Source organism: Clostridium sp. 1001271st1 H5, from assembly GCF_005845215.1.
Taxonomy (GTDB): Bacteria; Bacillota; Clostridia; order Lachnospirales; family Lachnospiraceae; genus Enterocloster.
In genome coordinates this window covers 115,344-221,074 of the sequence record NZ_SPHO01000011.1, presented here as the reverse complement: position 1 = coordinate 221,074, position 105,731 = coordinate 115,344, and the positions used below count along the sequence as shown (strand labels likewise).

Below are 105,731 nucleotides of genomic sequence, written 5' to 3'. Positions count from 1 at the left end.
CTGACTGTAAATATATGATGTGTTGAATTGCCCCTAAAGAATTATGGTGTTAAAGTCCAAAGACGGGTCTTGAAACAATGTCAAAATGAAAGCGGAAAAAACCATAAACTTTTTTGAAAATTCTTAAATTGTGAAGATTGCATAAAAATGGCGTTAAAAATCTGTTAAACTTTTTTGCAAAAAATGCTTGATGGAAAATATGTAAACGTTTATACTAAATAAGTAAAATATGTAAACGTTTAGCGAATGGCGTTACGCTGGACAACTTAAGGAAAGGGGATAACTATGAAAAAGAGAGTTTTATTAGCAGGTGTTCTCACAGCAGCAATGATGACAGTAACTGCATGCAACGGCATGCCGGGTATGGGAAATGCCCAGCCGGCTGCAACACAGGCCCAGGGAGGGGACAGCAGTGAAGCTGCCGCAGGCGATGACAAGGTATATGAATTAAAGATTTCCACTTCCCAGACAGAGCAGGCCCTGATTACCAGGAACTACCAGAAGCTGGCGGATGTGTTAAATGAGAAATCAGGCGGCAGGCTGAAGGTAAGCGTATTCCCGTCCGGCCAGCTGGGCAGCGATGAGGATGTGCTGGAGCAGGCCATCCAGGGCGCCAATGTGGCAGTCAACACAGATGCTTCCCGTATGGGACAGTATGTGAAGGACTTCTCCATCCTGATGATGGGCTATTTTGCTGATAACTATGATGAGTGCTATAAGATAACTCAGACAGATACATTTAAGGGCTGGACAGACACCCTGTCCAAGGACCATGGCATCAAAATCCTGTCCTTTACGTTCTATGACGGCCCCCGTCACTTCATGACCAACAAGCCAATCAACACACCGGATGACCTGAAGGGCATGAGAATCCGTACCATCGGACAGGAAGTATGTACAGAGACCATCCAGGCCATGGGCGCCACCCCGATTTCCATGTCATGGGGCGAGGTTTACAACGGTATCCAGTCCAAGGCATTGGAGGGCTGCGAAGCACAGAACACGTCTACCTATCCGTCCAGACTGTATGAAGTGTGCAAGTATCAGTCAAAGACCGGCCACTTCCAGCTGATGCAGGGATTAATCTGCGGCCAGAGCTGGTTCGAGAGCCTGCCTGAGGATTTACAGACCCTGCTGGTTGAGACTTCCATTGAGGTTGGCCAGGAGACGGCTGCTGATGTTATGACTGAGGCTGACGAGGCTGAGAAGGCAATGGTTGAGGCAGGAATGACCATCGTAGAGCCGGATATTGCTCCATTTAAGGCAGCGGTTGACCCGGTATATGAGAAACTTGGATATGCTGAACTGAGAGATAAACTGTACAAGGAGATTGGCAAGACCAACTAATCCGCAGGTACTTTTCGCAATACAGAAAGGAAGCTTTTAAATGAAAAAAATTTCTGCTGTTATTTTAAAGACAGAGGAGCTTCTGGCCGGTGCAATGTTATGCATGATTGCCGTTCTGGTGTTCTGGTCCGCAGTGGCCAGAACCGTCGGAATGCCGGTGAACTGGGCTCAGGACGTTTCTTTGCTGGCATTTGGATGGCTGACCTTTATCGGCTCTGATATCATCATCAAGAGCGGCGGCCTGATTCGAATCGACATGCTGTCCAACCGGTTCCCGAAATCGGTACAGAAGACTCTGATGCTGGTGTTTGACGTTTTCATGTTGCTGTTTTTGCTGATTCTGATTGTTTACGGTTTCCTGCTGGTGTCCCAGAGCTGGAACCGCACCTTCAATACCCTGAAGATGAGCTATGCCTGGTGTACCCTGGCGGTGCCGGTGGGCTCCCTGCTGATGTTCTTCAGCATGTTGGGCAAGATGCTAGGCGATATCAGGAAACCAATGAAAGAATGGGGGGTTAATTAATGTTAAGTGCAGTTGGATTTTTCTTGATTCTCCTGTTCCTTGGAATGCCCGTGGCCTTTGCAATTGCAGTGTCCGGATTTTCCTTTTTCCTGATGAGGCCGGAGATTCCATGGACCATTCTGGTGCAGAAATCCCTGTCCACCACCCAGTCCTTTACCATGCTTGCCATTCCGCTGTTCATTTTTGCCGGCAACCTGATGAACAACACAGGCATCACATCCCGTCTGGTAAAGCTGGCAAACGTACTGACCGGACATATGTACGGTTCCATCGGCCAGGTATCTGTGGTTTTATCCACCCTGATGGGCGGCGTATCCGGTTCCGCTGTGGCGGACGCAGCCATGGAGTGCCGTATCCTTGGGCCTGAGATGACAAAGAGAGGCTATGCGCCTGGCTGGGCCGCTGCCATTAACTGTCTGTCAGGACTGATTGTGGCCACGATTCCGCCTTCCATGGGCCTGATTCTCTACGGTACCGTGGGCGAGGTTTCCATTGGCCGGCTGTTTGTAGCCGGATTCCTTCCAGGCATCATTATGTGTATCTTTATGATGATTGCCACCTCCTGGTCCGCACGGCACTACGGATATAAGCCGGACCACGACAAGCCTTCACCTCCAGGCGTTATCATCAGGTCCTGTATTGAGAGTATATGGGCCCTGCTGTTTCCCATCCTGCTGATTGTGCTGATTCGTTTCGGTGTTATGACGCCTTCAGAATCCGGTGCCTTTGCAGTATTTTATGCGCTGTTTGTAGGTATCTTTATTTACAAGGAACTGAACCTTGAGAAGTTTAAGAAGTGCGTCATTGACAGCGTAAAGGACCTGTCCGTGATTACCATGATTCTGGCTTTCTCCGGCATATTCAGCTACGGCGTTGTATTTGACCAGCTGCCCAAGACCCTGACCACTCTGCTGGTGGGCCTGACCAGCAATAAATACATACTTTTGCTGCTGATTTTAATTATGCTGACCGTGTTCGGTATGTTCATGGAGACAACGGTTATTACCCTGATTGTTACTCCCATCCTGATTCCGATTATCACACAGTACGGCATTGACCCGGTTCACTTCGGCATCATCATGATGACCATTGTTACCATGGGCTGTTCCACGCCTCCGGTTGGAGTTGCGCTGTACACCTGTTCCAATATCATGGACTGTTCGGTGCAGGAGACCACGAAGTATTCCCTTCCGTTGTTCATAGCTATCATGGCAACGCTGGCTATCTGTGTATTCTTCCCGGATTTGGTGCTGTTCCTGCCGAATATGATTTACGGTACAAGTATGTAATCCAGTGTTTAGTAAGCCCTGTACGGGCCGTCTCACAGGGGCGGTCCATGCAGGGCTTTCGGCTATCCATATATCTTGAATATCTTTTTCTCAAATTCATCAGCCGGCATGGGACGGTCAAAGAAATAGCCCTGGAGCAGGGAGACAGGGAATTTGCTGGTGATATCCAGTATCTCCCCGGTCTCCACACCTTCCACCACAATGTTGATTTGGAGTTTCCTGCACAGGTTCACCACACATTCCACAATAGCCAAATCCATGGTATTGTCCGGGGTTAAGTGCAGGGTAAAGGAATGGTCAATCTTCACAGAGTCCACGGGAAGGTTGCGAATCAGCAGCAGGGTGGAGTAGGCAATCCCAAAGTCGTCCAGGGATATGCAAAAGCCAAATGACCGAAGCTTCTCAAAGCACCCGGCCAGGGTGTTGAAATCATCCACCTTAGAACTCTCTGTCAGCTCAATGCAGAGAAATCCGGGATTCAGCTGATAGTCATTGGCTTTCTGAATCAGATAGTCCACAAATCCGGAATCCTTAAACTGAAGATAGGATACATTGAATCCAACCATCAGTCCCGGAAAATCCTTCTGCCATTTCCTTGCCTTCTGGAATACCTGGTCCACGATGAAACGCCCCACTATATGGATATCCCCGCTGTATTCCAGCTGCCGGATGACATCAGTGATGGTGGCCCATTTGATGGACGGGTCAAACCAGCGAAGAAGGGCTTCGCATCCAACCGCCCTGTGGCAGGAGGCATCCACCAGGGGCTGGTAATAAAGCTGGAACCCCTGAAACTGATTCTGTATGGACCGGGTCAGTGCATGCTTCAGCTGTATGGTGCGGTTGTGGTGCTCAGCGATTTCCAGGGAGAAGAATACCAGGTTTCCGCGGGAAATCTGTTTGGCATGCTCCAGGGAATGTTCCAGGCATCCCAAGAGCACGTCCCGTTTACTGCCGTATTCGGGATAGAGGACAGCGCCGCCGGATATGCTTAAATGGACTGCCTGTCCGTCGGGTCCGCACAGGTTCCGGGCGGCCAGGGTAATTTCCCCAAAAAGAGCTTCGGTGTCTTTTACGGTTCCTCCGGGGGACAGGATGATAAACTCATCCCCCTCCAGCCGGTAGACATCCCGGTCCGGTCCGCACAGCAGTTCCAGCTTCCGGCTGAAGCGGTAAAGGACATTGTCCCCAAAGCTGTAACCGAATTTATTGATGATTTCACGGAAATGGTCCAGGTCAATGAGAAGCAGGGAGCCGGGCTTTCCGGTGAAGTCGCAGTTGTTAAACGCATAGATGGTTTTCAGGTTGGTCAGGGGGTCGTATTTGTTTTTGGCATCCAGACGTGTCATGAGACCGGCAAACAGTTTTGGTTTTTGTTCACCGTCCAGAATCAGTGTGCCCCGGCATTCCAGCCACACATATTCACCGTGCCGGTTCAGGGCGCGGTATTCACATTTGTGGTGGGTGTTCCTGCCGGAGAATACCTGTTCCAGGTCCCTGGTATACCGCTCCCTGTCGTCAGGGTGAATGCGCTTCAGCCAGATACTGCCTGCATTTGTCATGTACTCTCCGGGCATGTCAAAATAGTCCACGGCATTTTCCGACCAGCGGGACAGGTCTTTCTTCATGTCGCAGGCATAGATATATACGTGATGGGATGTGGTTGAGAGGGCCTGAAATAAGTCATTGTCCAGGATACTGTTCATAGGGGTACCTACTTTGACCTTTCCTGCATGTATCAATACATGTTTTATACAGCCTATTATAATAAAAAAGGTGGATAGTTACAATATTTTTAGATAAAATAAAGAAAAACGTAATAAGAAATCAGACAAAGGCGGTTTTTTCTATGCAAAAAAATTGTTAGATATGCATAAAAAATTGCATAAAGATTTGCCGCATTGGACATTGATTTCAGCTGAAAAGATTGCTATATTGTTATGGTATCAAATTGTTCTTTGAAAAAATCATATCTATATCGCTGTTTAAAACATAGCTGGGACCACGGGGCATACGTCGGGTATCATATAGACTGAACCGGTATGAGGGTGCATCGCGGACACCCGTGCCGCCGGCAGTATACCAGTCATATAGTCTATGAAACAAAGATTGTTTATGAACTTACATCAGGAGGTAATCATGAAGGGAACCTTACTCGTAAAGAACGTTAAGCATCTTGTTACATGTGACGGGGATGACAGACTGCTTGAGGGTGTGGACGTATTAATCCGGGACGGAGTCATTGCCGGAATCGGACGGGAAGAAGAAACAGCGGGGGATGTGATTGACGCATCTGACATGGTGATGTATCCGGGGCTTATCAATACACACCATCATTTATATCAGACATTCAGCCGTAATTTACCGCAGGTACAGAACATGGAGTTATTTCCATGGCTGAAAACATTATATGAGATTTGGAAGCACGTGGATGGGGACGTGGTCTATTACAGTGCGCTTACAGGCATGGGAGAGCTGCTGAAAACAGGGTGCACCACCTGTCTGGACCACCACTATGTGTTTCCGGGGCAGGCAGGGAACGGGCTGTTGGATGCCCAGTTCGGGGCGGCTGATGCCCTGGGCATCCGTTTCCACGCCACCAGGGGGAGTATGGACTTAAGCGTAAAGGATGGGGGACTGCCTCCGGATAGCGTGGTGCAGACCGTGGATGAGATTCTTAGGGACTCAGAGCGGGCAGTGGAAAAATTTCACGACAAGGGCCGGTATTCCATGCATCAGGTGGCGCTGGCCCCCTGCTCCCCCTTCAGCGTGACGGGAAGGCTTCTGAAGGAATCAGCAGAGCTGGCCAGGAAGCTGGGGGTCAGGCTCCACACCCACCTGGCAGAGACAAAGGATGAGGAGCGGTTCACACTGGAGCATTTTGGGATGCGGCCCCTGGAGTATATGGAGAGTCTGGGATGGATAGGGGAGGATGTGTGGTATGCCCACGGAATCCATTTCACTGAGAATGAACTGAGACGCCTGGCAGAGACAGGAACAGGAGTGGCCCATTGTCCCATTTCCAATATGAAGTTATCCTCCGGCGTTGCCCTGGTGCCCAGGATGCTGGAGCTGGGAGTGCCCCTGGGGCTGGCTGTGGACGGTTCCGCCAGCAACGACGGCTCCAATCTTCTGGAGGAAATGCGGGTGGCCTATCTGCTTCACCGCCTCCAGTGGAGCCGTCAGGCGCCGTCAGCCTATGACATCCTGAAGATAGCCACCAGGGGAAGCGCCCGCATACTGGGAAGGGATGACCTGGGCCAGATAGCGGTGGGCATGGCAGCGGATTTCTTCCTGGTGGACATGAACCGGATGGAGCTGACCGGCGCCCAGTTTGACCCTAAATCCATGCTGTGTACGGTGGGGCTTAAGGGCAGCGTGGATTACACAGTGGTAAACGGGGAAGTGGTGGTCAGGGAGGGACGGCTGGTCCGCGTGGATGAGGAGCGGACCGTGGAAAAAGCCAACTCGGTTGTAGCAGAATACATCAGCCGATAAGTAATTCCTGAATCCGGCTCTGCCGGAGGAAAAGCAGAAGGGGCTGCGCCCGGTGCGCGGCTCCTTCTTTTTGCGGAACGGGTAGAACCACGGCACTGTATTTTTTCACAGTATGTTCAAACTTATTAAAGGTTGGCTAAAGGTTTCTCTATTATGATAGCTGGTAGAAAATACAGATGCCCGTATCGGGCAAAAGGAGGAAATAATGGAGAAAGCAGTGGTAATCAGAAAGGATAAGGCAGGTAAGCAATTTGGATTTCCGGCATTTCTCTTGGCCGTGGCAGCGGTGCTGTTCCTGGTATTCATGGGCGCCCATACGGCTTACGGGGCCGGCGGGCTGGAACTGAATACGGACTACCCCGGAATATCCGTGAAGCCGGGGGATAACCTGAATATTCCCATTACACTGGAGAACTACACCGGAGCCAGCCTGGACGCGGATGTGGAGGTGGCTTCCATGCCCGAGGGATGGGACGGATATCTCCAGGGCGGCAGCTATCAGGTGAGCCGTATCCATGTGAAAAACGGAGGAGACGGCTCCCAGATGACCCTTCACGTGACGGTTCCGAAGGAGCTGACAGAGGGAACCTACACCGTGGAGGTAAGGGCAGCTGCAGGAGAGGGACTTACGGCCAGCCTTCCCATTTCCTTTATGGTAAATGAGATGAACGCCGGAAAGGGAAGCTTTATCTCGGAATATCCCCAGCAGGAGGGTACCACAGGCACTAATTTCACTTTCAGCACCACCCTGATTAACAACGGGCTTAAGACACAGTCCTACAGCCTGTCGTCCAATGCGCCTTCCGGATGGGGCGTGAGCTTTACCCCAACCGGCGAGACCGCTAAGGTGGCTGCCCTGGAGGTGGAGTCAGGGGCCAGCAAGGGCATGACCGTGTCCGTGACGCCGCCCGAGGGTGTTGGGGCAGGGGAATATGACATATCCTGCAGCGCTGTGTCGGCGGAGGAGACATTGGACATCGGCCTGAAGGTGGTCATTACAGGCAGCTACGGCCTTAAGGTTTCCACCCCGGACGGACGCCTGAGCTTTGACGCTTATGCGGGACGGTCCTCGGACGTGACGCTTAACATCACCAACACAGGTAATGTGGACCTGGAAAATGTTTCTCTGAATTCATCCCTGCCAACAGGCTGGACCGTGACCTACAACACGGAGAACAATATCATCCCGTCCATACCGGCAGGAAGCACCACAGAGGTCATCGCCCATGTAAAGCCTTCTTCGGAAGCCGTCACAGGGGATTATGTGAACACATTTACCGCAGCCTGCGAGCAGACCCAGTCCAGCGCTGATTTCAGGGTATCGGTTAAGACAAAGACGGTATGGGGCGTGGTGGCTGTCCTCATCATACTGTGTACAGCCGGGGGCCTGGGCTATGTGTTCCGCAAATACGGCAGAAGGTAGCCTGTATGGATAAATCGCTGGAAAGGGGCCATTGTTATGGATTATGAAGAAATGATGATACGGACCGAACATCTGTCCAAATCCTATGGGGATAAGACAGCGGTCTGTGATTTGACACTGGAAATCCGGCGGGGAGAGATATTCGGGCTGCTGGGACCAAACGGAGCAGGAAAGACCACCACCACCCTGATGCTGTTAGGGCTGACCGAGCCTACCGGCGGCAGCGCCTGGATAAACGGAAAGGACTGTGCACGGCAGGCCATTGAGGTCAAGGGGATGGTGGGTTACCTGCCGGATAATGTGGGGTTTTATTCCGATATGACGGGGCGGGAGAACCTGCGTTTTACAGGACAGCTGAACGGACTGTCCGATGATGTGACAGACAGACGGATGGAGGAACTTTTGGAAAAGGTGGGGATGACGGAGGCGGCCGACCAGAAGGCAGGCACCTACTCACGGGGCATGAGACAGCGTCTGGGAATCGCGGATGTCCTGATGAAGGACCCCAAGGTGGTTATCATGGATGAACCCACCCTGGGAATCGACCCGGAGGGAATGCGGGAGCTGATGACCCTGATACGCAGTCTGGCGGAGGATGATAAAAGGACCATCCTCATATCCTCCCATCAGCTATATCAGATTCAGCAGATTTGCGACCGGGTGGGACTCTTTGTGGATGGAAGCCTCATTGCCTGCGGGCGGATTGACGAATTGGCGGGCCAGATGCGCCGGGAAGGACATTATGCCCTGGAGGCAGCTGCTTTTCCCGATGACAGCGGATTTGAGGAATTGTTAAGGAACCTTGGAAACGTGGAACAGGTGGAGCGGACCGGCGATTTTTACGTGGTCCATTCCAGGTCGGACCTGTGCAGGGAGCTGAACCGCAGGGCCCTGGAAAAGGGCTATACCCTGCGTCATTTAAGACAGCGGGGAAATGACCTGGATGAAATTTACCGCAGATATTTTGAGAAAGGAGAGCAGAAAAATGGTGGTGTCAATCAAAAGAAAAATAAAGGATTCCTTTCTTTCAGCAGGCAGCAGCGGTAAGAATGTAACCGGCGCAGACACAAAGACGGGACCGGGCAGGGGCATGTCCGGCATGACGGCCCTGTACCGCAAGGAGATGTCGGACCATATACGGAGCAAACGGTTCCTGATAGTGCTGGGGCTGATACTGCTGACCAGCTGCGCCAGCATATACGGGGCCTTAACCAGCCTTTCGGATGCAGTTGCATCTGATTCCAGCTATATATTCCTGAAGCTGTTCACCTTAAGCGGAAGCTCCATCCCTTCCTTTACCTCCTTTATTGCGCTGTTGGGGCCGTTTGTGGGGCTGAGCCTTGGTTTTGACGCAATCAACAGCGAGCGCTCCGAAGGCACCTTAAACCGCCTGGTGGCGCAGCCCATTTACAGGGATGCGGTCATAAACGGTAAGTTTCTGGCAGGCGCCACGATTATTTTCCTAATGGTCTTTTCCATGGGACTCATCGCAGGCGCCGTGGGGCTTCTGGCCACAGGGGTGCCGCCTGCTGCCGAGGAAACAGGACGGGTGCTGGTGCTTTTGTTCTTTACCTCTGTCTATATCTGCTTCTGGCTGGCGCTGTCCATTCTCTGCTCCGTGCTGTGCCGTCATGCAGCCACCTCTGCCATGATTGTGATTGCGCTGTGGATTTTCTTTGCGCTGTTCATGACGCTGGTGGTGAGCATTGTGGCAAACGCCCTGTATCCCATGGGGCAGACTGCATCCGCTGGCCGGATTCTGGACAATTACAGCTGCCAGATGAGCCTTAACCGCCTGTCTCCCTATTACCTGTACAGTGAGGCGGTGTCCACCATTATGAATCCCATGGTGCGCTCCACCAACATTATCCTGCCCCAGCAGCTGTCCGGGGCAATCACCGGGTATCTGTCGCTGGGACAGAGCTGCCTTCTGGTATGGCCCCATCTGACGGGCCTGCTGGCGCTGACAGCTGTGGTGTTTGCAGCTTCCTATATCAGCTTTATGAGAAGGGAGATTCGGAGCAGGTAAAGGAAGCATACAGGCGGCGTGCCTGTTTCCGTGGTACAGGTTTGTGAATTAATTGTGAAATCCACCTCTGTTCTCTTGCGGTTCGTACAGAATTGAGAGAGAATACAGGTGGATTTTTTACATATGACTCAATACAGGGAGATGATATAGATGAGGGTTTTGATTGTGGAGGATAACAGGCGGCTGGCAGAGTCCATCCGCGATATTTTAAAGCACTGGTATGACTGCGATATCTGCGGAGACGGCAGTACCGGCTGCTGGCTCTTAAAGGACGGCGGCTACGATGCAGCCATTCTGGACCTGATGCTGCCCGGAATGGACGGAATCACCCTGTTAAAGGAAGCCAGGAAAATGGGGTGTCCGGTTCCCGTGCTGATACTGTCAGCCAAAAGCGAGCTGGAGGACAGGGTGACTGGGCTGGAGTGCGGCGCTGATTACTATTTGACAAAGCCCTTTGACATGCAGGAGCTGCTGGCTGTGATGAAGACCATACTGAGGCGCAGGGGGGAGATGATTCCCGAAAGCCTGAACCTGGGCAATATCTCCCTGAGCCAGGCAGACTACACCTTAAGGGGACCGGACAAAAGCATACAGCTGGGCAAGAAAGAGTACGACATCATGCGGATTCTGATGGTGAACCGGGACATGGTGGTTTCCAAGGAAACCCTTTTGTCCAGGGTGTGGGGAAATGATGCGGAGGCAGTGGAGAACAACGTGGAGATTTACATATCGTTTCTGAGAAAAAAGCTGGATTTCCTTAAGGCGGATGTGATGATTGTCACCATACGCAAGCTGGGATACAGGATTGTGGAAAAGAACAGCAGGGAGGTGCTGTGATGAAGGAAATAGGCAGGCTTCGGCTTAAGTTCATTATTTATAACATGCTGGTGGTGACAGCGGTCATAGGCTTAACATTCTGCGCAGTGACCTCTGTGGTGAAACGGAGGGTCAATGACCAGGGGAGCCTAGCCCTGTCCAGGGTGGTATCCCGGGAGGAACATCCCCTGATATTTGCAGCCTTGTCCCCGGTTCAGATTCCGTATTTTACTGTCCTGGTGGGAGAGGACGGCATGGTGACGCTGGGGGAGGGATATGACGCCTCCTGGGAACCGGGATTTCTGGAACAGATGGCTGTCCTGGGCATGACCGGGGAGGAGGATATGGGAATACTGGACGCGTACCATCTGAGATATTTAAGAGTCAGCCAGCCGGCAGGACATATGATTGCATTTGCAGACACCTCCTATGAGGATTCGCTGAGGAACGGGGTTATGAAATACGGGGGCATGGCCTGCGTGGCTATCTGGCTGGGATTCTTTGGGCTGTCCTATTTCTTTTCCCGGTGGGCTGTGAAGCCGTTGGAGGAATCGGTCCGCATGCAGAAGCAGTTTGTGGCGGATGCCTCCCATGAGTTAAAGACCCCGCTGACCGTGATTACGGCCAATGCAGCGCTTTTGCAGGAACGGTATGCAGGCGTGTCGGCGGAGACGGACAAGTGGATGGAGCATGTGAGCCAGGAGTGTAAGGAGATGCGCTCCCTGGTGGAAAGTCTCCTGCTTCTGGCCAGGAATGATGCCTATGTGCCAAAGAGGGGAGAATTTGTCCGGTTTAGCTTAAGCGATTTGGTCATGGAGAAGATACTGACCTTTGAACCTGTATTTTACCAGGAGGAGAAGGTGCTGGAGTATAAGATAGAGGATGATGTGATGATGATGGGGAACCCCTCCCAAATGGGGCAGTTAATCAGGGCACTTATGGACAACGCGGTAAAATATTCCGTGCCAAGGGGACGGACAGAGGTATGGCTTAAGCCGGCCGGACGAGGCAGGGCAAGGTTGTGGGTGTGCAGCCAGGGAGAACCCATACCCGAGGACAGGCGCAGGCTGATTTTCAGAAGGTTTTACAGGGATGACAGCGCCAGGAGCAGTACAAAGGGCTATGGCCTGGGGCTGGCCATAGCGGCAGAGACAGCCAGGAGCCACAGGGCCGTAATCGGGGTGGAGTACAGGGATGGGATGAACTGTTTTTACGTTACCGTGAAAAGGAAACGTCCTTTTTATTTTGGCGGGAATGTGATAGAATGATTTTATATATGGAAATAAGTACGCAGAGGGCTGCCGGCGGCAGTCTAAGGGGAGGACTAGGAGATGGGAGAACAACCGCGGGATGCGGAGAATACCACCAGAGCCTTTTTTAAGGAATACATGGTAAACCGAAATGTGGAAGCCACGCTTGGCTGGCTGACGGATGATGTACATTGGATAGGCACTGGGAAGGGTGAGTATTCCTGCGGGAAGGAACAGGTCCTTAATGCTCTGGAACAGGAGTTTTCACTGGACCCGGATGCCTACCAGCTTATATGGGAGGATATCCGGGAGAACCGTCTCACCCCAGACTGCGCTGTTATGCAGGGCAGGCTTACTGTGGTGCGCACCCTTCCTGACGGGAAGGAATTTGCCATGGGCGCGCGCCTGACATCCGCCTGTGTCCGCACGGCAGAGGGATTCCGCGTGGCATCCATCCATGCGTCCGCCCCGGCCGGTATCCAGGAGGAGGGGGAGTTCTTCCCCCTTTCTTTTGCAGAATCCGTCAGCCGGGAATATGCCCGCCGCATGGGCAGAAGCGCCCTGGAGCTGCTGGGAAAGAATATTCCCGGGGGTATGCTGGGCACCTATCTTGAGTCCGGCTTTCCTCTGTACTATGTCAATGACAGGATGCTGGCTTATCTGGGATATACATATGAAGAGTTCAGCCAGGCCACCCGGGGCAGGGTGGCTAACTGCATCCATCCCCAGGACCGGGAAAGGGTATACGGGGTTATACAGGAAGCCTTTGGAAAATCCCGGGATTACGAGGTGCGCTACCGCATACAGAAAAAGAGCGGACAGTATATCCATGTGTATGAGACTGGCAGCTTTGCCCAGGCAGAGGACGGAAGGGACATCTGTCTGTGCGTTGTCCGTGATATATCCGCCCAGGTGGAGGCAGAGGATAGGCTGAAGCAGGAGAACCTGGAAAAGGAACGCCAGGCCAGCCGGTATGACCAGTTGTTCCAGTCGGTTCTGTGCGGCATCATGCAGTGGAAGGCGCTGGACCGGGAACACATTGTGTTTAAAAATGCCAACCGGGAGAGTATACGGATTCTGGGATATGAGCCGGATGAGTTCTGGGCCCGCGGGGCCTGGCACTGGAAGGAGCTGATTGCAAAAGAGGATTACCGGATTAAGATGAATCAGATGGATTGCCTGGAAAAGGCAGGCGACAGCATGAACTTTGAGTACCGTGTCCGCCAGAAGGACGGAACGCCCTGCTGGATACTGGGAAAACTGGAGATGATACAGGATGGGGACGGGGAACTGATTGTGCAGAGCGTGTTTCTGGATATTGACACACGCAAGCGCACCGAACACCAGAACCAGCAGCTGAAGGAGCTGGCCGAGGCCAACAGCGCTATCCTGAACATGGCTCTGGAGCACACCTCTCTCTGCGAGTTTTACTATTATCCGGACCGCCGGACCTGTATCATTCCGGACAGAACCAGCGCACGGTATCAGTGCGGCAGCCGGTATGTGAATATGCCGGAAAGCTTTGCAGAGGAAATGGTGGCGCCGGAGGGCCGCAGGGATTTCATCAGGATGTATGAGGATATCCACAGCGGGAAACGGACTGCCTCGGTTCAGTTCCTTACTGTTAATGGGTTGTGGTGCCGCGTGACCATGTCCGCTGTGGAATATGGAGAGAACGGACAGAACGGGACCGTGCTGGGAATCATAGAGGATATAACAAAGGAACAGACCATGGCCCTGGCCCTGGAGGCGGCTAAGTCCAGGGATTCCCTGACCGGCCTGTGGAACAGGGAAGCAGGAACCAGAATAGCCCAGGAGTATATGGCCAGAAAACCCCAGGGAGAGCGCTGCGCCCTCATGCTTCTGGATATGGACAATTTCACCCGCATTAACCAGGAGGAAGGCATTGCCTTTGCCAATGCCGTGCTTCAGGAGGTGGCCGATGTTCTGAGGGCCGAAACAGAGCCGGATGACATAAGGGTCCGAATGGGCGGCGACGAGTTCATGCTGGTGTTAAAGGGCAGGGGAAAGGCAGGGGCAACCGTTACAGGTCCCCGTATCGCGGCCAGGGTCAGGGAGCTTTTGCTTCAGTCGGACAAGGACATCAGCATATCGGTCAGCATCGGCATGTGCGCCACTGAGGTGGTGGACGAGTACAGCGGCCTGTACCGCTGTGCGGAGAGCACACTGAAATATGTGAAGGAAAACTGCCAGGGCAGGGCGGCCTGTTATCTGGACACCTCCAATGAGCTGGGGGAGATGCTGACAGACCTGTATACGGAAAAGCACCAGCTCAACACCATAGAGCAGGACCTGACCGAGCAGAGGGAGGACCTGGTGTCCTTTGCACTGGACCTTTTAGGAAAGGCCAGGAACCTAAACGATGCAGTACAGCTGCTCTTTGCAAGGCTGGGCAAGTCATATGGTCTGGACCGGGTATCTCTTCTGGAGGTGGACCGGGATTATCTGACCTGCCGTTTCAGCTACCAGTGGGCCAGGGATAAGTCGGACCTGCTGATGCATAAGACTTTTTACATAACAAGGGAGCAGTACGAGCAGTGGCCCGGCCAATTTGATGCAACAGGGCTGAGCAGGAACGCTGTCCATAGGGAGTCGTCCATGACTTGTCTTCAGGCGGCCATCTGGAACCAGGGCATGTTTGCCGGCACCCTGAGCTTTGAGGTGAAGGAGGAGGGGTATGGCTGGAACGATGAGCAGAAGAAGCTGCTGGAGGAGCTGAGTAAAATCATTCCTTCCTTTGTGATGAAGGCCAGGGCGGATGCGGTGAGCCAGGCCAAGACGGATTTCCTGTCGCGGATGAGCCATGAGATACGTACGCCTCTTAACGCCATTGTGGGCATGACTGCCATAGCCAGGAATGTGGCGGACGACAGGGAAAAGGTGCTGGAATGCCTGGATAAGTTAGAGACATCCAACCAGTATCTTATCAGTCTAATCAATGATATCCTGGACATGTCGCGCATTGAGAGCGGAAAGATGGAGCTGAATGTGCAGTCCACGGACATGGAGGAGTTTGTCAAATCCCTGGAGGGCATGATGCGGCCTCAGGCGGAGCAGAAGGGATTGGGGTTTGCGGTGGAAAACAGCTGCTGCAGGGGTCTGTTCCTTGTGACGGACCGCCTGCGCCTGGAACAGGTGTTGATAAATATTATCGGCAATGCGGTGAAGTTTACAGAACAGGGGGGGACTGTGGTGTTTTCCGTCACGCCGGATGGAAGAGGCCCCGGCGGACAGCGTCTTACCTTTTCCGTGAAGGACACAGGCATCGGCATTGCGCCGGAAGCCCTGGACAGCATTTTTAATGCCTTTGAGCAGGCGGAGAGGAATACCTCTGTCAAATACGGGGGAACAGGGCTGGGACTTGCCATTTCCAGCCGTCTGGTCCAGATGATGGGCGGCACGCTGGGAGTCCGGAGTGAGCCGGGAAAGGGCTCGGAGTTCTTCTTTACCCTGTGTCTGCCCATTGGAATCAAGGATGTAAAGGCTCCGAGGCACAGGGAGCCGGAGCACCATGATTTCCATGGAAAGCGTCTGCTGGTTGTGGAGGACAACCAGTTGAACCAGGAGATTGCACAGTCCCTTCTGGAGATGGAGGGGTTTCTGGTGGAGACAGCGGAAAACGGGCAGGCTGCCCTGGATGCGTTCACGGACCATGAACCGGAATATTACGACGCGGTGCTCATGGATATCCGTATGCCTGTGATGGACGGAATTGAGGCCACCAGGCGCATCCGCACCATGGAACGGCCGGATTCCAGGACCATTCCCATCATTGCCATGACAGCCAATGCCTTTGACGAGGACAGCAGGAAGTCACTGGACAGCGGCATGAACGGCCACCTGTCCAAGCCCATCCGCGTGGAGGAGTTGCTGCGGATGCTGGATGCATGTATGTAATTGGATGCTGTTGTGGATATTAGATAAAAAAATAGAAACCAGGTTCAGAAATCACGACAAAATTACTTAAAAAGCGGTTTTTACCCTCCTTCTTTTCTGCTATGATGAAACCATCAGAAATGAGAAGGAGGGTATTATTATGAAGAAAAAACTGGCACTTTTGTTGGCATGCTCCATGGCTTTAAGCCTTACTGCCTGCGGAGGCGGCAACAAGGCAGCAGATACCACGGCTGCACCTGAGACCACCACGGCAGCCGCTACGGAGGCTGCAAAGGAAGAGAGTAAGGATGAGGCAGCGGAAACCACGGCAGCTGAGGCAGCAGGCGGGGACATGGATGCCCTCATCGAAGCAGCCAAGGCGGAAGGCGAACTGACTGTATACGGCTCCTGTGAGGAGGAATATCTGTCGGCTGCCTGCCAGAATTTCGAGAAGCTGTACGGAATCAAGACAAAATACCAGAGACTTTCCACATCAGAGGTTTATACCAAGATATCCGAGGAAGCAGGCAAACCATCTGCTGACGTATGGTTCGGCGGAACCACAGACCCCTATAACGAGGCAGTGGCTGACGGCCTTCTGATGGAGTATGAGGCAATCAATGCCAAGAACCTGATTGGCGACCAGTACAAGGACCCAACCAACTGCTGGTACGGCATCTATAAGGGCATCCTGGGCTTCATGGTCAATACCGAAGAGTTAGACCGCCTGGGTCTGGAAGCTCCCAAGACATGGGACGACCTGACCAAGGAAGAGTACAAGGGACTCATTATGCTGTCCAACCCCAACACGGCCGGCACAGCAAAGCTGCTCATCAACACCATGGTTCAGATGAAGGGCCATGACCAGGCCATGGAGTATTTCAAGGCCCTGGACAAGAATATTTCCCAGTACACCAAGTCCGGTTCCGGCCCATCCAAGATGGTAGGCCCGGGCGAGTGCGTAATCGGTATCGGATTCCTTCATGACGGCATTTACCAGATTCTTCAGGGCTACGACAACATCCAGTTAATTGTACCTGAGGACGGAACCTCCTTTGAGGTAGGCGCTACCGCCATCTTCAACGGATGCACACATCCAAACGCAGCCAAGCTGTGGATTGAATATGCCCTGTCTCCTGACTGTGTGGACCACGCCAAAGAAAACGGCTCCTACCAGTTCCTGGTATTAAGCAATGCCACCCAGCCTGAGGAAGCCACCAAGTTTGGTCTGGATATGAACAATACCATTGACTATGATTTTGAAGATGCAAAGGAAAACAGTGCCAAGTATGTAGAGGACTTCTTCGCAGCTCTTGGAAGCTCCTCCGACAGCGCGGATTCCAGCCGTTTCTTAACAGAATAGGCGGGGCCCCAGCCGGTGTCCGGCACTTGGAAATGTAATGTAGTGTAAGCTTGCAAACGGGTGCTGCGTAATGGTTGACATCATTCATTACGCAGCATTTGTTACATTATGGTCCTGGCTTTGCGGAAGGGACCGTAAGATATCAAGAGGAAAAAATTCCTCGGGAAAGGGGGCCTCATTGTGGCCAGAAAACAGAGCGCTGAGCTGGAGCGCAAGAAATTTTTTTCAGACCCCGTACTGGTGAGTATGATTGTGGTGCTGCTGGTATTCCTGGCATTGTTCATCCTGTACCCCCTTCTGATGCTGCTGGTAGACAGCTTTTATTCGGAAGGTAAGATTACCCTGGAGGTATTCACAAGGGTGCTGAGCCTGGAGCGGTTCCAGAAGGCTTTCAAGAACACCCTGGTGTTAGGCATGATTACAGGAATCGCGTCCACTGCCATCGGTCTGCTGTTCGCCTATGTTGAAGTGTATGTAAAGCTTAAGACAAAGGTGCTGGAGAAGCTGTTTGCCATGGTTTCCATGCTTCCCGTGGTATCTCCTCCTTTTGTACTGTCACTGTCCATGATTATGCTGTTCGGACGAAGCGGCATCATCACCCGCTCCCTTTTGGGAATCTATGATTCCAATGTGTATGGACTGAAGGGAATCGCCATTGTACAGACACTGACCTTTTTCCCCGTATGCTATCTGATGCTGAAGGGGCTTTTGAAAAATATCGACCCCTCCCTGGAGGAGGCCACAAGGGATATGGGAGCCACCCGGTGGAAGGTGTTCACCAGCGTCACATTTCCCCTTCTTCTTCCCGGACTGGGCAATGCATTCCTGGTAACCTTCATTGAGTCCGTGGCGGATTTCGCCAACCCCATGCTGATTGGCGGCTCCTACGACACACTGGCCACCACCATCTACCTGCAGGTAACAGGGGCCTATGACTCCACCGGCGCGGCAGCCATGTCCGTGGTGCTCCTGTCCCTGACCGTGGTGCTGTTCCTGATTCAGAAGTATTATCTGGAAAAAAAGACAGCGGCCACCCTTACGGGAAAGGCCTCCCGCATGAGAATGCTCATAGAGGATAAGAGCGTTACGGTTCCTCTGACCATTTTCTGCGGCGCTGTGTCGGCTTTTGTTATGCTGATGTACATCATGGTGCCCTTTGGCGCTCTGTTCACCCTCTGGGGCAGAGATTACAGCCTGAGCCTTAAATGGTTCCAGTACATGTTCAAGACCAGCGGACTTAAGGCATTTAAGGACTCCTTTGTCCTGTCCCTGATTGCGGCCCCGCTGACAGCCTTCCTGTCCATGGTTATCTCCTATCTGGTGGTAAAGAAACGGTTTAAGGCCAAAGGCTTCATTGAATTTGTATCCATGCTTGCCATGGCGGTACCCGGAACCGTGCTGGGCATCGGATATATCAGGGGCTATGCCAACGGCCTGTTCAGGACCGGTATCATGAGCGGACTTTACGGCACCGGCCTTATCCTGATTATCGTATTCATTGTGCGAAGCCTTCCCACCGGCACCAGAAGCGGCATCTCAGCCCTGCGCCAGATTGACAAGTCCATCGAGGAATCGGCCTATGACATGGGAGCAGGTTCTGCCAAGGTGTTCATGACCGTGACCCTTCCCCTGATTAAGGATTCCTTTTTCAGCGGACTGGTAACAGCCTTTGTGCGGAGCATCACGGCAATTTCAGCCATCATTCTTCTGGTGACTCCGGACTTCCTGCTCATCACCTGCCAGATTAATGAGCAGGCGGAAAAGGGAAATTACGGCGTTGCATGCGCCTATGCAACCGTGCTGATTGTCATAACATACGGCGCAGTTCTCATCATGAATACCCTGATGAAGTTCTTTGGGGTCAGCAGGAAGATAAGGCAGGAGAGCTAAGTGCTCATAGCGGGCCGCTGCGCTAAGCGGTCAAAGGACGCCCGCCAAGCGCCAGCGGCATGCATCGCACGTAAGCGTCTAAAAGACAGACGCTAAGTGCTCATAGCGAGGAGGATAGTTGATATGGAGAAACAGAAAAAAGGTGTTCGTCTGGAACACATTTCTAAAATATATACGGACCCAAAGACAGGCAAGGAGTTTTATGCAGTGCAGGATACCACCCTGGATATTGAACCGGGCAGCTTTGTGACCCTCTTAGGGCCTTCGGGATGCGGCAAGACAACCACCCTGCGCATGATTGCAGGCTTTGAGAGCCCGGACGAGGGGGATATCTATCTGGGGGATGAGGCTATCAACGCCCTGACCCCTAATAAGAGGGACACGGCCATGGTATTCCAGAGCTATGCCCTTCTGCCCCACTACAATGTCTTTGACAATGTGGCCTACGGCCTGAAGATACGCAAGCTCCCCAAGGAGGAGATTCATGAGCGGGTTATGAACATCCTGAAGCTGGTGGAGATGGAGGGCATGGAGTCCCGTATGACCAACCAGCTCTCCGGCGGCCAGCAGCAGCGTGTGGCCCTGGCCAGGGCCCTGGTCATTGAACCCAGCGTACTGCTGTTTGATGAACCTTTAAGTAATCTGGACGCCAAGCTGAGGGTTACTATGAGGACGGAAATCCGTAAAATCCAGCAGAAGGTCGGAATTACAGCCATCTATGTAACCCATGACCAGTCCGAGGCCATGAGTATTTCCGATAAAATCATTATCATGAGCAAGGGTAAGGTGGAGCAGATTGGAACGCCCAGGGAGATTTACTATCATCCCAATTCCAGGTTCGTGGCTGACTTTATCGGGGAGGCTAACTTCCTGGATGCCAGGGTCAGGTCCGCCAGCGGTGAAAAAGCGGTCATTGATGTGGTGGGACAGGAGCTTACGGTCAACAACTTTGCCAAGGCAGGACCCGGGGACGATGCCGTGCTGGTCATCCGGCCTGAGGGAGCCACCCTGGCGGAGCAGGGGCTTTTGGAAGGCACTGTCACCCTGTCCACCTTCATGGGGTCCTATCAGTACTATCAGGTCATGGTGGGGAACATGGAAATCCAGATTACGGATTACAATCCGGTGAACCGCAGGATATATGAGGTGGGGGAGAAGGCATACCTGGATTTCGACCCCAAGGGGGTTTACATTCTGTAGGCGGTTTTGGTATAATGTGTAAAACATGATACCTGCGCCGGCCTGGTTCCGTCCAGCGGCAGGGAAGGCGCCGGCCGGACCGTGTGCATCCCGGGAGGGACAGCATGGCCGGAGCACACGGCAGACAGTATGGGGAATCGGATGCGTATGAAAAAGAGTTGGAAGATATATATTGCAGTGACAGGGATGTCCCTCTGCCTGGCCGGATGTGCAGGCAGCGGGACTTCTGCGGTTGCGGACCATGCAGCGGATGAGGAGCTGGTAATTTACTGCCCTCATCCGCTTGAGTTTATTAACCCTATTGTGTCGGAGTTTGAGGGACGGACCGGAATACGGGTCTATGTCCAGACCGGCGGCACAGGGGAGCTTCTAAAGATGGCGGAGGAGGGAAACGGTCCTCCCTGCGACATATTCTGGGGCGGTTCCCTGTCCACCACCATACCCAAAAAGGAGCTGTTTGAGCCCTACATAAGCTGCAACGAGGACATGGTGCGGGATGAGTTTAAGAACAGGGAAGGCAATATGAGCCGATTCACGGATATTCCCAGCGTAATCATGGTGAATACCAACCTGATTGGGGATGTGGAGGTGGAGGGCTATGAGGATTTGTTAAAGCCGGAGCTGAAGGGCAGAATCGCCATGTGCGACCCGGCCACCTCCTCCTCTGCCTATGAGCATCTTATCAATATGCTCTACGCCATGGGTGACGGAGAGCCGGAACAGGGCTGGGATTATGTGGAGGACTTCTGCCGGAACCTGGACGGCATTCTGTTAGGAGGTTCAGGGGAGGTGTATCAGGGGGTGGCCCAGGGAAAATATGCCGTGGGGCTTACGTTTGAGGAGGCTGCCGCCCACTATGTGGCGGACAAAGGACCGGTGAAGCTGGTATACATGAAGGAGGGCGTCATTTCCACACCGGACAGCGTCTGCATTGTAAAGGGCAGCCGCCATGTGGAGGAGGCCAGGGATTTTGTGGACTTTGTCACGGGCAGGGATGCCCAGACCGTCATTTCCATGAGGCTGGACCGCCGTTCCGTGAGAAAGGATGTGGAGGAGCCTGTCTATCTGCCGGATAAGGAGGACATCCATATTATATACAGCCGGGAGGATGAGGTGAATTCCAGAAAGGGGAGGTGGCTGGAGCATTTTGCCGCTGTTTATGCCGGTGTGCTGGAGGAGGAGGCCGGTGCGTCCGGGGAGCCGGCCGGTGTTCCTGGGGGACTGGTCAGTGGGCACGGGGAGCCGGCCGGAATGCCTGAGAAAACCGGGGAGGTGGATGCCCGGTGAAAAAGGAACGGTATTTCCGCCATGAACTGGAACGCATGTTTATTGCCTACGCCATTGTCCCGGCGGTCATATTTACCCTGGTGTGCGGCCTGCTCTTCATGGCAGTTCTGCTCCACGGGAAAAAGAGCAGCAACATTGAGCACAACCGGTATGTGGCCGGCCTTCTGGACAATGTGCTGGCGCGGTATGAGGAGGGAGTGGAGGAGATGGCTTCCCAGCCAGGCTGCTTTGACAGAATCAAAGACCAGGACGGAAAGGCTGAGATGTTTGGGATATTTTACGGCATCACCAACAGCCTGGGCCTGGAGGGGGATTTGTTTGTCCTGGACAGCAGCAGGAACATCCTTTTATCCAGCCGCAGCAGCCTCCCGCAGTTTCTGGATGTGCCGGAGGACGTGTCCTGGGGCATATTTGACGATATGGACCGGGAGCCGGATAAGACGGCCCTCAGGCTGGCGGAGGGATGGAAAAGCGGCGGCAGCGCCATTGCCATAGGGCGGAGCGTGACGGACGGGGATAAAAAGCTGGGGTATATCCTGTGCTCCATCCCCAGCAGCCAGTTTAAGGCTCTTGTGGACAAGCCGGATATCCAGACCATTATAGCCGACCCCTTTGGCTGGGCCTATGTCAGCAGCAATTACAGCTTCTTAAACAGCAGCAACCAGGTTATGAAGGTCCTGCGGGAGACAGGCAGGTATCTGAGCCATGAGAAACAGATGTACCTGGTCTCCCGGCAGCAGGTCCCCAGGGGCGGGTTTACCGTGTATTCCATCTCCGATATCCAGAACATTGTCATTTCCCTGGGGTTAGGCAGCGGCCTGGTCATTACGGCCCTGGTGCTCATGACACTGTGGATGCTTCTCAACTCCAGGAAGGTGACGGAGAAAAAGACAGAGGACTTCTATAAAATCCTGGATGTGATGGAAAATGCCAGGGACGGCAACCTGGAAGGGGTCATACGCATACAGAGCAGCAATGAATTCAAAATCATTGCCGATGCCTATAACGAGACGATACAGAGCCTGAGAATCCAGATGGAGAACAACCGGAAGATGGCGGAGCTGGTGTCCATGGCCCAGAACAAACAGCTGGAATCCCAGTTCAATCCCCATTTCCTGTACAATACCCTGGAGAACATCCGGTATATGTGCAAGCTGGAGCCTGGGACGGCAGAAAGGATGGTGTTCAGCCTTTCAAACCTGCTGCGCTACAGCCTGGACGGCAGTAAGGCGGAGGTGACGCTGAAGGAGGACCTGGAGCACCTGGAATCCTATCTGACCATACTGAAGCGCAGGTTCGGGGAACGGTTTCTCTGCCGGATTGACGTGGAGCCGGAGGCCATGGACCTGCGGATTCCCAAGCTGGTGCTTCAGCCCATGATTGAGAACGCGGTGAAATACGGGTTTGGAAAGCAGCTCAACCTGACCGTGGAGCTGAAAGCCTATATCCATGAGGGAAAACTCATTATGATATGCCGGGACGACGGGGTGGGAATCCCCCAGGGAACCTTAAGCGAGCTGACAGCCCTGCTGGAACAGAAGGAAAATCCCAGAAGACATTCGGGGCTGTATAACATTCACAGAAGAATCGATATCCTGTACGGAAGGCCCTACGGGGTGGAAATCAGAAGCGCGGAGGGACACGGCACCACCCTGGTGGTAACCCTGCCGGTGAAAAGAGAGGAATCAGACGGATGTTGCGTGTGTTGATTGCAGAAGATGAAGAGATGATACGGAAGGGGCTGGTCTATACCACGGACTGGCTGTCCATGGACTGTGTGGTGGTGGCTGAGGCAGCCGACGGCCAGGACGGGTATGAGAAGATTCTGGAGTACAGGCCGGATGTGGTTATAACAGATATCTGCATGCCCTTCATGGACGGCATAGAGATGATAAAAAAAGCTTCGGAGCAGGTAAGGTTTAAGAGCATCCTGCTGACCAGCTATGCGGATTTTGAGTATGCCAGGCGGGCCATTGAAGCCAGGGTCTGCGAGTACCTGCTGAAGCCTGTGGACGAGGAGGCCCTGGCAGGCATTATGGAACGGCTGGGGGAGGAAATCGTAAGCAGCCGCCAGGTGGAGCATGTGATGGAGCAGGCCGAGATAGAGGGGGGCAACCTGAACCTGGAGTACTATATGCAGCTGGACCTGTCGGAGAACCAGTATGTTTCCAGGGCCATAAAGGCCATACGTGAGGGTTTTGCCAGGAAACTGAGCATCGAGTCCATCTCAGAGGACCTGGGGGTCAGCGCCAGCTACCTGAGCCGCAAATTCAAGGAGGTTACGGGACAGACCTTTCTGGACTTCCTCAACAAATACAGGGTCCAGCAGGCCATCGTAATGCTGGGTACCAGACAGTACAGAATCAGTGAGATATCAGAGGCAACGGGATTTACGGACTATAAGCATTTCTGCTCCGTGTTTAAGAAGTATACCTCCAAATCTCCCACCAAGTTCATCAAAGGGGTATCCTGAGAATTCGTAAGAAATCTTACAATTATTTCCATGGACTGAATTGCCTTGACCTTAGAGCGGCTCCATGGTTTATGCTGGATATGTCAGAAATGACGCTGGCCCGGTCTGCTTTGTATCAAAGCACCGGGCCTTCCCCTTTTTACGGGGCAGTAACAGAATCATGCATAGTGATATTTTGTCCTGTATTTGCGTATGAAATAAAGGCACAGCAGGACTCCGCCGAATTCTGCTATGGGAATGGCCAGCCACACCCCGTCCATTCCGATGATAAAGGGCAGCACCACCAGGCTGGTGATAATCAGGCCAAAGGTGCGCACGAAGGAGATGACGGCGGATATCCGTCCGTCGGACAGGGCCGTAAACAGGGCTGAGGCAAAGATGGTGAAGCCGGAAAAGAGGAAGCTGCAGGCAAATATCATGAATCCATGCCTTGCCAGGTCATAGACCGGCGTACCCCTGCGGGCGAAAATCTCCACCACCAGGCTGCCGCCCAACTGGGCCATAAGGAAGACGGCCAGAGAGGAGGCTGCCGTGAAAATGAGAGAGGTCCTAAACACCTGCCTGAGCTGTTCCTGGTTCCGGCTGCCGTAATTAAAGCTTATGACAGGGGACACGCCCTGGGAAAATCCCATGAACAGTGCATTTAAAAGGAACTGGGAATACTGGATGATGGTAATGGCCGCCACCCCGTCCTCCCCTGCAAAATGCATCATCAGCAGATTGAACAGAAAGGTGATGACGCCGGAGGAAAGGTTTGTCACCATCTCGGAGGAGCCGTTGAGGCAGGCTTCCGCCAGTTCCCTTTTTATAATGCGCGGCCTTACGAACCACAGGCTCTTTCTGGCAGAGGCAAAGTAAATAAGGCCGATGAGGGCCGGTATGGTGTAGCCTGTGACCGTGGCAATTGCCGCCCCTGCAATGCCCATTCCCATGGGTACTATAAGCACATAGTCCAGAACTGCATTGGCAATGCCTGCCAGCAGGGTAAGGAACAGTCCGATTCCCGGCTTTCCCTCTGTGACAAAATACATCTGGAACTGAATCTGAAGCATGAGGGAGGGCGCAAAAGCCAGCTGCCAGCGCAGGTAGGTGACGCAGTCCTCCAGGAGCAGGTCGCTGGCGCCCAGCATACGGGACAGGGGCACTGCCGCCAGGTTCCCAAGGACGGCGAAGACCAGTCCTACTATGATATTCATAAGGATAATGGTTGTGAAGGTTTCTCTGGCGCTGTCAGGCTGTCCCTCACCCATTTTTTTTGCCACAATGGCATTGCTTCCCGTGGACAGCATAACGGAGATGCCCAGCACGATGTTGATTACAGGGTAGACGATATTGACCGATGAAAGGGCGTTTGTGCTGACAAACCTGGATACGAAGACCCCGTCCACAATGGTGTACAGGGACATCACCACCATCATGACAGTGGTGGGCAGCGCAAACAGCATCAGGGACCCGAAGGTAAATTTTTTGGATAATGAATAACTCATGTTAACACTCCTGTTTTTAATTCAATAGGACAAAGCCTGTTGTATATTGATAATTTCAGCCGCAGGTATTATCATATGCTATAGGGTAACCCGATAGTCAAGAGGAGATTTGCGAAAATGGAAAAAAAGTCGGAATTATATTTTACCACAGGTGAATTTGCCAGGATACTGGGGGTCAGAAAGCACACGCTGTTCCACTACGACGAAATCGGCCTGTTTTCCCCGGCCCTTAAGGAGGAGAACGGATACAGGTATTATTTTGTATGGCAGATGGACATGTTTGAGGTCATACGCGCCCTGCAGAAGCTGGGGATGTCCCTGGGGGAAATCAAGGAGTACATGGAAAAACGTTCCCCGGAGCGGTTCATGTCCATGATGGACGGCAAGAAGCGTCAGATTGACGACGAGATACGGCGTCTGAAGAATATGAAGCGCTTTATCCTTCATGAGGAGGAGTCGGTCCGGCTGGCCATGAAGGCTGTGCTGGATGAACCCAGGCTGGTGGAGAGGGAACGGGAATATCTTCTCATGTCCGACATCAGTGCGGGCTCGGAGCGGAAGGCGGCGGTGGAGATAGCAGAGCATGTCAGGATGCAGGAAAAGTATCACGGCGCAATGGGTGCAGTGGGCTCCGTCTATCTGGGAGAGGACCTGGACCAGGGCATATACGACCGCTATGTGAAGGTGTATACAAAACTTGACAGGAAGGCGGCCTCCCACCGGGTTCAGAAGCGGCCGGAGGGAACCTATGTGGAGCTCTACAGCAGGGGCCATCTGTGGGATATGGAAAAGCCTTACCGCCTTATCAGCCATTTTGCCGGGCAGCAGGGAATCCGGCTGGGGCAGATGTGGTATGAGGATTTGATGCTGGATGAGCTGACGGTGAAGGACTATGAACAGTATATCGTGAAAGTAATGGTGCCTGTGGACAAAGCGTTGATAAGAGAGTATAATGTAAAATAATACCAAATGAATGGAATGCGCCTGCAGCCAAGGAGAAAATTAATATGAAGCCCAGCATATGGAGGAGAGTGGACATACAGGTTTCCGTATTCACTGCAATTGTAGTGGCCCTGTTGACATTCTCCATTTTTTGGTTCCAGTACAGGATTACATACAATGATACCCTGATTAGCCTGAGGGACCAGGCGGAGGCCATATACGGTTACGTGGAGAAACGCCTGGATAAAAGCACCTTTGACCAGGTGCTGGCCAGGGAAGATATGGAGAGCGATGTTTACAAGCGGGCCCATGATTCCTTCCGCAGGGTCAGGGAGATTTCCGGCGTGCGGTATTTATACACTGCAAAGATGAATGAAAATGGGGAATTCGTGTATATCATTGACTGCCTGGATGAATCGGAGCCGGACTTCCGGTATCCGGGGGACCTGATAGAGCCTGAGATATACCCGGACATGCAGAGGGCCCTGGACGGACAGCAGGTGCTGCCGGACCGGATTAAGGATACTGGATGGGGAAAGATATTTATTACCTACATGCCTATATACCATGGGGACCGGGTACTGGGAGTAGTGGGAATCGAGTTTGAGGCCGACCACCAGTACGATACCTACCGGAGCCTGCGCCGCCTCCTTCCCCTGTTTATCCTGCTGTTCAGCCTTGGGGCCTGCTGTGCGTCCAGGCTGCTGTTCAGGCGCATATCCAATCCCTTTTACAGGGACATGTCAAATACGGACTACCTGACCCAGCTTAAGAACCGGAACGCGTACCAGCTGGATATAGGAAACCGCATTGCCAGGAAGGCCCAGGAGGGAACGGGATTTATCCTTCTGGATTTAAACGGCCTTAAGCATGTGAACGATACCCTGGGACACGATGCAGGGGATGTATATATTACCTGTGTTTCAAAAGCCTATCTCAGCATGGGTACCAGGGAGGCGGTGATGTACCGCATTGGAGGCGATGAGTTCGTGGTGGTGATGCCGGATGCGGACCAGGACAAAATCCTGGATTTTATGGAACGGTTCGAGGCCATGTTTAACAGGGAGGCAGACATGCCGGAGTTTACCTTTTCCTGGGGGTATTCCATCTATGACCCAGGGGCTGATGCAGACCTTTACAGCACATGCCGCAGGGCGGATAAGAACATGTACATGAAAAAGCAGCAGTATTATAAGAATAAGAGCGCAGAGGAGGATACGGATGGGACTGCTTGACAAGCTGTTTAAGAAGGGACCAAAAGCAGACGGGGTGTCAAAGGGCGGCTCGCCCATTTACCGCTATGAGGATAAGGAGAACGAGGGATGGAGGCCTCCGGAGGCCTGCGGCGTATACGCGGAGGAGATAAACGCCCATTTCCAGGCGCTGTTTCCCAACCGGGAGGAGTTTGTGTTCCATGAGATTCTCTCGGATTTGGTCCATATTGATGTGAACATCATGCGGCCGGATGAAACCCATCCCTACTATGTGATGTATACCACGGGCATGAGCGACCTGCCCATGACCCTGCCTGAGGAAATCCGGGACAGGGAGGACCTTAAGTACGGGGAACTGTATATGTTCCTTCCAAAGGAGTGGAATCCGGGAGAGACAGGCCAGCTCAACAGCGATATTCCGGAAACAGAGTACTGGCCCATTGGGCTGATTAAATACCTGGCCCGGTTCCCCCATGAGTACGGCACCTGGCTGGGCTGGGGACACACCATTCCCAATGGCCCCGATTATGAGCCCCTGGCGCCGGATACCGGAATGGGCGGCGTGGTACTGGTACAGACCGGCGGTGATATGGGAAGCATGGAGGCAAAGGACGGCAGGAAGGTAAATTTCTATATGGTCATACCTGCATACAGGGAAGAGATTGAGTATAAGCTGGAGTATGGAATGGAGGCGCTGGATAAGCGGTTTTCCGACGGGAACCTGCCCATGGTGCTGGATATACACCGGCCCAATCTGTGTGAGGATTTTATGGGGTAGGGCCGGTGCTGCCGCCCTCCATGAACTTGACAGGGGAGCATCCCACATATTTTTTAAATACCTTGATAAAATATTTATAATCCGAGAAGCCCACAAGGTCTGCGATTTCGTAGACCTTGTATTTATTTTCCTTCAGCAGGTCCACGGCTTTCTGCATCCGGTAGCGGTTCAGATAGTCGTTAAAGGTGTAGCCGGTAAAGCGTTTGAACTTGGAGTTCAGGTAGGTGCATGACATTCCGCACTGTTCGCTGATATCCGTCAGGGACAGGTGGGAACCATAATTGTTCCGGATGCAGTCCATCATGTGCTCCACATGGCGGTTTTCCTCAGGGCCGTCCCCTGTTTCCGGCTCGTCCAGTATGCCTAGCTTCCGCTTCTCCATGTCCAGCTGCCTCATCTCATGTTTAAACCTGGCCGCTGCCTGCTGCTTGGCTTTAATCTTTCCAAGGGCGTCGTAGAGCTCGCTGAAATTCACCGGCTTCAGAAGATACTCCGTGACCCCCAGGCGGATGGCCTTTCTGGCGTATTCAAAGTCGCTGTAGCCGGACACGATGATGGCGTCAAAGCCGTATTCCTCTATACTGTCCTCCAGCATGGACAGACCGTCCTTCACAGGCATGTTGATGTCCACCACCACGATATCCGGGCTGGTTTCCCGGATTTTTTCCAGGCCTTCCAGGCCGTCCACGGCCTCTCCCACCACCACGCAGTCCGCGTCCTGCCAGTTTACCATGAACAGCAGGCCCTTTCGTATGATATCCTCGTCCTCTACAATCAGGACCTTATACATATGTATCCTCCTCCATATCCGCGGGAAGGGTGATGCTCACCCGCGTGCCGGTTCCGGGGGAGCTCTCAATGGTCAGGCCGTAGGCAGGACCGTAGAGAAGCCGAACCACCCGGTGTGAATTGTATAAACCGATATGCTCCCTGTAAATGTCCTCCTGCTCCAGGGCTTCCCGCAGTTCCTTTAGTTTTTCCTGGCTGATGCCGCTGCCATTGTCCTCCACGCACAGCACCAGTGCGCTGTCCCTTTGGCGTGCCGTGATGGTGACGGATATGCAGCGGGCATCCTTCATCCCGTGGACAAGGGAATTCTCCACCACCGGCTGCAGCAGCAGCTTGGGTATCCTTAAGTCCATCAGCTCCTCGGGAATGTCAATGTGGTAATTCAGCCTGCGGTTATACCGCATCTTCTGAAGCAGGAGGTAGTCGTTGATGTATTCGATGTCGGTCTGCAGGGGCACGATGGTGCTGCCGTAATACACGCTGTAGCGCATCAGGTTGGCAAAGGCCATGACCATCTCAGCTGCTTTCTGGGAGTCAATGGCAATCTCATAGCGGAGGGTTTCCAGCACGTTGAAGATGAAATGGGGATTAAACTGTTCCTCCAGCTGCCTGATTTCCATGGTGCGCTTGCGCTCTGCCAGCTCGCTGTTGTGAAGCATCAGCTCCTCGCGCTGGATGACCATGTTGCGGAACGCATCGTTGAGCATCTGGAATTCGTCAAATACCTGGCTCTTTAAGCGGTAGTCCATATTTCCCCGGCCCATTTCCCCAACCGAGGCCTGGAGCTCGTCAATGGCCTGCAGGTTCTTTTTGGTGATGCGCAGGGTCAGGGGCGGAATCATAATAACCATCAGGATTCCGGCCAGTCCAAGGAACAGGACGCCGTAGGTCACAAGGCTGCGCTGGAATTCCATGGATACCAGGGTATACAGAATCAGGGAGCTTTCAGGAAGCGATTCCTTATGTATGTGGTAGCGCTTGTTGTTGACCTTGACGATGTTGCCCTTCTGCCAGTCCATCCGGTATTTGCCGGCAGGATATTTTTCCATGGGGTCTGCATTCTGTCTTCCCACTGCAAAAATCAGGTTGTCATACCGGTCCGTGATGACCACATCGTCCAGGGGGTATTCCCGCACTGCCTCGTAAATCTGTTCATCCATCAGGTCGAAGAACAGATATCCGCAGATTCCGTCTGCATCTGCAATAGAGCGGGCCAGAAGCAAATCCCCGGCCTGTCCGTGGGCAAAATTCAGTCGGCTGGGCATGGTATGGGTCATGGAAGGCTCTTCCTGCATTTTTTCCGTCAGGCTCCTGTAGACGGCGCTGCCCAGGAATATATCCCGGTTTCCCTCAAAAAGGCTGGAGCTTACCATGCGCCCCTCCGTATCTGTGAGGGCGAAGGTACACCGTATGGGCTGGGACGTGGTAAAGCCGTAGAGCAGCCGGTTGACCTGGGTGGCTGTATCTGCATTTTCCTGTTTCAGGGCATCCAGAAAACGGTAATCCGTGGAAAAGTGTTCCAGACCTTCCTTATAGGCGGTTACCTGTGTGTCCAGGATGGACGCCAGAAGGGCGTTGTTCCTCCGGTTGCTTCCCACGCTGATCCATTGGACATTGATGAACAGAAACAGCCCCATCAGCACAAAGAGAAGTGAGATGATGGAGATGGCATATTTAAAGAAAGAACGCTTGATGTAATCCCTGTACTGGTTGCCTGCCATGGCGGGTACCTCCCGGAAGTAGTGAAGTACAGTGCCCTCCGGACACTGTACCTCCTATTATATCATAGTTGGAAATTAAATGCTGATGTCATTGCTGCCTGTGACTTTGAAGAACACCAGCAGCGATACGATGCTGGTCAGGGTCAGGATGGTGGAGTAGGCCGCGGCATTGCCGAAGTTGCTGCGGATGACCTCCGCATAGATGGCCACGGTCAGGGTCTGGGTCCTGCTGGTATACAGGATGATGGAGGAACTGAGCTCGCTGATTAAGGTAATCCAGCTCATGATGGCGCCGGAGAGCACGCCGGACATCATCATGGGCACTGTCACCTTTACAAAGGATTTTGTCTCAGTGCACCCCAGGCTGATGGCTGCCTCCTCCACGCTGGGACTGATTTGTCCGATGATGGCGGTGCTGGAGCGTATGGTGTATGGCATACGCCGTATGGACAGGGAAATGACGATGATGACCGCAGTGCCGCTGAGCAGCAGGGGCCTGCTGTTAAAAGCGTACAGGAAGGAGATACCCAGGACAGAGCCGGGTATAATGTAGGGAAACATGGTCACAGTGTCCAGGATGCCTGTGAGGAAGGATCTTTTCCTGACCGTCAGGTAGGAGATGAGGATACCGAACACCACCACAATGGCAATGGCGCATATTCCGAACAGGTAGGTGTTGAAGATGGCGGTGTTGTTGTTCTTGGAGAACAGGGTGTTCCTGTAGTTTTCCAGGGAAAAGCCGCCTGTGTAGACCGTTCCTCCGCCGGTTGCCAGAAAGGAGGTGAAGATGACCGTAATCTGGGGCAGGATGGCAATGAGCACCACTGCGTACACGAACAGGTGGGACAGGATGTTGCGGGTGCCGGTGCATTTTTCCGCCACCATGGGCTTTAAGGCGGTCATGGAATAGGTAAAGCGGCTGCCCAGATAGCGCTGGAGGAAAAAGAGCACCAGGGTGATGCCGATGACAATGACGCAGAGGGCTGCGGCAAAATGGTCGTCCGTGCTGACCTCGCCCATGAACTGGCTGTAAATCAGCACCGGGAAGGTCTTATAGCCCTCGCCTATGAGCATGGGAGTACCGAAGTCAGAGAACACGCGCATGAACACCAGCAGGGAGCTGGCCAGCATGGTGGGCATTACCAGGGGGACGATGATTTGCATGACCCGCTGGAAGGCCGTACAGCCAAGGCTTTCAGCTGCCTCGTTCAGGGAATTGTCCAGATTCTTCAGGGCCCCGGATATGTACATGTACACCAGAGGGAAGGACTGGAGGGAGAATACCAGCACAATGCCCGCAAAACCGTAGATGCCTCCCAGCTTTACATGAAAAAGGCTGTTGAGTATCTTGGTAAAGAAGCCGTTGCGCCCTAACAGCTGAATCCAGGCATAGGCGCCGATGAAGGGCGGGGACAGGTAGGAGATGACAATCAGGATGTTCAGGTATTTGCTTCCCTTAATCTGCACGCTCCTTAATACGTAGGCCATGGCCAGCCCCAGAAAGGCAGCCACCAGGGTGGAAACAATGGTGACCTTGAAGCTGTTCACCAGGGTGCTCCAGTAGTATTTTCTTGCGAAAAATTTGGTAAAATAGGCGAAACTTAAATGTCCGTCCTCAGAGAGAACGCTTTTATAGAGCACCAGCACCAGGGGATAGACCACGAAGAGAAGGAACAGGGCCAGGATTCCCAGTGCCATTGCAACCCAGATATTTAGTTTTTTCTCTCCTGCATATCTCATGAATGGTCCCTCCTGACAATAAGGCTTTGACTGCCGTCCTCGGTGAATACGTTGATTTTATGGGGCTGCACGCCCAGGCGGATGGGTGTGTGGTCCGGTATGATATCCCAGATATCGGAGTTCTGTATGACTTCCATTTCCCTGCCGTCCTCTGTCTCCACAAAGTAATGGGTGGTAATGCCCAGAAATACACTGCTTTGTACGATGGCAGGTATGCCCTGGCTGCCGTCCCGGCTGATAATGAATTCCTCAGGCCGGATGGATACCTTCACTGCCTGGCCGTCCCTGGCGCTGTCATCCAGATTCTCCATGGCAACGCTGTAATCCCCGATGTGAAGCAGTGTCCTTCCGTCCCTTGCCTCGATGCGTCCGTCCATGATGTTGGAGAGGCCGATGAAGGTGGACACAAAGATGTTGGAGGGGCGCTGGTACACATTCTTGGGAGTGTCAATCTGCTGGATGACACCGCCGTTCATGACCGCGATGCGGTCCGATACAGCCAGGGCCTCCTCCTGGTCATGGGTTACATATATGGTGGTGATGCCCACCTGCTGCTGGATGCGCTTGATGGCGTTCCTCATCTCCACCCTCAGTTTGGCGTCCAGGTTGGACAGGGGTTCGTCCATGAGCAGCACCTCCGGATGGATGACAATGGCCCTGGCCAGGGCCACGCGCTGCTGCTGGCCGCCGGAGAGCTTGGATGGCATACGCTTTTTCAGATGGTCAATCTTAACCACCTTCAGAATATCGTCCACCTGCGACTCAATCCGGTCCTGGGGCACCTTGCGGTTCTTCAGGCCAAAGGCCACATTGTCACGGACCGACATATGGGGGAAGATGGCGTAGTTCTGGAATACCATGCCCATGTTCCTCTTGTTGGTGGGGATGTTGTTGATGACCTTGCCGTCAATCTTGATTTTACCGCCCTCAATGGAATTGAATCCTATAATCATGCGCAGCAGGGTGGTTTTGCCGCACCCGGAAGGCCCTAAGAGGGTGAAGAATTCACCGGGCCGCACGTCTAAGGACAGACCGTTTATGATGGTATCCTTTCCGAACCGTTTGATTACATTTTCTATGCTGATAGCTACACTCATTGTCTGTAACCCTCCTTGTTATGAGTATTTGGCGCCTGTGCTTCAGGCGTTTAAAAAGGACTGCCTAATCTGACCGTTTCGAGCCGCCAAGAGGTGAAGTGCGGTGACAGGATGATGTGGTCAGCATAAGGGGCAGTCCTTTGGGGGCATGTTTATGCCTGTTTTGCGTGTTCTGTCAGATGAGCGGAGCAGCCGGTCAGTCCATGGAAGTCTCCATATGCTCGCTGAAGAGGTTGGTGATTTCCGTCTTGTGCTCAGCAACCCAGCCCTCGTCGTAGTTATCAAACAGCTTGATTTCAGACTGCGGCGTCATATAGTCAGCCAGCTTGGCATCCTTTCTGAGGGGCCTTACTGTCAGGTTGGAGCCCACTGCGTTCTGAATCTTCTCTGAGAGCATGTAATCCACAAATTTCTTTGCATTCTCAGGATGCTTGCAGTCCTTTAAAATCTGTACGGACTCGCCGGGGAATATGGCTCCCTCTTTGGGGAATACAACCTCAACCGCAGCGCCTTCCTTTACATAGTTGGCAGCCGGGTCTTCCCAGGTCAGGCCCACCACATACTCGCCTTCCGCAACACCCTTATACACCTGGCTGGAGCTGTTGGCCATCTTGCCGTCCAGATTTGCGATGAACTGGTCCACGTAAGCCCAGGCTTCGTCGGATAACGGGTCGCCGTCCTTGCCCATACCGTAGAGCATGGCCAGCAGGGACTGGAATGCGGAACTGGAGTTTACAGGGTCGCCAAAGGCAATCTTGCCCTTTAGCTCCGGATTAAGTAAATCCGCAAAACCGTCAATCTGCATGTCGCCCTTTAAGTCCTTGTTGACAATCATGACCGTCGGGTCTGCAAAGGCAGGGGTGAAATAGCCGGTGGTATTGCGGAACGCTTCCAGCATGTTCCCGTCCTCAGAGGACACATACTCCATGAATAGTTCCTTGGAGGAGGAGAGCATGGTCTGGTCAGCCACCCAGAAGATGTCACCCAGGGGATTATCTTTTTCGGACTGAGCCCTCTTAAGCAGCTCGCCGGTACCGGCCACCACCACCTCCACCTTAATTCCCGTATCCTTCTCAAACTCAGGAATCACAGCATTGTTCAGGGCCTCGCTTCTGGCTGTATAGACTACCAGTACTGGTTCCTCATCTCCGGCAGCAGCATCCTTAGCCGCCTCTGTCTTATCAGTACCGGCATCGGCTGCCTCTGTCTTGGCTGCCCCGGTTTCTGCGGGCTGCTGGGGAGCGCTGGTTTTTGATGCGCCTCCGGAACAGCCTGTGGCCGCCAGGGCTGCTGCCATGATGACTGCGGTTGCTTTTTGAAATTTCCTCATATGAACATTCCTCCCTTAAACATATTTTTTTGCTTCACCACATTTTTCATAACTTAATTTTAGCATCCGCAGGGAGAAAGTAAATCCGACAATCCCACAAAAAGGTGGAAAATAAACAACAGACGGACTGAAATGATTGAAAATTTCCTGTCCGTCTGCTGATATAGCTGAATGTTTACTTGTTTTTCTTGCCGTCCTTGCCTTTTTTACCCTCTTTGTTCTCCTTGGAAGCTTTTTTATCCCCCTTTTTGGACTTGCCGGACTTCTTGGGCTTATCGCCTTTGGAAGCTTCGGATTTCTTGGATTTGGAGGCTGCATCCTTTTCTTCGGAGGCTGTCCCGGCAGCGGGACCATCCTGGATGACATCCTCCTGAACCTGGGGCCGTCCCTCAGGGACATACTCAATGATATCGCTGATGCAGCAGTCCAGAATGGTACAGAGCGTGTCCAGGGTATGGGTGGAAACATGCATATTCTTTTTCAGCCGCCCTATCTGTCCGGCGCTGAAGTTATAATGTTTAATCAGCCGGTACTGAGTCATGCCCCTGGCTTCCATGGTTGCCCACAGCCGTTCATAGCGTATCATATCTTCTCCCTTCGTTATGAGCACTTAGTGACCGTCCTTTGGTCACTTACGTGCGATACATGTCACTGGCTATTATCAATAAATGGATTATACCATGAAACCGGCGCAAATACAAGGATGATTGGCAGAAATGGGAATAAAAGAGAGAAAAATGGGAATAGTAGGAATGACCGTATGTCACACTGTTTTCATATATGATTAGGAGGAGAATCCATGAGTGATTTTAAGACCAGCGAGACAGCTAAAAATCTTATGAGAGCCTTTGCAGGCGAGAGCCAGGCCAGGAACCGCTACACCTTTGCGGCGGGGCTGGCAAAGGAGCAGAAGATGCCCATGGTGGAGGCTGTATTCCGCTACACGGCAGACCAGGAAAAGGAGCACGCAGAGATATTTTACGACTATCTGAAGCCGCTGGATAAGGAAACCATATTCATAGACGGAGGTTATCCGGTGGATTTGGAGAAGAATACCCTGTCCCAGCTCAATGCGGCGTCCCACAATGAATACGAGGAGCATGACGTGGTATACAAGTCCTTCGGGGACATCGCGGAAAAGGAAGGATTTTCCCAGATTGCAGCCACCTTCCGCATGATTGCAGAGATTGAGAAAACCCATGGAGAGCGTTTCCAGTATCTGGCCGATTTGCTGGGAGCCGGGAACCTGTACGTATGCCAGCAGAGGGAGACATGGATTTGCACCAACTGCGGATATATATATGAAGGGGAGGAACCCCCCCAGTATTGTCCGGTGTGCCGCCACGACCAGGGCTATTTTGCCCGCAGGGAGCTGGCTCCATGGTATTTGCACAAGAATAATCAGGCAAAGTAGCTGCGCAGGCAAAATAAGATTTTACAAAGAGGGTGAGAGGGTGGTATAATGTCCACGCAGGCAAAGCCCGCGGCCCTGATGGATTAAAGTCCGGTCAGGGCCTGCTGCGCCCTTTGAAAATGAGACAAAAACCTGATAATCACCTGATGAAGGAGAACAGATAAATGCCAAAACAAATTCAAGCAGTCATATTTGACCAGGACGGACTTATGTTTGATACGGAGAGTCTGGCCGCCACATCCTGGTTTGAAGTAGGGCCGAAATACGGTATCCATGTGGACAGCAATTTCCTCCGGGACATCCGGGGATGCAAGCCGGACAAGGTAAAACAGGTCTGCACCCGGCAGTTCGGTGAAGATGCCATGAAGGACTATGACCGGTTCCGGGAAGAAAAGCGTCAGTATTCCTACCGCTGGATTGCCCAGCACGGGGTTCCGGTAAAAAAGGGCCTTAAGGAACTGCTCATATATCTGAAATCACACAATATAAAGACAGCCGTGGCAACGGCCAGCAGTGAAGGCTGGACCCAGGGCAATGTTAAGGGTGCCGGAGTGGAGGATTATTTTGATGATTACATATACGGGGACATGGTAAAGGAAGCAAAACCAAACCCCGCCATTTTTCTGCTGGCAGCCCGGCGCCTGGGAGTGGAGCCTGGGTCATGCGTTGTCCTGGAAGACAGCTTTAACGGAATCAAGGCAGCGGCGGCAGGCGGTTTTAATCCTGTGATGGTACCTGACCAGGACCAGCCGGACGAAGAAATCAGGAAGCTGCTGACTGCCTGCTGCGACAGCCTTACGGATGTAATCGGCCTCTTTGAGACCGGAAGGCTTATATTGAAGCAGCCATAGGAGCCTATTAAAGAAGAGGCCGTTAAATAAAGGAATGAACCATATGTGGAAAGAAGCCGCCGCCCTGACCGCGGCGGCAGGCGCTGCCTGTCTGCTGCGGTCAGAGTACGAAAAAAAGCATTTTTCAGTGGAAGTAACAGAAATTATTTCCGGCAAACTGGACAGGGACAGGACCCTGGTATTCCTGTCCGACCTTCACAACAACGAGTTTGGCCGGGACAACGGGGAGCTGGTGGCAGCCATCCGCCGTCTGAATCCGGATGCAGTGTTATCCGGCGGAGACATGATGGTCTGCAAGGGAAAGAGGGACATAAAGGTTCCGCTGAAGCTGTTCCGCCAGCTGGCTGCCAGCTATCCGGTGTACTGCGGCAACGGAAACCATGAGAACCGTATGGTATGGGAGCGCGGTTTATACGGTGACCTGTATGAGGAATACAGGGATGCCATGACTGCCATGGGGGTTCATTACCTGGAGGACAGCTGGTCCATGCTGGGAAGGGACATCCGGATTGCGGGCCTGGACCTGGCGCCCTGCTTTTACCGGAAGGCCCTGTACCAGAAGGTGCCGTCTATGCCGGAGGGCTATATGGAACGGAAACTGGGCAGAGGTCCCTCTGCCTGTAAGAAGGAGCCTTTTACCATCCTTCTGGCCCATTCCCCCCTGTATTTTGATTCATATGCCCGGTGGGGAGCGGACCTGACCCTGGCGGGACATTTTCATGGAGGAACCATCCGTATACCGGGACTGGGGGGAGTGATGACGCCCCAGTACCAGTTCTTTCTTCCCTGGTGCGCCGGGGATTTTGAACGGGACGGAAAACGGATGATTGTCAGCCGGGGACTGGGGACCCACTCCATCAACATCCGGCTCAACAACAGGCCCCAGCTGGCATTAATCCGCCTGAAACGGGCGTGACAGACTGAATATCGCGGACAGGTGAAAGAATGGAAACCATATCCTATAAGCTGGAGCATTTTGAAGGCCCTCTGGACCTGCTGCTCCATCTCATTGAAAAAAATAAGATTAACATATATGATATTCCCATTGTGGAAATCACGGCCCAGTACCTGGATTATGTGCGCCATATGGAACGGGAGGACTTAAACATTGTCAGCGAGTTCCTGGTAATGGCAGCCACCCTGCTTGACATTAAGGCCAGGATGCTCCTTCCGAAGGAAGTGGATGAGGAAGGGGAGGAGATTGACCCAAGGGCTGAGCTGGTCATGCGCCTGCTGGAATATAAGAAATATAAGCTGATGGCCGACGAGCTGGCCGACCGGGAGGACGGGGCCCTAAAGCATCTCTACAAGCCCTCCACCCTGCCGCCTGAGGTGGCGAAATACGAGCCGCCCGTGGATTTGGACAAGCTTTTGGACGGACTTACCCTGGCAAAGCTTCAGAGAATCTTTGAACAGGTTATGAAGCGCAAGGAGGATAAGATTGACCCTATCCGAAGCAATTTCGGAACCATACGCAGGGAGCCTGTAAGCCTGGAACAGAAGATAGGGAATGTACTGACCTACGCCAGGAGAAAGCGCAGATTCAGCTTCAGGGAGCTTCTGGAGGGACAATCGGACAAGCTGGAGGTGGTGGTCACCTTTCTGGCCGTGCTGGAGCTGATGAAGATAGGAAAGATTCACCTGAGCCAGGAGGAGACCTTTGGGGACATGGACATAGAGACGCTGGAGCAGGAAGGCGAGGAAGAGGAGCTGGATTTGACCCAGCTGGGTGATTTTGAAGGATGATGGATGGAATCGTATGAGCAATCAAGACAGAATAGAAGCCCTGGAGGCCGGGGCCGGCGTGGTCGAAACCCGCACCGGAAAGCTGGCCGGAAGTGAGAAAAAAGAATCAAAGGAGCCGGAGGGACAGATGGAGCTTGCCTTTCCTCCCACAGAGGACGAAAAGGAGCAGGAGGCTGTCATAGAAGCAGTGCTCTTTACCATGGGAAGGTCGGTGGAGCTGCGCCAGCTGGCGGCAGCCATCGGGCAGCCGGAGGAGGTGGCCAGGAAGGCGGTGGAACGTCTGACAAAGCGGTACCGGTCAGCCAGAAGCGGCATGGAGATAACCCAGCTGGAGGACAGCTACCAGATGTGCACCAAGGCAGCCTACTACGAAAACCTGATACGGGTGGCCTCCGCCCCCAGGAAACAGGTTCTGACAGAGGTGGTGCTGGAAACCTTGTCCATCATTGCCTACAAGCAGCCGGTGACCAAGATGGAGATTGAGAAGATACGAGGCGTCAAATCCGACCATGCGGTGAACCGTCTGGTGGAGTATAACCTGGTCTACGAGGTGGGCCGCCTGGATGCGCCCGGCCGTCCCGCCCTTTTTGCCACCACTGAGGAATTCCTGCGCAGATTCGGCGTTGGCTCTGTCCAGGATTTGCCGGACCTGGGTCCTGAACAGGAGGCGGAAATCAAGGCAGAGGTGGAAGAGGAGCTGCAGCTTAAGCTGGAGGAACTGCCGGCTGAGGCTGCGGAGGAAACCGCGGGTGAAGATGGGGAACCGGAGGCCTGACGCCTGTGTTTGTACACAGGAGAGATTCCCAAAGCCGTACATGAGGAATATACTAAAATAAAAAGAAAAAGTTGATATCATGCTTGGAAGTCTGATTTTAGTATTTGCCCTCTGTACAGATACCTTTGTGGCCAGCCTGGCCTATGGAGCCAACCGGGTCCATGTGGGCTGGGGAAAGGTGGCTCTGTTAAATGGTATATGCAGCGGTTGTCTGGGCCTGGCCCTGGGTCTGGGCAGCGTTATAAGCGCTGTCCTTCCGGGGGATGTGACCAGAATCATCTGCTTTGTAAGCCTGTTCCTGCTGGGATTCATCAAGTTCCTGGACTACAGCATTAAGGCCTATATTAACCGCCATTGCTGTATCCGCCGGAATTTAAGCTTTTCCCTGTCAGGGCTAAAGGTTATAGTCAATATTTACGGGGACCCCATGGCAGCGGATGTGGACGGTTCCCAGTCCCTGGGATGGAAGGAAACCGTATTCCTGGCCCTGGCCATGTCCATAGACAGCCTGGTGGCCGGAACCATGGCGGCCCTGCTGGATATTCCCGTGGCAGCCACCCTGGTGCTGTCCTTTGCCGTGGGAGTGTGTATGATGTACGGCGGCCTGTGGCTGGGCCGCAAGGTGGCCTCCCGTTTCCGGTGCGACCTGTCCTGGATCAGCGGCGTTCTGCTGATGGTCCTGGCTCTGATGAAGGTCCTTCATTGACGGGCAGGGGATTGCACAATGGCATCGGGGAGCATGCAGGGAGCCGTGTCAGATGGTATCCTGCGCCCTGTTTATTTCCGGTTTATGGAAGCTCTTCCATACATTCCCCGGCGCAGGAAGCAGAAAAACTGTGTCGAAATGTAAAATAAAAGTAAAGAAACATGAAAAAAGCAGTCCGGGCAGCGAATTGGAATTCCAATACGCCGGTCCAGGGCTGCTTTTGGCTGCTGCTTTGCCTATATATCCTTTGCCTTGGCTGACAAACCTTCCATGTAGGCTTCTGCCTTTGATTTATCCAGAGGGTCCAATTTATCATACAGGTCCATAATCCGTCTCTGCTGTTCGTTCAGGGTAACCTGTATGCCATCGGTGCTGTAGAACTGGGCCATGGTTATTCCCATGACTTCGCAGATGCGCCGTATGGTCGGTATACTGGGAACCGTGGTACGTCTGAACAGGTTGCCTATATTATTAGGGGAAGTATCCATCTCCAGTGCCAGGCGGTAATGACTCCATCCCCGCTCTCTGCAAAGTTCTTCTATGCGCTCCAGCTCATAACTCATCATGCTTTTCACCACCATTGTCTATTATCTACAAAATCTTTTGTATTATTGTATCCCAGAGGTGAAAAAAACATTAGGCTGAAATGTAGTAGTGGGGGAATTCACTATATAATGCATAAATACACGTACAATGCATTGCTATACCAGATGCCCGTCATCCCCGTATCCCAGAAGGTCGTTGGGGGTGATATGGAAATAGTCGCAGAGTATCTTAAGCTCAATGTCCGTTACAAGACGTTTGCCCTTTTCAATCCTTAAAATAGTCAGTTCGCTGAAATAATAGCCCTGCACCTGAAGCTGGGCAGCCATTTCCTTCTGGGATAGTTTTTTGCCCTTGCGCAGCTTGAAGATTTGTTCGCCAATCAGGTTTCTCTGTGGCTGGGAATTGTAGGAGATTTTCATAAATGTCCCTCTGTTCAGTGTAATACTTCTAAAAGTGAAGTTCCTATATGATTGTAATGAATATGAATATATCAAAGTTTCTAATAAAGAAGGAATAAAAAATAAAGTAGAAAATTCCATAGGATTATGATAGACTTGTAAAAGTATGAAAGAGACAGGAGAGAATTATGCAGAGAATCGCGAAATTTCATAAAGTTAGTTTTGAACAGTTCAAGGCAGATTGGTCCGATACCTTCCCGGATACGCCGGAGGAAGAGATAATACATATTTATGAAGGAATCCGGCTCCCGGCCAGGGCCACATCCGGTTCTGCCGGATATGATTTCTTCATGCCGGTTCCCCTTACCCTGGCTCCGGGCGAAAGCATGAAAGTCCCCACAGGCGTCAGGGCTGAGATTGACACTGGATGGGTGCTTCAGATTTTTCCGCGCAGCAGCCTGGGATTCAAGTTCAGGCTCCAGCTGAACAACACGGTGGGCATCATTGACAGCGACTATTTTTATTCGGACAATGAGGGCCATATGTTCATAAAGGTGACCAATGATTCCAGGGAGGGAAAGACTGTGGAACTGGGACAGGGCGCCGGCTTTGCACAGGGAATCTTCATCCCCTACGGCATTACTGTGGATGATGAGTGCAGTGATGTGCGCAACGGCGGTTTTGGAAGTACGGATGCAAGGTAGGTAGAAATATATGGGAAGTCGCGGACAGAGGTCACACAGCAGCGGGCAAAGGCCCCGGACAAAGGGGCAGTACCCGGGATACGCAGGAGGAAAGCCGGTTTCCAGTGCCAGGCGCAGGCGCCGCAGAAGAAACCGGATGATTAAGGCGGTCATAGCATGGGCAGTCTGCCTCCTGCTTGTGGGGCTGGTTGCAGTGGGAACATTCCGGCTGGTGGCCCACATAACCACCTCAAAGAAACGCCAGTTCCGTGCAGAGGGCATTGAGAAGCTGGAGGCAGGGGACTATGCAGGGGCCATCGGCTCCTTTGAAACAGCCCTTGAAAAGTCCGGCAAGGGAGCAGAGAATTTCAACCGGGATGTACTCTTATACAGGGCGGACGCAGAGTTCCTGTTAAAGGACTATAATGCGGCCATCCATACCTATGACCTTTTGCTGGAAATGAAGCCGGACACGCCGGAGTACATGTACAGGCAGAGCAGCTGTTATGCACAGCTGGGAGATACGGATAATGCCATTAAGCGCTACCGGGAGGCGGAGGAAAAGGATAAGAAGGACAAACCCGCGCCCGGCAGGCAGGAGGCCCTGCTGGCGGCAGGCAGCGCCTGTGTGGATGCCAGGGAGTACGATAAGGCCATGGCGCTTTATGAGGATGCAATTAAGGGTGGGATGGAACATGGTGAAATCTATAATCAAATGGGTATATGCCAGATGGCTGCAAAGGATTACCAGAGTGCTTATGATTCATTTGACAAAGGGTACCAGGTAGCTGCCGCGGCCCAGGCTGCTGCTCTCCAGGAAAAAGACCGGGAAGCAGATAAAGAGGCGGATAAAAAGGATAAGAAGGAAGCTGACGCCGGGGAAAGCGGAGACGTTTCGCCGGCTGGCGGGACCGGAGCGGACAGCTACAGGGAACTTTTAAAGGAGCTTTCGTATAACAGGGCCGCTGCCTGCGAACACTTACAGCAGTACGATAAAGCGCTGGCGCTGTTTGAGGACTTTGTGAAGGAGTTTGGCTCTGACGAAGCCGCGGAGCATGAGATTGCATTTTTGAAGACGAGGTAGGAATGGCTGATTTAATTGATTTAAGTGAACTGCAGGAGAGGGTGATACTGGTGGCTGTGAGCACGGCTGAGGAGGAGGACACACCCGCCTCCCTGGATGAGCTGGAGGAGCTGGTCTCCACAGCCGGGGCCGTGACCGTGGCAAGAATCATCCAGAACCGGGAAAAGGTCCATCCGGGCACTTACCTGGGCAAGGGCAAGATAGATGAGGTAAGGGAGCTGCTGTGGGATACCCGGGCCACAGGTGTTGTCTGTGACGATGAATTGTCACCGGCCCAGCTCAGGAACCTGGAGGATGCCCTGGATACCAAGGTCATGGACAGAACCATGGTCATACTGGATATCTTTGCTTCGCGGGCCAACACAAGGGAGGGCAAGATTCAGGTGGAGCTGGCCCAGTTAAAATACAGGGCTGTGCGTCTGGTGGGCATGCGCAATTCCCTGTCGCGTCTGGGAGGCGGCATAGGCACCAGGGGACCGGGAGAGAAGAAGCTGGAGACGGACCGCAGGCTCATCCACCAGAGAATCGGGCAGCTTAAGGAGGAACTGGCGGATGTGAAGCGCCACCGGGAGGTGACCAGGCAGCAGAGGGAGAAGGATTTTGCCCTTTCCGCCGCCATCGTGGGCTATACCAACGCCGGCAAGTCCACACTGCTCAACCGTCTGACCGGGGCGGGAATCCTGGCTGAGGATAAGCTTTTTGCCACCCTGGACCCTACCACCAGAAGCTATACCCTGGAGGACGGCCAGCAGATACTGCTTACGGACACCGTGGGCTTTATCCGCAAGCTTCCCCATCATCTCATAGAGGCGTTCAAGAGTACATTGGAGGAGGCGCGCTACAGCGATATTGTTCTCCATGTGGTGGATTGTTCCAATCCCCAGATGGATATGCAGATGCATGTAGTGAAGGAAACGCTGAAGGAGCTGGAGATTGTGGATAAGACCATTGTCACCGTGTTCAACAAGGTGGACCGGTTCCGTGAACTGGAGGCCAAGGAGGACAGCGGCATCATGCAGATTCCCAGGGATTTCTCATCGGACTACCAGGTGCGTATTTCGGCTAAGACCGGGGAGGGACTGGAAGAACTGCAGAAGGTGCTCCAGGCCATTATCCGCAGCAGGCGGATTCTGTTAGAGAAGGTATTTCCATACAGCCAGGCCGGGCGCATCCAGACCATCCGCAAATACGGCCAGCTTCTGGAGGAGGAGTACCAGGAGGACGGAATCGCAGTCAGGGCATATGTGCCGGCAGAGCTTTTCGGCAGGCTTTTTTCCGACTGATTTAAAGGAAACTGATATAAAATGCCCCCTGTCCGAAAAACCACGCAGGTATGCGCCTTTGCGGGGATTTGGGAAAAAGAGTTATAAGTACAGTTAATAAGACACAATATCTAGGATAATATAAAATGTTATTCATAGATATTGTGTTTTGTATTTCCATCTGCTATAATGGGTGCGTAGCTCGCTCCGAAGGGAGCGGGCCCTACGTTTCCACAGCCATGAAACAGCTGTGTCATTCCGGGCCCAAAAGACGCGGAATAAGGGTTGAAATAAAGTGCACGTGGGTTGAAAGGAGCAAGTGGTATGATTCAGGTAGTTAAAAGGGATGGGGAAGTTGCCGAGTTTAGTCTGAATAAGATAACAGAGGCCATCAAGAAGGCATTCAGGGCAACATCCAAAGATTACAACAATGAGATTCTGGAGTTATTATCCTTAAGGGTGACTGCGGATTTTCAGAATAAGATGAAGGATGGCAGGATTTCCGTAGAAGAAATCCAGGACAGCGTGGAGCATGTCCTTGAACAGACCGGATATACAGATGTGGCCAAGGCCTACATTTTATATAGGAAACAGAGAGAAAAGATACGGAATATGAACAGCACGATTCTGGATTACAAGGACGTGGTGAACAGTTATGTGAAGGTGGAGGACTGGCGTGTAAAGGAAAACTCCACGGTCACCTACTCCGTGGGAGGACTGATTCTCAGCAACTCCGGCGCCGTGACAGCCAACTACTGGCTCAGCGAGATTTACGACCAGGAGATAGCGGAGGCCCACCGCAATGCGGATATCCACATCCACGACCTGTCCATGCTCACCGGATACTGCGCAGGCTGGTCCTTAAAGCAGCTCCTGATGGAAGGACTGGGAGGCATTACGGGAAAGATTACCTCCTCACCGGCAAAGCACCTGTCCGTGCTCTGCAACCAGATGGTCAACTTCCTGGGAATCATGCAGAACGAATGGGCCGGGGCCCAGGCATTTTCATCCTTTGATACATACCTTGCTCCCTTTGTAAAAGCAGATAATTTAAGCTACCCCGAGGTAAAGAAGTGCATTGAGTCCTTTATCTACGGAGTGAACACCCCCAGCCGCTGGGGCACCCAGGCTCCCTTCTCCAACATCACCCTGGACTGGACGGTTCCGGACGACATGGCAGAGATGAATGCCATCGTGGGCGGCAGGGAGATGGACTTTAAGTATAAAGACTGCAAGAAGGAGATGGACCTGATTAACAAGGCGTTCATTGAGACCATGATTGAAGGAGATGCCAATGGACGCGGATTCCAGTACCCCATTCCCACTTACTCCATTACCAATGATTTTGACTGGTCGGATACAGAGAACAACCGTCTTCTGTTTGAAATGACATCCAAGTACGGAACGCCTTACTTTTCCAACTACATCAACAGCGACATGCAGCCCAGCGATGTCCGCAGCATGTGCTGCCGTCTCCGCCTGGACCTCAGGGAGCTGCGCAAGAAAACAGGCGGATTCTTCGGCTCCGGCGAGAGCACCGGCTCCGTGGGCGTGGTGACCATCAATATGCCGAGAATTGCTTACCAGGCAAAGGACGAGGCGGATTTCTATGCAAAGCTGGACCACATGATGGACGTGTCTGCCCGTTCCTTAAAGACCAAACGCCAGGTTATAACAAAGCTTTTGAACCAGGGCCTGTATCCCTACACCAAGAGATATCTGGGCACCTTTGAAAATCATTTTTCCACCATCGGCCTTATCGGCATGAACGAGGCCGGCCTCAATGCCAGATGGGTGAAGCAGGACATGACCAACAGGGAATGCCAGGAGTTCACCAAGAAGGTGCTGAACCATATGAGGGAGCGCCTGTCGGATTACCAGGAGATGTACGGCGACCTTTACAACCTGGAGGCCACGCCTGCTGAGTCCACCACCTACCGTCTGGCCAAGCATGACAAGCAGCGCTATCCGGACATTATCACTGCAGGGGCGGAGGGGGATACGCCCTACTACACCAACAGCTCCCATCTTCCTGTGGATTATACGGAGGATGTATTTGACGCCCTGGATATCCAGGATGAGCTTCAGACGCTGTACACATCAGGAACCGTGTTCCACGCATTCCTGGGTGAGAAGATGCCTGACTGGAAGGCTGCGGCCAACCTGGTGCGCACGGTTGCTGAGAACTACAAGCTGCCTTACTATACCCTGTCGCCCACGTATTCCATCTGCAAGTGCCATGGATACCTGATTGGAGAACATTTCACCTGTCCAATCTGCGGGGAGAAGGCAGAGGTATACAGCCGCATTACAGGCTACTACCGTCCGGTCCAGAACTGGAATGAAGGCAAGACCCAGGAGTATAAGAACCGTACCAACTACAACATCGGCCAATCCCAGTTAAAGCACGGCGTGTCCAGAATCGCGGCAGACACCAGGGAGAGGACAGGCAGCGCCCAGACAGAGGTTTCCCATCAGGGGAAGGAGAAGGCAGGCGCGTCAGCCCATCTGTATCTCTTTACCACCAAGACCTGTCCCAACTGCGTATCGGCAAAGGAGTTCCTAAAAGGACAGGATTACCAGATTATCGATGCGGAGGAGCGTCCTGACCTGGCGGAAAAGTTCGGTATTATGCAGGCTCCCACCCTGGTGATTGTCAGCGACGGCATTGTACAGAAGTTTGCCAATGCTTCCAACATACGCAGGTTTGTGGAGCAGAATCAGACAAATACAGTAAAGGCATAAGGGCTGGAAGATGGATGCATTGTTTATGTTTATGGGTGCGCTGTGCCTGGCCGAGGGTGTATGCCTGTTTGCTGGAAAGGATTTCCTCATGTTTGTGGGTTCCACCAGGAAGGAGGACTACGACCTGGAAAAGGTGTTCCGGGTGGAGAAATGGATATTCCTGGTGGATGCTGCCTGCAGCTTAGGGGTGGGCTTTAACCGGTTTCCTGATACAGTGGAATCCATTCTGCTGGTTGTGTTCGGAGCCACACTGGCTGCCCATATCTATGTGTTTAAGAATAAAAAATTCCGGAGATAATGTTGCCGGGAATCATGCGGACCGCTGCTCTCAGTGAATGGGAGCAGCGGTTTTTTGCGGTTCAGGGACTTGAATTGGAAGATGTGCACAAAAGCATTGGGATAAAATGCCGGATTTAGATAAACATACACATCATCACTTGATAAAAAGCTGTATAGCTATATACTAGTAGTATAGCTGCATAGCTAATAACGTGAGTACATTGGAGGAGGAATCATGAAAACGTTAAAGGAGAAGCTGAGAGACAGGGAGAACCTGTCAGGGATGCATATTTGCCTGACAGAACCTTGTATCACTGAGATGTGCGCCGGTCTGGGGTATGATTTTCTGTGGATTGACACGGAGCACACAGCCATTGATTACCAGGTGCTGCTGTACCATCTGATGGGGGCGAAAGCAGGCGGCACCGATACCCTGGTGCGCATTCCATGGAATAACCAGGTACTGGCAAAGAGGGTGCTGGAGATGGGACCCACGGGAATCATCATCCCCATGGTCAACTCGGCCCAGGAACTGGACGCCGCCATGCAGGCCACCCTGTATCCGCCGTATGGAATACGGGGATTCGGCCCCCTGCGCGCAGTGCGGTACGGGCTGGACGATGCTGACTCGTTCATAGAGTCTTCCAGGCAGCAGCTGGTCCGGTGTGTCCAGATTGAGACAAGGACAGCCGTGAAAAATCTGAAGGAGATGGTCAGGAACCCGTATGTGGACTGCTTTATTCTGGGTCCCTGCGATCTGTCCGGTTCCATTGGGGAGCTGAACCGGGTATTTGAAGAGCATACCAGCAGCCTGATTGACGAGGCCGTGGCCATCATCAATGAGAGCGGGAAATCATCCGGCGTATCCACAGGAAGCAATGACCCGGATATCATACGCTACTGGCATGAAAAGGGCCTTAACGTCATATCAGCCGGTTCGGATTATGTACATATTATGGACGGGGCCCGAAGGGAATTAAACATGATGAGACAGATTCAGGAAAAGAGATAGGGAGGATAAACACTATGAGAAAACGCATGATTAGTATCGCATTAGTTCTTGCAATGACCGCAGGCCTGGCTGCATGCGGCCAAAAAGCGCCTGAGAGCAAGAGTCCGTCCGAGACGGAGGCAAAGACAGAAGCAGCCTCCGGTGCATCTGCCCCTGAACAGGCTGCGCCGGAGGCGGGCGGGGATTTGCCGGAGGTAAAGCTGGTATTTTCCACACAGTCCAGCGGGGACGTGAATTATGTTAAGGCCATGCATATGATAGCGGATGAGATATCGGAAAAGACCAACGGCAAATTTACCATGGAAATCCATGAAAACGGAAGCCTGATGACCCAGGAGGGCGAGGTGGATGCCGTGGCAAGAGGAAGTCTGGATATGATGTTCAGTTCCCCGTTCCTGATTTCCGACCAGCTTCCATACCTGACCATGTTTACCGCGGCCTACATTTTCCAGAATGAGCAGCACATGCGGGCTGTCATGGATGGGGAGATTGGCCAAAAGGTAGCGGATGATGTGGCGGAAAAATTAAATGTGCGCTGGCTGTCAGCCCTGTACTGCGGAGCCCGCCATCTGGATATGAGGGACATTGGAAAGGAAATCACAAAGCCGGAAGATTTGAACGGAGTCAATTTAAGGATGCCCAATTCATCTGCATGGCTCTTCATGGGCAAGGCCCTGGGAGCAAATCCCACACCCATGGCTTATGCGGAGATATACCAGGGACTTCAGACCGGCGCCATTGACGGACAGGAGAACCCCCTGCCTACCACCATTGCGCAGAAATGGTATGAGGTGACCAGCCAGATTGTACTCACGGGCCATGTGATTGAGCCCATGTGCATTGCAATCAATGAGGAGAAGTGGCAGTCCCTTCCCCAGGAATACAGGGATATCATGACAGAGGCAGTGAGGACAGCCACTGCATGGTGCGATGAGGCAAACCTGAAACAGGAGCAGGAAGCCATTACGTTTCTGAAGGAACAGGGACTGACAGTCATTGAACCGGACCTGGACGCATTTATGGAGTATTCTGAGAATTATTATCTCAACGACAAGGACATGGTAAAAGATTGGGATATGGATTTATATCACCAGATTAAGGACCTGAAATATTAATGAGAGGTATTCTGAATGGACATATGGAAGAAATGCTTTCGGGCTGTCATGGATTTTATTGAGATTTATATGCCCATGTGCTGGTTTGTTCTGCTGTTTGTGGCGTTCATCCTGCAGATTATATCCAGATACATATTTAATAATCCCCTGGTATGGCCTTATGAACTGGCGCAGATTTCCTATGTATGGATAATTACCTTGGGATGCTGCTATGCCCAGCGCACAGATGACAATATTGTCTTTTCCGTGATTTACGAGCTTGTGGGAGAAAACACGAGGAGGCTGTTCCGGCTCCTTCAGGATATCCTGATAGTCGGCCTGCTGACCTACCTGGTCCCGCCGGCGCTGGAGTTTTACCGGTTTTATTTTACCAGGTACAGCACGGTATTCAAGGTCCCTCTGGGATTCGTATATCTGGGATTTTTCCTGTTTCAGATTATCACCATTGTCCGGTACTGCCGGGACCTGGCGGGCTGTGTTAAGGAATTTGGGAAAGGAGGGAAGGCGGTATGAGTCATGCCATGATGATTTCCCTTGGCCTGCTGGTTGTGTGTTTTGTTATCAGGATGCCCATTGCCATAGGAATGATTATATCCTCCACCCTTTACCTGGCTGTGAAAGGCATGGACCCCAGCGTGGTGGTGGAGATTTTTACCAGCAAGATGTATAACAATTTTATTCTGCTGGCTGTTCCGCTTTTTATCTTTGCGGCAAATATTATGAACTCCAGCAAGGTGACAGACAAGATTTTCGACTTTTCCAAGGTCCTGGTGGGACGATGGAAGGGCGGTCTGGGGCATGTGAACGTCATTGCATCCCTGATATTTTCAGGAATGACAGGTTCCGCTGTGGCTGATGCGTCGGGACTTGGAATCATGGAGATTGAGGCCATGCGCAAGGAGGGATACGACGATGGGTTCAGCGCAGCCATAACAGCCGGCTCCGCTGTAATCGGGCCCATCTTTCCTCCCAGCATTCCACTGGTCATATACGGGGTTATTGCAGGCGCTTCCATCGGCAACCTGTTCCTGGCGGGCATGGTGCCCGGAATCATACTGGCCCTGGCCCTGTGCATCTATGTCTGCTATATTGCCAATAAGAGAAACTATCCCAGCGGAAAGAGATATGCGGGAATGGAATTTGTCAGGATGACGGTGAGCGCTATTCCGGCCCTCCTTACCCCTGTCATCCTGCTGATGGGAATTTATACAGGCATCATGACCGCCACAGAGGCCGGGGCGGTGGCGGCTCTCTACGCCCTCATCATTTCCGTCTTTGCGTACCGTTCCATTACATTGCCGGAGTTTATGCAGGTATTAAAAAACACCGTCAGGTCCACGGGACAGATTGGCATCATGTTGGGCGCTGCCTATGTGTTTTCTTATGTGATTGCGGTGGAAAATCTTCCGTCCCTGGCAGGCAGCCTGATTCTGTCCTTTGCCACCACCAAGGTTTCTTTCCTTATTTTTGTCAACATCCTGCTGTTCATACTGGGAATGCTGCTGGATTCCGCTGTTTTGCAGCTGGTGCTGCTTCCCATTTTATGTCCGATTGCCCAGTCCTTTGGGATTGATATGGTTCATTTCGGCGTGGTGTTTACGCTGAATACCATGATTGGGCTCTGTACGCCGCCATTTGGAATGCTTTTATTTATTGTGACGGGAATCAGCGGGGAGAAGATGAACACCATTATAAAAGAAATCATGCCCATGGTTTTTGTGATGGTCCTGGTGCTGATACTTGTAACATTTGTACCGGATGTCATTATGTGGCTGCCAAGGCTCTTTGGCCGATAAAATTCTTGTATCTTTTCAATTGTTGTATTAAGATAAACAGGAGGGGGATATGTAACAGGCAGGGTTTTAAGAATATTAAGATAGAGATGGGTAATGTATTATGGAAGAACTGGATTTCAAAGTTAAGAAGAAAAATTTATATGAGACAGTGGCTGACCGTATGGAAGACATGATACTGAGTAATTCGCTGCGGCAGGGGGAACGGCTGCCCAGTGAGCAGGAGCTGGCGTTGAAATTCGGAATCAGCCGCAATGTCATGAGAGAGTCCCTGAAGCTGCTTAAGGAAAGGCAGCTGATTGTACAGAAGAACGGGGAAGGGACTTTTATAGCAAAGCCTGAAAGCGGAAGCGTCACTGAGATTCTCAACCGTATGCTGCGGCTGGATGATATCGGATATATGGATGTGTATGAGATGCGTAAGCTGCTGGAGCCTTACGCCAGCAGGGTTGTGGCTGAAAAAAAGGACGCATTGGATTTTGAACAGCTGGAACAGTATGTGCAGGGAATGATTGAAAGTAAGGATGTCTGGGATAAACGCATTGATTATGATATCCAGTTCCATATCTGCATCGCAGAGGCAACCGGGAATCCGCTGCTGATTTGTTTCATTAAATCCATGGTAAGCCTGTGGAAGACAATCCTGCTCAGAGGGATTGTAACACAGCAGGAGGGCCATCAGGATGGGATTGAATTCCACAAGCGAATCATTGAGTGCCTGAAAAAAGGAGACCCGGATGAGGCTGAGGCAATTATGAAGGCCCATATTGAGAAGTCCGCCAAGATGTGCTGGGTGGAGGATGCGCAGTAAAAAAGTTGTCAGTTATGAAATGCAATAAGGACAGTCCCGCGGGGGTTAGAAACTGGGGGGGGGGGGCTGTCCTTTTTCTCATCTGGGACATCCAGGCCTCTGGGATATTCAGGCCTCTTCTTCTTGGATGCTTTTCCGGAGCTTATCCACTGCGGCCCGGAAGTCCCCGTTATCCAGAAACTGCTTATAGTACGCATCCTCCAGCAGGCTCTTAAGGAGCAGCCGGCGTATTTCTATTGTGGAGGCCGGATGTTCCCCGTCTATCTTTACTCCGGGAGAGAACAGGACGGGATTGGGTTTCTGGACCGTGCCGGTGATGGCATCCACAAACTGAATCATGCTCTCCAATGCCTGCTGGTCCTGTCCGGCCCGCTGGTATGCCTGGGCAAAGAATCCGGGACTCATGCCGTTTCCCACGCCCAGCAGCTCTTCCAGCCTGCGGTAAATGACGCACAGCTCCAGAGCCTTTGCGGTGTCGGGGGTCATTTCCGGGTTCATCATCTGGATGAGGAAGTTCTGTATCTGGCGAGTCAGCACATACAAGCGCTTCTGCAGGACTTCCAGAGCCTGTCCGGCCTTCCCCTTTTTCAGGTACAGCAGTGCCCAGACGGAGGTGGAGTCAGTGCTTTGCTGGGGCAATTCCTTTAAAAGGCTCTCCGCTTTATCCAGCTCGCCTTCCAGTATGGCGATGGAGGCCAGGTGGGAGACGGCTGTCTGCCAGCAGGACGGGGCACCGCTGGCCCGGACTTCCTCCAGAAGCTGTTTTTTCTGTTTTGTCCAGCTGTCCTTTACTGTCTGGGGCTGGGCTGGAAACAGCATGGCGAAGAGGTCAAACAGAGTGACTGCCCTGGATTTCAGGGGTATACTTGAGGGGTAGGTGTGCAGAAGCGATTGTATCATGGTGTCCGCTGCCTCGTATCCAAGATTCCTGGCTGTCTCCACGATTTCGTTCAGCCGTTCATCAATCTGTACTTCCGTAAGGGTTTCCTCAAACTGCAGCAGGGTATCCACATTGGTGTTCAGGGCGCGGGCCAGAGGGCATAAAAGAGCAATGTCCGGGCAGGAGGCGCCCGTTTCCCTTAATTAAAGATATTGTTGGGTAAAAAAAGAAAGGTCAGTCGATTTTGCCGATGAAGCGGTAGTAGATTTCTACTTCCTGCTCACGGCTTCCATCCTCGCCCTTGACAGCTTCGTGGACGGTTATTTTTTCAATTAGAGTGTTCAGAAGTTCGGCGGTCAGCTCCACAGGGTTGACATACTGTTTCATTAGGGCAATCCACTTTTCAGCATCCGCTGCGGTCTGTACGGCGGCTTCCATCATTTCGTGAAGCTGTCTTATTTTTGTTTCAAGCTCCTTTTGCTCGTTCTGGTACTTCTCGGACAGCATATTGAAGTTATACTCGGTTATGCGTCCGGCAGACCAGTCCTCATACATTTTAGCAAACAGCCCGTCAACCTCGGCTTTACGCTTCTCTGCCTTTTTCAGCTCCGCAGCCTGCTTTTTCTTCGCAGAGTTTCTTTCCCTGTCGCTGGCATTGAGCAGGCGTTTCAGCAGCTTGTCCTCGTCTTTCTGTGCCAGCATAGACCAGTATTGCAGTCTTGCAAGCACATAGGCATACAGTACATCATAGCGGATATAGTGCATGGAACACTGGCGTAATCCCTGCCCGTTCTTGCTGCAATGGTAGTACCCGTATGGGTTCTTATTCTGCTTGTTTTCCCCATAGGCTAAAGACCATCCGCAGTCTGCACATTTTATCAATCCTGCGAAAATCTGTGTCGTACCGTTTCTGCGTTTCCTGCGTCTGCTTGCAATCAGCTCCTGAACTTTTTGGAACACTTCTTCAGAAATGATGGCTTCGTGGGTATTTTCCACACGATACCATTCTTCCTGCGGCTTCCGCACCTTTTTCTTGTTCTTGAATGAAATGTTGCTCTGCTTGTTGTGAATGCTGTGACCGATGTAGGTTTCCTCTTTCAAAATGCTCTTGACCTGTGCTATCGTCCACGCATAGGCTTTTTCTGCGGGCGCACCGGCGTAGATATTGGCGAAAGTCCCGTATCTTTCATAGTTCAGCCAGCCGGGGGTAGGTACTTTTTCCTCCACCAGAATCCGTGTAATGCTGGCGGCTCCACGCCCGTGTACAGCAAGGTCAAAAATCTTCTCTACAATCCAGCGTGTTTCCGGGTCGATCAGAAGATGACCTTTTTTGTCCGGGTCTTTTACATAGCCCAGCGGTGCATAGGCTCCATAGTGTGCGCCATTGGCAAATCTTGTGTGCATGGCAGCCTTGACCTTTTTGCTGGTCTGTCGGGCGTGCATTTCATTCAGGATGTTTAAGAACGGTGCAAGCTCGCTTTCTCCGTTGATGGTGTCCACATTGTCATTGATGGCAATGTAGCGTACTCCCTTGCTGGGGAAATAGATTTCCGTGTACTGACCGGTCAGGATATAGTTTCTTCCCAGACGGGATAAGTCCTTTGTGACAACGCAGTTGATTTTCCCGTCTTCGATGTCATCAATCATCCTTTGGAAACTTGGACGCTCGAAATTTGTCCCACTCCATCCGTCGTCAATGTACTCGTCTACAACGGTCAGCCCATGCTCTGCGGCATACTGTCTAAGCATCATGCGCTGGGTCTGGATACTGCCGCTTTCCCCCTGTAATTCATCGTCACGGCTCAATCTCAAATATAGTGCAGTGTTATAAATCGTTGTATTGTATGGTTGTTTCACGGTTAAAAATCCTCCTTCTAAAAGAAACAACCCACGCTTATACAATACTCGCTGGTACAAGTATATCATAAGCGTGGGCTGATTGACAGTCGTTATTCCGTATTTTTTCAGGAAGCGGCGGCAGCGTGCTGGATCACATCTTCCAGCAGGCTGTCAAGCGGCTTCCCATCCTGTGCGAAATGCTCCGATACCTTGATACGGACTTTCCCCATGACAAAATACTGGGTGCCGTCTTTTTCGGTAAGCAGGGTGCCGCTGTTTTTGTTATTGCTCTCGTTTTTGCTTTTTGCCATAGGCAGTTACCTCCATAAATGAAATATGCCCGACAAGGGAATGTCAGACAGGTGTACAGCCGCAGACTGTCTCCGTGTCAACCAAACCGTGTCAACCGGCAGAAAAGACTTTGAAAACAATCCATAGGCGCTCTATTATTACTTTTTACTTTTTCTTTGATTTCTTGGTTGACATGGTTGACAAAGGAGAGAAATGCCCCAAATATCAGGCTTTTCCCCGTCAACCGGCTGTCAACCAAAGCGTCAACCAAACTGTCAACCGGTGGCTTTTCAGAATGGAAGTTCCATTTGCCGGGCTTCTTCTTCCGTGATTTCCTGAAAACCGTCCCCCTCCGGCGGAGCTTGGTTGACACGCTCCCAGCCTTTTTGAGAACCGTATTTCTTATACCGCTTCGGGCTTTTGTAGGCTACCCAGCCCTGTATGATGCCGCCCGCAATGCCGGTATTCATAATCTCGCAGATTGCCCGTGTCTCCCAGTCTGCCGGGGAATTTAAGTTCCCCAGCGCTTCCTCATAAAGCTGCTTGGAACATACCCTGTCGCCGGTGTAGTCCTCCAAATAGGCGTAGATCATGCCAGCCTGTGTGTCCTCCTGCATGAAGTCCTGCTGATGGGCGTTCAGGTATCGGTTCATTTCTATGCTGAATGACAGCTTATACTTCCCACTGCGGTAAACCGTCATGGCTTCCGCCCACATCTGTTCGATATACGCCCTCGCCGCCGCTTCATCGTCCAGTATGTGAACCTCCGCCCGTTCCGGGTACACCGTCACGGGGAGAAAGCGCCGGTTGCCGGTGCGGTCACGGGGCAAAAAGTCCTGCCGGTTGGTCGTCCCTCCAAATACACATTGCCGCAGCCGGTCTGCCGGATGTGTCTCATACGGCACTTTGTAGGTTTCTTTCTGGCGGCTTAAGAATGACTTGATTTCCTCAATACTCTTGGCGTTGGCTGTGGCAATCATCTCCGACATCTCGATAATCCAATGCCCTTGAAGCTTGCGGTACACATTTTCATCGTCCAGCTTTTTCAAATCGTCTGAAAACCATTCGTCCCTGCCTGCCAGCAGCCGGAAAAAGGTAGATTTCCCGGCTCCCTGACCACCAACCAGACAGAGCATGACCTCAAACTTGCTCCCCGGTCTGAATACCCGCCGGATGGCTCCCATCAGGAACAGTTTCAAGGCTTCATAGGTGTATTCGTCCGTATCGGCTCCCAGAAAGTGATGCAGGGCGTAACGGATGCGCTCTGTGCCGTCCCATTGCAGGCTGTTCAGGTAATCCCTGACTGGATGGTAGCGGTTTTCATTGGCAACAATCTTGATGGCGCTCTGCACCTTTTTCTCGCTGGTAAGCCCGTAATTTTCTTCCAGATACAAAAGCAGGTAGTTCATGTCCATGTCGGTCAGCGTGGTACTGGTGCGCTCCCAGCCCAGCGGCTTCACAATGTCAATCTGCTCCGTCAAAAGGTTCAGGCGCAGCGCCCCGCGAAACAGAGGGTCACGCTGGAACACCGTCAGGCAGTTTCGGATGCTGTTCTTCACGCCGCCTTTCTGCGTCCCCTCTAATGTTTCCCGGATTTCTGCCGGTGTCTGCGCCGGTTCCATTGTGTCCATCGTCCTTTTGACCGCTTCCTGCGTTTCCGGCGGCAAGCTCTGAAATTCGCTGTTCAAGCCGCAACACCTCCTTTCCCTGTGCGGCGATCAATGCCGCTTTTTCTTCTATTTCTCCGTATAACAAAATATCCAAAAGGTATTCTGTGTAGCTTATCCTCTGCAACGCTTCCACAAAAAGAGGATGCCAGATGGCATCCTGCGGCTGTGGGGCGTATGCTGTTTTCCAATGCTCCAGCAGGCGCAGATAATCGCATAGCACCCGGAAACAATACCGTTCCGTTTCCTGAAATCTCTGCTCCGCTGATTTTTGTCGGGGCTGTGACCTGTTGTTACGCTTCCTATCTGGTGGCGCATTGCCGGATTTCTCATAGGAAACGCCGAAGTCCTCCGCAAGCCTGACCGCAGCTTCCCGTTTCCCCAATCCATGCAGCAAAGCGGCAAAGTCGATCACATCCCCGGAAGCCCCGCAGCCGAAGCAGTAAAAGCGGCTGTCCACTTTCATGCTGGGCGTGCGGTCATTGTGGAATGGACAGCAGACCATGCCGTTTCTTCCCACCCGGATTCCATAGAATGAAGCAGCCTGCCGGGTGGTAACAGACTGTTTCACCGCTTCAAATACATTCAAATGCTCCCTCCATAAAAATACCGGTAGCGGTAAAGCTGCCGGTTATATCATAGCTCCATCTCATGGTTCTTTCTCTGTACTTCCTGTGGCTGCTCCCTCCGGCGCAGTGCGGTATCTACGGCGTTCTGCACCTGCCGCAGCCGTATGACTTCCTCCCGGAGTGGCTTGTGCTGCGGAGACAGTTCGGCATACTCTGTTTTTAACTGTGCGTATTCCTGTTTCCATGCTTTCAGGGCAATGGGTTTTCCGTCCAGTTTTTCTTTCAAAATACGGCGGGCGGCATAAAACAGCCGTAACTCCGCATCGTGGGATGTTTCAAATTTCTCCCTCTGTTTCTTAAACTTGATATTGTTCAATTCCGTATGAACAGGTTTTAGCCGCTGGTAATTCTCGCCCTCCCGTATCAATTCCTGCAATTCCTTTATCCGGGCAGATTTCTTTTTCATGGAGTCGCTTAACGCTTCAAATTCTTCGTTGACAGAGGAAAGACGCTCCTGCAAATCCTCTAATGTGAGCAGCTTGTTTTCCGTCAGATAATTGACGGCTTCGGCAAACTGCTTTAAGTTTCCGGTTCTGGCTTTATTGCTCCATGCCCCTGCGTTGCGCTGGTTGTAATAAGCGATCAACAGGTCGGCAAGGCTCGGTGTCTGCGGTTTGGAAAGTTCTTCTTTTACCTCTGCCATCCAGACAAACAGGGCTTTGATCTTCTTCCTCACATCCTGCATGAGCCGGTTGGTGGCTTTAATCCAGCGGTTCAGTTCCCCTTTCTCGGTGCGGATGCCCTTTGCTTCCATCTGCCGGACATTAGCTCCCTCGTGGACAGTAGGTATCAGGTCAAGCCCCTGCCGCACATAGGAACGGTGGTCGATACGTACATCCAGCCCTTTTTCCTCAAATTTTGTATTAACGGCAGCCGCCCACTGCTCCCGCCAGTGTTCCAGCGTTTCCGGTTCATGCCAGCCTGTTGTATGGACAGCGTTAAACATATAATCGCCGTTTTTATCCCGGATTCGGTTTCCATCTTCATCAAGAAGATATTCCCGACGCTGTTTTTGTCCCCATGTGCCATCCGGGTTCAAAGGGCGCATGGTTGTCATCACATGAAAATGCGGGTTAGGGATGCCGCCGTCCTCTTTCTCCGGGCTGTGAAAAGCAAGGTCGGCAATCATGCCTTTTGTCACAAACTGCTCCTGTACGAACTTCCTCGCCAGCTCCATGTTTTCTTCCAGCGTCAATTCATTCTGCATGGCAATATCAAAGGAATAGGCAAGCTGTGCTTTTGGATGTTTCTCGCAGTTCTCCACAGCATTCCAGAGGGTCGCCCGGTCAAGATATATTTCCGGCGCATGGGGCGGCAGCATGATTTCCGAAGCGATCACGCCGCCCTTTTTGGTGTAGTCGCTGACTTCTCCATAGTAGCTGCTGTAAAGACGCTCCCCGGCTCGATAGGCTGCGCTGGCAATGGCGCTCTGACCGGCGCTGCGCTTTATCTGTGCGATTGAAAAATGATAAAGTGCTATCCTTAGTCACCGCCTTTCTCCTGCCCGGAAATACGGGCGTGGTTCTCTGCGGCAGACCGGATGAAATGCTCCGCCTGCGGCAGATTCAAAATGCTTTCCATGAGGGAATAAAATTCCGTTTCGGTCAGCTCCTTTGTCTGTGGCGCAATGCTCTCAACGGCTGCCCCACGGGTAATCAGCCGGTGCGTCCTCTGTTTCCGGGAACCTCTTTCCAGATACGCCTGCCGGTTTTTCAAACGCTGCATTTTCCGTTTTTCCCGTTCCAGCAGGACAGCGGTTTTTTCATATTCCTGCTTCAACTGTTCCAAAGTTTTTTCCATGTTCTCACATCCTTTACTGATAAGATAAAGAAAGACCATCCGCAGACAGTCCGTGTGTCAGTGCGTCTATAAAACCCGATGAAAAGGGAAAAACGCAGAGCGGATTTCTCTTTTGGGCGGGTACACAGGGGATAGCCGCTTTAGCGGCGCAAGGGGGTGTAGCCACCTTGTCGGAGCGAAGCGAACGCAGACCTCGGATTGCTGATTTTATCAGCGGCAGAGGTAAGCTCCGCAGGACGCACGATACATGGTCTTTAGACTATGTATAGAAGTGCGCCCTTAGTTCCTAAGGGATTTTGCCGTTTCCGGCAGTCTTGTCCTTTTTCTTGGAACGCTTGGAAAGATACTTCGGGCAGTCAACCACAACCGCCCGGAAGCTCTGTTTACATTCGTGCTGGCATTTCCGGCACAATTCGTTGTAAGTGATACGGCTGCGGTCATTTAAGAAGAAAGACCATTCCAGCCGTCGCTTGTTACTCATTCTTGCCATAACCGGCTCCTTTCTCCGTTTCTATCTGATGTACGCAGATAGGCTGTTTTGGTGTAGCGTCTCGGTATTATTTTTAAGGTTTTTTCCCTCTGTATGCCCCTTTGGAAAGTACGGCAGTATTGCAGTCAGGGAATGATACCTCACGCTTATTTGTCGCTTCCCGGTACGGTTTCGGAGCCTTTTGCCATCCATTCAAAGAAAGCAATTTTGCTGACCTTGATAAGCCTGCCCCTGCGGAACGCCGGAAAGCCGGGTGTGTGTACCAGCTCATAGGCGCTCGCTCTTGAAATTCCCATAATCCGCTGAATGTCCGCCACATCCAGAACCAGCGGTAAATCCTCGTAGCTGTTCAATCTCTTTTTATCGTTCATTCTGTTCCTCCCATAAATCAAATAGGTTAAAATGCTTCCTGCTGCCGTTCTCCCCAAAAGCCGTTTTCCTGCCCCATTCCTGCGGTGTTTCCCTGCATTGGTGCGCCGGATGCGTCACTTCTCCTGCCGGTCATATCCCTTTTGGACGGTCATTCACTTGTCAAGGTACTGTGTGGCACGAAATTACCAACCGCAATCATCATAGCGTACTATCCTTGACAAAACAATGATTCTGCGATACCATGAGTGTAACTGATATAACCGAATTATATAATTACCATAAACAAAGGCAGGGGATAGGGATGGAGAATCAGTTTATACGGCATGAGCCATGTTTTGAGAGGATTTTGTTTGTCCTGACGCTGGACAGGAAGAAAATGAAAGAGCGGATTTTGATTGGGGAAGAACAGCAGATCCGCTTCCGGCTGAACGGGAGCCAAAACGCAGAGGTGCTTTGTGATATGACACGCCCACTGGGAACTTTTTTGATAAACTTTGAGCATGACACGGACAGAGATTGGAACTTATATGGGCTTTCTCCGCTGCGGCAAGCCCTCCACTCCAACAGATGGAAACAGCCGGAGCTGGAGCAGGCGGCAAGCGAATTTCTCTGGGGAAAATATCTTAGCAACGATCCTCTGAAAATGTATGTAGCGTTCCGTATCTGGAACAGCTATCTGCTTGCCAGAGAACCCCGTGACCGTAACGCCGCCTGTGACCGCTTCATGGATAAAATGAGCAGCCTGACCGGGGTATTCCATAACGAAGCCATGAGCTTTGACAGGGAGACAGGAAAACCGAAACATTTTCAAGCTGGCAGCCTTTATTTCAAAGGCGCACCGTCAGAAGATACCCGGCTTGACCTCTGGTTCCCGGACAACCGGCGCACAGAAGAATGTGTGTCTGCCTATGCGTCCCTCTACCCGTTGATTACCTATTATCTGAACAGGCTGAATGACTGGGGGCTTTGCTTCCGGCGGTGCAAGGTCTGTGGAAAATATTTTCTGGCAAAGAGCCAGCGGTATGAGCTGTGCAGCGACAAGTGCCGAAAAGCACAGGCGCTTCAAAACAAGCGGGAATTTGACGAGAGGTCAAGAGAAAATAACTATGACCTGCTTTATAAAAATGAATGCCAGAACTGGCGCAACAAAATAAACCGGGTAAAGAATACCGCAGGCTTTCCGGCTGACCGTCTGGAAAAAATACAGGCTGCCTTTTCCGACTTTAAGAAAGAAGCCTTGCAGAGAAAAAAGGCTGTAAAAACAGGAACAGCCAGCCCGAAAGAATTTACGGACTGGCTGTATCTGCAAAGTAATGTAATTGTGGAACTGACAGAATATTAAATTTTTTCTCGTTGTGAGGTTTCTGTGACATTTTGCTGATACTATAAAAAGAAAAAGGATGTGATACTATGCGAATACTGGTTGTTGAAGATGACCAGCTTTTGAATAAGACATTAAGCTATAATCTGTCGGCTGTCGGATATTCCGTGGATGGGGCTATGTCAAAGGCTGTTGCCATAAGATTTCTTGAAAAACAGGATTATGATTTAATCGTTTTGGATGTCAATCTGCCAGATGGGAACGGGTTTGATATATGCCATGAGGTAAAAGAACGCCGTCCTGATACCGCCGTGATTTTTCTAACCGCAAATGATATGGAAAGCGATATGCTGAAAGGATTTGAATTGGGCGCAGATGATTATGTAACAAAGCCCTTTCCTATCAGCGTGTTCCAAAAGAAAGTATCTGCTTTACTGAACCGCATTTCAGCACAATCCGGCGGCGATTTCTACGATGACGGGAATTTGTATATCAATTTTTCCGAATTATCAGCCTGTCTCGCAGGACAGCCGATTACCCTTACATCGTTGGAATATCGTTTATTAAAAGTGCTGACAAGAAATTCTCAAACTGTCCTGACACGTCAGGTATTGCTTGAAAAGCTGTGGGATGTAGATGAAAATTATGTGGATGAACACGCACTAACCACAACGATCAGCCGCATCCGCAGTAAAATTGAAACGAACCAGCATTCCTACATCAAAACCGTTTACGGTATGGGCTATATGTGGATTGGAGGAGCGCAAAAATGATTTCAAAAAAACTCTCCTTAAATAAAGTCTGCATAATACTGGCAACTACCATTTTACTTTTATCAGTGGTCATGTTTTCGGTTCTATATATCCTGACCAAAGAAATGTCTGTGGTATTTTGTAGCATGGCTTTTGGTCTGCTTTTTCTACTTTGTGTTACTGCTTTTGTGATACTGATACGGCGAAAGCTGACTTTGTTTTCTGAAATGCTTTGCTGCACCTTAGACGAAATGATGAATGGAAAAATAGATGTATCACAGGTTGCCGAAGAAGAAAACCTATTTTATAAAATCAATCATCGGCTGGTGCGTCTTTATGAGGTTATGCAGGAAAGCAAAAACAGCGTTGCCAGTGAACGAGCTGACTTACAGGAGTTAATTTCCGATATTTCTCATCAGGTAAAGACACCGATAGCAAACTTAAAAATGATAAATGCCACCTTATTAGAACAAGAAGTGCCACCGGATAAACAGCGGGAATTTCTACTTGCCAGTGGCACACAGCTTGATAAACTGGATTTCTTAATGCAGGCTATGATAAAAACTTCCCGACTTGAAACTGGCGTTATCTCACTTGAAAAGAAACAGCAGCCTATCTATGATACTCTTGCTATGGCGCTGGGCGGTATTTTTCTGAACGCTGAAAGAAAGCACATACAAGTTGAAGTAAACTGCCCGGAAACATTGGTTGTTTCCCATGACCGCAAATGGACAGCAGAAGCCTTATTTAACATATTGGATAATGCAGTTAAGTACACGCCGGAGTACGGTTCTATTCGTGTTTGCGTTGAAAGCTGGGAAATGCACCTGAAAGTCAGCATTACCGATACCGGCAAAGGTATTCCCGAAAACCAGCAAGGAGCAATTTTTAGGCGCTTTTATCGGGAAGAAGATGTCCACGATATAGAGGGAATCGGCATTGGGTTGTATCTTGCAAGGGAAATTATTAGCTTACAGAACGGTTATATACAAGTAACTTCTCAAGTAGGAACAGGTTCAACATTCTCCGTTTTTCTTCCCCATGAATAACCTGTTTTTTTGAAATGTCACAGGATTGTGACATTTCAGGGCAATTTATTATGCTGGCTGTGACATTTCTGTGAGGTTTGGTCGTTATAATGGATTTATCAAAAAGAAAGGATGGTGTTCTTTATGAGCATTTTGCAAACGACTGAACTGAAAAAATACTACGGTGCAAAGCCGAATATCACAAAGGCCCTGGATGGTGTGAACCTCTCTGTTGAGCAGGGGGAATTTGTAGCAATTGTTGGAACCTCCGGCAGCGGCAAATCCACTCTGCTAAACATGATCGGCGGGCTGGATGTGCCTACTTCCGGCAAGGTCATTGTGGATGGGCGCGACCTCTCTACATTGAAAGACGAGCAGCTTACTATCTTCCGCAGGCGAAAGATCGGCTTCATCTTCCAGAACTACAATCTGGTTCCGGTGTTGAATGTTTACGAAAATATTGTGTTACCCGTGGAGCTGGACGGAAACAAGATAGACAAGAAGTTTATGAAAGAAGTCGTTCAGATACTGGGGCTGGAGGATAAGCTGAACAATATGCCAAACAATCTCTCCGGCGGTCAGCAGCAGCGTGTAGCCATTGCCCGCGCCTTGGTATCAAAGCCCGCTATCGTCTTGGCCGACGAACCGACCGGCAATCTGGACAGTAAGACTAGCAGTGATGTGCTGGGGCTTCTGAAAGTAACCAGCCAGAAGTTCCACCAGACACTTGTAATGATTACCCATAACAATGAAATCGCCCAGCTTGCCGACCGCATTATTCGGATTGAGGATGGCAGAATTATGCAGTAAAGGGGGAGATGACATGAGCGATATTCTATTTGGCAACAATAATACCAAAACCATCAAGCACCTGTCTAAACAATATTTCAAGAAGAATAAGGTTCGTAATCTGGCGGCGATTCTTGCAATCGTTCTGACAGCATTTTTGTTTACATCCATCACTTCACTGGCATTTAACATGGTATCCTCCATGCAGCTCTCTATGCAGATGCAGAAAGGCAGTAAGGCAGATGGAACCTTTGGGTACATGACAGAGGAACAGTTTGAGCAACTGAAAAACAGTGATTTTGTGGAGCAGGCAGGTCATCGGCGGACGATTGGCTATGCAAGCAACGCCGTGGGTCATTCTGTTGAATTAAACTATGCGGACAGCATACAGCAGGAACTTACATTCTGTGTGCCAACGCATGGTTCAGCGCCGGAAAAGGCGAATGAAATTGCTACTACCGAACTGGCTTTGAAAGCCCTTGGTGTGGAGCCGGAGATCGGAGCAGAAGTTCCGCTGGAATTTGAACTGCGTGGAAAAACTTATCATTATGATATGGTGCTTTCCGGCTGGTGGGAAGCAAGCAACGATATGGTCAGTGTGGCCGTTTTTTCGGAGCAGTTTGTAAAAGATAATCCGGATGTGGTGAAAAATACCCGCGCAGTGGATGGAGAAATCTCAGGGGTTACTTTTTCTGATGTTGTGCTGAAAGACAAGACGAACATTCAGAAGCAGATGGATGACTTTGTCTACTCCATCGGGGGCAATCCAAAGGATATGTCTGCGGATAACTTTATCCTCTCTGTTGAAAACCAGATGGGAAAAGCCATGATTTCTCCGGAGTCCATCTTATTTGCCGTAGTATTTGTGCTGATGTTTGTATTGTGCGGCTATCTGCTGATTTATAATATTTTTGATATTTCCGTTATGCAGGATGTTCGGCAATATGGCTTATTGAGGATGATTGGTACTTCTACACGGCAAATTAAAAGCATCGTCAATCGGCAGACGGTATGGCTGACCCTAATCGGTCTGCCGATCGGTTTAATTGCCGGGTTCTTTGCAGGCAGGGCGTTGCTTCCGGTAGTAATGCGAATTTTCAGTTATGAGTATTCTACGGCAAGTTTGCAGGCATCGGCATCTCCTATGCTATTTGTTATAGCCGCATTGTTTACGATTTTGACAGTGTTTATCAGTACCCGCAAACCGGCCAAAAAGGCATCAAAAGTATCTCCCATGGAGGCAATTCGTTATACGGAGCAGGATGATTATAAAAAGAAAACGGTTACACGAATCAGTGGAGCAAAGCTCTCTCACATGGCATTTTCTAACTTAGGACGTAACAGACGCCGTTGTGTATTCATTGTTGTTTCTATGCTTTTGTGTATCGTTCTGTTCAACTCTATTATCATCGTGACACAGAGTATGGATGAAGAAAAGTGGATTACCCGCACAACAAAAACAGATTTTACCGTCTACAATTCGATTGCAGTCAATGTTCAGGAGGGCTTTAGACATCACGAAGATGCACTTCCACAGCAAGTAGTAGATATGATCCGTGAGCAGAACGGTCTGGAAGAAGAACGGTATCTTTACCGTAACACCGTAGATGACGGTAACGTGCTTGTGGATTACGGCTTTGAGGGACTTACTTGCACAAATACTTTTGAATATGAAAATGGGATTAGCAAGTCTTTCGGGAATTATGCGCTGAATACTGCCCCGGATGCAGAAAATCTTTTCTTTGGAAATGTCTATGGCGCTTCCGAACATTTTTGGTCTGACATGATGATTTATGATGGTGAAACAGATCCTAATGTACTGAAACAGAAAATGCTAACCGGAGAATATGTCATTATCGGAAACCGATTAGACCGACTGAGTGGTGGCCCGAAAACAACATCCCTGTCAGAGCAGTTGCAGATCGGTGATAGCATTTCTTTTTACAGGGATGGTGAGTTAGTCAAAACCTGCACAATTCTGGCAAAAGCCTGCACCGTTGGGACTGAGGACGAAACGCCGACAACAACTACGGCTACGATGCATATTGGCGGCGATGCGCCTTTTGTGTATTTACCAGACACCGTATTCAAACAGATTTACACGACCCCGACCCTGTTGAACTATGGATTTAATATGGATGCTTCTCTGCATCCGCAAATGGAGGACTTTCTGAGCAGTTATGTTGAAAAGAACCCCTCTGTTACCTATACCTCAACAAAATTACTGAAAGAACAATTAAATTCTGTTGCAAGTATGGTTTGGGTTGTAGGTAGTCTGATTGGCTGTATCATGGCATTGGCAGGATTGATTAACTTTACAAATATGATCATCACCAATATTATTACCCGTCGCCATGAGTTTGCGACTATGCAGAGTATCGGTATGACAAATCGCCAGCTTCAAAGGCTGATGGTTTATGAAGGCGTTTACTATGCCGCTGGTGCAGACATCATTGGTGGAGTGGTTGCGCTGCTGCTTGCTGTGACGGTGCTGAAAAATGTCTTGAACTCGCCATCTATGTGGTTCTTTACTCTGCACATTACATTGGTTCCAGCTTTGGTCATCGGCGTGCTTTATCTGTTGCTGGCTGCGGTCATTCCGCTGATCGTTCTCCACTTCTTTAACAAAGGAACTGTGGTGGAACGATTGAGGACTTCGGAATAAGAGTAATTCTCTTAATAACCATGTAAAAAACAAATCAAAAAGGTACTTGATATTGCGCTTCATTGCTTTTATCAAGTACCTTTTTTCATGCAGTATCATATAAGCGTGGATTCGTTATATTTGGTGTGGTATCTTTAACTATGGGAAACTCCGGTTTCCCATTTGCTGACAGCAGGAGGCGACACGCCCAGGGCAAGGGCCAGCTGTTCCTGTGTCATGGTTTTGGATTTGCGCAGCGCCGCAATGCGCGGGCCTATATTTATGTCCATGTAATAAATCTCCTTCACTCTTGTAATGTTGTCCGGCCGGATATAATTAGTATAGTCCATGAGAGAGCGCCGCACAATGGAGGCATTGTTAAACAATGGGAGAATTTTCTTAACCAGCGGTTATGCCGGCGGGAGTCTTGATGATTATGGGTCATACCTACAGCTGTGATAACAGCCGGTTATCCTCCGCGGCCTTTCTGAAAAATTCCAGAAACAGCCTGGTAGACAGCTTGAACTGGGTATCCCTGCGGAAAATGGTATAGAGCTGCCGTTTCAGTCCGGGATGGTCCAGAAGAGGCACCTGTTTCAAAAGCCCTAATTCCAGCTCCTGCCTCACCACATATTCGGACATGAAGGAGATGCCCTGACGGTTGCGGATACCGCGTTTGATGGCTTCAATGTTGCCGGACACATAAAGACCGGACGGGTCTAAGGAAAGGCGTCCCTCCATCAGCGGTTCGCAGCAAAGCACATCCGAGCCGACAGAGGCGGGCTGGGAGATGATGTAGGTTCCGGGAGTGCTGGAGGGACTGACAGCCAACGACATATTCCGGCTTCTCAAACTGCCCTGGCGCCAACTTGACACATACCGGGAAACATGGTACGATAAAATATATTCTTTCAGAGGATAAGACGGTAGAGCAATCTGCCGTTTTTTTACATTTGACGCGTCAAAAAAGCCCCCGCCTTCATGACAAGGGGCAGGAGCTTTAAGACGTGCAGGAGTGCTTTGGGATACATCCGTCCGCTTTTATCAATCCGCCTTTGCTTTGTCTAACGCTGTGTTGATGGCATTTAACAGGGCCGTGGAGGTATAGCGGGAGGTGCTGGGATATGTAAGGTTCTCCGTGGACTGATTGCTTATAATCTGGCCGGCCAGGTCGTCCAGGGTGGGCTGCATCAGAGGGTACATGGTGGTGACAGCCTCGCTTAATGGAACCAGGTCAATGGAGGTGATGCGGTTCTTATCCACAGTTACCTTTACATTTACATCTTCGCTGCCAAGTGTCAGTGCCGCACTGTATACGCCCGGCAGATAGCCGGCAGGTTCAGCGGAGACGGAAACATTGTCCTTCCCAGGCCGGAACATGATGAAACAGAGGGTAATTAAAAGGATGGCAAGGCCTACGAAGATTGCGGTGTAGATGATTTCCTTCATCCTTAGTACCACAATTTTGGTTTTAGAGCTCATAGTCAGGACCTCTAAGATAGTTTGTTAAAGCTTATGTTGCAGGGCGGGGAAATATGAGAAGTTTTCGTTGTCCCGTCCGCCGGAAGGAGAGAGAAAAGGTGGCGTTACAGTTCATATTGGGAGGAGCAGGCTCAGGAAAGACCAGGATGCTCTATGACCGGGTCATAAAGGAGTCCATGGAGCATCCGGAACAAAGGTATCTGGTGGTGGTGCCGGAGCAGTTTACCATGCAGACCCAGAAGGAAATCATCCGTCTCCACCCCAGGCACGGGGTCATGAACATAGATATCCTCAGCTTTAAGCGTCTGGCTTACCGGGTGTTTGAGGACCTGGGAGTCAGAATCCCGGTTGTGCTGGATGACATGGGAAAATCCATGGTGCTGCGCAAGGTGGCCGGTTTAAAGAGGGGGAAACTGTCCCTTTACAAGGGCCATCTGGAGCAGACCGGCTTCATCAGCCAGCTTAAGTCCCAGATTTCGGAGCTGTACCAGTACGGCATTACTCCGGACATGCTGCGGGAAGTGGGGGAGGTGACAGCTGCCCCCATTCTGGTCCAGAAGCTTAAGGACCTGGAGGTGATTTACAGTGGTTTCAGGGAGTATATAGAGAGCCATTACATTACGGCTGAGGAGATTCTGGACATCCTTTGCAGGGAGCTTCCAAAGTGGGAGCCCCTTAAGGACAGCGTCGTCCTTCTGGACGGCTACACCGGCTTTACGCCGGTCCAGTACAGGCTGGTGGAGCTGTTCCTGGTGCATGCCAGGGATGTGGTGTGCACGGTTACCATTGATTCCAGGGAGAACGCCTACAAGGAGAGCAGCATCCAGCATTTGTTCCATATGAGCCGCCATACGGTGTGCCGCGTGGCATCCATGGCAAAGCAGCACGGAATCACGAAGAAGGAGGACATTATCTGTAACCGTCGTCCGGCCTGGCGGTTTAATGAAAGTCCGGAGTTGGACTTTCTGGAACAGAACCTGTACCGGTATTCCGGAAAAACCTGGGAGGGAAAGACAGAGCGTATCCTGGTGTACAAGGGACGCAACCCGGCAGGAGAGGCAGCCTATGTGTGCAGCCGGATTGAGCAGATGATAAAGGAGGAAGGGCTGCGCTACCGGGATGCAGCCGTGATTACCGGGGACCTACCATCCTATGGCCGGGAGCTGGCCCACCAGTTTGACGAGGCCGGGATACCCTATTTCCTGGATGATAAGAAGAGTATCCTGGAAAATCCCATGGTGGAGCTGATACGCGCGGCGCTGGAGATGGTGAAGGATTTCTCCTATGAGAGCGTGTTCCGGTACCTGAAGACCGGGCTGGTGTATGATAGGGCCGGGTCGGTGTATGATGAGGCCGGGATGGATTCGGAGGCGGATACAGGCCGGGCCGTGGACGGCATTTCCCCAAAGCATGATAGTGAAGCCGGGTTTGACGGTTCCAGGGAACATGTGGAAAATATGACGGACCGGCTGGAAAATTATGTGCGGGCCCTGGGCATACGCGGGTGGAAACGCTGGGATTCCTGTTGGGAACGGCAGTACAGGGGCGGTGAAAAGCTGAACCTGAAGGAACTGAACGAATACCGTATGTGGATACTGGAGCCTCTCAGGCCGCTGCGGGAGGCTTTTAAGGCAGAGGGGGCCACGATTGCCTCTGTCACGGCCGCCCTCCGCCGGTTCCTGGAGCATATGAGGCTGAGGGAAAAGCTGGAGGACTACAGGGACTTCTTCCTGGAGCGCAGGGAGCCTGGGGACGAGAATCTGGCCAGGGAGTACGGTCAGGTCTATGACCGGGTCCTGGAGCTGTTTGAACGGCTGGAGGGACTCCTGGGCGCGGAAAAGGCGGATATGAAGAATTATATCCAGATTCTGGACGCTGGATTCCAGGAAATCCAGGTGGGAGTAATTCCTGCCACGGTTGACCAGGTTATGGTGGGTGATATCACCCGAAGCCGTCTGGAGGCAGTGAAGGTACTGTTTTTTGTGGGCGTGAATGAGGGAACGGTGCCCCAGCGGAAGAGCGGGGGAAGCCTTTTGACGGACCGGGACAGGGCTGCGCTCAGAAAAATGGATATAGAGCTGGCGCCCACGGTGAAAGAGGATGGCTGTATCCAGAAGTTTTACCTGTATCTCATGATGTCCAAGCCGTCCGGACAGCTGGTGCTCACCTATGCTGGTCTTACGTCTGACGGCAAGAGCCAGAGGCCCTCCAACCTCATGGGAGAAGTGGGAAAGCTGTTTCCGGAAATGGAAACCCTGGATGAGCATTCCGTGGAATGGCCGGTGCGGACTGAAGGGGATGCCAGGGAGCTTCTTATACAGGGACTACGCAAAATGCAGGAACAGGATGAGGACGGAAGGGAACAGGAGCAAGCCGCCTTTTTGCAGCTCTTTCAACATTTCTATCACTCGGAGGAGCACCGGCATAAGGTAAGGCAGCTCCTGGACGCTGCATTCTATTCCTATGAGGAAAGAGGAATCGGGCGGGCGGCTGCCAGGGCCCTTTACGGCCGGGAATTACAGGGCAGCGTGACCCGGCTGGAACAGTTCGCCTCCTGTGCCTACGCCCATTTCCTGCGGTACGGGCTGGAACTGATGGAACGGCAGGAGTATGAGCTGGAAGCAGTGGACATGGGCAACCTGTTCCACCAGTCCATAGACAGGTGTTTTGCCTATATGAAGGACAGCGGACAGGACTGGCGGGAGCTGACGGAAGAGGGCAGAAAAAGCCTTGTTAAGGAATGCGTGACCCAGGTAACCGAAGAATACGGCAATACAATCATGTCCAGCTCAGCCCGCAACGCGTACCTGGCAGGCCGGGTGGAGCGGATTACGGACAGGACCATATGGGCCCTGGCAGAGCAGGTGAAAAAGGGCGACTTTGAACCGGTGGGATTTGAGGTGTCCTTTTCAGCCATTGATAACCTGAAGGCCATGCGCATCGGTCTGTCAGAGGACGAGGAGCTGCAGCTCCGGGGACGCATTGACCGTATGGATTTGTGCAGGGATGAAGACCACGTATATGTGAAAATCATTGACTATAAGTCAGGAACCACGTCCTTTGACCTGGCTGCCCTGTTCTATGGCTTACAGCTCCAGCTGGTGGTTTACATGGACGCGGCGGTGGAGATGGAGGAGAGGCGGCACCCGGATAAGGAGGTGGTGCCGGCCGGTATTTTCTACTACCACATAGGTGACCCGATAGCGGATAAGCAGGAGGGTATGGATGAAAAGGATATCAAAAAACAGATATTAAAACAGCTCAGGATGAACGGGCTGGTAAACAGTGAGCTGGATATTATCCATCATCTGGACAGGGAGATTGAAAAGGAGTCTGATGTGATACCCGTTGCCATAAAGGACGGTTATGTCCAGGAGAGCCGTTCATCCGTGGCCAGCACCCGGCGTTTCCAGGACCTGCGCCGGTTTGTGAACCGGAAGCTCAGGGAGGCCGGACAGGACATCTTAAGGGGAAATGTGGACTTAAAGCCATATAAACAGGGAAGCAGGACGGCCTGCGATTATTGTCCCTACCATGCTGTATGCGGATTTGACACCAAGACAGCAGGATATGGATACCGCAAGCTCAGGGGACTTAAACCGGAGGAAATCTGGGCGGAATTGGAAGCTGAAGGAGACGAGGAAGCAGATGGCAGTGAATTGGACCAGTAAACAGCAAGAGGTAATAGACAGCAGGAACAGGAACCTTCTGGTGTCCGCGGCTGCCGGCAGCGGCAAAACAGCCGTGCTGGTGGAGCGTATCATCCAGATGATAAGTGAAGGAGAACATCCTCTGGATATTGACCAGCTGCTGGTAATGACATTTACGAATGCGGCTGCGGCGGAGATGCGGGAGCGGATTGGAGCTGCGGTGGAGCAGAAGCTGAAGGAACGCCCTGAGGACGAGCATCTGTGGCTCCAGGCAGCCCTGATTCCCCAGGCCCAGATTACCACCATTGACAGCTTCTGTCTGAACATCATACGCAGCCATTATAACAGCCTGGATATAGACCCGGCCTTCCGTATCGGGGATGAGGGAGAGCTTTCCCTTTTAAGGGGGGACTGTATGGGGGAAATGCTGGAGCGCTGTTACGATGAGGCGGATGAGCAGTTTGCCAGGTTCGTGGAGCACTTCGGCCGGGGAAAGTCAGACCGGGGAATCGAGGATGTGATTCTCCAGGCTTGGCAGTTCTCACAGAGCCATCCATGGCCGGGGGAGTGGCTTGCCTCCTGCCAGAAGGAGCTGGAGGAGGAGAACATTCAGGAGATGGAGGGAAGTCCCTGGATGGTTTTCCTTATGGAGGATGCAGCCAGGCAGATGGAGGAGCTTTCCGGGCAGCTGGGGGAAGCCCTTAAGGTGTGCAGGGAGGAAAACGGGCCCCTGGCTTATGAGCCGATGCTTGTAAGCGACAGGAGCAAGATAGAGGCCATAGGAAGGGCAGCTGCGGCAGGCAGCTTTGAAGCCCTGTATCACAGCCTTCAGAACATGAGCTTTGACCGGCTGGCCTCCATCCGGAGCAAGGATATTGACGGTGATAAAAAGGCATTTGTGAGTGCCTGCCGGGACCGGGTTAAGAAGGCTGTGGCAAAATGCAGGGAGCTCTACGGCCAGCAGAGCCCGGAGGAAGTGGTGGCAAGCATGAGGGGGACCAGGCCGGTTATCCGGGAACTCTTAAAGCTTACGGGCATGTTCGACCAGGCATACAGGGAAGCCAAGAGAGAGCGGAATGTGCTGGATTTTAATGATTTGGAGCATCTGGCCCTGGAGGTTCTGTATAAGAGAGAGGGACCGGGGGATGGGGAAGAGACGGATAACGGGTCAGAGCAGGCGGACACGGCAGAGCAGGGGGATGGGGAAGGTAAGATATCCCGCCGTCCTTCACCGGTAGCGGATGAACTGAGCCGGCAGTACGAGGAGATATTGGTGGATGAATACCAGGACAGCAATTATGTCCAGGAGGCGTTGATTACCAGTATTTCCAGGGAACGGTCCGGCCATCCCAACGTGTTTATGGTGGGGGATGTGAAGCAGAGCATATACAGATTCCGTCTGGCCAGGCCTGAGCTTTTTATGGATAAATATGAGAATTATTCCAGGGAAAGCGGATTATACCAGATGATAGAGCTGCAGCAGAATTTCCGGAGCAGGGAGTCAGTGCTTACCAGTGTCAATGATGTGTTTTATCAAATCATGACAAAGAATCTGGGAGGAATCACATATACAGATGAGACAGCCCTTTATCCGGGCGCGAAATTTGAGGAAGTGAGCAGGAATACGGTCTGTGGCCTGGAATTGGATGAGGAAGAGGCTGGCGGGCAGGAGCCGGATGCCAGGGAGAGCGGCGGACAGGAAGGCGGAACCGTTTCGCTCAAAGCCGGAACTCCCACTGAACTGCTTCTGGTGGATACAGGCGCAGAGACGCTGAGGCAGCTGGACGAAGATTCCCTTGACTATACGGCAAAGGAGCTGGAAGCAAGGCTGATTGCAGGGAGGATACGCCAGCTGGTAAGCGAGAGCCAGGGACTTATGGTGTGGGATAAATCCAGGGGAGCATACCGCAGGGCCCGTTACGGCGACATGGTCATCCTGCTCAGAAGCATGACCGGCTGGTCCGAGGTATTTGTAAATGTGCTGATGAACGAAGGCATTCCGGCCTTTGCCCAGACCAGAACCGGATATTTTAACACGGTTGAGGTGGAGACAATCCTGAGCCTTCTGTCCGTTATCGACAATCCCATGCAGGACATCCCTCTGGCGGCAGTCATGCGTTCGCCGGTTGTGGGGATGGATGATGAGGAAATGGCCTGGATGATGGCTGCCTACAAACGGAATTCTAAAAAGGGACAGGACAGGGGCGTGTACGGGGCGTGGAGACTCTGGCTGGAGGAAGGTCCGGGCTCAAAGGATGGGCCGGGGCCGGAGAAAGGACCGGAGGGTGAACCGGACCCGGAGGAAGGGCCGGAGGGTGAACCGGGCCCGGAGAAAAATCCGGGTATGGAGGAAGGATGGGTTACAGTAGGCCTGTCCGGCATACCGGAAAAGGCAGCCCATTCCATTTCACTTAAATCCCTTAAGCTGTTTCTTCTTATGGAACAGCTGCGGAGGGAGGCAAGGCATCTGCCTATCCATGAACTGCTGTACCGGGTATACAAAGAAAGCGGATATTATGACTACGTGTCCGCCATGCCGGCAGGGGAGACCAGACGGGCAAACCTGGACATGCTGGTGGAAAAGGCTGCTGCCTATGAATCCACCAGCTACAAGGGCCTGTTCCATTTTGTGAGATACATTGAGAAGCTGAAAAAATTCGATACAGACTTTGGCGAGGCCAGTGTGGCCGGCGAGCAGGACAACACGGTTCGCATCATGAGTATCCACAAAAGCAAGGGCCTGGAATTTCCGGTGGTATTCCTGGCAGGCCTGGGCAAGCGGTTTAACAAGCAGGATGCGTACGGCCAGATTCTTCTGGATGCGGATTTGGGCGCGGCAGCGGATTTTCTGGACCTGAATCTGCGGGTCAAGGCGCCGACCCTAAAAAAGCAGGCTCTGAAGCGGCGGATGGAGCTGGAAACAATGGGAGAGGAGCTCAGGGTCCTCTATGTGGCCATGACCAGGGCAAAGGAAAAGCTGATTATGACAGCCGCAGACAAATCGCTGGAAAATAAGCTGGGAAAATGGAGGGACATTCCCTTTTCCGGGGGCCAGCTCCCCTATACCATACTGGCTTCGGCTAATTCCTGCCTGGACTGGCTCCTTATGGCGCAGCCCGCCATCCCGTCCTCCCATATGGAAATGCGCCAGATTCAGGTAAAGGACCTGATTGGCGGAGAAATCACCCGCCAGATTATACGGAAGATGAAAAAGGAAGACCTTCTGAACCTGGATAAGGATACGGTGTATGATGAAGCATTTGGAGCACGTCTCAGGGAAGCCCTGGAATATAAATATCCTTATGAATCAGACACCGGGCTGTACGCCATGGTGTCTGTATCCGAACTGAAGAAGCAGAGCCAGATAGGAAGGGCAGAGGACGCCATTGGCACGGACAGCGGTAATCTGGAGGGAATCCCCCTGGACGGTCTGAAGGCGCTGACCGGGGGCAGGAATATGGCTGCCCCGGAAGCCGGGGAAATCGGGGAATCCGGTGAACACAGGCCCAAGTCCCCGCCTGGACCGAACCGCGGAGCCCTGCGGGGAACCGCTTACCATGCAGTCCTGGAGCACATTTGTTTTCATGATATACACGGTCCGGCGGAGGTAAAGCCTGTGGTGGATAAACTGCTGGAGGATGGTTTCCTGGATCAGGAGGCCCATGATTTTATCCAGCCAGCTGTTATATGGAATTTCCTGTCCAGTCCCCTTGGAAAGCGTATGGCCAAAGCACAGTCTGAGGGACGTATCCATAAGGAACAGCAGTTCATCATAGGCATACCTGCAAGGGAAATGGGACTTGGCGATTCCGACGAGCTGGTGCTTATACAGGGAATCATTGACGCCTATCTGGAGGAAGAGGACGGATTGGTCCTCATTGACTATAAGACAGACCATGTGCCGGAAGGAAATCCGCAGCAGGGAGCAAAGATACTGGCAGAGCGCTACAGGGTCCAGCTGGACTATTATGAGCGCGCACTGACGCAGCTCACTGAGAAGCATGTAAAAGAGCGCATCATCTATTCTCTTGCGCTTCAGATGAGTATAAACGTATGAAAGAAGGAATAAGGATGAATCAGAAGAGAGAAATAAGGACTGTGTCCCTCATAGGACTGGGAGCCATCGGCTGTTTCCTGGCAAGCCATCTTGGCCCGATGATGGGAAATGATTTTCGGGTGATTGCAGGGGGCAGCCGCCGCCAGCGCCTGGAACAGGAGGGAGTCACGGTCAACGGGGTTAATTACCGTTTCCGCACCATGTCCCCGGAGGAAACCTGCGGTCAGGATTATCCGGATTTAGCTATTATCATCACCAAGTTTCCCGCCCTGCCCCAGGCGCTGGAGGACATAAGAAACCAGATTGGCCCGGATACCCTTATTATGGCTCCCCTGAACGGGGTGGAGGCAGAGGATAAGGTGGCGGAGGTATTTGGCTGGGACAATCTGCTCTATTCCCTGGCAAAGGTGAGCGTTGTCATGAAGGACGGCTGCGCCTCCTTTAATCCCAAGGCTGCCAGGATTGAAATGGGGGAAAAGTACAATGAGATAGTGTCCCCCAGGGTTCAGGCCGTGAAGGAACTGTTTGAGCGGGCAGGCATCCGTACTGTTGTTCCCAAGGATATGGAGCGGGCCATCTGGTATAAATACATGTGCAATGTCAGTGAGAACCAGAGCGCTGCTGTCCTGGGAATTCCCTTTGGAGCCTGGAGCGTCAGCAGCCATGCCAATTTTATCCGGGAAAAACTGATGCGTGAGGTCATAGCCATTGCCGGAAAAAAGGGAATCGACCTGTCGGAGAAGGATATGGAAAAACAGGCCGGCGTGCTTAAGGATGTGCCCCCTAAAAATAAGCCGTCCACCCTTCAGGACATTGAGGCAGGCCGCAAGACAGAGGTGGAGATGTTCGGCGGCACCATCATCCGCATGGGCCGTGAGCTGGGAGTGCCTACGCCTTATAATGAAATGTTTTACCATGGAATCAAGGTGCTGGAACAGAAGAATGAGGGACTTTTTTAAAAGAAATAGACTTAGGTGCGGAACGAAAGACGGATGAACCGTAAGGCAGCCATCCGTCTTTTGTTTCACGTTTATTCGCTTGTGTGTCCTGCCTATATAGCCACAGGAATCTTCCCGCTAAAGGTGTGATACTGATAATTTTCCAGCCGGAAGCTGTCTGTGGTGAACTTATAAAAGTCCTGGATGGAGGTATCCATGGACAGGGTGGGGCCGGGATAGGGCTCGCGTTTTAAAAGCTCCTGAACCATGGGAATGTGGCGGTCGTAGATATGAGCGTCCGCAATGACATGAACCAGTTCACCGGGCTTCAGGCCGCTTACCTGTGCCAGCATGTGAAGCAGGACAGCGTACTGGCATACATTCCAGCTGTTGGCTGTCAGCATATCCTGGGAACGCTGGTTTAAGATGCCGTTCAGGGTATTGCCGGAGACATTGAAGGTCATGCTGTAAGCGCATGGATAAAGGTTCATCTCACATAAATCATGGTGGTTATAGATGTTGGACATGATTCGGCGGCTTAAGGGATTGTGCTTTAAGTCGTACAGGATGCGGTCCACCTGGTCAAAATCCCCTTCCTTATAATGATGCTTTACGCCCAGCTGGTAACCGTAAGCCTTGCCGATACTGCCGTATTCATCTGCCCAGGAATCCCAGATGTGGCTGTTCAGGTGGTGGATGTTGTTGGACTTTTTCTGCCATATCCACAGCAGCTCGTCCACCGCTGACTTAAAGGCAGTACGCCGCAGGGTGATGACGGGAAATTCCCTGGTGAGGTCGTAGCGGTTCACGATGCCGAAGCGTTTAATGGTGTGGGCCGGAGTGCCGTCCTCCCATACGGGACGCACGTCATAGTCCGTATCCCAGACGCCGTGTTCCAATATATCGTTGCAGTTTTGTATGAATATCTGGTCTGCGTAGCTCATGTTTATTGTCCTCCATTTTAAATATGGAATCATTATAACAGAGGACAGGCTGTTTAGGAAGACATTTGTGGAGTAAGTTCAGGTTAAGCCTTTCTATCACCTTTTCTTTCAAAGGGTTTCGTGATATAATCTGTCAAGACCAGTGTCAGGGCAGGCCTGTGTAAAAGCAGGCGGCAGGGATGAATCATTGTTGGAAAAATATGGGAGGTACTTGCGCATGAATTTAATCGTTGCAGTGGATGAAAAATGGGGGATTGGCAGGGACGGCGGACTCCTTGCGCATCTTCCGGAAGACATGAAGTATTTCAGGGAGACCACCAGGGGCAAGACAGTGGTTATGGGCCGTAAGACCCTGGAGAGCTTTCCGGGAGGAAAGCCCCTCAAAAACCGTGTGAACATTGTTTTATCCAGAAATGAACAATATGCCCCTGAGGGCGTCCGGGTGTACCAGAGGGTGGAGGATGTGCTGGAGGCATTAAAGGGCTGCGGTGAGGATGACGTGTTTGTTATCGGCGGAGGCATGATATACAGGGAGTTTCTGCCGTATTGCACCAAGGCATATGTGACTTATATCCGCCGCACCTTTGATGTGGACACGGATTTTGAAAATCTGGACCGGAATGGGGACTGGGAGCTGGAGTCGGTCAGTGATGCAAAGGAGCATGAAGGCATATCCTTCGAATTCAGAATATACGGAAGGGTAAGGTGATATTACATTGAATCTTTGTGTGACAGCGGACAGGCATTGGGCCATCGGTAAGGATGGCAGGCCATTGGTGACCATTCCCGCGGACCGACAGATGTTCATTAAGGAGACAGCCGGCAAGGTGGTGGTCATGGGAAGGAAGACACTGGAGGGACTGCCGGGAGGACAGCCCTTTGGAAACAGGGTAAACATTGTCCTGACCCATGATATGCAGTATAAGGTAAAGGGCGCGGCTGTCTGCCACAGCCTGGAAGAGGCGCTGGAGGCCCTGGAGAACTACGATGAAAATGATATCTATATCATAGGAGGGGAGAGTATTTACCGGCAGTTTCTTCCCTACTGTACGCAGGCCCATGTGACCAGCATTGACTATTCCTATGACGGGGATGCGTATTTTCCTGATTTGGAAGAGGATGAGGGCTGGTATCTGGCGGAAGAGGGGGATGAACAGACCTATTTTGACCTCTGTTATACCTTCCGGAGGTTCCGGCGGAAAAAGTAATAAAAAAATTGTTCAACACGCTGAAAAAAAGAAAATAATTTTTGAAAAAATATAAAAACCGGTTGTAACATGAAGCAGAAAATGTTAATATAAAGCTTGTGCGAGGGTAAATTCTCACAAGCTTCTAAAAAACAGGAGAACGGGGGAATGTATAATGAAACAGGATGGAACATTATTTACACTTGAAAATGATGAACTTCTAGTTACTGTTGCCCGCCGCGGTGCAGAACTTACCAGGATTTATGACAAGAAGGCGGACCGTGAAGTGCTTTGGTGCGCAAAACCGTCTGTGTGGAACAGACACGCCCCTGTGCTTTTCCCATTTGTGGGAAAATGTTATGAGGGAGCGTATATCCATGACGGGAAAGAATACAGCATGACGCCCCACGGCTTTGCAAGGGATATGGATTTTGAGCCCCTGCTCTGCGATATGGATGAGTGCTGGTTCCGTTTGAAGGACACGCCGGAGACATATGGGAAGTATCCGTTCCATTTTGAAGTGGAGATTGGACACAGGCTGGAGGGCAGGACCATCCAGGTCATGTGGAAGGTCACCAACACGGATTCGGGTGAGATGCTGTTCATGATGGGCGGACACCCTGCATTCCAGGTGCCGGAAGGAAAGAACATATACGATTTCACCTTTGAGTTTAACCAAAAGGGGTGCCGCAAGGGACAGTTTACGGATTGTCTCCATTATCTTGCGCCCAATGCAGATGGTTACGAGAAGGAAGAACTACAGGGAGATTTAAAGCTGTCCGAGGGCCGTGTGCCTCTGACAAAAGGATTTTTCGATACAGCTCTTACATATATGTTTGATGAAGCACAGGTCAGCAGCGTAAGCCTGATATTGGATGGAAGCCCCTATGTGACGTTGGAATGCGACGATTTCCCATATTTGGGAATATGGACAATGGAGGCCACCCATCCCTTTGTATGTCTGGAACCATGGTACGGTATCTGCGCATCAGATGGATATAAGGGGGAATTGAAGGACAGAAGGGGAGTCATATCATTGCCCGGTTGGGAAACCTGGCAGAAGAGCTACCAGATAAGGGTGGAATAACGAATGAATGTCACGTCCGGACGCGCGGCGGAAAACCAGCTGAGGACGCGAGTATATATTACTAGGAGGAGAACCATGTATAAGATTGTAAAATCAGAATGCCTGGCAGATAAGATATATCTGATGGACGTGGAAGCACCGCGTATAGCCAGGGCCTGTCAACCAGGCGAATTTGTAATTGTCAAGATGGACGAAGTAGGAGAGAGAATTCCGTTAACCATCTGTGACTACGACCGTGAGAAAGGCCTGGTAACGATTGTGTTCCAGATTGTGGGAGCATCCACAGAGCGTATGGCCGGACTGAAGGCCGGAGACAGCTTTGCAGATTTCGTAGGCCCCCTTGGGCAGCCTTCCGAATTCGTGAAGGACGACCTGGAGGAAGTGAAGAAGAGACGCTATCTCTTTGTAGCCGGCGGCGTTGGTTCCGCACCTGTTTACCCACAGGTAAAATGGCTGAAAGAGCGCGGTATTGACGTGGATGTGGTGGAAGGCGCCAAGACCAAGGATATGCTGATTCTGGAAGAGGAAATGAGGTCAGTTGCAGGAAACCTCTATATCACCACGGACGATGGTTCCTATGTACGCAAGGGCATGGTAACGGATGTTGTTAAGGATTTGGTGGAGAACCAGGGGAAGAAGTATGATGTCTGCGTTGCCATCGGACCTATGATTATGATGAAATTTGTATGCAAGCTCACCAAGGAGCTGGGAATCCCAACCATCGTCAGCATGAACCCAATCATGGTGGACGGCACAGGAATGTGCGGCGCCTGCCGTGTAAGCGTTGGCGGGGAAGTGAAGTTCGCATGTGTGGACGGACCTGAGTTCGACGGCCATCTGGTAGATTTCGACCAGGCCATGAAACGCCAGCAGATGTACAAGACAGAGGAAGGCAGGGCCATCTTAAGGCTGCGTGAGGGAGCTACCCATCACGGCGGATGCGGAAACTGCGGAGGTGAGGAATAATGGACGTATTAAAGAAGATACCCGTAAGGGAGCAGGACCCAAAGGAAAGGGCAACCAATTTTAAGGAAGTATGTCTGGGATACAACCAGGAAGAAGCCCAGGAAGAGGCAATGCGCTGCATTAACTGTAAGAATGCCAAATGTATCCAGGGATGCCCGGTTGCCATTAATATACCAAAGTTCATTGCAGAAGTAAAAGAAGGTAAATTTGAGGATGCAGCCAATACCATAGCGGAATCCAGCGCCCTGCCTGCAGTATGCGGACGTGTATGCCCACAGGAGAGCCAGTGCGAAGGTAAATGTATCCGCGGTATCAAAGGCGAGCCAATCTCCATCGGAAAGCTGGAGCGTTTTGTGGCAGACTGGTCCAGGGAAAATGGGTTTGTACCGGCTAAACCGGAGAAGACCAACGGCATCAAGGTGGCTGTAATCGGTTCCGGCCCTGCAGGACTTACCTGTGCAGGCGACCTTGCAAAGATGGGATATGAAGTAACCATTTTTGAAGCCCTTCATGAGCCAGGCGGCGTGCTTACATACGGAATTCCTGAATTCCGTCTTCCCAAGTCAGGCGTGGTACAGCCTGAAATCGACAACGTAAGGAAACTGGGCGTTAAGATTGAGACGAATGTTATCATTGGAAAATCCGTGACCATAGACGAGCTGATGGATGAGGAAGGCTTTAAGGCTGTATTCATCGGTTCCGGCGCAGGACTTCCCAAGTTCATGGGAATTCCAGGCGAGAACGCCAACGGCGTATTCTCCGCCAACGAGTATCTGACCAGAAGCAACCTGATGAAGGCCTTCCGCGATGATTACGATACGCCAATCTACCTGGGCAAGAAGGTAGCAGTAGTAGGCGGCGGAAACGTGGCCATGGATGCTGCCAGAACAGCACTCCGTCTGGGAGCAGAGGTACATGTAGTGTACAGAAGAAGCGAAGCCGAGCTGCCTGCCCGTGTGGAGGAAGTACATCATGCTAAGGAAGAGGGAATCATCTTCAACCTGCTGACCAATCCGGTAGAGATTCTGACCGACGACAATGGATGGGTTAAGGGAATGGTAGTGCGCAAGATGGAATTGGGCGAGCCGGATGCATCAGGCCGCCGCAGACCGGTAGAGGTTGCTGGTTCTGATTACACCATCGACGTGGACGCTGTCATCATGTCCCTGGGAACATCACCAAACCCACTTATTTCTTCCACCACAGAAGGTCTGGAGACCAACAAGTGGAAATGCATCATTGCGGATGAGAGCAACGGAAAGACCACCAAGGAAGGCGTATACGCAGGCGGCGATGCCGTAACAGGCGCTGCAACCGTAATCCTTGCCATGGAGGCAGGCCGTGCAGGTGCAAGAGGAATTGACGAGTACCTTAACGGAAATAAATAAGTAAATATGTAATCTGGGATATAAGGAGCCGGTATCCGGGGGAGTCTGTCTGAATGGACAGGGGAACCTGGATGCCGGTTTTTGTGTGAGGGATGGGGAGGGGGAGGGTGAGAGGGCAGAGGATGAGGCGGCAGAAGATGGGGCGGCAGAAGATGAGGCGGCAGAGGATGGTGGGGCAGCAGAGACAGGAGAGGAAAAGAAAAATGAGTTAGGTATTGACGCTTTATGGGTATATGTGGTATTCTATAAAAAATCGCATGGAAATCTCTGTGCCGGATTCTTAGTTGCAGTTTCGTGGTCATTTGGCTGGTTCAGCCGTTTTCTCGTATGGATGTTTGAAAAAAGGTGGTGATGCAAGATTCATTGTGTTCTGCAGGATGCAGCGGTGTTTTTGAATCAATATCTATAAGTATCTGTGAGTCAGTACTGTTTATCAGTAATCGGTTATATTCGTAAATCAATATTCTTGAAAAATCAGATGGGATTGTTTGAACATTAAAATTGAATGGTATGTTTTGCGCGTCTTAAAAATCATTGTTTTAACGGCGTTTATTTGCTGACGAAATTTGTTGCGGTGGGGGGCGTGCGTTGCGGTGGGATGTGTGTGCTGCGGTGGGGAGCGTGTGTTGCAGTGGGATGTGTGTGCTGCGGTGGGGCGTGTGTGCTGCGGTGGGACGTGTGTGCTGCGGTGGGACGTGTGTGCTGCGGTGGGATGTGTGATAAGTGCAGCATTGCCTGATAAACTGACGGCCTGGAGAAGGGGAAAAGGTAATCATAAAAAGGACGATATTTGAAGCAGGGATGTTGGAAAAATCAGGGAAAGAGAGGCGGGTAAAGGAAAATGACTGGAAGAGAACGTGAGATAACCAAAAGTAAATTCAGAACAGGTATCATGGCATCTGTACTGTCAGTGCTAATGTCAGTTATGATTGCGCTGCCGGTTCATGGGGGCCAGTGGATGTATGATAATACCAGCTGGCGGTGGCAGGATGAAAATGGAAATCAACCTGAGAACCGTTGGCTGTGGCTGGGCGGCAATCAGGCTGGTTTGGCGGAGCATTTTTATTTTGGTCCGGACGGATACATGATTTCAAATACCACGGCACCGGACGGGCAGCAGGTGAATGAAGATGGTGCCTGGATAATAGACGGGATAGTCCAAAGGGAGGAAATGAACGAAGCGGACAACCGGGTATGGAACATAAACATGTCGGAAGCAGAGTATGTCCGGTTCATGGATATGGCGAACCGTATAAATGGAAAGACAGGAGCAGGTGTCTGTGAGAGGGATGGATATATTTTCATATCACAGATATTCATCAAAGGCATATAGCGCAAATGCTTTTTATCAGAGGAGGAGAAATGGGAATAACGAAGACACTGAAACGTATGATGGCATTATTTCTTGTAACAGTATTGGTATGTACAACAATCCGGACAACCAGCGGGGCCGGAGATTTAATTAATTTGAATCCATACCGTCAGGTGTTCCGGGGGAAAGATTTAAATGCGTTTGGAAAGACGCACCGGGATATGAATATCTACCAGGTAGGGGAAGGGGCAGGTGCCCTGCCTGCTTTATGTATACAGGAGGGGCACAAGCTGCCGGACGGCAGTCCGGCGAAATACGAGCAATATAATGTAGAGCCGGGAAAACCGGTTCCTGTCATCGGACCATTTGAGCGTTATCTGCCTATGGTGCTTGCCTATGAGTGGCTGGTCTCAGACAACTACTATATTCCGGCCCGCTATGGGGTGGTTCAGGTCTATTACTGGGGATGTATGAATGGATATGAACATAACTGGGCGTTACAGAAGCAGGCCATGGAAAAATTCCAGGCAGTGATGAACGGAGACCCCATGGTCATGATTTACTTTGAGGAAATGAAGGCGCATATCCTCCAGGGGGAAAGCGAGTATAATGGGACCGGCAGTTCTTCTCTGCCTGTCTGGACTGGTTCTGTCCAAAAAATGGTCCTAAAGGACGGACATTATGAGCTTACACTGGATATCAGCGGCTGCCCGCAGCTTCAGGGCACATCCTGGTCCTTTCCGGATAATCAGTGGTCATATAAACTGGCGCCGGATGGAAGAAGCATAACGTTTCAGTACAATGGAAGCCAGGAACCTATGGGAACGGTTACGTCAGCGGAAATACAGGGAATCGAGAGCCGTTTTTACGCCTATATATTTACCCCGGCTGCATCTGATAACCTTCAAAAACAGTTGGGATGGCTGGATTTCCACCGGCCCATGGCAGCTGTCTCCTTTTCCGTTGGCGCGGATGCGGTTTTGTCCGGGAGCAGCGGGTTGGAATTATACCGGCATTCTGAAACATTTGAGAGTAATTATAATATTGATTTAGAGAAATACTGCGCTGAGACCAATCAGCCATTGGAGGGAACTGTATTCAATGTGTGGGAGGATTTTGATTTTTCCCAGGTAAATGAACATGGCTATGAGGAGGGGAATCCGGATGGGACCAGCGGACAGGTCTATCTGAATTGTATGTCGCCGGAACCGGAGGCCGATTATATCTGTGATATCATGACCACGGATGCAGATGGGTATGCCAGACACAGTGATACCAGATATTATAATTACAGCAAAACCTACTGCATGGGACATCCTGCTCCGGAATGGATTGAGTGTGACCATGAAGATGAGGAGGAATGCAGCTGTGATGAGGAAAATGACCGGCTTCGCGGACAATGGATGGCTGAACAGGAACTGTGTGCTGCCACATGTGATTTCCACGCTCCGAATCATGATGAGAATAACCGTGAACGGGATACTTCGGCCATGGAAGCCATGCTGGCGGACCGGGATGAAACCTACGAAGGATTCATCGAATTAGAATACAGTTATCATTTGCAGGAAAAGACAGCACGGACCGGCTATATTCTTCACGGACTGCACAACGATGACAAGGAAGTGGAGAATGTCATACTGATGTCTGCCCAGGCGGGAGCTGCTGTACGGTCAGCCGGGTATAGGCCCCAATCCCTTGCAGGTAAGGCAGTGGAACCCATATATACTTATGTGGTGGAAATGAGGAAGAGAAGGTCTTATAAATATCCGGTTCCCGATGGTCAGGAGATGGAGATTGGGGAACAGCGCAGTATATTCAGCTTATTGGAAGAAGAGAAGGAAAAGAAGAGGGCGGAGGTGCCGGTAAATGGCCTGGCCGGCGGAAACATGTTTCAGGAACAGGAAAATGCCGCCAGCGGTACAGGAGAGCAGGAGACGGTGGAGGACGGTGAACAGGGGAAGGGTGATAATCTTTCTGGAAATGGAGTGCAAGGTGATGGAGGTAATGATAATCCGGGCAGCGGGGAGGATAAAGGCGGGGAACAGACAGACGGCAGCCCGGAGAGTGGGGACGGGGAAGATGGAAATCCGGAAGGTGAAAATCCAGGGAATGAGGAATCGGGGAATGAAGATACAGGGAATGGGGATGCAGGGAATGGGGATACAGGGAATGCGGATACAGGGAATGGGAATTTAGAGAATGGGGAATCAGGGAATGGGAACACAGGGAATGAGGAATCAGGGAATGCGGATGCAGGGAATATGGATGGAGGAAATGAGGATTCAGAGAATGGGAATTCAGGAAATAGGGATTCGGGGAATGGAACGCCGGACAATGAGGCTTCGGGAAACGGGGATTCGGAGAATGGGAAACCGGACAGTGCAGGTGTAGGAGGTGGAAATTCAGATAACAAAAATTCAGGAGAAGTAAATCATGGGGGGAAGAATGCAGAGGACTATAATCAAGAAAGCGAAAAACGGCAGGTCAAGGCATCTGCACTATCCGTATCATCCGGCTTATTAAAATCCAGTCATGAAAGAACAATTCTATTTTCCAGCATTTCAGAAGAGAAACACATAGTTAATTCTAAGCATCAATCCAAGAAAAGACCAAAAGAGACAGAAAATCAGAAAGATGAAGCTGATGAGGAGATAGAAGATACAACAGGCATAGATACAACAGAAATAAATACAAAAGCTGAGACAGTTAAAGGCAGTCAGGATATAGATGGCAGTACCATAAAAGTGACAGATATACAGAATTCCTATGCAGGTAATGCCACTAAACATCATCAGAACGATATGGGTCAAAGTGATGGAATGGGCCAAAGCGACCCAAAGGACCAAAGCGTCGCAACAGACCAAAGCAATGCAGACGATGAGGACAGCATCCAAAGTGTAATGTTTGAGGAGTACGAATATACCAGAAATCCCATCTCACCATCCTTTGATACAGAGGCATACTTCCAGGAAGACACGGACGAAGACAACGGGGAAACTCAGAAAGAAGGGAACCGCGCTGCACAGTTCATCAAATCCCTGTTTTTCAGGGAAAAGGATGATGACGATACCATAACAGTATCTCTGCCGGCTTTTATGGATGATGACCTGGGTTCCATGGATGTATCGGTTTATGGGGAGCCGGATACCATCCTTTACACATTTAAGGTGTGGAACCACCGGACAGAAGGACGGCTTCACATCAATAAAAAGGATTTAGAGCTATACAATGGGGCAGGGGACCAAAGTCATGGACTGACCCAGGGAGATGCCACACTGGAGGGGGCTGTCTATGGATTGTTTGCGGCCCAGGATATCATTCACCCGGATGGAAAATCCGGTATTGTGTTTAACCAGAACGATTTGACAGCCATAGCCGCTACCGATAAACAGGGCAATGCCTCTTTCCTGGCATATACGGAAAAGCCAGGCACCGGGCTGAACCATGAAGGAAACGTAATTGCATCGGAAAACATTACCGGACCGGAGAACCTTTATAATGGTTCATCTATCACCTCATCTTCCGAAGGATTTGGCACAGATGTATATCCTGATTACCTGTCCTCCAATGGGGACCAGTGGATTGGCCGTCCTCTGATAATGGGAAGCTATTATATTATGGAGCTCAGCCGGTCAGAGGGATACGAATTGTCTGTCAGCGGCATTTCCTTAAAGGAAAGCAACCGGACCCAGGATACAATCAGCAGGATACATGAGGCCGGACAGGCACGTATATCGGGTGGTTTATCCGATTATAATTCCATGGATGCAGATGGTTCCTGGAATGATTTTATAGTGGAGAGTTATAAAACCGAAAATGGATATGATATCACCCTGACCGGATATCCGCAGGGGGCGGAATTTTACGCCATAAAAACCGGAACAGAGACAAAGACGTATAAGGTGGTTTTGGGAAGCTCCCTACAGCCCAAAACGGACCAGCAGGGGAACCCTGTCTGCCAGACGGCAAAAGGAGGGGAGTATAAGATTGGCTCTGACGGAAACCCGATTACCCGGGAGGATACCGCTACGGACAGCGATACAGGAAAACGGATACCCTATGGGGAGACTCTGCCCTACCGTTTCAGGACAGCTCCATATCCCGGCGGTACGGCAGTACCGGCTGACATGAGTAAATGGGGACAGGCCATAGAACCCCAATATTTGTCAGACCAGGTTAACGGCATGTTGGTCCAGATTGGATACAGAAGGGTTGCAGACGACTCGCCCTGGACTGTAATCAAACTTTCAGGCCGGACCAACGTGCAGGCTGCAGAAGAAATCATGGATTGGTACACGGTCCATAACTTTTATGACTGCGGTTCAGTGGAAGATATTTATGAGAAGGAAGGCAATTGGTTTGCCTTGCTGCGCCATGATTATTCATTGGGTGACGCTGCCTTCCCGGCGGTCTATGACTCCGTGAACCGGAAGCTTTATGTACGCAAGACAGCAGATGTGTCAGGAGGTCCGACCGGCAGGGCAGGTTACTGGATTCAGTATCAGAAGGGTGAATTCAGCCTGAAAAGCGGAGTTGTTTCAATCCGGGAAAAGCGGGAGATAACCGCATCCATTCCTTATGGAAGCGACATGGAAGCAGCGGCCGGAATCCTGTACCAGCCGGTGTATGAGACTTACAAAGAGGGGGAAATGCTCCTTGACAGAGAGGGGAATCCCATCCCTCTTCTGGAGCGGGTCTATGAATACGAAGACAGGACAGAAACATATGACGTTGATAAGCTGGAACCTGTTGCGGCTGTCTATGATTCAGACACCGGGAACTATATGATTCATGTGGAGAATTATGTGGATTGGAATCAGAGGACAGAGCCTTTATATACAGGGTTCCGGGTGGTGACCAGGGAGAAAGCCATTGACTGGGAGGGGGAGAGAATGCCCTGTAACCAGTATCTGACAAACATAGCCGGGGCTGGGGTAAGCGCCTACGCAGCAATCCCCCCGCTGGACGAAGGAAGCTATATTGTATACCAGGCATTGCATTATCCGGGGCAGAAACAGCCCGTGCAGGATGCCGGCACTGGTTCCAGACCGCTGCAGGTATTACAGAGAGTCATAAAACAGTCCGTTAAGATTACAAAAGATATTTCCCAGTCATCCTATGACGGTGTAAATACATACGGAGCTGTCCACAATGACCCGCTGACCGTACTGCTGGGTTTGTTTAACGGAGGCAGCAGTTCACAGGGTGCAAAGCTTCTGAATCAATTTAAATTTAAGGCATATCTGAAAAGTAATCTGGAAAATATCTTTGTGGACAGCTCAGGTACTATCATTTCAGAAGATATAGGGACAGAGGATTTCAAAGGCGATGTACAGAAAATATATCTTCCTCCCAGAGGGGGAGGAGGACGGCGGCTGCTGGAGACAAAAGAAGACGGAACCTATGATTACACAAAATTTTTTGACGCCATGTATGCCGCTGTACAGGTGGAGAAGGGGAAAAAATCCCAGGAGGCAATAAGGCAGTTTGCCATTGATTACTTTGACGTGGACGGCTATAAAAGAGAGATTCTGGAAGCAGAACCGGAAATTAACAGTGATGCCGCCTATGAAAAGGCGCTCCTTCGGGCGGAGAAAGAGGCAGGAAACTATCTGTCCATTTTTACCGGACTGGATGAACGACTGGCCATTGCCTGGGACAGCGATGCAGACGGAGGGGCGGACGGTGATGTGACCACACTGCAATGTAATACCAGGAATGGGAAGGATGACTATTACAACCAATCCATCATGCTTGCGTACGGCACCTATGTTATAACGGAACAGGTTCCTGCAGACGTGGACAGGGAACTGGCAAACAGACATTTTAACAGGGACTATCCCAGGGAAATCACGCTTCCGTTTGTGCCGGAAATCGGCCGGGATGCCAATACAGGGGAAACAGATATAAATTACCTGACAGGCAGCCCCTATTTCCGCTATAACAGTAAGGATACACCGGAAGACCTGATTCGAAAATATAAGATTCGTTTTAACGAAGAGACACATATTATACAGGCCAATGGACAGGATGGCAGATTTGAAATATTCAAATACGGCCTGGATAAGGACATACGCCCGGGCCACAGCCTTACAACCCAGAAGCCGTATGAAGCAGAATATATGGATGGCGGTAATGATACCGTGAAGGAGTATTATGCCGGATATACATCCCAGAGCGAAGATGCCGGGATAATGGATGGGGTGGTCTATGACGGATATGAAACAGGGGACGGACAGTGGGAGGTCAGGGACCGTGTGGCGGTAATGAAGGGGATGCAGACTGCGGTTGACGGTAAATTTGCCCCCATGCTGGTGCCGTGGACTGTGCTGCCGCCGGCCGTGGACCGGATTAATCCGGACACAGGAAATGTGGAGACACTGATTCCGTCCGGAAACGGAATGGATTTTAATTTCGTGGCATTTGCCCAGGAGGATTTTGAGGATGAATATTACAATTCCAGGCTGCGCATTGAGAAGCTGGATTCCGAGACAGGTGATTCCATCATCCATGACGGCGCTTTGTTTAAAATATACGCAGCCAAAAGAGATGTGGAAAAGACAGGCATAAATACAGTAAAGGGTTCAGGAGACGTTCTGTATGGCGAGGCTGTGGACTGGGAAGGGAATCCTGTAACAGATGCAGACGGGAACCGGATTTTGTATCCGCGGGTGGGAAAGAACAATGGAAGTACGGATGATTTGCCTGTACGTCTGGATAAGGATGGAATTCCACAGTATGATGAAAGCCAGCTGATTAGGCAGGAAGACCAGGAGGGAAATGAAACAGGGATTTTCAGGGCATATTCCACAATCAGGGAAATCATCATAGACAATCAGGTAAAAAAGGTACCGGTGGGATACATCGAGACATATAAACCACTGGGAGCAGGCGCCTATGTGCTGGTGGAAATCCAGGCCCCTGAGGGATATACAAAGAGCCGCCCGGTGGCATTTGAGGTGTATGCAGACAGTGTGTCGTTTTACAGGGAGAGAAGAAATGGGGACGGAACCACGGAGGGATGGGAAGAAGAAACAGCCGTGAGATATCAGTATGCCATTCCCGTGGCAGGAAGCACCAATAAAGTCCGGACTGAGACTGTCAGCCGGATAAAGGTGGAGGATTATCCGTCCAGGGTCGAAATACTTAAAGTGGAGGACGGGGATTCCCTGGTGGGTAACCAGAATATCCTTCAGAGGGCCGATGCCCAGGGCATGGTGGAATCAAGCGGAGGTTTTGAAGATGATATTGCGGTAAATGACGCTGGGGACCGGTTGATTTATAAGGTAAGCGGACGCAGGGAAAAGCTGGAGGAACGGGGGGATGTGAGGGACATTGTTTACAATCCTGAAACCCTGCAGTGGGACGGATATGTGACTAAGCCATTGGACGAGTACTCAGAACATATGGTGGACGGCACGGAGATGGAGCTTAAGGCCATGTCCGGTGTAAAACCGCTGTACCGGCTGGATGGTGCCTTTTCAGGAAAGGGAATCCGGTTCGATATATCTGTATCCGGCGCCAGGCTGTCCCTGTACCATGCCATGGAAATTGAAAAAACAGGAGAGAATGCCTATAAGGGCGTAAGTGTCACGGTGGAGGACGGCAGGATAACAGGCATAACGGATACAAATACTGGAACCCATAAGGAAATACGCATGGTTGGTGAGGAAACCAGGTCAGGCAATGACGGAAGGAAGGGTCTGGGGATTGAAACGGAAAATGACCTGGAAAATGCCATAGGAACAAAGAGGGCGTCGTGGGATGTGTGGGATACCGTAATCGTGGACAATGCGCCGGTGAATTTGTATTTCTATGATTTAAACCAGGTGAATACCAGGAAAGACCCGGCCACAGGAGAGTTGCTGGTATTGGATGAAAGAGGGAACCCGCTGTGCTATGCGGATTCTGTTTCCGGCATGGCCTATGTGTATGATGATTACGGACGTATGCTGGCATACACCGTGGATGATGCGGGAAACAAGATGCTGGTAAAATCAATACAGGTGCTGGGAAAGGAAAACGGGCAGACCATTTATGAGAATAAAACCACGGTGGACGATGAAAATGGGCTTCCCATCTATTACACAGACGGAAGGACAGTGACAAAAGACGAGTCCTGGACCACAGACAGCAGCACTGATTCTCATGGAATCCAGGAGAACTTTGGCGCTAAGCATGCCATTGCCCGTCTGCCCTTTGGTTCCTACATACTTCAGGAGGAAGGGGTTCCCTATGACCAGGGGTATATCCAGGCAAGGTATATGGGACTTGTACTGCACGACACGGATGAGGTACAGAAATACTTCCTGCAGAATGAGTTCACCAAAACAGCATTTGCAAAACTGGATGTGCGGACACAGAAGGAAGTCATGGGAGCAGTTATGACCTTGTATCGGGCCAGTCTGGACAGCCACGGCAATCCGCATAAAGAGCAGGATGGTATGTACAGAAAAGGCCAGGTGTATTCTTCCTGGATAAGCGGATACCAGTACGATGACAATGGGAATCTGAAACTGGATGAGCAAGGGGAACCTGTTCCAACAACAGAACCGCATTGGATTGACCATATTCCTGTTGGATATTATGTGTTGGAGGAGACCATTTGTCCTTATGAACAGGGATATGTTCAGTCGGCAGCAGTTAATATTGATGTACTGGAAACAGGGAATGTCCAAAGCTTTGAGATGGAGAATGATTTTACAGCCATCGAAATCCTGAAATATGATACAAAGAACCGGGATGTAATCTATGAAGACAGCGAATCGTACCTGACCTTGTACCGGCCAATACTGGATGAAAAGGGGTTTCCAGTGGTGGAAAATGGGATTTTGCAGTACGATGACAACGAAAGGATACTCACATTCCGGGCAGCCACCTACAAGGATGGTCAGAATGTGGCAGCAACCGGACGCGTGGTCCCGGATGCAGGCGGAAATCATCCTATTATGAAGTACGATTATGATTACCGCATGATTCCCGGTACATATCAGGGACGGTATTACTATACGGAGCAAGGAACGGTTCGCCTGGAGTATCTGCCTGTGGGCGATTATATACTGGCAGAGACAGAAAATCCGGATGGCTATGCCACAGCCGACCCCATACTAATTAATATAGAAGAAACAGGACACTTAGAGGAAATACAATATTTTAAGATGGGGGATAAGCCTCTTGCATTGGAGGTATCCAAGGTGGATATCGCCGGCGGTAAGGAAGTAAACGGTGCAGAACTTGCCATTTATCCGGTGGATGAATGGGGAACTGTATCGGACCTGCCTCTTATACTCCACCAACCCACAGCCGATGGACAATATCAGGATGTGGAGGCTGTTTGGATTTCGGGGCTGGACGGAAGGTACACGGAGGAGGATGGAAAACAGGGACTTATTCCCGCAGGTTTTCAACCGGGGGATTTAAAACCGCATACAGTGGAGTATATTCCGGAAGGTAATTATATTCTCAGGGAGACAATAACTCCTTACGGTTTCCTGCAATCTGTGGATATTCCATTTACCATTGCAGACAGCCAGGTCCTGCAAACAGCAGAAATGACAGATGAAATCCCGGACGGCATTCTCCGTATCATAAAAAGTGATTCAGACGAGCCGGATGAAAGATTGCAGGGAGCTGAGTTTTGTCTGGTGAACCAGACAACAGGCACCATATGCGGGACCGTGGTTACAGACCAGCAGGGACAGGCACAGTTTAGTCCTCAACCCATCGGTTACATGGACCAGAACGGGAATTTCAGGCCCTATACCTATGTGTGCAGTGAAACAAAGGCAGCGGCAGGGCACATGCTGACCCTTGAGCCCTTTGAATTCCAATTTCAGTATAGGAATGAACTGACAGATATGATTGTCTGGGAATACAATCCCACTAATGACTCCAACCGGGTAGTTACAGATAAGCTATTAGGCGATACGGAAAAAATGCTGGAAGGAGTAACACTGCGGATTGAACACAGGACAGACTCCGGCTGGGAGACAGTGGAGGAATGGATTACCGGAAAACAGGGGCATTATACGAAGAATCTGAGTCCGGGAGTATACCGTCTGGTTGAGGTGAAAGCGCCGGAAGGGTTTAAACTGCAGGAAACTCCCATTGAATTTACCATCCGGGACGGCATGACGGAGGTCCCCCATCTAATCATGCGCAACTACGCAACGATTGTTGACGTGGAAAAGACGTCGGCCGAAACAGGAAACCTGCTGGGTGGAGCCAGATTGCAGCTCATTGATAAACTGGACGGAAGAACAGTCCGGGAATGGACATCGGAGGAAGGAAAGGGACAGCGGTTTTACGGCCTAAGGCCAGGAACATATATTATCCATGAGCTTCAGGCCCCTTCCGGATATGAACGGACTGAGGACAGGGAGATTGTGGTAAAAGAGTGGCCGGGAATGGATGGGCCGGAAATGGTCCGGGAATCCGGGAGGGAACTGCATAACATGGTCCAGGTATTCCGGTTTGAGAACCGGACGGCATCCTCATCCAGCGGAGGGGGAGGCGGCAGACCAAGGCCGAAGGTGGAGTACATTGCATTTAAGAAAACAGATGTTTCAGGAGAGGTACTCCAGGGGGCAGAATTCACTTTCTATGACCAGACAGGCCGTGTCATGGGCACCTCTGTCAGCGACAGCACGGGAACATTCCGTATAAGAAGGCCTGAAAATGGCACTTACACCTTCCGGGAAACAAAGGCCCCGGACGGATATGTACTGAATCCCTCCATATTCAGTTTTACAGTCAATGGCAGTGATGTCATAAGAGGTACATATGAGGTTGTCAATAAAGAATTGGAATTTACCGTCACAAAGCTGGATGGGGACAGCGGTCTGCCTCTTATGGGAGCCAGATTCAGGATTGAAATGGAAAAAGGCAGCGTACCGGGCAATGGGCCGGGGGATGTATATGAGGATGAAACCGGAACTGACGGTACATTAACATACCGTCCGGCATCCCCCGGTCTGTATACGATTCGTGAAATAGAAGCGCCTCAGGGGTATGAATTATCTGATGAGGTATATGATTTCACATTGGATGCAGAGGGGCAGGTGCGGGTCGGCACAGGAATTCAGGGCGATGCGAATATGCAGAATAGCATAAGCGCGCAGAATGGTACAATCATATATAACTGGAAGAAAAAACAGCCGGTAAGGAAAATCGGGAGTATTACAGCGGTGTATGAAGTGGGGAACCGTTTTGGAAAAGGGACATATCATTTCGGCTCCGGTTACAAGAATACGGTAAGGACAGGAGACGACCTGCCTTTGGCAGCAGCAGCGGCAATGGTGATTTTGTGTATGACGGGATTTGCTGCATGTCTGCGTATGAAGCAAAAGAAGAAATGGGGACATGGAGGGAAATGGGCGGCATTTATTTTCATTCTGATTCCTATTACAATTTTTCTGGCATTTAATGTAATGGCGGAGGAGACAGATACCATATCTGTCTCAGGGAAGATGGTATACCCTTCCATGGAAAGTATAGAACCTGTTCCTCAAACTGCCTGGATATTAGCCAGGGACCACATATCCGGGAAGGAGCGGAATGTCCTGCTGCCTCTCATAAGTTATCATTTTTCTGATAAGCATTGGACGGAGGGATTTCAACTGGAATTGACAGTCGTTGATTATGACGCAGGTTTTTATGAAGTTGGGGGGATAAGGATAGAGGCGCAGAGGGAGGAGATAAAAGACAAACTGGTTGGATATGAAGAGGAAATTTTAAGCCGTGCAGGGCTGAATCCGGAAGTATATAAAATTGACCGGTTCCAGTGGGATGGAGCGATTTATGAAAATAATGGTGTGTTATGCCGCAATATGACAGCCAGCGGCCGCAAAATGGTTGCAGACTGCACTGCAGTTTATGGAGGGGAGGTCAGCAGAAATATATTTCTTAATGACGATGAAAGGAATGAGGAGCGTGGCCAGGCTGCAGACGTTGGAATGGATGAGAGACATGTTGTAAAAGACAGAATGCAGCCGTTATTTTCTGCGGAGACAATGAAGTTTGCAGGTGGAATTCTTTTGACGGTCTTACTTACGGTCATGGTTTTGCTTATCATAAGGCGGACCAGACCGCAGGGTATGACCATGGTTATGGCGGCATTTTTGTTGGGATTTGTGTTCAGTCTTCAGTTTTTGGTAAAAACAGGGATGGAGTATGCTGACGGACGCAGAATGTATGGCATGGTACGGGATGAGGCGTACGGAAAGGGGGAAGAATTGGTGCAGGGAGATACGGCGCAAGGAGATTCAGCCCAGAGAGATACAACCCAAAGAGAACCCGCCCGCAGTAGGATGGACTGGGGAATGTTTTCCTTAAATGAATCAGCCCTGCGTTCAATTAATCCTGAATACCAGTTCTGGTTGGCTGTTCCCGGTACCGGAATCGATTATCCGGTGGTATGGCATGAAGATAATGAGTATTATCTGAATCACAATTTTTATCAGCAACAACATATAGCGGGCTGTATTTTTGTAGATTCCTCAGGGATTCCCCTGGCCGTGGACAACACAGTGCTGTATGGACATAACATGAAGGATGGAAGCATGTTTGCCGGTTTGAAAAAATACAGAGAAGAGGCCTTTTTCCGGGAACATCCTGTCATACGGATATTTTATAGGGGAAAATGGATGGAATGCCCTGTTTTTTCCTGTCAGCTCCGACACCAGAATGATGCGGGGGCCTATGGCGCTAACTTCATGGAGGAAGAGTGGCTGCCCTATCTTGAGAAGATGGGGGCGGCGTCCCTCTATGAAACCGGAATTACTCCCAAAGGGGATGAGAAGCTCATAACTCTTTCGACTTGTCAAGGCAAAGACCAATATTTGATTGTGCAGGCTCTGTTGAATGATATGTGATAATTGGACATTGTTGTTTTTGTTAGGATGGCAGGGAAAGGGGAGGAGGAGGGGAGCTGAAATGGGGATTGGAATGGTAACTGGAATGAGGGGTGGAATGTTGGGGGGAGGATTTGTATTATATTCTTTTGGTTAAAAAGCCAACCTCAAAAGTGAACATGGGAAGGGCGGTTAAGACAGCAAAGAAAGTCCAAAGAGAGTTAACTTTGTTCCCGTATGTCATGTATATTGCATATAAAGCAGAAAAATAGTATAGTAATAGAAGCTTTATGCAAATACGATGACAATAGGTGACATGAGTGAAAAAGAATATAGACTTACTGAATGGAAATATACTGACATCTCTGACGGAGCTGGCACTGCCAATCATGGCCACGTCACTGGTGCAGACTGCTTATAATCTGACGGATATGGCCTGGATTGGCATGGTGGGAAGCGATGCAGTGGCAGCAGTGGGGGCGGCAGCCATGTATACCTGGCTCTCTTCCGGTGTCGCAACCCTGGCCAGAATGGGTGGACAGGTGAAATCAGCCCATGCCTATGGGGAAGGGAATCACAGGGAGGCGGTCCAGTATGGAAAGGGAGCCCTGCAGCTGGCCCTTGTGCTGGCTGCTGTGTATGGAATCATCACAAATCTTTTTGCAGGACCGTTAATAGGGTTTTTCCATCTCAACTCGTCTCTGGTAGTGGAAGATGCAATTGTGTATCTGAGAATCGCATGCGGGCTTATCCTCTTTGCATTCATCGGACAGACTTTGACCGGGCTGTATACGGCCTCCGGCAACAGCAGGACTCCTTTTGTGGCCAACTGTATTGGTATGGGAGCCAATATCGTGTTAGACCCGCTGCTTATCTTTGGACTGGGGCCTGTTCCCGGCATGGGAGTAGCCGGGGCAGCCATTGCTACAGTGACAGCCCAGTTTATCGTTGCGTTGGTTTTGGTGCTTTCCATGAGAAGGGACCCTGTGCTGGCAGCCCAGATGCGGATTTGGATTGCCACGCCTCTATCCAATATTAAAACAATGGTGCGGATTGGATTTCCTGCCGCAATTCAAAGTATGCTGTACTGCGGAATATCCATGGTTTTAACCAGATTCGTCACTGCGTGGGGGGATACGGCGGTGGCAGTCCAGAGGGTAGGAGGACAGATTGAATCTATATCATGGATGACAGCAGACGGCTTCGGGACAGCTATCAATGCCTTTGTAGGGCAGAACTTTGGTGCGGGAAACCTGAAACGGGTTAAAAAGGGGTATATGACAGCATCTGTCATCATGTTCATATGGGGTATTTTTACGACCTGCCTCCTTATATTTGGAGCAGCGCCCATATTCAGCCTGTTTATCCATGAGCCGGAGGTGATACCCGCTGGTGCTGATTATCTGCGGATTATTGGCTTTTCCGAAATGTTCATGTGCGTTGAATTGATGACAGTAGGGGCTCTGTCCGGCATGGGTAAGACAAAGGAAGCTTCCATTATAACCATTATACTTACGGCGGCGCGTATACCGCTTGCTGTGATTCTGGGAAGTACAGTTTTGGGGCTGAACGGTATCTGGTGGGCCCTTACCATTTCCAGTGTTGTAAAGGGAATTATTTTCTTTGTGTATTATCTTCATATCATGAAAAAAATGAAGGCATAGCGACTGCAGAAAACAGAGGGGTAAAACTCAAAAGATGGAGGATTAAAGGAAATCCCTATTTTAAAGAAGAGTTAACGTTTAAAAAATGTTCAACAGGCGGGCCGTGCACATTGATATGTTCCCGCCTGTTTTAATACTCAAATGATACTGGAATTTTTGATGCACCAAATATCTGGCAATCAATTTGGTGAAAGTGATACTAAAACATGTCTAAAATATAAGGAATACCAGAGAATAAACCACTTGCATAATGTCGCATTTTGTGAGAAAATAGAACCAAGTATGATGTGATAAATTTAACAAATGGGCACTGTACTTGGTCAAATTCATTTTTGAAAGGAGTTTTAACACATGATTTATTCACATGAAGTAGAAGAGATGTGCACAGTTGCACAGGGCGTTCATCATGGCGCTGCTCCAATTCCAGAAGAAGCAAAATGGGTAAAATCAAAAGAAGTCAAAGACATTTCCGGCCTGACCCACGGCGTAGGCTGGTGTGCTCCTCAGCAGGGTGCCTGCAAGCTGACACTGAATGTAAAGGAAGGAATCATCCAGGAAGCTCTGGTTGAGACCATCGGATGTTCAGGTATGACACACTCCGCCGCTATGGCAGCAGAGATTCTGCCAGGACGTACTGTGTTGGAAGCTTTAAATACAGACTTGGTATGTGACGCTATTAATACAGCTATGAGAGAACTGTTCCTTCAGATTGTGTACGGAAGAACACAGAGTGCATTTTCTGAGGATGGACTTCCTGTAGGAGCCGGTCTGGAAGATTTAGGAAAGGGTCTCCGTTCCCAGGTTGGAACTATGTACGGAACTCTGAAGAAAGGTCCCCGCTATTTGGAAATGGCTGAGGGTTATGTAACCGGTATTGCACTGGATGCAGACGATCAGATTATTGGTTATCAGTTCGTAAGCCTTGGCAAGATGACTGATTTCATCAAGAAGGGCGACGATCCTAATACAGCATGGGAGAAGGCACAGGGCCAGTACGGCCGCGTTGCTGACGCTGTTAAGATTATCGACCCACGTAAAGAATGATGAAGACCGAATAGGAGGAATAAGAAGATGGCATTATTTGAATCATATGAGAGAAGAATTGACAAAATCAATTCTGTATTAAACAGCTATGGCATTGCTTCCATTGAAGAAGCTGAGAAGATTACGAAAGATGCAGGCCTGGACGTTTATGATCAGGTTAAAAAAATTCAGCCAATCTGCTTTGAGAACGCTTGTTGGGCATACATAGTAGGCGCTGCAATTGCTATTAAGAAGGACTGCAGAAGGGCTGCTGACGCTGCAGCTGCTATCGGTGAAGGCCTTCAGTCATTCTGTATTCCAGGTTCTGTTGCTGACCAGCGTAAGGTTGGTTTAGGACACGGTAACCTGGGCAAGATGCTTCTGGAAGAAGAAACCGACTGTTTCTGCTTCCTGGCAGGCCATGAGTCCTTTGCTGCTGCTGAGGGCGCTATCGGTATTGCCGAGAAGGCAAACAAGGTTCGTCAGAAACCACTGCGCGTTATCCTGAACGGTTTAGGAAAGGACGCTGCACAGATTATTTCCAGAATCAATGGATTTACCTATGTAGAGACAGAGATGGATTACTATACGGGCGAGGTTAAGGAGCTGTGGAGAAAATCCTACTCCGAGGGACTTCGTGCAAAGGTTAACTGCTACGGCGCTAACGACGTAACAGAGGGCGTTGCCATCATGTGGAAGGAAGGCGTTGACGTTTCCATCACCGGTAACTCCACCAACCCAACCAGATTCCAGCATCCGGTTGCAGGAACTTATAAGAAGGAATGTGTAGAGAAGGGTAAAAAGTACTTCTCCGTAGCATCCGGCGGCGGCACAGGCCGTACCCTGCATCCAGACAACATGGCAGCCGGTCCTGCTTCCTACGGTATGACAGATACCATGGGACGTATGCACTCTGACGCTCAGTTCGCTGGTTCTTCTTCCGTACCTGCACACGTTGAGATGATGGGTCTTATCGGCGCTGGTAATAACCCAATGGTTGGAATGACAGTGGCTATTGCGGTTAGTATTGAGGAAGCGGCAAAGGCTGGGAAATTCTAAGAAATCCAGTAAAATTAAGGATTTAAGATGTTGTTAAAAGTAGAAAAAAGTAGGGAAATGTATGTAACTCATACATTATCCCTACACTACTTCTACACCCATATTCCTACACTAAAAACAAGCTATTTTATTTTTTCTATATCTTCTCTCAGCCATTCCAAATCGCGGACAGTATAAGTAGATTCTGTTATGTCTTGTATGGTATGTCCAACCATTTCTTTAAGTGCATACTCATCCATACCGGATTTTTTCCCCATCGTAACAAAGGTTGTTCGTGGATCATGAGGTCTATGATTCGGGTTTAGATTCAATTGACTAATCACTTTTTCAAAACGATTAGCGTATTTGTCGTACGTTACAGACCAGGAACCGGAATGTGTCTGTCCTTTATCATTAAAAAGATATTCACTATTGATAGAAATTGCAAATTTATAATTACGTTCAACGAATTTTAGGATTCTTGGATGAATAGGAACTATCCGTTGCTTCCCTGCTTCTGTCTTCATTCCAGCTTGCATATACCTTTTTTCTAAATTGACCTCGTCCAACCGTAAGGTAGCGAGTTCTTGCGGGCGCCAACCCATATAACATTGAATGAGAATCCAATCAGCAAATTTTACATTATCAACATTTTGCCACAAAACTTTCATTTCATCATCGGTAAATGGAAAGTGTTTTTTCTTGTTTTTCTCTATTTCAACAATAATGTCTCCAGAAATTTCAAATGTTCTTGCATAATTCATAGGAACGATTTCATACTCAAGAGCGTAGTCAAACATAGTATTAAATAAAGATTTTATTCTGGATTTTGTACTTGGTGATGGATGGATTTTTTCTCCTTTCTTTTTTCCTCTCGTTTCGATTCGAAATCCCTCTTCCATACATCCTTTAATGTGTCGAGCCCTAACATCTTTTGCGCGCATATCGTATATGGAAGAACAATATGTCCATGCGGAATTTACAGAACGTATATAAGTATCAGATGCATCTTTTAAGTATTCACTGAGCCATTTTTCATACAGTTCCTTTATCGTAATATCTGGTTCCAGATCATACGGGTTTTTATTGTATTCCACCAGGGCCGTATATGCATCATTGTACGTTGGAAAATATGACTCCGGTTTTAATGGTTTACATATTGGACGTCCGGTGGATGTCTTTCCAACTGTGACCATAGCTCGAAAGGGGTTCCTGAGATTACGATTTTTGATTTCGCTTATCTGTCCGAAACCGTTAGGAAGTCGCCTTCGCTTGTTATTTTTGCTTCGAGGCTTTCGTTGTTTGATATCGGGTTGTAGCGGATAGCCACAATGCGGGCAGAAAGTAGCTTTATCGCTAACCTGTAGATCACACTCGGGGCATTTTATCAACATTCTCAATACCTCCTTAAATATTTTATAAATCGAGATTTTTGTGCGGCAAGGTTGATTTATCATTAGTAATCATATATGATAGTGTAGGAATTGTCAACTCCTACACTTAAACTTTTTAAAGGGATGGGTATATGGTTAGCAATGAGGAATTAACCTGCCGGAATTGCGGAGTAAGGTTAAAGAGGTACGATAATGTATTGAGAATTGTTCGGACTAAAGGAAGAAAAACTTCATGGGTAAAAGTAAATCGGTTTCGTTGTCCTTCCTGCGGACAGATACGCAGAGAATTGCCGGATTATATTTCCCCTTATAAGCAGTACGAAGCCGAAGTGATTCGTGGCGTACTAGAGGGATTCATTACCTGCGAGACATATGGATATGAAGATTATCCATGCGAGATGACGATGGCTCGATGGAAGAATTCGCAAGAATTACAACTCCTTTTGTGAAAGACAAAATCGAAAGGAGATTCAGGATGTCAAAAGAGGAAAAGCACTTACAAACTAAGATTCGTATATTCGAGGATATGCTTTTACGATGTAAGAATTTTGGTCAGGCAGAAGCGATTCAAATTGAATTGACAAGAATGAGAGCAAAACTACAAAAATCGTATTTCAAGAGAATGGAGTCCTAACAAGGGCTCTTTCTTTTTTATCGTTTGGAGAACTATTTTTAAAGGGATGGGGAGAATGGTTAAAAATCAAAAGAAGCCGTTGGTGGCGGCTTCTCGTGATGAATTACTTTGTGTAGCATTGCCTGTAATTCATAGGCTTTTTGGTGTCTTTATTCTTCAGAAGGAAAACCAGGTACTCGGGTAAAAGTTTGGATTCCTCTTTCGGCTTAAAGCACTTAGAATAAGAGACGTACTGCTTTTTGACCAATGACCATCACCTCCATCCCTTTAAAAATAGTTCTCCTTTCGATACTTTACATTCTAACTGTGGTTTTTCATTCAGTCAATGTAAATAGCCACCGAGGTTGTTTTAACAAATTGCGGTTCTTATCCTAGAATAGCCGTTGAAAGGAGGTAACAGCCAATGGAAGAAATTATATTTGCGCCGGGGTCTGTTCCGGTAGCGGTCGTTGCCAGGGTGTATGGGAAAGATGCTTCCTGGGTTCGAGCCGGTATCATATCCGGATGGCTTCCTATTGGAAAGGCTACTAGAAACGGAAAGTTGATTACCAACATTGAAGAGATGAATTCGAAGTATGGACGCATTAACTTTTATATTTCTCCGAAGCGGCTCTGGGAAGAAACCGGATATTTATGGAAAGGAGAGAAGCGTTAATATGGGAACAACGATTCGCCCGGAATTATCTGAGAAAAATCCATATTGGATTGAACGTCATCGCTACTATGAACTGAAGCATTTCTGTTTACAGTATCCGATATGGAAGAAAGCATACGCCGCCCTGGATGGGCTTAGCCGGCGGCCTTCTGATATGGAAGTATTTTCAAAGAACGGGGTGGTTGGCGATCCGACTGCTCGATGTGCAGAAGCTCGATCTCACTATTTAGAGCGTATGAAGACGGTCGAGCAAGCGGCGATTGCGACAGATGCAGAGTTATCCACTTACATTTTAAAAGGAGTAACCGAGGGATGGTCCTACGATATATTGAAAGCTAGGTTAAATATTCCATGCTGCAAGGATGTTTATTACAACTTGTACAGACGATTCTTCTGGTTACTGAATAAAGTGAGGGATTGAAATGAAGATTGTAGACATAGCAGTCAAAAAAGTCTATCGCTTCAACTGTCCGAATTGTCAAAGTCGATTGGAGGCGGACAGCAAAGAGGTGGTGGATATCGGAGGAAAGGTGTGTAAATTCCATTGCCCCGTGTGTCGGAAAGAGCGATATATTGCCTGGTCCGACATGAGAAAGAAGATCGTGTATGAGGGCGAAGGAACGCAGAAATAACATCTCCTATTGTGAAAGGAGAGTGACACATAATGGAAGAACTTATGAAAATCAACGCGAAAATTAGAAAACAACAAATTGGTAGACTGTTTGCGGCTGGGGTATGTGCGTGTTGCGGTATTGGATTGTTAGCGAGTTATAGCTACCAAAAAGGTATCACGGCGTGCCAAAAATCAATAGCAAAGTTTTACCCAGATGAGTATGAATCTTTAACAGCGAAGGTTTTAGAAACATTTGAACGGGAAGGGGTTACTAAATTTTAAGAGATTGAGCCAGCAATGGCTCTTTCTTTTTTATCCTAGGTTAAAACACAGTACCAAGGTATCCGAAAGACATGCTATGTTGATATTTGAAAAAATCCCGGGTGGGAAATCTGGAAAAAGGTTTTTGAAAGGAAGAACAAAATATGGAGCTGGTTATTTGCATTATCGTTGGTATTGTTATCGGAATTGTCTTCGGACGACAGGTATTCCGAAGGGATGTCGTTGGTTCGCTGCGGGTTGATCAATCCGATCCGGACAGCGGACCTTATTTGTTTTTGGAGCTGTCCCATAAGGGAGCGGATGCGATATATAAGAAAAGATATGTAGTCTTGAAAGTCAACATCAAAAATTATATTTCGCACGAATAACAAGTCCTTTTATGGAGCAGTTAATGAATTCACGAAAGGAGAACTAAAATGAGTGAAAACATCAAAGAATTGTTGAATGAGGAGATAGCAGCGGAAATTCAAGCAATATCTTCTCTGGATTCGGGTAGCGAAGAGAAATCAAAGGCTATAGAGGATCTGGCAAAACTCTACCGTTTGAGAATCGAGGAAACCAAAAGTGAGCTGGACGCAGAGGATAAGCGAAGCCGGCGTACGTTGGAAAGTGAAGCAAATGTCCGGGAGAATGAGATTAAGAAATCTCAGTTGGACGAACAGATCAAAGCCGACGTACAGGATGAGCAGTATAAGCGTTCTCAGCTTGACGAGCAAGTGAAGGATCGATATTTCAAACTGGGGATTGCAGCGGCAGAACTTCTCATACCGATAATGTTCTATGGTATCTGGATGCGGAAAGGATTCAAGTTTGAAGAAACGGGAACCTATACCTCAACAACATTCAGAGGATTATTCAATCGTTTTAGACCGACAAAGAAATAATTAACCGGTCAGAAATGAGGAGGGCGTGATTTACACATGTCCTCTTCGTTTTTGCGTGATTTTTACAGACGCTATTATGGAAAGGAGATGCTACAAAGAGCTCTTTGTCTCTTGACCGTACACCGGAAGAAACCGTACAATAATAGCGGTTCTTTCGAAAAACGAAAGGAGATAATATTTATGAGCTACAAAATTATCAAACCCGAAGGTATTGAATTGATTGAGTACCTGAATAACGGATATGCGATTTGCAATCGGTGTGGAGCCGTCATGAGGCAAACAGAAGATCCGAAGACTGGATGCGGAATTTATATCTGTCCATCGTGTGGATTAAAGGTGGACGAAGAGGATTACGAGTATGAGTCCGATGAAGAAGTAGAATGGACGGAAGAAATGCTCGATATGGAACAAGGAGATATTCCGCCAGCCGGATGCAGAGCCTGCGGAGGACCATATCCGTATTGCAAAACGTCATGTAAGCTATTTGATGACTAAAAATATTATTAAGAGAAGGTCTATGCTTCGGCATAGGCTTTTTCTTTTTGGAGAATAAATGATGCGATACCATTATGAAAAA

At 50.5% G+C, this 105,731-nt stretch carries 85 protein-coding genes and 1 pseudogene; 62 read left to right on the top strand and 24 right to left on the bottom strand.

Annotation, left to right across the window (positions count from 1 at the left end):
• Positions 1 to 285: 285 nt before the first annotated feature.
• The 3 genes from FGS84_RS17955 to FGS84_RS17945 are packed head-to-tail and all read left to right on the top strand — an operon-like array spanning position 286 to position 3,159.
• Positions 286 to 1,347: a C4-dicarboxylate TRAP transporter substrate-binding protein gene (locus FGS84_RS17955; protein ID WP_138309816.1), complete on the top strand. Its 1,062-nt coding sequence runs from the start codon at positions 286 to 288 to the stop codon at positions 1,345 to 1,347.
• 40 nt (positions 1,348 to 1,387) lie between these two features.
• Positions 1,388 to 1,870: a TRAP transporter small permease gene (locus FGS84_RS17950; protein WP_138309815.1), complete on the top strand. Its 483-nt coding sequence runs from the start codon at positions 1,388 to 1,390 to the stop codon at positions 1,868 to 1,870.
• Positions 1,870 to 3,159, top strand: a complete 1,290-nt coding sequence (locus tag FGS84_RS17945; RefSeq protein ID WP_138309814.1) for a TRAP transporter large permease — start codon at positions 1,870 to 1,872, stop codon at positions 3,157 to 3,159. The genes FGS84_RS17950 and FGS84_RS17945 overlap by 1 nt, the downstream gene beginning before the upstream one ends.
• Positions 3,160 to 3,221: 62 nt before the next feature.
• Here FGS84_RS17945 and FGS84_RS17940 read toward each other — a convergent pair whose 3' ends face one another.
• Complete coding sequence (locus FGS84_RS17940; protein WP_138309813.1) at positions 3,222 to 4,865, bottom strand: GGDEF and EAL domain-containing protein; 1,644 nt, start codon at positions 4,863 to 4,865, stop codon at positions 3,222 to 3,224.
• Between the two features lie 433 nt (positions 4,866 to 5,298).
• On the opposite strand from FGS84_RS17940, the gene FGS84_RS17935 reads away from it, so the two are divergent.
• The 13 genes from FGS84_RS17935 (at position 5,299) to FGS84_RS17875 (ending at position 24,285) form a co-directional block, all read left to right on the top strand.
• Positions 5,299 to 6,657, top strand: coding sequence for an 8-oxoguanine deaminase (locus FGS84_RS17935; RefSeq protein ID WP_138309812.1), 1,359 nt, complete (start codon positions 5,299 to 5,301; stop codon positions 6,655 to 6,657).
• A 205-nt stretch (positions 6,658 to 6,862) separates the two neighbouring features.
• Positions 6,863 to 8,080, top strand: a complete 1,218-nt coding sequence (locus FGS84_RS17930) for an NEW3 domain-containing protein (RefSeq protein ID WP_138309811.1) — start codon at positions 6,863 to 6,865, stop codon at positions 8,078 to 8,080.
• Positions 8,081 to 8,116: 36 nt separating this feature from the next.
• Positions 8,117 to 9,127 carry an ABC transporter ATP-binding protein gene (locus FGS84_RS17925; RefSeq protein WP_138309810.1) on the top strand — a complete coding sequence of 337 codons (1,011 nt, stop codon included), beginning with the start codon at positions 8,117 to 8,119 and terminating at the stop codon, positions 9,125 to 9,127.
• Positions 9,045 to 10,109 (top strand): ABC transporter permease subunit, encoded by a 1,065-nt coding sequence (locus FGS84_RS17920; protein WP_243130010.1) that lies wholly within the window; start codon positions 9,045 to 9,047, stop codon positions 10,107 to 10,109. The genes FGS84_RS17925 and FGS84_RS17920 overlap by 83 nt, the downstream gene beginning before the upstream one ends.
• Positions 10,110 to 10,259: 150 nt before the next feature.
• Positions 10,260 to 10,946: a response regulator transcription factor gene (locus FGS84_RS17915; protein WP_138309808.1), complete on the top strand. Its 687-nt coding sequence runs from the start codon at positions 10,260 to 10,262 to the stop codon at positions 10,944 to 10,946.
• Positions 10,946 to 12,193, top strand: coding sequence for a HAMP domain-containing sensor histidine kinase (locus FGS84_RS17910; RefSeq protein ID WP_138309807.1), 1,248 nt, complete (start codon positions 10,946 to 10,948; stop codon positions 12,191 to 12,193). Before FGS84_RS17915 ends, FGS84_RS17910 begins: the two co-directional genes overlap by 1 nt.
• A gap of 63 nt (positions 12,194 to 12,256) precedes the next feature.
• Positions 12,257 to 16,093, top strand: a complete 3,837-nt coding sequence (locus tag FGS84_RS17905; RefSeq protein ID WP_138309806.1) for an ATP-binding protein — start codon at positions 12,257 to 12,259, stop codon at positions 16,091 to 16,093.
• Between the two features lie 139 nt (positions 16,094 to 16,232).
• The gene (locus FGS84_RS17900; protein WP_138309805.1) at positions 16,233 to 17,435 is read left to right on the top strand and encodes an ABC transporter substrate-binding protein; all 1,203 of its coding nucleotides are present in this window, start codon (positions 16,233 to 16,235) and stop codon (positions 17,433 to 17,435) included.
• 180 nt (positions 17,436 to 17,615) lie between these two features.
• Positions 17,616 to 19,325 carry an iron ABC transporter permease gene (locus FGS84_RS17895; RefSeq protein WP_138309804.1) on the top strand — a complete coding sequence of 570 codons (1,710 nt, stop codon included), beginning with the start codon at positions 17,616 to 17,618 and terminating at the stop codon, positions 19,323 to 19,325.
• A gap of 123 nt (positions 19,326 to 19,448) precedes the next feature.
• Positions 19,449 to 20,525 carry an ABC transporter ATP-binding protein gene (locus tag FGS84_RS17890; protein ID WP_138309803.1) on the top strand — a complete coding sequence of 359 codons (1,077 nt, stop codon included), beginning with the start codon at positions 19,449 to 19,451 and terminating at the stop codon, positions 20,523 to 20,525.
• A gap of 147 nt (positions 20,526 to 20,672) precedes the next feature.
• A complete protein-coding gene (locus FGS84_RS17885; RefSeq protein WP_347563854.1) occupies positions 20,673 to 21,812 on the top strand; it encodes an extracellular solute-binding protein in 1,140 nt (379 codons plus the stop codon).
• Positions 21,809 to 23,521: a sensor histidine kinase gene (locus tag FGS84_RS17880; protein ID WP_138309802.1), complete on the top strand. Its 1,713-nt coding sequence runs from the start codon at positions 21,809 to 21,811 to the stop codon at positions 23,519 to 23,521. The genes FGS84_RS17885 and FGS84_RS17880 overlap by 4 nt, the downstream gene beginning before the upstream one ends.
• The gene (locus tag FGS84_RS17875; protein WP_330640793.1) at positions 23,515 to 24,285 is read left to right on the top strand and encodes a response regulator; all 771 of its coding nucleotides are present in this window, start codon (positions 23,515 to 23,517) and stop codon (positions 24,283 to 24,285) included. The genes FGS84_RS17880 and FGS84_RS17875 overlap by 7 nt, the downstream gene beginning before the upstream one ends.
• A gap of 158 nt (positions 24,286 to 24,443) precedes the next feature.
• On the opposite strand, the gene FGS84_RS17870 is transcribed toward FGS84_RS17875, so the two are convergent.
• Positions 24,444 to 25,772 carry an MATE family efflux transporter gene (locus tag FGS84_RS17870; protein ID WP_138309800.1) on the bottom strand — a complete coding sequence of 443 codons (1,329 nt, stop codon included), beginning with the start codon at positions 25,770 to 25,772 and terminating at the stop codon, positions 24,444 to 24,446.
• A 117-nt stretch (positions 25,773 to 25,889) separates the two neighbouring features.
• Here FGS84_RS17870 and FGS84_RS17865 point away from each other — a divergent pair, with 117 nt between their 5' ends.
• From FGS84_RS17865 to FGS84_RS17855, 3 genes are read left to right on the top strand one after another with little or no spacing between them, the layout of a single operon-like run.
• On the top strand, positions 25,890 to 26,735 hold the full coding sequence (locus FGS84_RS17865; RefSeq protein ID WP_138309799.1) for a MerR family transcriptional regulator: 846 nt from the start codon (positions 25,890 to 25,892) through the stop codon (positions 26,733 to 26,735).
• Positions 26,736 to 26,779: 44 nt separating this feature from the next.
• Positions 26,780 to 27,949: a GGDEF domain-containing protein gene (locus FGS84_RS17860; RefSeq protein ID WP_138309798.1), complete on the top strand. Its 1,170-nt coding sequence runs from the start codon at positions 26,780 to 26,782 to the stop codon at positions 27,947 to 27,949.
• A complete protein-coding gene (locus FGS84_RS17855) occupies positions 27,936 to 28,706 on the top strand; it encodes a suppressor of fused domain protein (RefSeq protein WP_138309797.1) in 771 nt (256 codons plus the stop codon). The genes FGS84_RS17860 and FGS84_RS17855 overlap by 14 nt, the downstream gene beginning before the upstream one ends.
• On the opposite strand, the gene FGS84_RS17850 is transcribed toward FGS84_RS17855, so the two are convergent.
• The 6 genes from FGS84_RS17850 to FGS84_RS17825 form a co-directional block, all read right to left on the bottom strand.
• A complete protein-coding gene (locus FGS84_RS17850; RefSeq protein WP_138309796.1) occupies positions 28,696 to 29,496 on the bottom strand; it encodes a response regulator in 801 nt (266 codons plus the stop codon). The two genes, FGS84_RS17855 and FGS84_RS17850, sit on opposite strands and share 11 nt — an antisense overlap.
• Positions 29,489 to 31,216: a sensor histidine kinase gene (locus tag FGS84_RS17845; protein ID WP_138309795.1), complete on the bottom strand. Its 1,728-nt coding sequence runs from the start codon at positions 31,214 to 31,216 to the stop codon at positions 29,489 to 29,491. The genes FGS84_RS17850 and FGS84_RS17845 overlap by 8 nt, the downstream gene beginning before the upstream one ends.
• 75 nt (positions 31,217 to 31,291) lie before the next feature.
• Positions 31,292 to 32,956, bottom strand: a complete 1,665-nt coding sequence (locus tag FGS84_RS17840; RefSeq protein ID WP_138309794.1) for an iron ABC transporter permease — start codon at positions 32,954 to 32,956, stop codon at positions 31,292 to 31,294.
• Positions 32,953 to 34,053, bottom strand: a complete 1,101-nt coding sequence (locus FGS84_RS17835; protein WP_138309793.1) for an ABC transporter ATP-binding protein — start codon at positions 34,051 to 34,053, stop codon at positions 32,953 to 32,955. The genes FGS84_RS17840 and FGS84_RS17835 overlap by 4 nt, the downstream gene beginning before the upstream one ends.
• 196 nt (positions 34,054 to 34,249) lie before the next feature.
• Positions 34,250 to 35,383 (bottom strand): extracellular solute-binding protein, encoded by a 1,134-nt coding sequence (locus FGS84_RS17830; protein WP_138309792.1) that lies wholly within the window; start codon positions 35,381 to 35,383, stop codon positions 34,250 to 34,252.
• 175 nt (positions 35,384 to 35,558) lie between these two features.
• On the bottom strand, positions 35,559 to 35,969 hold the full coding sequence (locus tag FGS84_RS17825; RefSeq protein WP_138309791.1) for a helix-turn-helix transcriptional regulator: 411 nt from the start codon (positions 35,967 to 35,969) through the stop codon (positions 35,559 to 35,561).
• A gap of 213 nt (positions 35,970 to 36,182) precedes the next feature.
• On the opposite strand from FGS84_RS17825, the gene rbr reads away from it, so the two are divergent.
• The 6 genes from rbr to FGS84_RS17795 all read left to right on the top strand — a co-directional run bounded on the left by rbr (position 36,183) and on the right by FGS84_RS17795 (position 40,875).
• The gene (gene rbr / locus FGS84_RS17820; protein ID WP_138309790.1) at positions 36,183 to 36,797 is read left to right on the top strand and encodes a rubrerythrin; all 615 of its coding nucleotides are present in this window, start codon (positions 36,183 to 36,185) and stop codon (positions 36,795 to 36,797) included.
• 164 nt (positions 36,798 to 36,961) lie between these two features.
• Positions 36,962 to 37,648, top strand: a complete 687-nt coding sequence (locus FGS84_RS17815; protein WP_138309789.1) for an HAD family phosphatase — start codon at positions 36,962 to 36,964, stop codon at positions 37,646 to 37,648.
• A 43-nt stretch (positions 37,649 to 37,691) separates the two neighbouring features.
• A complete protein-coding gene (locus FGS84_RS17810; protein ID WP_138309788.1) occupies positions 37,692 to 38,564 on the top strand; it encodes a metallophosphoesterase in 873 nt (290 codons plus the stop codon).
• A 29-nt stretch (positions 38,565 to 38,593) separates the two neighbouring features.
• The gene (locus FGS84_RS17805) at positions 38,594 to 39,394 is read left to right on the top strand and encodes a segregation/condensation protein A (RefSeq protein WP_138309787.1); all 801 of its coding nucleotides are present in this window, start codon (positions 38,594 to 38,596) and stop codon (positions 39,392 to 39,394) included.
• A gap of 127 nt (positions 39,395 to 39,521) precedes the next feature.
• The gene (gene scpB / locus FGS84_RS17800) at positions 39,522 to 40,169 is read left to right on the top strand and encodes an SMC-Scp complex subunit ScpB (protein ID WP_347563855.1); all 648 of its coding nucleotides are present in this window, start codon (positions 39,522 to 39,524) and stop codon (positions 40,167 to 40,169) included.
• Between the two features lie 79 nt (positions 40,170 to 40,248).
• Positions 40,249 to 40,875, top strand: a complete 627-nt coding sequence (locus FGS84_RS17795; protein ID WP_138309785.1) for a manganese efflux pump — start codon at positions 40,249 to 40,251, stop codon at positions 40,873 to 40,875.
• 236 nt (positions 40,876 to 41,111) lie between these two features.
• Here FGS84_RS17795 and FGS84_RS17790 read toward each other — a convergent pair whose 3' ends face one another.
• Together FGS84_RS17790 and FGS84_RS17785 are read right to left on the bottom strand one after the other, a co-directional pair.
• The gene (locus FGS84_RS17790; RefSeq protein WP_002569878.1) at positions 41,112 to 41,441 is read right to left on the bottom strand and encodes a helix-turn-helix transcriptional regulator; all 330 of its coding nucleotides are present in this window, start codon (positions 41,439 to 41,441) and stop codon (positions 41,112 to 41,114) included.
• 135 nt (positions 41,442 to 41,576) lie between these two features.
• A complete protein-coding gene (locus FGS84_RS17785) occupies positions 41,577 to 41,840 on the bottom strand; it encodes a helix-turn-helix transcriptional regulator (protein ID WP_138309784.1) in 264 nt (87 codons plus the stop codon).
• Between the two features lie 167 nt (positions 41,841 to 42,007).
• On the opposite strand from FGS84_RS17785, the gene FGS84_RS17780 reads away from it, so the two are divergent.
• From FGS84_RS17780 to FGS84_RS17735, 10 genes are all read left to right on the top strand, one after another.
• Positions 42,008 to 42,523, top strand: coding sequence for a deoxyuridine 5'-triphosphate nucleotidohydrolase (locus FGS84_RS17780; RefSeq protein ID WP_138309783.1), 516 nt, complete (start codon positions 42,008 to 42,010; stop codon positions 42,521 to 42,523).
• Positions 42,524 to 42,533: 10 nt separating this feature from the next.
• Positions 42,534 to 43,586, top strand: coding sequence for a tetratricopeptide repeat protein (locus FGS84_RS17775; protein ID WP_138309782.1), 1,053 nt, complete (start codon positions 42,534 to 42,536; stop codon positions 43,584 to 43,586).
• A 2-nt stretch (positions 43,587 to 43,588) separates the two neighbouring features.
• Positions 43,589 to 44,869 carry a GTPase HflX gene (gene hflX / locus FGS84_RS17770; protein WP_138309781.1) on the top strand — a complete coding sequence of 427 codons (1,281 nt, stop codon included), beginning with the start codon at positions 43,589 to 43,591 and terminating at the stop codon, positions 44,867 to 44,869.
• 303 nt (positions 44,870 to 45,172) lie between these two features.
• Entirely contained in the window at positions 45,173 to 47,593 is a 2,421-nt protein-coding gene (locus FGS84_RS17765) for a ribonucleoside triphosphate reductase (RefSeq protein ID WP_138309780.1), read from the top strand.
• Between the two features lie 10 nt (positions 47,594 to 47,603).
• Positions 47,604 to 47,891, top strand: a complete 288-nt coding sequence (locus tag FGS84_RS17760; protein ID WP_138309779.1) for a hypothetical protein — start codon at positions 47,604 to 47,606, stop codon at positions 47,889 to 47,891.
• Between the two features lie 216 nt (positions 47,892 to 48,107).
• Entirely contained in the window at positions 48,108 to 48,884 is a 777-nt protein-coding gene (locus tag FGS84_RS17755; protein WP_138309778.1) for an aldolase/citrate lyase family protein, read from the top strand.
• A gap of 14 nt (positions 48,885 to 48,898) precedes the next feature.
• Positions 48,899 to 49,999: a DctP family TRAP transporter solute-binding subunit gene (locus FGS84_RS17750; RefSeq protein WP_138309777.1), complete on the top strand. Its 1,101-nt coding sequence runs from the start codon at positions 48,899 to 48,901 to the stop codon at positions 49,997 to 49,999.
• A gap of 15 nt (positions 50,000 to 50,014) precedes the next feature.
• Positions 50,015 to 50,512 carry a TRAP transporter small permease gene (locus FGS84_RS17745; RefSeq protein ID WP_138309776.1) on the top strand — a complete coding sequence of 166 codons (498 nt, stop codon included), beginning with the start codon at positions 50,015 to 50,017 and terminating at the stop codon, positions 50,510 to 50,512.
• A complete protein-coding gene (locus tag FGS84_RS17740; RefSeq protein WP_138309775.1) occupies positions 50,509 to 51,795 on the top strand; it encodes a TRAP transporter large permease in 1,287 nt (428 codons plus the stop codon). The genes FGS84_RS17745 and FGS84_RS17740 overlap by 4 nt, the downstream gene beginning before the upstream one ends.
• Before the next feature lie 100 nt (positions 51,796 to 51,895).
• On the top strand, positions 51,896 to 52,603 hold the full coding sequence (locus FGS84_RS17735) for a FadR/GntR family transcriptional regulator (RefSeq protein WP_138309774.1): 708 nt from the start codon (positions 51,896 to 51,898) through the stop codon (positions 52,601 to 52,603).
• Positions 52,604 to 52,711: 108 nt separating this feature from the next.
• On the opposite strand, the gene FGS84_RS17730 is transcribed toward FGS84_RS17735, so the two are convergent.
• The 9 genes from FGS84_RS17730 to FGS84_RS17690 form a co-directional block, all read right to left on the bottom strand.
• Entirely contained in the window at positions 52,712 to 53,614 is a 903-nt protein-coding gene (locus tag FGS84_RS17730) for an XRE family transcriptional regulator (RefSeq protein WP_138309773.1), read from the bottom strand.
• A gap of 103 nt (positions 53,615 to 53,717) precedes the next feature.
• The gene (locus tag FGS84_RS17725) at positions 53,718 to 55,340 is read right to left on the bottom strand and encodes a recombinase family protein (protein WP_138309772.1); all 1,623 of its coding nucleotides are present in this window, start codon (positions 55,338 to 55,340) and stop codon (positions 53,718 to 53,720) included.
• Between the two features lie 107 nt (positions 55,341 to 55,447).
• Positions 55,448 to 55,633: a hypothetical protein gene (locus FGS84_RS17720; protein ID WP_004849804.1), complete on the bottom strand. Its 186-nt coding sequence runs from the start codon at positions 55,631 to 55,633 to the stop codon at positions 55,448 to 55,450.
• 270 nt (positions 55,634 to 55,903) lie between these two features.
• Positions 55,904 to 57,244: a virulence-associated E family protein gene (locus FGS84_RS17715; protein ID WP_115714955.1), complete on the bottom strand. Its 1,341-nt coding sequence runs from the start codon at positions 57,242 to 57,244 to the stop codon at positions 55,904 to 55,906.
• Positions 57,129 to 57,869 (bottom strand): CHC2 zinc finger domain-containing protein, encoded by a 741-nt coding sequence (locus FGS84_RS17710; protein WP_138309771.1) that lies wholly within the window; start codon positions 57,867 to 57,869, stop codon positions 57,129 to 57,131. Before FGS84_RS17710 ends, FGS84_RS17715 begins: the two co-directional genes overlap by 116 nt.
• Positions 57,870 to 57,916: 47 nt before the next feature.
• Complete coding sequence (gene mobQ / locus FGS84_RS17705; protein WP_138309770.1) at positions 57,917 to 59,389, bottom strand: MobQ family relaxase; 1,473 nt, start codon at positions 59,387 to 59,389, stop codon at positions 57,917 to 57,919.
• A 2-nt stretch (positions 59,390 to 59,391) separates the two neighbouring features.
• A complete protein-coding gene (locus tag FGS84_RS17700; protein WP_171042661.1) occupies positions 59,392 to 59,709 on the bottom strand; it encodes a DUF3847 domain-containing protein in 318 nt (105 codons plus the stop codon).
• Positions 59,710 to 59,995: 286 nt separating this feature from the next.
• Positions 59,996 to 60,199 carry a hypothetical protein gene (locus tag FGS84_RS17695; protein ID WP_004614949.1) on the bottom strand — a complete coding sequence of 68 codons (204 nt, stop codon included), beginning with the start codon at positions 60,197 to 60,199 and terminating at the stop codon, positions 59,996 to 59,998.
• Positions 60,200 to 60,345: 146 nt separating this feature from the next.
• On the bottom strand, positions 60,346 to 60,570 hold the full coding sequence (locus FGS84_RS17690) for a helix-turn-helix domain-containing protein (protein WP_005362423.1): 225 nt from the start codon (positions 60,568 to 60,570) through the stop codon (positions 60,346 to 60,348).
• Positions 60,571 to 60,872: 302 nt separating this feature from the next.
• Between FGS84_RS17690 and FGS84_RS17685 the strand changes: the two genes are divergently transcribed.
• The 5 genes from FGS84_RS17685 to FGS84_RS17665 all read left to right on the top strand — a co-directional run bounded on the left by FGS84_RS17685 (position 60,873) and on the right by FGS84_RS17665 (position 67,126).
• Positions 60,873 to 61,913 (top strand): DUF6076 domain-containing protein, encoded by a 1,041-nt coding sequence (locus FGS84_RS17685; RefSeq protein WP_138309768.1) that lies wholly within the window; start codon positions 60,873 to 60,875, stop codon positions 61,911 to 61,913.
• A gap of 68 nt (positions 61,914 to 61,981) precedes the next feature.
• Complete coding sequence (locus FGS84_RS17680; protein WP_004849790.1) at positions 61,982 to 62,665, top strand: response regulator transcription factor; 684 nt, start codon at positions 61,982 to 61,984, stop codon at positions 62,663 to 62,665.
• Positions 62,662 to 63,693 (top strand): HAMP domain-containing sensor histidine kinase, encoded by a 1,032-nt coding sequence (locus FGS84_RS17675; protein ID WP_004849789.1) that lies wholly within the window; start codon positions 62,662 to 62,664, stop codon positions 63,691 to 63,693. Before FGS84_RS17680 ends, FGS84_RS17675 begins: the two co-directional genes overlap by 4 nt.
• A gap of 123 nt (positions 63,694 to 63,816) precedes the next feature.
• A complete protein-coding gene (locus tag FGS84_RS17670) occupies positions 63,817 to 64,482 on the top strand; it encodes an ABC transporter ATP-binding protein (RefSeq protein WP_025491181.1) in 666 nt (221 codons plus the stop codon).
• 13 nt (positions 64,483 to 64,495) lie between these two features.
• On the top strand, positions 64,496 to 67,126 hold the full coding sequence (locus FGS84_RS17665; protein ID WP_025491182.1) for an FtsX-like permease family protein: 2,631 nt from the start codon (positions 64,496 to 64,498) through the stop codon (positions 67,124 to 67,126).
• Between the two features lie 143 nt (positions 67,127 to 67,269).
• On the opposite strand, the pseudogene FGS84_RS17660 reads toward FGS84_RS17665, so the two are convergent.
• The 3 genes and pseudogenes from FGS84_RS17660 to FGS84_RS17650 all read right to left on the bottom strand — a co-directional run.
• A pseudogene (locus FGS84_RS17660) lies at positions 67,270 to 67,395 on the bottom strand (helix-turn-helix transcriptional regulator); the annotation flags it as partial.
• A gap of 157 nt (positions 67,396 to 67,552) precedes the next feature.
• Positions 67,553 to 67,981: a LysR substrate-binding domain-containing protein gene (locus FGS84_RS17655; RefSeq protein ID WP_243130009.1), complete on the bottom strand. Its 429-nt coding sequence runs from the start codon at positions 67,979 to 67,981 to the stop codon at positions 67,553 to 67,555.
• Positions 67,982 to 68,149: 168 nt separating this feature from the next.
• Positions 68,150 to 68,587, bottom strand: a complete 438-nt coding sequence (locus FGS84_RS17650) for a hypothetical protein (RefSeq protein WP_138309767.1) — start codon at positions 68,585 to 68,587, stop codon at positions 68,150 to 68,152.
• 53 nt (positions 68,588 to 68,640) lie between these two features.
• Between FGS84_RS17650 and FGS84_RS17645 the strand changes: the two genes are divergently transcribed.
• The 3 genes from FGS84_RS17645 to FGS84_RS17635 are packed head-to-tail and all read left to right on the top strand — an operon-like array spanning position 68,641 to position 77,253.
• Entirely contained in the window at positions 68,641 to 72,258 is a 3,618-nt protein-coding gene (locus tag FGS84_RS17645; RefSeq protein WP_138309766.1) for a PD-(D/E)XK nuclease family protein, read from the top strand.
• A complete protein-coding gene (locus FGS84_RS17640) occupies positions 72,236 to 76,294 on the top strand; it encodes a UvrD-helicase domain-containing protein (protein WP_138309765.1) in 4,059 nt (1,352 codons plus the stop codon). Before FGS84_RS17645 ends, FGS84_RS17640 begins: the two co-directional genes overlap by 23 nt.
• A gap of 14 nt (positions 76,295 to 76,308) precedes the next feature.
• On the top strand, positions 76,309 to 77,253 hold the full coding sequence (locus tag FGS84_RS17635; RefSeq protein WP_138309764.1) for a ketopantoate reductase family protein: 945 nt from the start codon (positions 76,309 to 76,311) through the stop codon (positions 77,251 to 77,253).
• A 92-nt stretch (positions 77,254 to 77,345) separates the two neighbouring features.
• On the opposite strand, the gene thyA is transcribed toward FGS84_RS17635, so the two are convergent.
• Positions 77,346 to 78,176 carry a thymidylate synthase gene (gene thyA, locus FGS84_RS17630; protein ID WP_138309763.1) on the bottom strand — a complete coding sequence of 277 codons (831 nt, stop codon included), beginning with the start codon at positions 78,174 to 78,176 and terminating at the stop codon, positions 77,346 to 77,348.
• Between the two features lie 217 nt (positions 78,177 to 78,393).
• On the opposite strand from thyA, the gene FGS84_RS17625 reads away from it, so the two are divergent.
• From FGS84_RS17625 to FGS84_RS17570, 12 genes are all read left to right on the top strand, one after another.
• Complete coding sequence (locus tag FGS84_RS17625; RefSeq protein ID WP_138309762.1) at positions 78,394 to 78,885, top strand: dihydrofolate reductase; 492 nt, start codon at positions 78,394 to 78,396, stop codon at positions 78,883 to 78,885.
• Positions 78,886 to 78,892: 7 nt separating this feature from the next.
• Entirely contained in the window at positions 78,893 to 79,384 is a 492-nt protein-coding gene (locus tag FGS84_RS17620) for a dihydrofolate reductase (RefSeq protein WP_138309761.1), read from the top strand.
• A 154-nt stretch (positions 79,385 to 79,538) separates the two neighbouring features.
• The gene (locus tag FGS84_RS17615; RefSeq protein ID WP_138309760.1) at positions 79,539 to 80,450 is read left to right on the top strand and encodes an aldose 1-epimerase family protein; all 912 of its coding nucleotides are present in this window, start codon (positions 79,539 to 79,541) and stop codon (positions 80,448 to 80,450) included.
• Between the two features lie 75 nt (positions 80,451 to 80,525).
• The gene (locus FGS84_RS17610) at positions 80,526 to 81,416 is read left to right on the top strand and encodes a sulfide/dihydroorotate dehydrogenase-like FAD/NAD-binding protein (protein ID WP_002569852.1); all 891 of its coding nucleotides are present in this window, start codon (positions 80,526 to 80,528) and stop codon (positions 81,414 to 81,416) included.
• Positions 81,416 to 82,804 carry an NADPH-dependent glutamate synthase gene (gltA, locus tag FGS84_RS17605; protein ID WP_138309759.1) on the top strand — a complete coding sequence of 463 codons (1,389 nt, stop codon included), beginning with the start codon at positions 81,416 to 81,418 and terminating at the stop codon, positions 82,802 to 82,804. Before FGS84_RS17610 ends, gltA begins: the two co-directional genes overlap by 1 nt.
• An 85-nt stretch (positions 82,805 to 82,889) precedes the next feature.
• Positions 82,890 to 83,156, top strand: coding sequence for a hypothetical protein (locus FGS84_RS17600; RefSeq protein ID WP_138309758.1), 267 nt, complete (start codon positions 82,890 to 82,892; stop codon positions 83,154 to 83,156).
• Between the two features lie 153 nt (positions 83,157 to 83,309).
• On the top strand, positions 83,310 to 83,543 hold the full coding sequence (locus tag FGS84_RS17595; protein ID WP_207671129.1) for a hypothetical protein: 234 nt from the start codon (positions 83,310 to 83,312) through the stop codon (positions 83,541 to 83,543).
• Between the two features lie 102 nt (positions 83,544 to 83,645).
• A complete protein-coding gene (locus FGS84_RS17590) occupies positions 83,646 to 84,137 on the top strand; it encodes a hypothetical protein (protein ID WP_138309756.1) in 492 nt (163 codons plus the stop codon).
• Positions 84,138 to 84,193: 56 nt separating this feature from the next.
• Positions 84,194 to 96,988 (top strand): SpaA isopeptide-forming pilin-related protein, encoded by a 12,795-nt coding sequence (locus tag FGS84_RS17585; RefSeq protein ID WP_347563853.1) that lies wholly within the window; start codon positions 84,194 to 84,196, stop codon positions 96,986 to 96,988.
• 299 nt (positions 96,989 to 97,287) lie between these two features.
• On the top strand, positions 97,288 to 98,631 hold the full coding sequence (locus FGS84_RS17580) for an MATE family efflux transporter (RefSeq protein ID WP_138309754.1): 1,344 nt from the start codon (positions 97,288 to 97,290) through the stop codon (positions 98,629 to 98,631).
• A gap of 351 nt (positions 98,632 to 98,982) precedes the next feature.
• Complete coding sequence (locus FGS84_RS17575; protein ID WP_002569846.1) at positions 98,983 to 99,675, top strand: nitrogen-fixing protein NifU; 693 nt, start codon at positions 98,983 to 98,985, stop codon at positions 99,673 to 99,675.
• Positions 99,676 to 99,702: 27 nt separating this feature from the next.
• Positions 99,703 to 100,713: a GGGtGRT protein gene (locus FGS84_RS17570; protein WP_117627229.1), complete on the top strand. Its 1,011-nt coding sequence runs from the start codon at positions 99,703 to 99,705 to the stop codon at positions 100,711 to 100,713.
• 122 nt (positions 100,714 to 100,835) lie between these two features.
• Here FGS84_RS17570 and FGS84_RS17565 read toward each other — a convergent pair whose 3' ends face one another.
• The gene (locus FGS84_RS17565; RefSeq protein ID WP_006781060.1) at positions 100,836 to 102,086 is read right to left on the bottom strand and encodes a tyrosine-type recombinase/integrase; all 1,251 of its coding nucleotides are present in this window, start codon (positions 102,084 to 102,086) and stop codon (positions 100,836 to 100,838) included.
• A 131-nt stretch (positions 102,087 to 102,217) separates the two neighbouring features.
• Here FGS84_RS17565 and FGS84_RS31575 point away from each other — a divergent pair, with 131 nt between their 5' ends.
• The 7 genes from FGS84_RS31575 (at position 102,218) to FGS84_RS17525 (ending at position 105,649) form a co-directional block, all read left to right on the top strand.
• Positions 102,218 to 102,535: a DUF6431 domain-containing protein gene (locus tag FGS84_RS31575; protein ID WP_081034798.1), complete on the top strand. Its 318-nt coding sequence runs from the start codon at positions 102,218 to 102,220 to the stop codon at positions 102,533 to 102,535.
• A 588-nt stretch (positions 102,536 to 103,123) separates the two neighbouring features.
• Entirely contained in the window at positions 103,124 to 103,375 is a 252-nt protein-coding gene (locus FGS84_RS17555; protein WP_006781058.1) for a hypothetical protein, read from the top strand.
• A 1-nt stretch (position 103,376) separates the two neighbouring features.
• The gene (locus tag FGS84_RS17550; protein WP_007868904.1) at positions 103,377 to 103,796 is read left to right on the top strand and encodes a hypothetical protein; all 420 of its coding nucleotides are present in this window, start codon (positions 103,377 to 103,379) and stop codon (positions 103,794 to 103,796) included.
• A gap of 243 nt (positions 103,797 to 104,039) precedes the next feature.
• Entirely contained in the window at positions 104,040 to 104,270 is a 231-nt protein-coding gene (locus FGS84_RS17540) for a hypothetical protein (protein ID WP_007868878.1), read from the top strand.
• A 143-nt stretch (positions 104,271 to 104,413) separates the two neighbouring features.
• On the top strand, positions 104,414 to 104,638 hold the full coding sequence (locus FGS84_RS17535; RefSeq protein WP_007868875.1) for a hypothetical protein: 225 nt from the start codon (positions 104,414 to 104,416) through the stop codon (positions 104,636 to 104,638).
• Positions 104,639 to 104,686: 48 nt separating this feature from the next.
• Positions 104,687 to 105,154 (top strand): hypothetical protein, encoded by a 468-nt coding sequence (locus FGS84_RS17530; protein WP_007868874.1) that lies wholly within the window; start codon positions 104,687 to 104,689, stop codon positions 105,152 to 105,154.
• Between the two features lie 180 nt (positions 105,155 to 105,334).
• The gene (locus FGS84_RS17525) at positions 105,335 to 105,649 is read left to right on the top strand and encodes a hypothetical protein (RefSeq protein ID WP_007868872.1); all 315 of its coding nucleotides are present in this window, start codon (positions 105,335 to 105,337) and stop codon (positions 105,647 to 105,649) included.
• The last annotated feature ends 82 nt before the right edge of the window (positions 105,650 to 105,731 follow it).

Bases quoted from the DNA above. Each gene is read 5' to 3' on its own strand.
- FGS84_RS17955 (WP_138309816.1), top strand. From the start codon at position 286: ATGAAAAAGAGAGTTTTATTAGCAGGTGTTCTCACAGCAGCAATGATG.
- FGS84_RS17950 (WP_138309815.1), top strand. From the start codon at position 1,388: ATGAAAAAAATTTCTGCTGTTATTTTAAAGACAGAGGAGCTTCTGGCC.
- FGS84_RS17945 (WP_138309814.1), top strand. From the start codon at position 1,870: ATGTTAAGTGCAGTTGGATTTTTCTTGATTCTCCTGTTCCTTGGAATG.
- FGS84_RS17940 (WP_138309813.1), bottom strand. From the start codon at position 4,865: ATGAACAGTATCCTGGACAATGACTTATTTCAGGCCCTCTCAACCACA.
- FGS84_RS17935 (WP_138309812.1), top strand. From the start codon at position 5,299: ATGAAGGGAACCTTACTCGTAAAGAACGTTAAGCATCTTGTTACATGT.
- FGS84_RS17930 (WP_138309811.1), top strand. From the start codon at position 6,863: ATGGAGAAAGCAGTGGTAATCAGAAAGGATAAGGCAGGTAAGCAATTT.
- FGS84_RS17925 (WP_138309810.1), top strand. From the start codon at position 8,117: ATGGATTATGAAGAAATGATGATACGGACCGAACATCTGTCCAAATCC.
- FGS84_RS17915 (WP_138309808.1), top strand. From the start codon at position 10,260: ATGAGGGTTTTGATTGTGGAGGATAACAGGCGGCTGGCAGAGTCCATC.
- FGS84_RS17910 (WP_138309807.1), top strand. From the start codon at position 10,946: ATGAAGGAAATAGGCAGGCTTCGGCTTAAGTTCATTATTTATAACATG.
- FGS84_RS17905 (WP_138309806.1), top strand. From the start codon at position 12,257: ATGGGAGAACAACCGCGGGATGCGGAGAATACCACCAGAGCCTTTTTT.
- FGS84_RS17900 (WP_138309805.1), top strand. From the start codon at position 16,233: ATGAAGAAAAAACTGGCACTTTTGTTGGCATGCTCCATGGCTTTAAGC.
- FGS84_RS17890 (WP_138309803.1), top strand. From the start codon at position 19,449: ATGGAGAAACAGAAAAAAGGTGTTCGTCTGGAACACATTTCTAAAATA.
- FGS84_RS17885 (WP_347563854.1), top strand. From the start codon at position 20,673: ATGAAAAAGAGTTGGAAGATATATATTGCAGTGACAGGGATGTCCCTC.
- FGS84_RS17870 (WP_138309800.1), bottom strand. From the start codon at position 25,772: ATGAGTTATTCATTATCCAAAAAATTTACCTTCGGGTCCCTGATGCTG.
- FGS84_RS17865 (WP_138309799.1), top strand. From the start codon at position 25,890: ATGGAAAAAAAGTCGGAATTATATTTTACCACAGGTGAATTTGCCAGG.
- FGS84_RS17860 (WP_138309798.1), top strand. From the start codon at position 26,780: ATGAAGCCCAGCATATGGAGGAGAGTGGACATACAGGTTTCCGTATTC.
- FGS84_RS17855 (WP_138309797.1), top strand. From the start codon at position 27,936: ATGGGACTGCTTGACAAGCTGTTTAAGAAGGGACCAAAAGCAGACGGG.
- FGS84_RS17850 (WP_138309796.1), bottom strand. From the start codon at position 29,496: ATGTATAAGGTCCTGATTGTAGAGGACGAGGATATCATACGAAAGGGC.
- FGS84_RS17845 (WP_138309795.1), bottom strand. From the start codon at position 31,216: ATGGCAGGCAACCAGTACAGGGATTACATCAAGCGTTCTTTCTTTAAA.
- FGS84_RS17840 (WP_138309794.1), bottom strand. From the start codon at position 32,956: ATGAGATATGCAGGAGAGAAAAAACTAAATATCTGGGTTGCAATGGCA.
- FGS84_RS17835 (WP_138309793.1), bottom strand. From the start codon at position 34,053: ATGAGTGTAGCTATCAGCATAGAAAATGTAATCAAACGGTTCGGAAAG.
- FGS84_RS17830 (WP_138309792.1), bottom strand. From the start codon at position 35,383: ATGAGGAAATTTCAAAAAGCAACCGCAGTCATCATGGCAGCAGCCCTG.
- FGS84_RS17825 (WP_138309791.1), bottom strand. From the start codon at position 35,969: ATGATACGCTATGAACGGCTGTGGGCAACCATGGAAGCCAGGGGCATG.
- rbr (WP_138309790.1), top strand. From the start codon at position 36,183: ATGAGTGATTTTAAGACCAGCGAGACAGCTAAAAATCTTATGAGAGCC.
- FGS84_RS17815 (WP_138309789.1), top strand. From the start codon at position 36,962: ATGCCAAAACAAATTCAAGCAGTCATATTTGACCAGGACGGACTTATG.
- FGS84_RS17810 (WP_138309788.1), top strand. From the start codon at position 37,692: ATGTGGAAAGAAGCCGCCGCCCTGACCGCGGCGGCAGGCGCTGCCTGT.
- FGS84_RS17805 (WP_138309787.1), top strand. From the start codon at position 38,594: ATGGAAACCATATCCTATAAGCTGGAGCATTTTGAAGGCCCTCTGGAC.
- scpB (WP_347563855.1), top strand. From the start codon at position 39,522: ATGGAGCTTGCCTTTCCTCCCACAGAGGACGAAAAGGAGCAGGAGGCT.
- FGS84_RS17795 (WP_138309785.1), top strand. From the start codon at position 40,249: ATGCTTGGAAGTCTGATTTTAGTATTTGCCCTCTGTACAGATACCTTT.
- FGS84_RS17790 (WP_002569878.1), bottom strand. From the start codon at position 41,441: ATGATGAGTTATGAGCTGGAGCGCATAGAAGAACTTTGCAGAGAGCGG.
- FGS84_RS17785 (WP_138309784.1), bottom strand. From the start codon at position 41,840: ATGAAAATCTCCTACAATTCCCAGCCACAGAGAAACCTGATTGGCGAA.
- FGS84_RS17780 (WP_138309783.1), top strand. From the start codon at position 42,008: ATGCAGAGAATCGCGAAATTTCATAAAGTTAGTTTTGAACAGTTCAAG.
- FGS84_RS17775 (WP_138309782.1), top strand. From the start codon at position 42,534: ATGGGAAGTCGCGGACAGAGGTCACACAGCAGCGGGCAAAGGCCCCGG.
- hflX (WP_138309781.1), top strand. From the start codon at position 43,589: ATGGCTGATTTAATTGATTTAAGTGAACTGCAGGAGAGGGTGATACTG.
- FGS84_RS17765 (WP_138309780.1), top strand. From the start codon at position 45,173: ATGATTCAGGTAGTTAAAAGGGATGGGGAAGTTGCCGAGTTTAGTCTG.
- FGS84_RS17760 (WP_138309779.1), top strand. From the start codon at position 47,604: ATGGATGCATTGTTTATGTTTATGGGTGCGCTGTGCCTGGCCGAGGGT.
- FGS84_RS17755 (WP_138309778.1), top strand. From the start codon at position 48,108: ATGAAAACGTTAAAGGAGAAGCTGAGAGACAGGGAGAACCTGTCAGGG.
- FGS84_RS17750 (WP_138309777.1), top strand. From the start codon at position 48,899: ATGAGAAAACGCATGATTAGTATCGCATTAGTTCTTGCAATGACCGCA.
- FGS84_RS17745 (WP_138309776.1), top strand. From the start codon at position 50,015: ATGGACATATGGAAGAAATGCTTTCGGGCTGTCATGGATTTTATTGAG.
- FGS84_RS17740 (WP_138309775.1), top strand. From the start codon at position 50,509: ATGAGTCATGCCATGATGATTTCCCTTGGCCTGCTGGTTGTGTGTTTT.
- FGS84_RS17735 (WP_138309774.1), top strand. From the start codon at position 51,896: ATGGAAGAACTGGATTTCAAAGTTAAGAAGAAAAATTTATATGAGACA.
- FGS84_RS17720 (WP_004849804.1), bottom strand. From the start codon at position 55,633: ATGGCAAAAAGCAAAAACGAGAGCAATAACAAAAACAGCGGCACCCTG.
- FGS84_RS17715 (WP_115714955.1), bottom strand. From the start codon at position 57,244: ATGGACACAATGGAACCGGCGCAGACACCGGCAGAAATCCGGGAAACA.
- FGS84_RS17700 (WP_171042661.1), bottom strand. From the start codon at position 59,709: ATGGAAAAAACTTTGGAACAGTTGAAGCAGGAATATGAAAAAACCGCT.
- FGS84_RS17695 (WP_004614949.1), bottom strand. From the start codon at position 60,199: ATGGCAAGAATGAGTAACAAGCGACGGCTGGAATGGTCTTTCTTCTTA.
- FGS84_RS17690 (WP_005362423.1), bottom strand. From the start codon at position 60,570: ATGAACGATAAAAAGAGATTGAACAGCTACGAGGATTTACCGCTGGTT.
- FGS84_RS17685 (WP_138309768.1), top strand. From the start codon at position 60,873: ATGGAGAATCAGTTTATACGGCATGAGCCATGTTTTGAGAGGATTTTG.
- FGS84_RS17680 (WP_004849790.1), top strand. From the start codon at position 61,982: ATGCGAATACTGGTTGTTGAAGATGACCAGCTTTTGAATAAGACATTA.
- FGS84_RS17675 (WP_004849789.1), top strand. From the start codon at position 62,662: ATGATTTCAAAAAAACTCTCCTTAAATAAAGTCTGCATAATACTGGCA.
- FGS84_RS17670 (WP_025491181.1), top strand. From the start codon at position 63,817: ATGAGCATTTTGCAAACGACTGAACTGAAAAAATACTACGGTGCAAAG.
- FGS84_RS17665 (WP_025491182.1), top strand. From the start codon at position 64,496: ATGAGCGATATTCTATTTGGCAACAATAATACCAAAACCATCAAGCAC.
- FGS84_RS17650 (WP_138309767.1), bottom strand. From the start codon at position 68,587: ATGAGCTCTAAAACCAAAATTGTGGTACTAAGGATGAAGGAAATCATC.
- FGS84_RS17645 (WP_138309766.1), top strand. From the start codon at position 68,641: ATGAGAAGTTTTCGTTGTCCCGTCCGCCGGAAGGAGAGAGAAAAGGTG.
- FGS84_RS17640 (WP_138309765.1), top strand. From the start codon at position 72,236: ATGGCAGTGAATTGGACCAGTAAACAGCAAGAGGTAATAGACAGCAGG.
- FGS84_RS17635 (WP_138309764.1), top strand. From the start codon at position 76,309: ATGAATCAGAAGAGAGAAATAAGGACTGTGTCCCTCATAGGACTGGGA.
- thyA (WP_138309763.1), bottom strand. From the start codon at position 78,176: ATGAGCTACGCAGACCAGATATTCATACAAAACTGCAACGATATATTG.
- FGS84_RS17625 (WP_138309762.1), top strand. From the start codon at position 78,394: ATGAATTTAATCGTTGCAGTGGATGAAAAATGGGGGATTGGCAGGGAC.
- FGS84_RS17615 (WP_138309760.1), top strand. From the start codon at position 79,539: ATGAAACAGGATGGAACATTATTTACACTTGAAAATGATGAACTTCTA.
- FGS84_RS17610 (WP_002569852.1), top strand. From the start codon at position 80,526: ATGTATAAGATTGTAAAATCAGAATGCCTGGCAGATAAGATATATCTG.
- gltA (WP_138309759.1), top strand. From the start codon at position 81,416: ATGGACGTATTAAAGAAGATACCCGTAAGGGAGCAGGACCCAAAGGAA.
- FGS84_RS17595 (WP_207671129.1), top strand. From the start codon at position 83,310: ATGGTATGTTTTGCGCGTCTTAAAAATCATTGTTTTAACGGCGTTTAT.
- FGS84_RS17590 (WP_138309756.1), top strand. From the start codon at position 83,646: ATGACTGGAAGAGAACGTGAGATAACCAAAAGTAAATTCAGAACAGGT.
- FGS84_RS17585 (WP_347563853.1), top strand. From the start codon at position 84,194: ATGATGGCATTATTTCTTGTAACAGTATTGGTATGTACAACAATCCGG.
- FGS84_RS17575 (WP_002569846.1), top strand. From the start codon at position 98,983: ATGATTTATTCACATGAAGTAGAAGAGATGTGCACAGTTGCACAGGGC.
- FGS84_RS17570 (WP_117627229.1), top strand. From the start codon at position 99,703: ATGGCATTATTTGAATCATATGAGAGAAGAATTGACAAAATCAATTCT.
- FGS84_RS17565 (WP_006781060.1), bottom strand. From the start codon at position 102,086: ATGTTGATAAAATGCCCCGAGTGTGATCTACAGGTTAGCGATAAAGCT.
- FGS84_RS31575 (WP_081034798.1), top strand. From the start codon at position 102,218: ATGGTTAGCAATGAGGAATTAACCTGCCGGAATTGCGGAGTAAGGTTA.
- FGS84_RS17555 (WP_006781058.1), top strand. From the start codon at position 103,124: ATGGAAGAAATTATATTTGCGCCGGGGTCTGTTCCGGTAGCGGTCGTT.
- FGS84_RS17550 (WP_007868904.1), top strand. From the start codon at position 103,377: ATGGGAACAACGATTCGCCCGGAATTATCTGAGAAAAATCCATATTGG.
- FGS84_RS17540 (WP_007868878.1), top strand. From the start codon at position 104,040: ATGGAAGAACTTATGAAAATCAACGCGAAAATTAGAAAACAACAAATT.
- FGS84_RS17535 (WP_007868875.1), top strand. From the start codon at position 104,414: ATGGAGCTGGTTATTTGCATTATCGTTGGTATTGTTATCGGAATTGTC.
- FGS84_RS17530 (WP_007868874.1), top strand. From the start codon at position 104,687: ATGAGTGAAAACATCAAAGAATTGTTGAATGAGGAGATAGCAGCGGAA.
- FGS84_RS17525 (WP_007868872.1), top strand. From the start codon at position 105,335: ATGAGCTACAAAATTATCAAACCCGAAGGTATTGAATTGATTGAGTAC.